This is a genomic window from Roseobacter sp. (assembly GCF_039970775.1).
In the GTDB taxonomy this organism is placed as follows: Bacteria; Pseudomonadota; Alphaproteobacteria; order Rhodobacterales; family Rhodobacteraceae; genus Roseobacter.
The window spans coordinates 1-114,177 of record NZ_JBDVLG010000009.1 but is presented as its reverse complement, the minus strand read 5'-3'; the positions used below and the strand labels follow the sequence as shown (position 1 = coordinate 114,177).

The window sequence follows — 114,177 nt, the reverse complement described above, 5'->3', positions numbered from 1 at the left end:
ATGGCCATGGGGCATTTTTGTGATGGCCGGGCAAGCTTGGTTGTTGGCACGCACACCCATGTCCCCACTGCGGACGCGATGGTGTTGCCGGGCGGCACCGGGTACCTGACCGATGCGGGGATGTGCGGCGATTACAATTCGGTCATTGGTATGGACAAGGCCGAACCGATGCGCCGGTTTATCACCGGCATGCCCAAGGAACGGTTTACCCCCGCCGCAGGCGAGGCGACGCTGTCGGGCGTCTACGTGGAAACCGATGACCGGACAGGCAAAGCCAGCCGTATCGTTGCGATCCGGGATGGGGGCGCCCTGCAAGCTGCCGCGCCGTAACGGGCAGGTTACGGTATCTGGCGCGGACGTTTTGATCTGTGCGCCTATGTCAGACCTTGCGCGGCCACCAAGCGGCGCTTGCCCCTGCTCAAGCAATCCGCCACACTTGCCTATGGTTGAAACAACATGCAGGTCGCAACGCCTTGATCCCTTGGATTGAATTGTCGCCAAATGTGGCCGCGCTCCTGACGCTTGGGGTGGTTGCCGTGATGTTCGTGCTGTTTGTGCGCGAGACATACCCCACCGAGGTTGTCGCGATCGCGGGGGCGGCGTTGATGCTGGCTTTGGGTGTTTTGCCCTATGATATGGGGCTTGCGGTGCTCAGCAACCCTGCCCCGTGGACGATCGCTGCGATGTTTATCGTGATGGGTGCGTTGGTGCGCACGGGCGCGCTAGAGGTGCTGACCCAACTGGCGGAACGATACGCAAAAACCCACCCGCGGGCTGCGGTCGCTGGGGTGATTCTATCCGTCATGGGGGCGTCGGCGATCATGAACAACACGCCGGTTGTTGTGGTGATGATCCCCGTAGTTGTCCAGTTGAGCCAGACATTGGGGAGCAAAGCGTCTAAGTTCCTGATCCCACTGAGTTACGCGGCGATCATGGGTGGGTCGCTGACGTTGATAGGGACCTCCACGAACCTGCTGGTCGATGGGGTGGCGCGGGCGCAGGGGCTGGCCCCGTTCACGATCTTCGAGATCCTGCCTATCGGGCTGGTGGTCTGCGTTTGGGGGCTGTTGTATATGTCTGTCTTCGGGCGCCGGTTGCTGCCGGATCGCGACAGTATGGCCAATATGCTGTCGGACCGGTCCAAGATGAAGTTCTTTACCGAAGCCGTTATCCCACCTGAATCAAACCTGATCGGCCGGGATGTCCTGAGCGTGCAATTGTTCAAACGTGATGGTGTGCGGCTGATCGACGTGATCCGCGGCGATGCGTCGTTGCGGCGCAATCTGCAAGGGGTGGCGTTGCAAGTGGGCGACCGCGTCGTGTTGCGTACACAAATGACCGAACTGCTAAGCCTGCAAGCCACCAAAGAGCTCAAACGCGTTGATCAGGTGTCCGCCGTTGAAACCACCACGGTCGAGGCGCTGATTACACCGGGGTGCCGGCTGGTGGGGCGGAAACTGGGCGCGATGCGGCTGCGGCGGCGCTACGGGGTGTATCAATTGGCGGTGCACCGGCGCAATCAGAACATCGGGCGGCAGCTGGACGATCTGGTGGTCAAGGTGGGCGATACGCTGCTGTTGGAAGGGGCCCCCGAAGATATCCAGCGTTTGGCGGCCGATATGGATATGGTGGACGTGTCCCACCCAACGGCCCGCGCGTTCCGGCGCAGGCATGCACCCATCGCTATTGTGGCGCTTGCGGGGATCGTCACATTGGCTGCGTTCAACGTGGCGCCTATCTTGATGTTGGCGGTTCTGGCGGTCGCCTTGGTGCTGGTGACGGGCTGTATTGACGCGGATGAGGCGTTCTCATTTATTGACGGGCGGTTGCTGGCGTTAATCTTTGCGATGCTCTCAATTGGTGCCGCGCTGCAGCATTCGGGCGCGATTGCGTTGATCGTAGATGCGGTGTCCCCGACCTTGGCAACGATGCCGCCGATGGTTGTTGTGCTGACGGTTTTCGTCATGACATCCACGTTGACCGAGATCGTTTCAAACAACGCAGTTGCGGTGATCATGACCCCACTGGCAATCGGGCTGGGCACGGCTTTGGGCCTTGATCCGCGGCCTTTGGTGGTGGTCGTGATGATCGCCGCGTCCTGCGCGTTTGCCACACCCATCGGGTATCAGACCAACACGTTGGTGTACGGCCCCGGTGGGTACCGATTTACCGACTTTATGCGCGTGGGCATCCCCCTGAACCTAAGCATGGCGGTGCTGGTCTCTGCGATCATCCCGCTGATTTGGCCGTTGTGAATTAATGCTGCTATGCAGCAATTGCAGATCGGCTTTTCATTTTTGGACGTTGTTTATTAAGAGTTCAGTCATCATTTTGCAGGTATCAGGATATTCGATTTTGATGAAAGGAACGCATGATGAACAGTATTATGACACGACTAAAAAACGCAGCAGCGAAACGCGCTGAATTCAACCGCACATACAATGAACTGCGTTTTATGCCGCGCGAGACGGCGATCGATCTGGGCATGTTTCCAGAAGATGCCTACCATGTGGCCTACGCACAGGTTTACGGGCGCTAAACGCCCAACGGGCTAAACGCCCCATGATTTTCCCAAGACCCGCGTCACGTTCTGAAAAGAGCACCTTTGACACGGGTCTTTTTGTGTCTGGGCCCTACAACGGCCAAACGATCAGAATCATTGGGATCGACACCGCAACCACGATACATTCAAGCGGCAGCCCCATTCGCCAGTAATCGCCGAATTTATACCCGCCGGGGCCCAAGATCAGCGTGTTGTTTTTGTGCCCTATCGGCGTCAGGAAGGCCGAAGAGGCCGCGACCGCGACGGCCATCAGGAAAGGGTCAGGCGACACCTCTAGGCTGTGCGCCATTTGGATGCCGACGGGTGCCGCGACAATGGTTGTGGCGGTGTTGTTGAGCACATCCGACAGGGTCATTGTCACGATCATCAACACCGTCAGCACGGCCCAGGCCGGCAATCCGGCGGTCCACGATAACAATGCCCCCGCGATCAGTTCTGTCCCGCCAGAGCTTTCCAGCGCCGCGCCCAGCGGGATCATCGACCCAAGCAGCACCACAACGGGCCAATTGATATGGTCGTAAAGCTCGCCGAGGGGCACGATTTTGGTCAAGACATAGGCCACCACCACCAACCCCAAGGCGATGGGCAGATAGATCAGCCCGACACTCGCGGCGATCACCGCCCCTGCAAACAACCCAATCGCCAACCAAACCTTGCGGTCTTCCGTCACCGCCAGCCCGCGATCTGCCAGCGGCAGGCAGCCCAGCCAGTCGGTGACATCAGGGCCGGTGTCGCGCGGGACCAACAGCAGCAGGATATCGCCAGCTTTGACTTCGGTTTTGCGCAGGCGTTGGGTGATGCGCTTGCCTTGGCGCGATATGCCCAGCAGCACGCTGCGTTGGCGCCACGACAGCCCGATCGATTGCGCCGTCTTGCCACGAATGCGCGCACCTTCCGGCACGACAACCTCAATGATTTCAACACCTTCACCATCGGCGCGCAGGGCGTCTTCGCGTTTGGCATCGGCCACGGCCAGATTCAGACTGCTGCGGAATTCGTCGAGCGCATCGGGCGTCGCCTCAAGCACCAGCGCATCGTCCGCTCGAAGCTGCGTGTTGCGCGCCTGCCCGTAGCGGCGGGTGCCATCGCGGATGAGGCCCAGAATGGCCACATCGGCTTTGTCGGCCGCATCTGACAGTTCGGCCACACGTTTGCCGATGTGTTTGTTGCCCTCGGGGACCGTCAATTCTGCGATGTATTGCGACAGATCGACGTCGGTCGAGGTGGCGTTTTGATCGACCTGTGGGATCAAACGCCAGCCAATCAGCGCCACAAATATCAACCCTGCCAATGCGGCAACCCCGCCCACAGGCGCGAAATCGAACATGGCAAAGGGCGTGCCCAGAGAGTCTTCGCGGATAGAGGCGATGATGATGTTGGGCGGCGTGCCGATCAACGTGGCCATGCCGCCTAAAATGGTGGCAAAACTTAGCGGCATCAGGCTGAGCCCGGCGGGGCGTCCGGCCTTGCGGGCGGTTTGGATGTCGACGGGCATCAGCAGGGCCAGCGCCGCGACGTTGTTCATAAACGCCGATAAAATCCCACCGATCGCCCCCATCAATGCGATATGCGTGCCCAATGACCGTGAGGCATCGACCAACGTGCGGGTGATCAAAAACACCGCACCCGACCGCACAAGCCCCGCAGAGACCACCAGCACCAAGGCGACCACCAAAGTGGCTGGATGCCCAAACCCTGAAAACGCGTCTTTGGTGGGCACAACGTCAACAACAACCGCCACCATCAGCGCCGAAAACGCAACGATATCATAGCGGAACCGCCCCCATAGCAGCAGCCCGAACACCGCGCCAAAGAGCGTAAAGAGAATGATTTGATCTGTCGTCACGCTGGGTTGCTCCCCGCTCTTGCGTTTGGGAGGTGTTTTACCTCAACTGCGGTTATGTCTGATTTGAACTTTATTATCACTAACGGATTTTTGGATGCGCTGGACAAGGCCGCCAAGCTGGCACCACGGGCGGCGGCCAAGGCCAAGGTGCGTATTTTTGGCCTGAAACGGTACCTTGATGGGGTCGAACACAGCTGGCGCAGCCCTGATCATCTGCGCCTGACGCATGTGGTAGAGGCCCGGCATATCAAAGCGGGCTACCCGCCGCCTGAATTTGGCGCATTTCTGGAATGCATTGAAAGAATTGCGCCTTTTGAGGGGATTAAAGGGTTAAACGATGTCGACCCACAGGGCTATTTTGCCCGGTTTCGGGCGCGCCGGTTCGAGCTGACCTGCGTTGTAATTTACACAGAACACCCCGACCGGCGGATGGCGTTTGTGACTGTGGGCGCCTTGACCGAGTGTGACCGCATATTGGGCGCGCTGGCCGACCCCGCAGCCGCAAAACAGATGATCGCCAAAGTGCGCGCCTTACCAAAGCCTAAGGGGGGCGCGCGGTGAAATCTTGACAGGGCGGGGGTTTTGGCATAGGTGTTGCTTTGCAAGACAACAGTTTTCAGCCACCTAACCGAACGGTGACCTATGACGGATGCCCAGATCAACGCAGGTGCCGGTGCCGCAAAGCCCCGGCGGACCGCCACCCGCAAAGCCGCGCGCACAGAGACAAGCGCGCCCCGGTCGGTGGCCGCGTTGGACGAGGCAGGGTTTGACGCCGCGTTTGAGGCGCTTGACCCGGCGGAAAAACACGCGGTGTTTCGTGCGGCCGGCGAAGAGCTGGCGCGCACGTTGGGGGCGGATGTGATTGCGCAGATGCTAAATGGGTCGGACCTCAGCGCGCGCGAAATAGGGGCGCAATCGGGTTTTGACCACACGGCATTGTCGCGGGTGGCACGTGGCCAGTCCAAGACGGGCCCGACCTTGTGGAAGGTATTTGCCCTGGCCGAGGCGCTGGGATACCGGATCGAGTTGAACGCAGTCAAAAAGTGATTGATGCGGGGCTTGTATCTGACGCCTTGATCATGGGGCCCGCGCTGTGGGCCTGTTCTTTTTTGTTACGGTCGCGGTGGCACGAACGCGCCGCAGACCGGTTGATGGCACAAGGTGCCGATGCCCCCACCGTGCAGCTAAAACGTGAAGAGGCGCGCTATTACCAAGATTTCGCGCGGGTGATGCCCAACTATATGTTGGCGGCGCTGACCCTTGGGTTGGCCATTCGGGTGGTTTTGATCGTCGTGGGTATGGCGGCGCGTTAGCCACGGGGGTTGAGCGTTGGCGCGCGGGCGGATAAACAACGCCAAACTCAGCAGAATGAATGGAGAGCGCCAATGGCCGGACACTCAAAATGGGCGAATATCCAGCACCGCAAGGGGCGTCAGGACGCCGTGCGGGCAAAGCTGTTTTCGAAGTTCAGCAAAGAGATCACCGTGGCTGCCAAAATGGGCGACCCCGATCCCGATAAAAACCCGCGTTTGCGCTTGGCGGTCAAAGAAGCCAAATCCCAGTCGATGCCCAAGGACAACATCGACCGCGCGATCAAGAAATCGCAAGCGGGCGACGGGGATGACTACGAAGAAATCCGCTACGAAGGGTACGGCCCCAACGGTGTGGCCGTGATCGTCGAGGCGATGACCGACAACCGCAACCGGACGGCATCTACCGTGCGGTCAACGTTCACCAAGAACGGCGGCAATCTGGGGGAAACCGGGTCCGTTGGGTTCATGTTCGACCGGAAGGGCGAGGTGACCTACCCGGCGTCGGTTGGGGATGCAGACACTGTTATGATGGCCGCGATTGAGGCCGGTGCAGAAGACGTCGAGAGCACCGAGGACGGGCATATCGTATGGTGTGCGGACACGGATCTGAATGATGTCGCCACCGGGCTAGAGGCCGAATTGGGCGAATCCGACAGCACCAAATTGGTCTGGCGCCCGACAACGACCACCGACATGGATCTAGAAAGCATGCAAAAGCTGATGCGGTTGGTGGATGCGTTAGAAGATGACGATGACGTCCAACGTGTCACGACGAATTTCGAAGCGTCTGACGATGTGATGTCGCAGCTCTGATCAACGACCCTGTTTAGAAAATGACACCGCCGCCCCGGATACGAGGGCGGCGGTGTCATCACGTCAGGCGTGTGCGTTTAGCGCGGCTGATTACAGTGCGTGCAAAACATCATGCGCACGGCCGATACCCAACTTTGGATAAACCCGGTGTGCTTGCGCAATCGGCTGCGGCTGATGCGTTTGATCAGCTGCTTGTGGTCCGTGAGACGCTTGTGCGCGCCGCTGCCGCCCGCCTCGCTTTGGACGGTGAGAATCTTTTGCTGTGTGTGAAGCGCCGACTCGATGAGTTCGATTTCTTGCGCCGATAAATCCAGACTGTGCAAACTGTTCAGCATTTTAAATGTATCCTTGTTACTCCCTTAGTATATGGGAAACGAAAGCGTATACGCCAATGACCTCGAATAAGATTTCCGTGATAGAATGTTTCTATTGCACGGTTGCGTGATGCTCTTTGACGAGGCGCGCATCGGCGGTGTGTATGACCTCTTGGGTTAGTGGCGCAAGAGCTGAAATCATCAGGCGGCTCGTTTGCCAGTAAAGCGCTACATCTAAAGGGGTTTCTGGGATCAGCGCGCGCAAGGTTCCGCGCATCAGGTGGTCGTGAACCAGGGGCAGGGGGTTCATCCCCCATCCCAGTCCCGCGAGGGCGGCATCAACAAACGCATGTGTCGAGGGCAGCTGATGTGTGGGCGGTGTTAACCTGAGACCCGTTTGTTGCGTGATCCAGCGGTGCTGTAACGAATCCTTTTCGTTGAAGGTCATCATCGGTGCTGCCGCCAAGGTTTGAGGTGTCACGCCATCGGCAAACCAAGTGTCATAAAAGGCCGGGCTGGCCATTGCGATGTAGCGTTGCGCGCCAAGGCGGGTACAATTGCACCCCGAGACAGGCAGCGCTTGCCCCGTCACGGCGGCACTGACCGCGCCCCGCAACAGCCAATCGGCCGAGGTGTCTTGGTCGTCGATCACCAGATCAAACATCATCCCCGTCGTCTTGGCCAAGGCCGGCACAAACCACGTTGCCAAACTATCGGCGTTGATCGCGATCCGAACCCGCGGGTTCGATCTGTCATGATCGGGCAGCAAATCACGCAATACGTGGGCTTCCAGCAATGCAACATCTTCGGCATGGCGCGCCAGCTTTATCCCCTGGGCCGTTGGGGTGCAGGGGTGGCCGCGATGGATCAATGCGGTGCCCATGCGGTCTTCCAGCGCTTTGATGCGTTGAGAAATCGCAGAGGGCGTCACCCCCAAATGCGCTGCTGCCGCTTCAAAGCTGCCATGGCGCACGATTGCCGAAAGGGCGGCGAGCTGATTTGGATCTATCAAGATTAGCAATCCTTAACTAGCCGCAATACTATTAATTTGAGTAATGTGCCTGCGCCTTTTAGTCAACGTGATGTCCATTGCAGGAGCACGCACATGATCGATACATTCTTACCGGGGTTTGCGCTTGGCCTGTCGCTTATCGTGGCGATCGGGGCGCAGAACGCCTTTGTGTTGCGGCAGGGTTTGCGCGGCGAGCACGTGTTCTGGGTGTGCCTGACATGCGGCGTATCGGATGCGATCTTGATCGCGGGGGGCGTCGCCGGGTTTGGCCGTTTGGCCGAACATCTGCCATGGTTCGAAACCGCGATGCGGTACGGCGGCGCGGTGTTTTTGGTGTGGTACGGGTGGCGCAGCGCGCGATCTGCGTGGGTCGGCGGTCAGGTGCTTGCGGCCCAAGGTGCCGTGCAAAAAGGGCTGCTGCCGACGCTGTTGACCCTACAGGCGATCACGTGGCTGAACCCGCATGTGTATCTGGATACGGTGGTGCTGCTTGGGTCGATATCGGCGCAATATGACAACCGGCTGCTGTTTGGGACAGGCGCGGTCTTGTCCAGTGTGACGTTCTTCTTTGCGCTGGGATACGGCGCGCGCCTTTTGGCGCCGCTGTTTGCGCGTCCGACCAGTTGGCGCGTGCTGGATGCGCTGATCGCGGCAACCATGTGGGCCATCGCGGCAGGATTATTGTTGGTCTAGCCCCTTGCGGCGGGCGGCAAAACGCGGTGTGTATGCGGTATGGCTACCCAGACCCCCCATCGCCCGGTCGTCGGCATCTTTTGGATGTTGGCCACAGGCCTATGTTTTATCGCCGTCACTGCATTGGTGAAATCCATGGGCACCCGTGTGCCGCCCGCCGAATCGGCCTTTTTGCGCTATATATTGGGCTTGGTGTTTTTGATCCCAGCCGTTGGCGCGCTGCGCCGCGCGCATCTGACACCACGCCAATGGAAACTGTTCGGTCTGCGCGGTTTTATGCACGGGCTGGGGGTGATCCTGTGGTTCTACGCCATGGCGCGCATCCCGATCGCGGATGTCACTGCGATGAATTATCTCGCTCCGATTTACGTGACCATCGGCGCGGCGCTGTTTTTGGGCGAGCGGCTGGCCGTGCGCCGGATTGCAGCGATTTTGGTGGCATTGCTGGGGGCGTTCTTGATCTTGCGGCCGGGGTTTCGTGAGGTCGGCAGCGGCCATATCGCCATGTTGTTTACGGCGGTGGCCTTTGGTGGGTCGTATCTGACGGCCAAGATCATGGCGGACGAGGTAAAACCAGCGGTGGTGGTCGCTATGCTGTCGATCTTTGTGACGATCACACTGGCCCCCTTTGCGCTGGCCAACTGGGTCACGCCGACGTTGGGCGAATTGGCGGTGTTGTTTGGCGTCGCGTGTTTTGCCACGGCGGGGCATTTCACCATGACGCTCGCTTTTGCCGCAGCCCCCCTGACGGTGACGCAGCCGGTGACCTTTGCGCAACTGATCTGGGCGGTGTTGTTGGGCTATATCGTGTTCGACGAAGCGATTGATATCTGGGTGGTTGTCGGCGGTCTAACCATTCTGGCGTCGATTGTGTTTATCACACTTCGCGAGGCCGCCCTGAAACGCGGTGAAACAACCCCGATGGTGCATGCCCCCAAGGGATGATTGTTTTTATTGATTGACGGATCAATAAAAAATCCCATATCTGGCTCAATGCCGGATGAATGGGATTGCGACGCATGCCAAAAATAGGAATGGAGCCGATCCGCCGCACCGCGCTGGTAGAGGCCACCATCATAGAGCTGTCCCTGAAAGGATCGCTTGACGTGACCGTGGGCCAGATCGCCAAACGGGCGGGCATGTCGACGGCGCTGGCGCATCACTATTTTGGCGGCAAAGACCAGATCCTACTGGCCGCGATGGGGCAGATCTTGCGCGACTTTGGCCGCGAAGTACGCCACGGTTTGGCCGCGGCCACCGGCCCCAAAGACCGTGCTATCGCCCTGATCGAGGCGAGCTTTTCGCCCACTTGTTTTTCACCCAAAACGGTCGGGGCGTGGATGACCCTATACGGTCAGGCCCAAGCCAACCCCAAAATGTTGCGTCTGCTGACGATTTATCAACGCCGCCTGAAATCCAATTTTAGCCATGCGTTGGGCCCGCTGACTGTGCATCCACACGCGCATGCAGAAACGTTGGCGGCGCTGATCGACGGGCTTTACCTGCGCGCAGCCCTGTCGCGGTCGCAAAGCCCGGATGCCGCGCGCCAGATGACATTGGACATGTTGGACGTTCTGCTGGAACACCGGCCATGACCCGCCCGAACATTCTGGTCCTGATGGTAGATCAACTCAACGGCACCCTGTTTCCCGATGGGCCTGCGGATTGGTTGCACGCGCCCAATCTGAAAAAGCTCGCGGCGCGCTCTACCCGGTTTCGCAATGCGTATACGGCGTCGCCTTTGTGCGCGCCGGGGCGGGCGGCGTTTATGTCGGGGCAATTGCCGTCGGCCACTGGTGTGTATGACAATGCGGCCGAATTTGCATCGTCGATCCCCACCTATGCGCATCATCTGCGCCGCGCAGGGTACCAGACGTGCCTGTCCGGCAAGATGCATTTTGTCGGCCCCGATCAATTGCATGGGTTCGAAGACCGTCTGACCACCGATATCTACCCCGCCGATTTTGGCTGGACACCTGACTACCGCAAGCCCGGTGAGCGCATCGAATGGTGGTATCATAATATGGGGTCGGTCACCGGCGCCGGCGTGGCCGAGACCAGCAACCAGATGGAATATGACGACGAGGTCGCCTATAATGCGACCCGCAAGATCTATGATTTGGCTCGTGGTGCAGACGCGCGCCCGTGGTGCCTGACGGTTAGCTTTACCCACCCGCATGATCCCTATGTCGCGCGGCAAAAGTACTGGGATCTCTACGATGACTGCGCGCATCTTTTGCCGCAGGTGCCTGCCTTTGACTACGCAGATCAAGACCCGCACAGCCAACGCATATTCGACGCCAATGACTGGCGCAATTTCGATATTTCAGAAGAAAATATTCGCAATTCCCGCCAGGCGTACTTTGCAAATATAAGCTACCTTGATGATAAGGTTGGGGAAATATTGCAAACTTTGCAAGATACCCAGCAAGAGGCGATCATTCTCTTTGTGTCTGATCACGGTGATATGTTGGGCGAACGGGGTCTTTGGTTCAAGATGTCGTTCTTTGAGGGGGCGTCGCGCGTACCCCTGATGATCGCGGCACCACAGATGGCACCGGGTTTGCAAACCACAGCTGTTTCAAACATCGACGTCTGCCCCACACTGTGTGATCTGGCGGGCGTGCCGATGGACGATATCGCCGAATGGACGACGGGCCAGTCCTTGGTCCCGATGGGACAAGGCGTGGAGCGCACCGAACCCGTCGCCATGGAATACGCAGCCGAGGCCAGCTATGCCCCGATGGTATCATTGCGGTACGGAAAATGGAAATACAACCGCTGTGCGTTGGACCCCGACCAGCTTTTTGACCTAGAAGCCGACCCGCACGAGCTCAATAATCTCGCGGATGTTGCCGCCCATCAAGGCACGCTGACCCAGCTGCAAGCCAAATCCGAAGCCCGATGGGATCTGGCCGCCTTGGATGCGGATGTTCGCAAAAGCCAGGCCCGCCGTCTGGTGGTATATGATGCGTTGCGGCAGGGCGGCTACTACCCGTGGGACCACCAACCGCTGCGTGATGCCTCTGATCAATACATGCGCAATCACATGGATCTGAACGTGCTGGAACACGCCAAACGTGCGCCGCGCAAGACCTGAAATTTCTTTACCATTCCTCAATTATGCCCGCCGGAGACGATTATGACCTACCCAACACAACCGACCGCCAGCCATTTCATCAACGGTGAATACGTCGAAGACACGGCAGGCACCCCCATCGAGGTGATCTACCCCGCAACGGGCGCGCAAATCGCGACCGTGCATGCAGCCACGCCAGCGTTGATCGAGCGTGCCATCACCGGCGCGCGCGCGGCGCAAAAGACGTGGGCCGCAATGACCGGAACCGAACGTGGCCGTATCCTGCGCCGCGCGGCTGATATCATGCGCGCGCGCAATCATGACCTGTCGGTTTTAGAAACCCACGACACCGGCAAACCCTATCAAGAAACCAGCGTTGCAGATGCGACCAGCGGCGCCGATGCGCTTGAATATTTCGGTGGCATGGCGGCCACGTTGACCGGCGAACACATCCAGCTGGGCGAGGATTGGGTGTATACCCGCCGCGAACCGCTTGGCCTGTGTGTGGGTATCGGCGCGTGGAATTACCCCACGCAAATCGCCTGCTGGAAGGCCGCGCCCGCGTTGGCTTGCGGCAATACGATGATCTTTAAACCGTCCGAAACCACGCCACTTTCGGCGTTGAAAGTCGCCGAGATCCTGCACGAAGCGGGGCTGCCGGCAGGGGTGTTTAACGTCCTGCAAGGGCTGGGCGATGTCGGCGCTGAGCTGGTCACCGATGCGCGCGTAGACAAAGTATCGCTGACCGGCTCCGTACCCACCGGGCGCAAGGTTTATGCCGCCGCCGCCGCGGGCATGAAACACGTCACCATGGAATTGGGCGGTAAATCCCCGATCATCATTTTTGATGACGCTGATATCGAAAACGCCGTCAGCGGTGCGATTTTGGGTAATTTCTATTCCTCGGGGCAGGTGTGCTCAAACGGGACACGGGTGTTTGTACACGCGGACATCAAGGAGGCCTTTTTGGCGCGGCTCAGCGAACGTTTGCAAAACGCCGTCATCGGCGACCCGATGCAGCCTGAAACCAGCTTTGGCCCGATGGTGTCCGAACGACAGTTGCAAATCGTACAGGGCTACATTGCAAAGGGCACGCAAGAAGGTGCGCGGCTGGTGTGCGGCGGGGAACGTCTGGACCGCGACGGGTTCTACATACAGCCCACTGTGTTTGCCGATGTCACCGACGACATGGCCATCGCGCGCGAGGAGATCTTTGGGCCGGTGATGGCGGTCTTGGATTTCACCGACGAAGCGGACGTTATGGCGCGCGCCAATGACACCGAATTTGGCTTGGCGGCGGGCGTGTTTACCCGCGATCTGGCGCGCGCGCACCGGGTTGCCGCGAATTTCGAAGCGGGCACATGTTTTATCAACACCTACAACGATGCCCCCGTAGAGGCCCCGTTTGGCGGGTCAAAGGCATCAGGCGTTGGGCGTGAAAACTCCAAAGCGGCCATCGCATATTACAGCCAGCTAAAATCCGTTTACGTGCGGATGGGCGACCTAGAGGCGCCTTTCTAATGTCGACGTCAGATCACCCCCAAACGGGTTGGAAATTCGTAGACGCTGTCAAATGGGTGGCCACCATCATCCAGTTGATCGGCTATGGCCTGACGGGGTTGAACATCGTGCCTTGGAATATATTTGCGTTTTTCGTTGGTATTTTCTTGTGGTTCGCCGTCGGTGTCATGTGGCGCGACAAAGCCATTATGGTGGTGCATGTCGGCGCGTTTATCTCTCTTTTTATCGGCTATTTGAACGCCTGAGGATTTCATCAATGCAAGCAGATTTTGTGATTGTGGGTGCCGGAAGCGCGGGTTGCGCCATGGCATACCGGCTTAGCGCTGCGGGCGCGTCGGTGATCGTGATCGAACACGGCGGGACAGACGCGGGCCCCTTCATTCAGATGCCCGCGGCGCTGTCGTATCCGATGAACATGAAGCGCTATGACTGGGGCTATACATCCGAGCTTGAACCGCATTTGAACAACCGTCGGCTGGCCTGCCCGCGTGGTAAGGTAATCGGCGGATCGTCCAGCATCAACGGAATGGTCTATGTGCGAGGGCACGCCAAAGATTTCGACCATTGGGCAGACCAAGGCGCGGATGGATGGTCTTATGCAGACGTGCTGCCCTATTACAAACGGATGGAAACCTGGCATGACGGTGGCCATGGCGGCGATACCGCGTGGCGGGGCACCGATGGGCCGATGCACGTCAGCCGTGGGCCGCGCAAAAATCCGTTGTATCACGCGTTCGTCGATGCCGGGCGTCAGGCCGGGTACGAGACGACCGATGATTACAACGGCTACCAACAAGAGGGCTTTGGCCCGATGGAGCAAACCGTCTGGAAGGGGCGGCGTTGGTCAGCGGCCAATGCCTACCTGCGCCCGGCGATCGCCACGGGACGTTGTACGGTGGTCAACGGGTTGGCCGAACGTGTGGTCATCGAAGAGGGGCGCGCAACGGGTGTGCAGATCCGTCAGGGCGACCGCACTCAGGTTATCTCGGCTACCCGCGAGGTCGTGTTGGCGGCGTCATCGATCAATTCGCCCAAGTTGCTGATGCTGTCGGGCATTGGGCCTGCGGCACATTTGGCCGAGCATGGCATTGATGTGGTGGCTGACAGACCCGGCGTGGGGCAAAATTTGCAAGACCACCTCGAGGTCTATTTCCAGATGGCGGCGAGCCAACCCGTCACGCTTTACCGGCACTGGAATGTGCTGTCCAAGGCGGTGATCGGGGCGCAATGGTTGTTGTTCAAACGCGGGTTTGGCGCGTCTAATCAGTTTGAAAGCGCCGGGTTCATCCGGTCTCGGGCGGGGGTTGAATACCCCGATGTTCAGTTTCATTTCTTGCCGTTGGCCGTGCGGTATGACGGTAAGGTCGCCGCCGAAGGGCATGGGTTTCAGGCGCATGTCGGCCCGATGCGGTCGCCTTCGCGTGGGGCGGTGACACTGGCATCGGCAGACGCCGCCGCTGCGCCGCGCATTGCATTCAACTATATGTCGACCGATCAGGATTGGGCCGATTTCCGCGCCTGCCTGCGGCTTACCCGCGAGATTTTCGGCCAAGACGCGTTCAAACCCTTCGTCAAGCACGAGATCCAACCGGGGGCTGCGCTGCAATCGGATGACGATTTGAACGGGTTCATCGCCGAGCACGCCGAAAGCGCATACCACCCCTGCGGGACGTGTCGGATGGGCCGTGCGGATGACGCCACGGCGGTCGTGGATCCGCAGGCGCGTGTCATAGGTGTTGACGGGCTGCGCGTGGCCGACAGCAGTGTGTTCCCACGGATCACCAATGGCAACTTGAATGCGCCGTCGATTTTGGTGGGTGAAAAGGTGTCGGACCATCTGTTGGGGCGTGACCCGTTGAGCCGGTCAAACGACGGCCCGTGGGTGCACCCCGATTGGCAAACCACCCAGCGTTAACGGCCCATTAACCGCCGTTAATGAAAACGCTTGCGCGACATGGGGGCGGCCGCCATACCGGCCCCATGCGTACATTATTGATTGCCTTGCTGGCCGCCGCCGTGTCAGCCCCCGTTGCCACCAACGCGCAGGCCGCGTTTTCTGGTGCTGTCCGTGTTGTGGATGGCGATACCATTGATGTGGCCGGAACCCGCGTGCGCCTGTTCGGGATTGACGCACCAGAGGCGGCCCAAACCTGCACAACCAAACAGGGCCGGGCTTGGGACTGCGGCGCGTGGGTGATTGACCAAGTCACGACGCTTTTTAGCGGCCGTTTGGCCGTTTGCGAGGCCATCACCACAGACAAATATGACCGCGTTGTGGCCCGGTGTAGCGTCGATGGGCAGGATGTCGGCCATGAATTGGTCAGCGAAGGTCTGGCCTTTGCGTATCGCAAGTACGCGGATGAGTATGTGTTTGCTGAAAAAGGTGCCGCAATTCGTGACGCGGGGCTGCATGCGGGCCGTGTTCAAAACCCATCTGACTTTCGCAAAACCCACGCGGCTGCATCGGGCCCCGCAGACCCAGCCTGCGTGATAAAGGGCAATATTTCCAGCACCGGCACCAAGATCTATCACACACCGGGGCAGCGTTATTACGCCCGTACAGGCATTCGCACAGACCAAGATGAACGTTGGTTTTGTTCTGCCGCAGACGCGCGGGCAGCAGGCTGGCGCGCGGCCAAACGCTAATTGATCTGGTAAGGTAGAAGGTCCCGTTGGTGGGGATCTACGTGCAATTTGCGTTCAAGCGGGGGCAATGCACGTTGATGACACTGCACGCGTTCACAGATTCTGCACGAAATTCCAATGGGTTCAAACGATCCATCGCGGCTGAGATCCAAGCCATCGGCATAGACCAGATCTTGGGCATGGCTGATATCGCACCCAAGCGCGATCGCATAGCGGCGCACGGGCGCGCCGAACCGCCCGGCAGGTTTGGAGACGTCGCGCGCCAAGCTGATATAGCGCACCCCATCCGGGGTTTCCGCGAGTTGGCGCAAGAATTGGCTGGGCAATTCAAACGCGCGATGCACATTCCATAAGGGGCAGGCCCCGCCGAACCGGGCAAATTGCAACCGCGTTGCGGAATGACGTTTTGTGATTGTCCCGGCTTGATCGACACGCACAAAAAAGAACGGAATACCTTTGGCGCCGGGGCGTTGCAGGGTCGATAGCCGGTGCGCGACCTGTTCGATAGATGCGCCAAACTGCCCGGCCAGAGCTTCGACATCATGGCGGTATTCGCGGGCATGTTGCAGGAAGTTCGCATAGGGCATCAATGCCGCCCCGGCAAAGTAATTGGCCAGCCCGATCTTGGCGATAGCGCGGGCCTCGGCGGTGTGAAACCGCGCTGAATCGAGCGTCGCTTCGAGCAGCGGATCTTGTTTGATCAACGCGACCTGCAAGAGGAGCTGAAACGTCTGGCTTTCGGGGGGCGCGCGGCGGGACAAAGTGACCGTTTTGGTTTGTGCGTCAAAGCTGCGCAATTTGTCGGTATCCGCAAACGCCACCGTGACGTCCGAATTTCCAAGGGTGGATACCGCCGCCACCCTGATGTTGTGGTGCCCGCCTTCCTTGATCGCAAAATGTTCGGCCGCGCGGTCGACGGCATCGATGTAATTGTCGCAATAGTGAAAGAAGTCACGCACTTCTTCCCATGGGCTAGGGGTGGCACGGCCATCTTCGCGGCCCAATGCTTCGTCGAGCGAGGCCAAACGTTCCTGCATTTGTCGGTAATTGCGGTGCAATGACAGAAACGACCGGGCAAAGGCCGGGGCGTTTGACGCGGCAAGACGTAGATCGGCAAGGGGGGGCAGGGCGTCTGCAAACAATGGGTCCGCCATGGCTTCGCGCATGTCGGTGACCAGCCGCTCACTGTCGCCGGTGCTTAGTTCGGTGACATCGATGCCAAATTCCTGCGCCAACGCCAAAACAACAGTGGTTGAGACCGGCCTGTTGTTGTTTTCCATCTGGTTCAGGTAGGGGAGCGATACGCCAAGCTTTGCTGCAAAGTCCTTTTGCGTCAGGCCCAACCGGGTCCGAAGTTCCCGGAGTTTTGCCCCAGCGTATAGTTTTTGTGTCGCCATCCCCGCGCCTTTTTTGTGGGTTTGCAAATTTGCAGAATAGCCAAAGATACCTTTGCAAACTAATTTGATCAAGGTGCGCTTATGTTGGTTAATATCTCGTTTAACGGGCCGCAATAGGTGGCCTATTTGCGAAAAAACTTCGTTCCCGCGCGATCTGGAATGGGCTAGGCGATCAGCCGCCCCCACAGGTCGTATTCACCGGCCTCGTCGACCTCAACGTCGACAATATCGCCCACTGACAACCCGTCAAACCCCGCATCAATAAAAAGGTTTCCATCAATCTCGGGCGCATCCGCCTTGGTACGGCAGGTGGCGGCGTCTGCGTCGATTTCATCCACGATGACCTGCATACGTTGGCCAACCTTCGCTGCAAGTTTTGACTCAGAGATCGCCTGAGCTTTGGTCATGAAACGATCCCACCGGTCCTGTTTTACCTCTGCGGGTACATGATCGGGCAGAGCGTTTGACCGCGCACCTTCGACATTTTCGTATTGAAAACAACCTACACGGTCCAACTGCGCCTCGTCCAGCCAATCCAGCAAGGTTTGGAATTCTGACTCTGTCTCGCCGGGGTATCCCACAATAAACGTGGATCGTAGCGTTAGGTCGGGGCAAATATCGCGCCAGGCGGCGATTTCATCAAGGGTCCGCGCGGCCGCCGCAGGTCGCGCCATACGTTTTAAGACATCGGGGTTGGCGTGTTGAAACGGGATGTCGAGATACGGTAGCACCAACCCCTCAGCCATAAGCGGAATAAGCTGGCGTACATGTGGATAAGGGTAGACGTAATGCAGCCGCACCCATGCGCCCAAGCTGCCTAAATCGCGGGCCAAATCGGTGATATGCGCGCGGTGGCCCCTGTCTTGGGCGTGCTTGATATCAACCCCATATGCCGAGGTATCCTGACTGATCACCAGCAGTTCCTTGACGCCATTGTCCACCAGCTTTTCGGCCTCGCGCAACACCGCATGGGCGGGGCGGCTGGCCAAACGTCCGCGCATATCGGGGATTATGCAAAATTTGCACTTGTGGTTGCACCCTTCGGAAATCTTGAGATAGCTGAAATGTCGCGGGGTCAGGCTAACACCGGACGCTGGCAGCAGATCCACAAAGGGGTCGGGGCTGGGCGGCACCGCGTTATGCACCGCGTCAAGTACCTGTTCATATTGATGCGGGCCGGTCACAGCCAGCACGCTGGGGTGCGCGCCGGTGATGTAATCGCGTTCTGCGCCCAAACATCCCGTCACAATCACCCGGCCGTTTTCCGACAATGCTTCGCCAATCGCGGACAGGCTTTCAGCCTTGGCGCTGTCTAAAAAACCGCAGGTGTTGACGATCACCGCATCAGCGCCTGAATAATCTGGCGAAATGCCATAGCCCTCGGCGCGCAACCGCGTCAGGATGCGTTCACTGTCCACCAGCGCTTTGGGACAACCAAGGCTGACCATCCCAATTGTGGGCTGGCCGCTGCGGGTGCTGTCGCGCAGTTTGGGGCTTGGGGCAAGATCGGGGCGCAAGTTGGGTGGGTTTGTGTTCATGACTTGGGCTATAGTAGATGTAGGAGGCTCCGAAAAGGGGCCGTAGAAAATGGGTGAGGAGACGGGCATGAAATGGGTGCTGCGGTTGGTTGGACTGATGGTCGTTCTTGTGGGGGTGATCATTGGCTTGGTGTTGTTTTTACCGGCAGAACGTGTGGCCAAGATTGCGGCAGAACAATTGCGGGCCGCGACGGGGCGCGATGTGTCGATCACGGGCGATGTCGCATTGAGCTTTTGGCCTGTTATCGGGGTCCGCGCCGAGGGGCTAGAGGTCGGGAATGCCGATTGGTCCGAACAAGGGCCGATGTTGCAGGCCGCCAATACCGCCATTGGCGTGAACGCGATGGCGCTGTTGCGCGGTGATATCGAGATCACCAACATCGAAGCCCAAAGCCCCACGCTACGCCTCGAACAACGGGCTGATGGGCGTGCGAGTTGGCAGTTCACCGACGCCACCGGAACTGCCCAGATCGAAACCGAAACAACCCCCGAACGCCCGGCGCGATCCATCAGCATCGCCCGCGTGAAAATTACCGATGCGCGCCTGATCTACGATGCCGAGGGCAGTGATTTGGTGTCGTATGAGGGGGTGGATCTGACCCTTGATTGGCCCGAACGGTTGGGCCCTGCACAGATTTCGGCAGCCCTGCGGCCCAACGGAACGCCGGTGCAGGTTGATGCGGTCATCGACGGTTTTGCGGGGTTTATCACCGGCGAAACACAGGCCATTACGGCTGCGGTCGAAACGGATGCCGGGTCGGTCACATTCGAAGGCCGGGGCAACACGGCGGGTGCGGTTGCTGGTGATCTAGCGGTCAAGACGGCCACGACAGGCGCGTTTTTGCAGACCCTTGGGTTGGCTGCGGTGGACCTGCCGGAAAATCTGGGGCGCAGCATTGATCTGCGCACGTCCCTGACGCTGACCCCGGATCGCAAGCTGGCGTTGCGCGACCTTGTTGTCGGGCTTGAGGCTAATCAAATCACAGGTGCCGCTGACATCGGGCTGAACGGTGTGCCACAGGTGAACGCGCAACTGGATTTGGGCAATTTCGATATGTCTACGGACAGCGCGCCCACCGGGGCGGGTGGTTCGGCCGGGGGCGCTGCGACGACCGGATGGCCAAAAGACCCCATTGATGCCAGTGGTTTAGCTGCCCTCAATGGCGAGGTTGCCTTGACCGCTCAAAGCATCGATCTGGGGCAATTTGCGCTGGGGCCCACGCGGGCTTTGCTGCGTAATGATGCGTCGCGCATGGTGTTCGAGTTGCGCGACGTTGCGGCTTATGGCGGCACGGTTACGGGTGAATTTGTGATCAACAACCGGGCTGGTTTGTCGGTTGGGGGGCGTTTGGCGGCCCAAGCGATCCAGATGCAGCCGGTCTTGATTGACGCCGCGGGGCTGGACCGTCTGACTGGGCAAGGCGACGCGCGCATGTCGTTTTTGGGGTCCGGGGCATCGGTGGATGCGATCATGCGATCTTTGTCGGGCGACGGGTCGGTTCAGATCGGGCGCGGCACCATTCAGGGCTTTGACCTCGACAGGCTGATGCGGTCGGGCGACACAACAGGCGGGACGACGGTGTTCGACAGTCTGGGCGGGACATGGACAATTGCGAAGGGCGTTCTGAGCAACAATGATCTGGAACTGCAGCTGTCAAATTATCGCGCCACTGGCAAAGGCGTTGTCGGATTGGGGACGCAGACCGTAGATTACACGGCCACACCAATCGCATTGCGCGCGAATAGCGGACAGGGTGTGTCTATCCCGGTGCGGTTTTCGGGGCCGTGGTCGGATATTTCTATCCGCCCGGATCTTGAGGCGGCCTTTGAGGCGGAAATAGACGCCAAAGCGGAAGAGCTTGAAAATAAGGTGAAAGAAGAGCTTGGCGAGCGGTTGGGGGTGTCTGCAACAGAGGGGCAATCGACCGAAGATGCCGTCAAAGACAAGGTCAAGGACAAGTTGCTGCGCAAGTTGTTTGATTGATGGTCTGTCGGCGGCCACCGGTGGTGAAATCCGGGGCCGCCGCTGTGAATACTTACGTGTCTGGCAACGCGCGGGTGTCTTAGAATTGCAGCGGTTTGGCCTTGGCTAAGGTATCAAAGGCCATCAGCGTTTCGATCAACGCGGGCATCTGGTCCAGATAGATCATATTTGGCCCATCACAGGGCGCGTTGTCTGGATCTTGATGGGTTTCCATGAAAATCGCACCCACGCCGATGGCGGCCGCTGCGCGTGCCATCACGGGGGCGAATTCGCGCTGGCCACCCGATGACCCGCCACGCCCACCGGGTTGTTGCACCGAATGGGTCGCATCCATCACCACCGGGTATCCGGTTTGTGCCATCTGCGGCAACGAACGCATGTCGACGACCAGAGTATTATAGCCAAAGGTGGTGCCACGTTCGGTCAAAAGAATGCGCTTGTTGCCGGTCGATTCGATCTTGGTGACGATGTTCTCCATCTCCCAAGGCGCGAGGAACTGGCCCTTTTTGACGTTAATCGCAGCCCCGGTTTTGCCTGCGGCAATCAACATATCCGTCTGGCGGCACAAAAATGCAGGGATCTGGATGATATCAACCGCGTCGGCGGCGATGGCGCATTGCGCCTCGGAGTGCACATCGGTGATGACCGGCACGCCATTGGCGCGCCCCACCGATTGCAGCACCTTCAGGCCTTCGTCGATACCCATTCCGCGCGCGCCGTCCAGTGATGTGCGGTTGGCTTTGTCATACGAGGCCTTGAACACGTATTGCGCGCCTGCCGCATCGCAGGCTTCTTTCATCTTGCCGGCAATCATCTGCGCGTGGTCTGCGCTTTCAAGCTGGCACGGGCCCGCAATGATGGTGAGCGGGCAGTCATTACCGATCGTTAGATCGCCGACGGAGACATGGGTCATATTAAGAGGTCACCTGTTCACGGAGAATGGAAGCAGTCAAAGAGACCATCAGATATACACCCGCAAACACAAGAAAGGCCACTAGGGTGTTTTCGAATTTGCGTGGATAGCTAGGTTCTTGCGATGGCACAGGTTCGACGCTGACCGTCAGATACCGCACCTGACGGTTGGCTTCGACGCGGGTTTGTTCCATTTGCTGCAAGGCCGATTGCAGCAACATGTCACGGGTGGCCAGATCGGCCTGAGCCAATTGGATACGAACGTTCAACTGAGCCAGCGAATTTTCGCCTTGGCTGGCATCGGTCATGCGCGCATTTAATGCTGACAACTGCGTGTTAAGACGGCGGACATCGCCCTGAACCCCATCAACCCGCGACTGGTTTGGCCTTATATTGTCGAGCAACGCAGCCAATTGCAGATCTTTTTCCAGCAGTTGCAATTCGACCTGATTGATCTGCGCGCGCAGCCCAACAATCACCGCCTGTGGATCAAGCGTGTCACCTTGCAGCTGCAAATTCACCAACGCTTCTTGGGCGGAGCGCCGCTCTTGGTCTGCTTCTTGAAAACCGGCGCGGGCCTCTGACATTTGGTCGTCGCGCTTTTTGGCGCTGAGGCTGTTGATCCGCGCTTCGGCGAAACCGATCAACGCCTCGCTGAATATCGCGCTTACCTGTGGATCGGCGGCGATGATCTCCATACGGATCATGCCTTCGGTCGGATCATAGCCTACTTTGACGTTCTTTTTGTAGACCTTGTAGGTGTCTTCATTTGACGCGTCTTCGGTCAATCGCTGGATCGGATCAATCTCGGGCTGTGTGAAGTGGGTCTTAAAGCCGTGTTCTTCGTCGAGTTTTAGCATAGCAGCCTTGGAGGTCAAAAACCCCTGTACGGCAATACTGTCGGTCGCCGTCGCAAATTGGGTGCCCGACAACAAACCACCAAAGCCGCCGCCACCCGCACCATCTGCCTGCAGGATCAAGAATTCCGATTTGGTCGAAAACATCGGGGTGGCAATGGTGTAGTAATACCAACCGGCAACAAACGTGGGTAAGAATACAAAAAACGCCAGACGCGCCAGCAACAAACCCATCTTACGCCGCCTGCGTCGCGTGATATCGCGCTGGATGTCCGAGATCTGTTTGCTGCGCTGGTCTGCCGGGCTGAGCCGTTCGGTCGAGGGCAGCGTATGTTTCGTCGAAGGCGTGGTTTGTGGCAGTTGAATGCGGCCCGTTTTGGCGTCGGGTTTCCCATCGCCAGGTTCATTGGCCGTCTTGGGAACAACAAGCTCCAACATATTTGACCGTTGAAACGGGTCGATCCCCTTTTGCCGCAAGAGCCGCACCGCATCGAGATCGCTCGTAGGAGTGAGGTCGTTCTTATGTGCAACCCTTCGGGCCATGCGCAATTGCCGGTCTGTCAGCCCCTCTGCGCGGATCGCGTCAAGCTCTGCGGTGACGCTGCCCTTGGCGGGTTTTTTGTTTTCCTTTGACGGTTTTGCCTTGGCCTGCGGCGTAGGTGCCGGGTCCCCTTGGGGCGGTTTTTGAGGCGCCTCTGGTTGGGGGGCAGGGCGCCGCGCGGTTCGTTTGATCCGGAATTTTTTAGCTGTCGGTTTCGTAGTCATAAAGCCGTTTCGCCTCTTCCAGAGTGTCGAACATGTGTAATTTACCATCCAGCAAAACTGCGGCCGAACGGGCGAATTTTCTAAGAGTTTTAGCCCGGTGTGAGACGATAATAATCGTCGTCGTGCGCAGGCGTTCTTGCAGGATTTCGCCTGCTTTGCGGTTGAATTCCACGTCTGTGGTGCCGGGCATGCCTTCGTCGATCAGGTACATGTCAAAATCCAAAGCCAACATCAGCGCAAAGGAAAACCGGGCTCGCATGCCCGCCGAATACGTCCCCACAGGTTGGTCAAAATACTCTTCCAGACCACACAACCACCGGCAAAAGCTTTCGACGTAGTCGGGGTCAAGTCCATAGAGCCGGGCGATGTAGCGCGCGTTTTCCATGGCCGATACCTTGGACACAACCCCGCCCATGAACCCCAATGGGAATGAGATTTTGCATTCGCGCCGGATCTCACCTTCGTCGGGTTTTTCCAACCCCGCAATCATGTTGATCAGGGTCGTTTTGCCGGTTCCATTGGGTGCCAATACGCCCAAGGAATTGCCCAATTCCACGCGAAAAGACACCTGATCAAGGATGATCTTGTGCTGCGTACCGGTCCAAAAAGACTTTGATACATTTTCGAACGACAGCATGGATGCTCCGATTGCTGTGACTTTGCGGGGCCGACGTGACCTCTGATTTCAAAGGTGCATGGGGTCGAATTATCGCGTTAGACATAATTATGTCTTAATTGGAGACAAAAGCACAACGTCGTGACGTGCAGCGTGCCGTGTCTGTCGCGGTTCATTGCCTTCTTGCCACAGATCGCGATTTGGATCCGCCTAATGGTGGGTGCAGACGTCAGTGAATGCCCGCCGTGAGCCCACGCATCAACCATCGTTGTAAAACGACAACCAACACGGCGGGCGGCAGCAACGCCAACAACGCCAACGCGATACCCAGCGGCGACCCGGCGCCCGCATAAGTTAGCCCGCGCACCAATGTATCATGGTCTTGGGTGATGGTATTCGTCATGATGGGCCAGACGTATTGGTTCCACCCCAGCACGAATAAAATGACAAACAGGGCGCCAATCATCGGAGACAGGATCGGTATAATAATGTCGAACAAGATCCGCATCGGGCCTGCACCATCGATTTTGGCGGCATCAATGACGTCAATGGGGATACGTTTGAGAGATTGGCGAAAGACCAAAACGCCCAAGCCGCTGGCCGCGATCGGCAGGATCATCCCCGCGTAGGTATTCAGCAACCCCAATTGGTGTGTCACCGCAAAGGTCGGCAGGATCCGGGTTTCGATGGGAAAAAACATGGCCATGAGGATGATGGCATAAAGAGCCTCTTTGCCGGGAAGTCGGAAATACACCAACGCAAACGCGGCGATCAGGGAAAATATGGTTTTGGTGACCGCAACACCGACGGCCAAAACGAACGAATTGACCAGCATGCGTGCGCCATTTATGCCCGTTCCGTTGACGCCATCCCGCCAAAGGCCGCCAAAAAGATCGCGCAGAGCGGTAGGGGCAAGATCTAGCTGTGTGATCAAAAATACCACCGGAGCCATCATCACAACGGCACCCGCAACAAGGATCATATGATCGAAAAGGGTGGCGGCTTTCATGGGGCGGTATTTGTCTTTTGGGTCATGGCAACAGTCTGTTGCGCAAAGGCGCGCCGTTTACCAGCGGATAGATGTGACCTGCATTGCGCCTTGGTTGCTGTGTCGGCATGGGGTGGGATTTAATCTATTAATAATGCTCATAAATAAAGATTATGCAGTGGGAACAATCGGCCAAATACCGCCCTTCGATGTACTCTTATGATTGTCTCCTTAGCCGGCGGCATTCTGGCAGGCCTGTCACGTCAAGACGTATGGCTATCTTATAATCTGTTCGTTTTGAACAAACATGTTGTCCCACGCGCGGTCGATGAGGTCAGGGGTCATCTGATATGGCAGACCTTCGAAATCGCAAATAGCAATCATCTGATCAATCAGAAAAATGGGCTGGTAGTTGGCGTATAGGTTATCGATCTCGGGATATTTGACCTTGAGAAGATGCACCAAGGTGGCTTCATCCAGCGGCATATTCCGTTTTTTGGCAACCATCGCAAAGATCTTGAGGAAGTTCTCTTGGTTGGGGCCGTCGATTTTGATCTTGAAGAAAATGCGGCGCAAGGCGGCCTGGTCGAAAATCTCATTCGGGTGGAAGTTGGTCGAGAATATCACCAATGTATCGAAGGGGGCCTCGAATTTTTCCCCCGATTGCAGGGCTAGAATGTCTTTGTTTTCTTCCAATGGCACAATCCAGCGATTGACCAACGCCTGCGGCGGTTCGGCCTGGCGACCTAAATCGTCGACAATGAAAATTCCACCAGTTGATTTCAACTGCAATGGCGCCTGATACGTCCGTGCGGTTGGGTTGTATACAAGATCAAGCATATCAAGGCTGAGCTCACCGCCGGTAATAACGGTTGGCCGTTCACATTTCACATACCGCAGATCGAAACTCGCGGTGCGGCGCAACGCGGTCGGGTCGTCTGGCTGCACAGGGACGGCGGCATGCACGATTGGGTCATAAAGGGTGATCACTTGCCCGGCATATTCGATGGCGCGCGGTACAAAGACGTGGTCGCCCAAGGCATCGCGGATCCCGTTGGAGATTGATGATTTGCCGTTCCCGGGAGGGCCATACATCAGGATCGAACGCCCCGCCGAGACCGCCGGCCCCAGTTGCCCCAGCAAGGCGTCAGGCAGCACCAAATGCCCCATGGCCCCTGTCAATTGAGCCCGTGTTATTTGCATGTTGCGGACTGATTGACGTTTTACCTGCGCGGCGTAGACATCAAGCGGGACGGGCATTGCGCCAAAATACTCTGACTGCGCCAACGCATCAAGCGCGCGGGCCTTGCCCTGTTCGGTCAATTGATAGCCCATTTCATTGCCGTTATTGGCATTTAATGTGCCCGTCGCCTCAAGCAACCGTTGTTCGCGTGCCATGTCGACCAATTCTTGTGTCACAGGGATCGGCAGGCAAATCGCCGCACTTAGGGATGTGACCATGTCGATATTCTTGCGAAACATCGTCTTTAACACAATGTCGCGCATCATCACCGTGGGCAGTTGCATGTCGTCTAGGCTGCGTGGCGATTGCGGGGCCAAGACATCAGAGGCTTGCATATTCATTTTGTGGCCCTCGACAGCGATGCGTGCGATGCGGCACGTATCGATTTATGCACCGGGTCCCATGAAAATGCGGTAAATCAAGCGCCGTTGAAGGCCCCAAAGATCAAATAAAGTGCAAGGGTCATGCCCAATGCCAACCCCATGGGGAACTTTTTGGTCTGCTCCCAACTGGCCCAATCGGGCGCAAGGCGGCGCAGGCGGGTGGCGCGGGCCAACCTGTGGGTCGCAAAGGCGGCCAGCAACGTGGCGGCCAGCAACGCCATGATCAATCGTAAATCGCCCGCCGCAACAAACGGAGCCGCCGCGGCGATGAATTTGGCGTCTCCTGCGCCCATGGCCCCGATGGCGTTCAACGCGATCCCCAATACCAACATGATCCCCAATTGGGCCAACCGCCACAGGTAGGTTTCAAAATCGGGCATGGCAAAGGGGCCAACGATCACGAAAACCAGCGCCAAAACCACCACTGTTTGATTGGTGATCTTCATGTGCGCCAAATCGGTGAAGGCTGCGTAAAAACATAGAGGCAGCACAAAGGGCAGGAACCACAAGGCGGATGTCGCAGTCAGAGCCACCCGGTTCAGGTTTCGAGAGCCTGCAGTGCGCGCACCGCCGGGTCAAAATGTTGCGGATGGGTGTCAATGGCATCGCGCAGCAGAGATTTCCCAGTGCGCACGTCCCCTCGTTTGATCGCCGAAAGCGCCATTGTGTGAAGCAGTTGGGCGCGTTCGGTTTGGTCCATTGGGATCACGGGCAGGGTGTAATCGCCTTGGGCACTGCGCGCCAAAACGAGGTTGTTTTTGGCGGTAAAGAGGGTCGGATCTTGGCGGATTGCTTCCCCAAAAAGGCGTTCTGCGTCGGTGTAATCCCCGCGGGTCAGCTTGGAATATCCCCAGTTGTTCAGCACGCCCGAAGGTTTGGTCGTCAACCCGGTGGCGATCTCATAAAAGCTGTCGGATTTTGTCCATTCTTCGTTGCTGTCAGCCAGCATCGCCTCCAACCGGTAGCGGTTGAACGTCTCGTGGGTGGGGGGCAGGGCGTCAAGCGTCGCTTCGGCGGTTTTCCAATCGCCGGTGCGGATCAACGTATCGGCGTAGGCGACGCTGTCCTCTGGGGTGGCGGCGTCCATCTGCGTGACCTTTTTCCATGCGGGCGCTGCTTCGGCAAAGCGCTTGGCGCGGACCAAGGAGTAGGCCAAACCGCGTTGCAGATCGATGCGGTCTGAGTTGTTGGCCAAAGCGCGGTTGAAATAGGTGACGGCCTCATTGGGGTCGGCCACCGTGAGCATCACGTCGTTGAGATTGGATTCATCAATGACGTTGACGTCTTGAAACGCCCGCTCAACCGTTTCGTCTGTGCCTTTGCCGGCGCAACCCGAGATAAGGGCTATGCCCACTAGGCAGGCGGTCAAAAGAATAGGGTGGCGCATTTTTCGCGTCCTTTTTACTGCTCTGGCCTCGATTATGGCGTCTGGCGGATCACAAAATCAGTGTCGCTGCGCCGCACCAACTTATAGTCGTCGGTTTGTGGATCAACATTAGCAGAAACTTGCGATTTTGCGAGTGCTAACCGCAAGTTGTCGCGAATTGCGACACTTTCGCCATTGTCCAAGGCGAAGGCGCGTTTGAAAATTTGCTGCGCTTCGGCGGTTTTCCCGGCCTCCATGAGGACGACGCCAAGGTTGTTCCAATCTTCAGGTTCCGCGTCGTCACGAGCGATCGCCCGGCGCAGAAAGCTCTCAGCTTGGCCCAACCGACCCAACCCAAGGCTGGCGCTGCCCAAACCTGCAAGGATGTCTGCGTCGACTGTGCCCTGTGCGATTGCCGCACGGTTAAAGGACTTGATCGCAAGTTCATATTCACCCGCGGCAATAAGTCGGTGGCCAACCTCAAGCCCGTCAACAGCCTGAGCGCCGAGGTCAACGCCGGGTGCGTCCAACTGTGGCGGTGCAAGATCGCCCGCACTGCACCCAACCAAGGCTAAGCCGCAAAGAATGAGGCCTAAATGCCCGTATGTGTTGAACATCAGTTTCCGGTCAAATTTCCCAACTGCGTGATCCCATGTGCCGAAGGCCCAACCAGAATGATCAAGAGCGGCGGCACGGTTAACATCATTGTGGCAAGGGTCATCTTGGTTGGCAACTTATTTGCGGCCTCTTCAGCGCGCATGACGCGTTTATCGCGCATTTCACTCGCGTAGACGCGCAATGCTTCTGCAATCGAGGTGCCGAAGGTTGCGGATTGGATCATCACCGTGACAAAGGAGGAGACATCCTGCACGCCGCACCGTTCGGCCATGTCGCGCAGGACGGTGTTTTTCTCTTTGCCCGCCTTCATCTCATAGGCAACTATGTCGAATTCTTGGGCCAGAGCAGGGTAGGACGCGTGCAATTCGCGCGCAACGCGGACGATGGATTGATCTATCGACTGACCTGCTTCAACGCATACTAACATCATGTCGAGACTGTCAGGAAAGCCGCTCGTAATTTCTTCCTTGCGGGTTTCGATCCGGCGCGTCACCCAATACGTCGGAAGGTAATATCCGATCGCGAGAGGTACGATGAAGTAAATCATCTTCTTGTTGCTGCTGAACCCTTCACCTCCGTCTAATACGATGAGGTAAACGAACGCGCCTAGCAGCCCCAAGATCGCCAAAGCAAATTGTGCAAAGTGGAAGATCCGAACCGCATCCTTGCTTTGATACCCGGCTTGGCGCAATTGCAGTTGTTTTTTACTAAGTTGTACGTCGTCTTGAGGTTCCAGAAAGCTGGCGAACCGCTGCAATTGCTCATTGCGTTCATGCTGTCGCAGCCGTTGTTGCGGCTCTTTGTCGAGATCTGGCGTTTGCGCGGATCTTTTCAACTTGGTCAATGGATCTTCGGGTCGTTTCAAGATCATGATGATCGTTCCCACCACCATGAGCACGCCAACTACGCCGGCGATAATAATCAGCCCCAGCGGGCCGAATAGTCCTGATGGCGTGGCGTTAAGAAAACTAGGGAAATCCATTCTCGGGTCCTTACACCTTGATGTTGGTCAAAACGCGCATAACCATCAAATTCAGCGCCAACATAATGCCCACCACAAAACATGCGGGAATAAAATACTCATGGTCGCGTACCGCGTCATAATAGTTTGGGTCCGAGACATTGATCACAATCAACGCGACAACGGGAAAGGCAGACAGAAATTTCCCCGACCATTTCGCTTCTGCGGTGATGGCTTTGACGCGCCGAAACAACCGAAACCGGGCGCGTATGACCTTGGCTAAACCTGCAAGGATTTCCGCAAGGTTCCCCCCGGACGTTTGCTGGATTGTTACGGCGACGGCGAGAAACCGCATATCTTGCATGTCTAGACGTTCCGCCATTTCCTTGAGCGCGTCCCCGACATCACGGCCATAGGCGGATTCGTCGGCTATCATGCCAAACTCAGTCGCCAAAGGGTCCGGCACCTCCTTTGAGACGATTTGTATGGCCGAGGAGAATGGGTGACCAACGCGCAACGAACGTACCATTAGCTCAACCGCGTCTGGCAACTGTTCTTCGATCATGGCCAACCGTTTGTTGGCCTTGGCAGCGACCCAAAAATAGACGGCCCCAACACCAATTCCGACGGCCAGCAGGGCGCGGATGGGCACGTCGGTTTGGGTGCCGACGGTCAGCCCGACAAACGCAACACAAGCCAAAAGCGCCATCATCATGATCAACTGACGTGGGGTGAATGCAATCGCGGCTTTTTGCGCTTTTTCCCCCAGTAAAGAATAGAGCGGGATTGATTTGCTCTTTATGTGTTGCTGCATTTCCTTTCGCAGCTTTTCGAGGACTTCTTCGCGCCCCTCGCCTTTGTCGAGCATCTCAAGACGGCGGTTGACCCGGTTGTTGAGGCTAATGGATTTGCCGAAAACGACCAGATACAGCCCTTCAACCAGCAACAGAACGGCGATGAAGATTAGCCCATATATAATTGGTTCTACACTCATGTATTAGGTCCTAAAGTGACGCAATTCTGAAATCATCGGCCGCGTTATTGCCCGGCGTTGGGTTCGTAGATGGAGGCGGGTAGATCGTACCCCCATAGGCGAAATCGTTCCGCGAAAGTGGAACGGACACCGGTTGCCGTGAAATGACCAATGATCTTGTTTTCGGGCGTCAGACCCACCCGTTGAAAGCGAAAGATCTCTTGCATCGAGATGACTTCACCTTCCATGCCGGTGATTTCGGTAATTGAGGTCATACGGCGCGATCCATCTTGCAAACGGGATGCTTGCACGATCAGGTTCACAGCGGATGATATCTGGCTACGCACAGCTTTAAGAGGCATTTCGACCCCGGCCATCGCGATCATGTTTTCCAGGCGGCTGATCCCGTCACGGGCCGAGTTGGCGTGAATGGTCGTCATCGAGCCATCGTGACCGGTGTTCATCGCTTGCAACATGTCGATGACCTCTTCACCGCGGGTCTCGCCCACGATAATTCTGTCGGGGCGCATACGCAGCGCGTTTTTCAGGCAATCACGCGGTGAAACCTCGCCTTTTCCCTCGACATTGGGGGGGCGGCTTTCCATGCGGCCCACATGGGTTTGCTGCAATTGCAGTTCCGCAGTGTCCTCGATGGTAAGAATGCGTTCGGCGTTATCAATGAAGGATGACAGGGCGTTCAGGGTTGTCGTTTTGCCCGATCCGGTCCCGCCCGAGACGATGATGTTCAGGCGCGTGGCGACAGCGGCTTGTAGATATGCAGCCATTTCTTCTGTGAACGCCCCGAATTGCACCAGATCATCGATGCCTAACTTGTCTTTTTTGAACTTTCGGATCGAAACCAGTGACCCATCGACGGCGACAGGCGGAACCATGGCGTTAAAGCGCGAACCATCCTTGAGGCGCGCATCCACGTAGGGGTTACTTTCGTCCACACGTCGCCCCACGGCCGAGACAATCTTGTCAATAATCCGCAGCAGATGCCGTTCATCCTTGAACGTGATGTCTGTGAGCTGCAGCTTGCCTTCACGTTCGACGAAAATTTGCTGCGGGCCGTTCACGAGAATGTCGTTCACGGTGTCGTCTTTTAACAGGGTCTCAAGGGGTCCTAGACCCGTCACTTCGTCATAAAGCTCAGACGTCAGAGTTTGGCGATCTTCGCGGTTTAAAATGATGCCGTGTTCTTCGAGGAATTCAATCGAAATGGCGCTGATCTCTTGGCGGAGATCTTGTTCGGTTGCATGTTCGAGTGCGGACAGATTGAGATTGTCCAACAACACACGGTGCAGGTCGAGCTTGATCTCGCCCATACGTTCTTTGCGTTTGCGTTCTTTATCTGCGGGGGCGGGCTGTGCTGAAACCGCTGGATTTGTCTTGTTCGGTACAGATGAGGCCAACGCTGGCTTGATCGCAGGTATATTTGCTGACGGTGTGTTGCTTTTAGTGTGCCCTGCCGCGCCCGGTGTCGTTTTTTTATATTTCGAAAACATAGTAAATCCTCTGGCGCATCACGCGGCTTTTACGTCATTGGTATTTAACGCGTGGATAGATGCTGCCAGCTTTGCGATCTCTCGGCGCAACGGGTTTTTGGCCGCTGACGCCGCCAACGGCAGGCCGTGGTCTGCCCCGTGCGTGATTGGCTTGCCTCCGTCGGGCAGGTGGACATCAATGGAAATGCCGAGGCTCTCCCCCATGCGCTTTACACGCGATTTCCCGCTTAGGTCGGTGAATTTAGGCGCGCGATTCATCACGTATCGCAACTTTTCGATAGGCAAATCTTCGGATTGTAGCGCCCGCTTGAACCGCAACGTGTTCTGAGCCGAACGCATATCCAATTCGACAGTGGCGAAATAGACATGCGCCGCGCTGAGCACGGCTTCGGACCAATTGACCAACGTCGATGGCATATCGATGACAACATAGTCAAAGTGCCGCCGCGCCATGCTGAGAACCCTGTTCACATCATCAGAGGTGATAATATCCAGTGGCAACATTTCCATCGGTGCCGTCAAAACCTGCATTTGATCCTTGTAGGTCAACAAGGACTGGCCGAAAATCTCATCATCCATGCTTTCTGTATCAGACAGCATGTCATAGACGACTTCGCGGCGCGGCAGATCCAGATAGGTGGCAACGGCACCGTATTGCAGGTCGAAATCCAGAATGCATACGCTCGGCGCCTCTTTCTTTGAGCCGGTCGCGAGCTCCCAGGCCAGATTGACGACCAATGTGGTGGCGCCGGTCCCACCTGCAAGGCCCTGAACAACGATCACAGCGCCCTCTTTTTGATTGGCAGCATGCAGGGTCGGGCCATCTACGGCGGAGGGCGCATCCTGTGCCCGAACGCGCGCGATGGCTTCTCGCAACTCATTTTCAGGAAGCGGGTAGGGCACAAACTCATCAGCACCTTGGCGCAACAGTGAATGCAACGAGGCAGGTGTGACGTCTTCGGCAATCAAAATAACCTTGATCCCCCGCGCCGTGGCTGCGGTGATGATTTCGCCCATCTGGGGCAGGTTGTCTTCGTCGGCCTCGTCCAAAGCGAGGGCAATGAACTCAAGCGCACGCGCTTCGGGCTGCTCGAAAAAGGCCAGCGCTTCGACGAATTCCAGATCGCCCCAGCTTTCACCCAACGTGTGTTCCATATCTTCGATCAAAAGATCGAAATTCTGGACGTCGCGGCTGACGGTGCAGGCGACAATAAGGGATGTATCTGGTTGTGGCGTCGTGCTCATAGCCTCGATTTCCTGTGTTAAAGGTCGGGCTAGGCTACTGGATAAATGTTTCTATACTTTCACCAAAAGCCCGGACAACGGACCGAATACAGGCGTTGAACCCGGCATTGCGCGCGATTTGGGGATAAAGTTATAGCGAATTATAACGATAATAAGGCCAAAACTGACCTATCGTTTACTTTCAAGGCACAATGTTTGGCGTCCAGACATGTGCGAATCTGCAGATTATTCGGCGGTCGCGTTGGTGACAGTGATCTCTTGGCCCGCGCTATTGACGTAGTCGCGGTAAACGATGCGCGCGTATTTTCCATCCAAACGCCCATCGCAGTGCACGCGGTAAATCGGGTTCACGCGGGTGCTGGCCGGGTCCAAAACCACCACCGGATCACCCGGTGTGTGACCGAATTTGCCACCGCCGTTGCGCGCGGACTTCCCGCCCGGAAAACACACCTGCGCTGCGATGTTTTGCATTGTGGCATTGCCAAATTCGCCGTCGTCCAACTGGGCGCCTGCCTCGCGGTTCCATGTGCCATCGCCAATGCCGCAAGCGGTCAGGGCGGTCATGCCTGTCACAAAGATCAAGGCGCGGGTTTTGCGATTTGTCAGGGGGGTCATCGTCTCACTCCATCACATAGCCATAGGAGCCGCTAAAGTCCTGTTTGGCAACTTCGCCCGCCGCGCCGCGGCTTGGGGTGCCGGGCCCTGCGGTGGTCCGCCCGAACAAAAACAGATCCCGTTCTGTGGGTGGTTTGATCCGGTCGGTGGGCAACGCCAAGGCTTCGCCACGGGTCGGGGAAACGAGATGCGCGGTGATGATGATGACCAGTTCGGTCTGGCTGCGTTGATAGTCGGCACTGCGAAATAACGCGCCCAAAACCGGGACATCGCCGACCCACGGCAGTTGGCTGGCCTGATCTGTAAAGTCGTCCTGCAACAACCCAGCAATCGCAAAGCTTTCGCCGTCGCGCATTTCCACAGTGGTCGAGGTTTCGCGCCGCGAGAACGCATCAAGGAAAAACCCATCGCCCAGGCTGATCCCGTTTGAGGGGTCAATCGAGGATACCGCCGCAGAAAGCTGCAGGTTGATGATGTCGTTATCGACCACCCGCGGTACGAAATTCAGCTCTACGCCGAAGGGTTTGAATTCGACACTGATGGTGTCTTCGTCTTGGGCCACAGGGACGGGGTATTCACCGCCCGCCAGAAAGTTGGCCTCTTGGCCAGACAGCGCGACGAGATTGGGTTCGGCCAATGTGCGCACGACGCCTTTGCTTTCCAGCGCTTCCAGCAAGAGCCCGATTTGCACAGACCCCAAACCGAAACTGACCGACGCAGAACCTGTGTTGTCCGTGGTCGCAGGGAAGGACGGGCGGTCTAGCAGGCTGTTGGCGGTGGCGGCCTCAGCGGCGCTGCCGGTGCCGATCGCGGCGCTGCCTGACCCTATCGCCAACGAACTGCTGAGGGATTTAGACACACTGCGGTTCATCTCGGCAAAACGCACCTTCAGCATGACCTGCTGCACACCACCGACGCTCATTAAATTTGACACACGATCAGGCGCGTAGCGTTCCGCAAGATCCAACGCCTTTTGCAGTTTCTGGCTGCTTGACGCGACACCCGACAGCACAATGCCGTCATTGGCGGTGCGCACTTCGATGCCTTCTCCGGGCAGGATTTGCCCGAGGCGTTCTTTGAATTCAGTGACATCAGGCGCCACACGTACTTCGACGTTGGTGATCAACTGACCGGTCGCATCCAGCAAGGTTAGGGTGGTCAGGCCCGGCGTCTTGCCCAAAACATAAATGCTGCGATCTGACAGGGACGAAATATCGGCAATGCCAGGGTTCGCGATGCTCAGCTCTGCAAAGGGGATTTCGCTTTCTACGACAACCGCACGGTTCATCGGGACGGCCAGCGTCCGATTGGTGCCTTTGGTCACGACACGCAGCGTGTCAGCCTGCGCGGTGATCGGTGCGACCCATCCCAGCGGCGACATGCTTAGCGTCAGCCCCACAAGGGCTGCGCTCAAAAATCTGTCAATTTTCATGTGACCTGCCCTTTGTGATCACGCCTCAAAACCGGGTCTTAACGCCCGCATAGGATGCATATTGCGCAGTTTTGAGTTTTTTTGCAAGAATCAATGGGTTCTGCAAAGAGGCTTATGTGGATAAATGGCAACATGCCCAATAGTAGACGACGCCGCAGGGCTGTGCGACGCCGGCCTAATCTGTTGGTATTGCTTAGTTTGTGCAGGGGATCGAAATCGATACCACTTCGGACCCGCGGCGGGTTCGAATGCTGCATTCGCGTTCTTTGGCCACCTGCGGCCGCGGTGCCGCCTGTTCCAGACCCAACAATGACACCTGATCTACCTGAATATCCGACAGCTGGGTGTCGTCACCGACCCCGACAAGCGCCAAAGACAGGGTGCCGGTGGACTGCGCTTGCGCCAATGCGGCGACCTGTTCAGGGCGCACAGAGACTGTGACAGTCCGGGCGATCCGCGCCCCCGATATGGATTCTTCGTTTTGGTCGACAGCGATCAGTTGCACCGATGTGTCGATCAACTGGGTCATATCCTGGCCACGATCCCCGTCTTCAATCCGGCCCGTCCAATAGACGTCAACACGGTCACCCGGACGCAAGAACCCAGACACACCGCTGGCTACATCCACCCGAATGGCAAAGGCACGCATGCCGCGCTCCAACCGCGACGTCAGGCCAATATCATCGCCCGGTTCCGTGACCTTGACCATCAACAGCGGCTCGTTGGGCTCCATTGGGCGCAGGATCAGGCGGGGTTCATCTGTGTCTTCGGGAAACAGAACAGCCAAATCGCCAAAGGTGCCATCGGGCAGGGCGGTTTGTGGCCACGCAACGGGGCGAACGTCATCCTTTTTCAGCTGATCTCCGTATTTGAGCGCGCGCTTGGCGACATAAACGGTTTGCGTTGGTACAATCCGCGCTTGATCTTGTTGTGCGCGGGCCAATTCGTCTTGGTAGGCGCCGATGTAGTTTTGCGCCATATAGACAGCGCTGCCCGCCAGAGCCACGCCAACCAACAGCACCAATCCGAATACCATGCGCATAATCTTCACCTCGTTTGACCCGAGCCCGTCAACAATAGGACCTCGTTCCCAGCTTTATCCCGATGAAATGTGGCGAATTCGAGAATATCGCGTGGCTGCGGTGGGGCATTTCCCGAACACGAACGCAAAACAGGGCGTCGTAACGCCATATGGTGCCGTATTTTGTGATTGTAGGGGGGGGCTAGTCCGAGGCGCTGATTTGCCCGGCCTCTTGACGCCCCAAAAAGCTTTGGGTGTTTTCGGTCAGCCCAGCCGACCCGGCCTGCAGTTGAATGACCATCACAGCCGCCAAACCCACGACGGCAGCCGTCAAAACGACCCAATCAACGGTCACGGCGCCGGTTTCATCTGTTTTGAACGTGCGGAACGCGGCGAACATAAGGCGAGCTTTCAGGTAGAGCCCGCGATGGGCCTGTACGTTGATCGGAACGGTGAACGGGCCGCGTTCACGCGAATGAAGCGGCCCTGTTTTGTCGCATATCGGTTAAGATCAGTCGGCGGGTTCTGCTTCCGCTTCTGCTTCTGCTGCTCCAGAACCGAAGCTGCCTGCAGTCTGCGACCCCAAAAAGGACGACGTGTTGTTGGTCAGCTGCGTCGCGCCGCTGCTGATAGAACTATAGGCCGCGATGGCCAGGCCAACTACGGCAGCCGTCAGCACAACCCAGTCAACCGTCACAGCACCGTCTTCGTCTTTGCGGAAGTTTTTGAAAAAATTAGTCATGGTATATCCCTCCAAGGATCATCTCTATTTCAGTGTCAAAACCGTTTTGTTGTCAGGGTGTCTTCGTGTCGCTCGGCCCGTTCAACTCGGTACGCCCTTATATAGCGGGGGGATTGGGGCATGATTTTGACGGTAATTGTGACTTCTGGCGAAACTGGGCCGTGAATTGCAGAAAAATTACAAGCCATTGAAGTTAAACAAAAACAAATTCAGATTTCATTTACGGATGATTAAAAACAGCACTGAATGTGGCGAAACTGCCGTCTAATCGACCCGGGTTCACTGGCGAATACAGCGATTTTCTGCGAGGGTCGTGTCAAAATGGCGCAGAAAAATGCGAGCAGTCCCGATGCGTATGATGTTTCTAACGGCAGGTGTGGCCTGTCTGGCGGCCTCTGTGGCCGCGCAAACGCCCCAGCCCTTTCCGCAGTTCGAAGCCAAGCGGATTGGCGTGCCTAAAACGGGCGACAAACGTATCCATGTGCAGATCGACCCCAAAGCGCAGCAGGCCGCATTGGCGCCCCCGGATCCCCAACCCGCAGCGCCTGACGTGGCGGTCTCTGGTCCGCCAGTAGGGCAATACGGGTGGTTCTGGGATAAAGTCTCGCCGTCGATATTTGATGTGCAACCGGGGCGGCTGCAGGTCGCGATGGATGTGATCGCCGGGTCCGGCCAGATCGCGGCGCCACGCCTGCAACACTTGCAAGGCATCGCGCAGGCCAATGGCGTTGATATCTTGCGCTCGACGGTGGGTACGAGGGTTTCGCCAGCGTTGGTATTGGCGGTGATCTCGGTCGAATCCGCAGGCAAAACCGATGCGGTCAGCGGCGCGGGCGCGCAAGGGTTGATGCAACTGATGCCAGACACCGCCGCCCGATTTGGCGTGCAAGACAGCCTCATCGGCGCGCAGAACATCGCCGGCGGGGTCAAATATCTCGACTGGTTGATGGAAGAGTTCGCCGCTGACCCGGTGCTGGTGCTGGCAGGCTATAATGCGGGCGAGGGGTCGGTGCGCAGCCATGACGGCGTGCCGCCCTTTTCTGAAACCCGTGATTACGTGCCCAAAGTGCTGGCCGCGTTTCAGGTGGCGCGGGGCCTGTGCCTGACACCGCCCGAGTTGATCTCGGACGGTTGTGTGTTTGCAGCGATGAAATAAAGCAGCGTTTATTTAGGTAAGCGACGCGCCCGCCGGGACATCTATGGTGATCGCACTGCCTGCAGCACCCCGGCCCAGTTGCAGCGTGCCTTCCAACCCTTCGATCAACCCGGTCACGATACGCCCGCCCACGGTTGATGGGTTGGGCCACGACATGTCATGCGGGATGCCAACCCCGTCATCTGTCACGATCACACGCAAACCACCGGCGCTCAGCCGCGACACACGCACTTCGATCAACCCGGTTTCGAGCCGGTCAAACGCGTGTACAAACGCGTTGTTCAGGACCTCTGATACCACAAGCCCCACCCGAGAGGCCGTTTCAACCGAGACCTCGATTTGATCAACAAAAATGTTCATGCGCACCCCAGAGCGCCCGTACACATGCCCGATTGCACTGCACAATCGCGACAAATAACTGCCCATCTGGATCTGGTCGGAGAGCGTATCGGCCAGTTTCATTTCTTCGTACAGCAACTGAAGCGTCTCGATGCGTCTGGCCAATGCCGCGTATTCGGCGGGAACCGAGGTGGAGTTGGTTTGATGCCGGATCATGCTGATAATCAACGACATGTCGGTTTCAACGCGCCCCTGTATCGCGCTGAGTGCGGTGTCGATCCGCCTGGATGCATGGCCGCGATCTTCGGTGTGCAGCTCTTTCTGAATGCCAAGGAAATACTGCACAGCGCCGGTGTCGTCGCATATGGGCGTAATCACCAACCGGTTCATGAACGGTTCGCCATCGGCACGGTAATTGAGGATATCCGTGGTCACCGATTGCCCCGCCTCAATCGCTGCGCGCAGTTGATCTACGGCGGTTTTTTCGGTGTCTTCACCCTGCAAAAACCGGCAATTGCGCCCGATTATGGTGCTGCGGGCGTGGCCGGTTTGACGTGTAAAGGCGTGGTTTGCATACACAATCGGGTTGTCATCAAGATGCGGGTTGGTCACCACCATGGGCACTTGCGCGCGCCCGAACCCGTCGAATGTTGTGTCCTCGGCGAGGACTGGTTCTACAGTATCTGCCATGATTGCCACTCTAAGTCGCTGTCGTTATCTGCTGCTGTGTGGGGGCGCCGTAAGGGCGGGTGCGAATGGTGGTGCCAACGCCCAAGGCGGGGCGCCAGACCGCGCGGCGGCGTGGCTCAATCTTCCGAGGAGTATCGACCTGTTATGCTCAGGTAATATTGCCCCGACGTGCCAGATACCCGCCAGCGTCAACGACGCGGTGTCAGATAGTGTGTCCATTGTGCTCCCTCATCCGGCTGGCAGGCCGAATGCCTCTTCATAGTTAACTGACTATGGACCTAGTGCGCCAAAATAATTTGACCACTGTTCAAGAGCACGATCCCCCGATTGTTGAGATGAAAACGAAGCCTCGGGGGCAGCGACGTTTCTATGGCACTGTTATGTCGCCTTTTTTTCTGCGGGTTTTTTCTTGGCTGCAGGCTTTTTAGCAGCGGGTTTTTTAGCCGCTGTTTTCTTTGCGGCCGGTTTTTTCCGCCGGGTCCCTTTTTTCGCGGCCTTTTCGTCAATCAATAACACCGCGGCCTCAATTGTCAGGTCATCGGGTTCTGTGCCCTTTGGCAGGGTCGCGTTGACCTTATCCCATTTCACATAGGGTCCGTATTTCCCTTCCATGATAGCAATCGCGCCGCCCTGATCAGGGTGTTCACCTAGCTCGCGCAGGGTTTTCGCTGTGGCACCGCGCCCTTTGCGGCTGGCAACCTTTTCGGCCAGCAACTGAACGGCGCGGTTCATGCCCACGGTAAAGACCTCGTCGATGCCGTCGAGGTTGGCGTTTGTGCCGCCCCGTTCAGACGTGCTGGCCGCGTGTTTGAGGTACGGCCCGTAGCGCCCGATATTAGACCAGACCATGATCCCGTCTTCTGGGTGGGGCCCAATTTCGCGGGGCAGGGACAGCAGTTTCAACGCCTGCGGCAAATCTACGTCTTCTGGCGGCCAATCCTTGGGGATCGATTGACGCGGCGGTTTTTTATTGTCGTCGGTGACCTCGCCGCGCTGCACGTAGGGCCCAAAACGGCCTTTGAAGGCATAGATCTTGTCGTCGGTGTCTTCGCCCAGCAGCTTGCCTTCGGGGGGGATGCCGCTGTCGTCTTCTTCACCGGGGGGGCCAAAGGCGCGGGTATAGCGGCATTCGGGGTAGTTCGAACATCCGATGAACGCGCCGCCAGACCGCGCCGTACGCATGCTCAGCCGGCCCGCCCCGCAATTGGGGCACAGCCGAGGGTCGGTGCCTTCTTCATTGGCAGGGAACAGATGCGGCTCCAGCACCTCGTTGATCTTTTCCAACACTTCGGTGATGCGCAGATCGGCCGTTTCAGCAACGGCGGCGGAAAAATCACGCCAAAAGCGCCGCAGCACCTCTTTGTATTCCGCGTCTCCCGCGCTGACATCGTCCAACTGACCTTCCAGATCAGCGGTGAAATCATAACCCACATATTTGCGGAAATAATTCTCCAGGAACGCGGTGACCAACCGGCCCTTATCTTCGGGGATCAGGCGGTTCTTATCCTTGCGGACGTAATCGCGGTCTTGGATGGTTGTCACGATAGACGCATAGGTCGACGGGCGCCCAATGCCCAGTTCTTCCATCTTTTTGACCAACGTCGCTTCGGTATAACGGGGGGGCGGTTGGGTGAAATGCTGCTCGGGCGTGACAGAACGCTTGTCCATCTTGTCGCCCTGATCGACCTGCGGCAGGCGCTTGTCGTCTTCGTCGACGACGTCATCGCGGCCCTCTTCATAGACCCGCAAGAAGCCGTCAAACAACACCACCTGACCGGTCGCACGCAACGCGACCTGCCCGTCGGCACTGCCCACATCAACGGTGGTGCGTTCCATGCGCGCGGCTTCCATCTGGCACGCAAGGGTGCGTTTCCAGATCAGATCATAGAGCTTGCGTTGATCCGCATCAGAGGTTTTGAGATCCTCAGCCTTGGTCATCATATCGGTGGGCCGCACGCATTCGTGGGCCTCTTGTGCGTTTTTGGCTTTGTTTTTGTAGATACGCGGGCTGCCGGGCACGTATTCTTTGCCATATAGCGTCGCGATGGCGTCGCGGGCGGCTTGCACGGCTTCAGGCGCCATATCGATGCCGTCGGTCCGCATATATGTGATGTAGCCTGCCTCATAGAGCCGTTGCGCGGTGCTCATGGTCTGGCGCGCGCCCATGCCAAACTTGCGGCTGGCTTCTTGCTGCAGGGTGGATGTCATGAATGGTGCAGACGGATTGCGGTTTGCGGGTTTGGCCTCGACCGACTGCACGCTCAAATCACGGCTGCTGATCGCCTGAACGGCCATTTCGGCCTGTGTCTGGTTTGCGATGTCGAATTTATCGAGCTTTTTGCCCGCCAGAACCGTTAACCGTGTTTCAAATTCCTGCCCGCGTGGGGTGGCCAGCAAGGCCTTGACAGACCAGTACTCGCGGTTGCGGAAGGCTTCGATTTCCATCTCGCGTTCGACGATCAGCCGCAGGGTCACCGACTGCACCCGACCGGCCGATTTCGCACCGGGCAGTTTGCGCCACAAGACGGGCGACAGGTTGAACCCCACCAGATAGTCCAACGCGCGGCGCGCCAAATAGGCCTCCACCAAAGGCATATCAACCTGACGGGGGTTCGCCATCGCCTCGGTCACGGCTTTCTTGGTGATCTGGTTGAAGACCACGCGCGACACGGGCGTGTCCTTTTTGATCGATTTGCGCTTGGTCAGGGTTTCTTGCAGGTGCCAACTGATCGCTTCGCCTTCGCGGTCGGGGTCAGTTGCGAGAATCAGTTCGTTGTCGTCTTTCAGCGCATCGGCAATCGCTTTGACGTGTTTTTTGCTGTCGCTGGCGACCTCCCACAGCATTTCGAAATCAGAATCAGTATCAACGGACCCGTCTTTTGGAGGCAAATCGCGCACGTGCCCGTAGGAGGCCAGCACGGTATAGTCGCTGCCTAAATAAGAGTTGATTGTCTTGGCTTTAGCCGGAGACTCGACGACAACGACTGGCATGTACTGGGGTACCCCTAGGAAAATTTATGCGCGTATGTGGCAAGGCAAATGTGGTGTGTAAGCGGTTTTGTCAATCTGGACATAGGCCGCCCGGCGAAAAATAGTCACTCTTTGTGGTGGTTGGGCCGTTCATGGTGGTGGCCCGGTTGAAATAATTTGGGCACGATGGTGTCTCATGCATAAAACACTCAGGCGCGCGACAAAAGTCCCCCAGCGCGGCGTGTGATTTTGCCATCCAGCTCAAGATCGAGCAGGGCAGGGGCGATATCGGATGCGGTCACCGCCAAATCACGGATCAGCTGATCTTCGGCAACGGGCGTGGGGCTCAATTGCGACAGGATCCGGCGATGCAACGCCGCCACATCTTGCAATCGTGTGTTCTTTTTGGCGGGCGGGGCAGGGGCGGGCGGTGCAGGTATCTCGGGCATATCGCCGCTGAGCGGGGTTAGCGCCTCCAACACATCCGCCGCCGACCGCACCAATGTTGCCCCCTCGCGGATCAGCTGATTGCACCCGGCGGCACGAGCATCGAACGGGTTGCCCGGCACCGCCAGCACATCGCGCCCTTGATCCAACGCGTCACGCGCAGTGATAAGGCTGCCGGATTTGGCGGCGGCCTCAACCACGACCGTCGCCGCACTAAGGCCCGATATAATGCGATTGCGGCTGGGGAAATGGCGCGCGATGGGTTTCAAGCCCATGGGTTGTTCGGAAATTCGCAGGCCCGATGCCGCGATATCGCGCGCAAGATCTGCGTTTTCGACCGGGTAGATCACATCAACACCGCCCGCTTGTACTGCGACCGTTCCGGTAGGCAGGGCGGCCAAATGCGCGGCCGTATCAACGCCGCGTGCCATTCCGGACACAACGACGTACCCCGCCGCGCCCAGATCACGCGCCAAGGCCTTTGCCATCCGCGTGCCCAGTGACGACGCATTGCGCGCGCCCACTAAAGAAATCATCGGGCGCTGCAACAGCGCCGGATCCCCTAAAACCCACAAAAAGGGTGGCGCATCATCGAGGTCGTTCAACATAGCGGGGTAGGCAGGGGTGTCGTGCATGATCAGACGTACACCCGCATCACGGGCTGCGTTTAATTCGGCCTGAATGACCGCTTCGGGACATATCTGGTATTTTTCAACGCCGGCGGCGCGCGCTACCTCTGGTAGCGCGGCCAACGCGTTCTGCGCCGTGCCGTGTTCAGTTAGCAGTCGTTTATACGTGGTTACGCCAACCCGGCGGGATCGCAAAAGACGGAGACGGGAGAACTGTTCATCTTCCGAGGTGGGTGGGAGTGGGGGGTGAGTGGAAGAAGGATTGTGGTCCTTTTCAGTCATCCTCGTCTCCGTCCTTTACAAGAATCAGGTTTAAGCTGAGTTGGTTAACAATAGGTGAACACCTAAAATATGTGGGTTCGCTATTTCTGGGGAGGCGTCGGCACCTAGGACGCTGACCCTCCTACGGTCAGGCCTCCAATCATCAACGTGGGTTGGCCCACACCCACCGGCACCCACTGCCCAGCCTTACCACAATTGCCCATACCGGGGTCCAATTTCATATCTTTGCCAATGGCTCTGATCTGTTGCAGCGCCGTTGCGCCATCGCCGATTAACGTGGCCCCTTTGACAGGCGCGCCGACTTTGCCGTTTTGCACGCGATATGCTTCGGTACAGCTAAACACGAACTTGCCATTGGTGATATCGACCTGCCCGCCGCCAAAGCCCACCGCATAGATCCCGTCTTTGAGATCCGCGACAATATCGCCGGGTTCGGTATCGCCGCCCAGCATATAGGTGTTGGTCATGCGGGGCATCGGCGCGTGGGCATAGCTTTCACGCCGCCCATTCCCCGTAGGGGCCACGCCCATCAGGCGCGCGTTTTGCCTGTCTTGCATGTAGCCCACCAAAACGCCGTCTTCGATCAGGGTGTTTTTGCCCGATTGCGTGCCCTCATCATCAATCGTGATAGACCCGCGCCGGTTGGGGATCGTGCCGTCATCCAACACGGTCACGCCAGGGCTGGCGATCCGTTGCCCCATGAGGCCCGCAAACGCAGACGACCCCTTGCGATTAAAATCGCCCTCTAAACCGTGCCCAATCGCTTCGTGCAGCAAAATGCCGGGCCAGCCTGGCCCAAGCACAACGTCCATCACACCCGCAGGGGCGGGGACCGCCTCTAGGTTCACCGTCGCGATTCGCAAAGCTTCGCGGATCTTGGCCTGCCAGTCGGCGGGCTCCAACATACCATCAAGACCCACGCGACCGCCGCCGCCCACACCGCCAGATTCGCGCCGCCCGTCTTGTTCGACGATCACTGAAACATTCACCCGCGTCATCGGGCGCACATCGCGAAACGATTGGCCGTCGGGGCGCAGGATCTCTATTTCTTGCAAACTGGCCGCAATCGTCGCCGAAACCTGCACCACGCGCGGGTCCAGATCGCGTGCAAACGCGTCAATCGCGCGCAGGGTTTCGATTTTCACGGGGAATTCAGCACCCGCGATGGGGTTTTCGTCTGTGTATAGCCGGGTGTTGGTGGGCTGAGGCGCGTCGGCCAGGGTGCCGCCCCCATCGCCCACCGCCAGACGCGCCGTTTCTGCCGCGCGTGTCAGCGCCGCCTCTGACAGTTCGGTGGAATGGGCGTATCCGGTGACCTCGCCGCACACCGCGCGCAGGCCAAACCCTTCGGATGCGTCATAGCTGGCGGTCTTGAGACGGCCATCGTCAAACACCAACGCCTCCGAGCGGCGCCGCTCTAGAAACAGCTCGCCGTCATCGGCGCCATCTGTAGCCGCGCGCAACACACGCAGCGCCGTTGTGCGGTCCAAACTGTCACGAAACGGCATGAAAGGGGCATCAGACATCAAATAAGATCCTTGGGTTTGCGCGCAGGCGAGGGTGAAAAAAGCGTTCAGCGGCTCTATGACGCAAGCTGAACTCTTTATCTTAACCTCAGAATATGATTGTAAGAGTACAAATTACAACGGGCGGAGCTTCGCGCATCCACTTCCGCCTCTGGCAAGCATCATATGATCCCAAGATCAGGACGACACATGAAACGTTTCTTCACTCTCTCAGGTTTGATGGCTGGATTTGCTGCAACAGCGGCTCAGGCACAGGATAACCTCGAAATTATCGGCCGGCCTGTTGACGGCAAACTTGGTTTTCAACCCGCTGCGACAGAGCTGGCGCGGGACCTGCAATGGCTTGATGGTATGATTCTTGTGATCATCACCGTCATCACACTGTTCGTGACCGGCCTGATCGGTTGGGTGGCGTACCGCTACAACGCCAAACGCAACCCAACTGCGGCTTCTTTTACCCACAACACCCCGATTGAGATCGCATGGACAATCGTGCCGATCGTGATTTTGGTGTTCATTGGCGCGTTTTCCCTGCCGATCCTGTTCAAGCAACAAGAGATCCCCGAGGCAGACCTGACCATCAAAGTCACCGGATACCAGTGGTATTGGGATTATGAGTACGTGGACGAAGGGTTCGAATTCTCGAGCTACATGATTGGTGCACCGGCGACGGGCGGCCAAAACATGAAATCCCCTGAGGTGATCGCGCAGCTCGAAGAGGCCGGGTATTCCGAGGATGAATTCCTGCTGGCAACGGACACATCCGTTGTTGTGCCCGTGAACAAAACCATCGTGATGCAGGTCACCGGCGGCGACGTGATCCACGCGTGGACCATCCCAGCCTTTGGCGTAAAGCAAGACGCGGTGCCGGGCCGTTTGGCAGAGCTGTGGTTCAAAGCCGAACAAGAAGGTATCTACTTTGGGCAGTGCTCTGAGCTGTGCGGCCTGAACCACGCGTATATGCCGATCACCGTCAAGGTCGTGTCAGAAGAAGCCTACGCAGAATGGCTGTCCGAGGCACGTGAGGAATACGCAGGTATCCCGCGAACGCGTGTGATTGCCTCCAATTGATAGGTAGGGCCGGCCTTCGGGCCGCCTGACCCCACTCAACCCAAGCAAGGCGGATGAATGTCAGACGCAAGCATTTCTTCAACGCAGGACTATGATACGCAGCTGGGCGATTACTTCGCCTTGCTGAAGCCACGTGTGATGTCTCTGGTCGTATTTACCGCGCTGGTTGGCCTGTTGGCCGCACCGGTTTCGGTACACCCTGTCATCGCCTTTTCCGCGATTCTCTTCGTTGCAATCGGGGCCGGCGCGTCCGGTGCGCTGAACATGTGGTGGGACGCAGACATCGACGGCGTGATGCGCCGCACCGCCAAACGCCCGATCCCCTCGGGCCGGGTGCCCGCGGGCGAAGCATTGTCGCTTGGGCTGGCGTTGTCGGGCCTGTCGGTGATGATGCTGGCGTTAGCGGCAAATCTACTATCGGCAGCCTTGTTGGCCTTCACGATCTTTTTCTACGCCGTCGTGTATTCCATGTGGCTAAAACGATCCACGCCGCAGAATATTGTCATCGGTGGCGCCGCAGGGGCGTTCCCACCTGTTATCGGGTGGGCCATCGCCACGGGCAGTTTTTCGGTCGAATCATGGCTGATGTTCGCATTGATTTTCATGTGGACCCCACCGCATTTCTGGGCTCTCGCGCTGTTCATGAAATCTGACTATAACGACGCCAATGTCCCCATGCTGACGGTCACACATGGCCGCCGGGTGACGCGCCGCCATATCATCGCCTACACAGTTGTTCTGGCCGTCTTGGCCATCGGCACTGCGTTCACATCCATTGGTGGTCCGCTGTATCTGGCGATGGCCGTGGTGTTAAACGCGCTGTTTCTGATCGGTGCGGTGCAGATATGGCGCCGGGATGAAACGCAATCCGAAGCGGATGAATACAAGGTCGAAAAGAAGTTCTTTCGCCTGTCGCTGTGGTACCTGTTTGCCCATTTCGGTGCGATCCTGATCGAAGCGCTGTTGCGCCCCTATGGTCTGGGAGGCTGGTAAAATATGACGTTTCGTCCCGAACATGACCTGCATACGCGCCGCAAAGGGCGCAACATCGGTGTCGGCCTGATGTTGGGTGCGTTTGTCATCCTCGTGCTGGCGCTGACCTTCACCAAGGTCACCAGCGGTGATTTTGAACTGCCCAAAGCCGAGGAGCTGACCCAATAATGGCACTCAGTGGACCCACCAAAACAGTTGCGCAAACCGTCAGCCTTGTGGTTGTGATGGGCGGTCTCGCTTGGGCGTCCGTGCCGTTTTACGACTGGTTCTGCCGGGTGACGGGGTTTGGTGGTGTGACGGGGGTGTCACAGGTCGCACCTGACGATGTGTTGGATGAAACCATCAAAATCCGCTTTGATGGATCACTGCACAGCGAGATGTCCTGGACGTTCAAACCCGTCGAACGCGAGATGGAAATTCGCATCGGCGAGACCGGTTTGGCCTTCTACGAGGCGTATAACCCGACAAACCGCCCTATCGCGGGATCGGCCAGCTATAACGTGACCCCGTACCAAGCGGGCAGTTTCTTCAACAAGATCCAGTGCTTTTGTTTCGAAGAACAGATTTTGCAGCCCGGAGAACGGGTGCAGATGCCGGTGACTTTCTATGTCGACCCTGAAATCGTCGACGACCGTGATGGAAAATATATACACACTATCACGCTATCCTATACATTCTACGAAATTGACTTGCCCGAAGGCTACGCCGCCGTGCAGGGCATGGAACCAACCTCGGACACAAGTCTGAACTGAGCAAGATAAGGCAAGCGACGTCATGGCCCATGAAAAGAACCACGATTATCACATCCTAAACCCCTCGATCTGGCCCTTAATGGGGTCACTGGGCGGGTTTGCCATGCTGTTTGGCGCAGTTGTCTGGATGTCTGGCGGCACAACTCTGTTTTTCGAATCGGTCGAATTGAAAGGCCCTTGGCTGTTCTTAATCGGGCTGGCGGCTGTTTTATACGTGATGTTCGCCTGGTGGTCAGAGGTCGTGACCGAAAGCAAGATCGGCGACCATACCCCAGTGGTGCGGATCGGCCTGCGCTATGGGTTCATCTTGTTCATCATGTCCGAAGTGATGTTCTTTGCCGCGTGGTTCTGGAGCTTTTTCAAACACGCCATCTACCCGATGAACGAATACGCCGGGTCTGAATATGTCCCACCCTATATCTACCCGGTTGACGCGCTGCACCTGCCGCTGATCAACACGCTGGTGTTGCTGCTGTCTGGCTGTGCGGTAACTTGGGCACACCACGCGCTTGTGCACGAAAACAACCGCAAAGACCTGATCTCTGGGCTGACGATCGCGATCATTTTGGGTGTTCTGTTCACCTGCTTGCAGGCCTACGAATATATCCACCTGCTGCACGAAGGCTGGGAATTTGGTGGCGATGAATTCTACTCCAACTTCTTTATGGCCACCGGCTTTCACGGCGCGCATGTGATCATCGGTACGATCTTCTTGGCGGTCTGTCTGGTGCGTGCGCTCAAGGGGCATTTCACCCCTGAAAAGCACGTAGGGTTTGAAGCTGCGGCTTGGTACTGGCACTTTGTGGATGTGGTCTGGCTGTTCTTGTTCTTTGCCGTCTACATGTGGGGTGTGCCGAGCTAACCAGCCTTGGGTTGCAAAATCTGCATTGACGCTTAAAACATCGAAACGCGCGCGGGCTGACCTGTGCGCGTTTTCGCATTTACCGGGGGGCGTGAAACAGCGCATGCGACGTCTGATATTTCTTGTAGTCTTTGGCTTGGGCGGCGCCGCGATCTTGATCAGCCTCGGGGTCTGGCAGGTGCAACGCCTTGCGTGGAAGGAAGACCTTCTCGCCCGAATAGACACCGAAATTGCCGCCGACCCTGTTGCTCTGACCACTGACCTGGGCCGTTATGCGCCGGTGTCTTTGACCGGGGTGTTTGACCCAGATGCAGGATACATCCGCGTGCTGGCATCGCGCAAATCGACGGGTGCGGTGTACCGGATCATCCGGCCGTTTCAGGCCGACGGATACGGGCGCGTCTTGGTGGATACGGGCTGGGTGCCCGAAGCCGCAGGGACGTTGCCGCAGGTCCCAACAGGGCAGATCACGCTCGTGGGCAACCTCGACGCGCCCATCGAAGCAGACAGTTTCACACCGGTGCCGGATCTCGACGCCAACATATGGTTCGCCCGTGATGTCCCAGCCATGGCACGTACGCTCAACACCGACCCGGTTCTGGTGGTGCTACGCGACGCGCCTGACGCCAGTTTGGGCGTGACGCCTTGGCCCGTAGACACCGCTGGTATTTCCAACGATCACTTGCAATATGCCATCACATGGTTCTCGCTGTCTGCCATTTGGCTGGCGATGACCGCCGTCTTCCTGCGCCGCGGATCTGCGGCCAACACAAGCTGAAGCACAATATGCGTTATATTTCGACACGGGGCACCGCGCCCATTTTGAATTTTGAACAAGCCATGTTGACAGGGTTGGCACGTGACGGTGGGCTCTATGTGCCCGAAACGATCCCGCAGATGACAACACCGGAAATCGCGGCGCTCGACGGGCTCAGCTATGAGGCGATAGCCTACCGTGTGATGCGGCCCTTCGTGGGCGATGTGTTCACCGATGACGAATTCGAAAGCATAATCGACCGCGCCTATGCGGGTTTTGGTCACGCCGCGCGCGCGCCTTTGGTGCAGTTGGATCAGGGGCATTTCCTGCTCGAACTGTTTCACGGGCCGACTTTGGCGTTCAAAGATTTCGCCATGCAGTTGATCGGGCAAATGTTCCAAACGGCCTTGGGTCGCAAAGGCGACCGGGTCACCATTGTGGGGGCGACATCGGGCGATACCGGCTCTGCCGCGATAGAGGCCTTTCGCGGGCTGGATAATGTCGATGTGTTTATCCTCTACCCACACGGCCGTATCTCGGAGGTGCAGCGCCGTCAGATGACCACGCCCACCGAATCGAACGTGCATGCGCTGGCGATGGATGGCGATTTTGACGACTGTCAGGCGCGGCTCAAGGATATGTTCAACGACTTTGAATTCCGTGATGACGTCAAACTGGCCGGGGTGAATTCGATCAACTGGGGCCGGGTGCTGGCGCAGGTGGTGTATTATTTTTCCTCCGCCGTGGCGGTGGGGGCACCGCACCGGCCTGTCAGTTTCACCGTGCCTACGGGGAATTTCGGCGACATCTTTGCGGGCTACATCGCCAAACGCATGGGGCTGCCGATCGATAAATTGGTCGTGGCAACCAACCAAAACGATATCCTTGATCGCTGCCTGAAAGGGCAGGGCTATCACAAAGGTGAAACCGTGCCGTCTATCAGCCCGTCGATGGATATTCAGGTCAGTTCCAACTTTGAGCGCGCGCTTTTTGATGCCTACGACCGCGATGGCAATGCGATCAATCAGTTGATGGGTGAACTGAAACAGGGTGGTTTTGATGTCAGCCAAGGGGCGATGCAGGTGTTGCAAGCGCAGTATCAATCGGGCCGCGCGTCCGAGGCCGAAACCTCTGCCACCATCGCACAGACGTTGAAAACCAGCGGTGAGCTGCTATGCCCGCATTCTGCTGTTGGGGTAAAGGTCGCCAATGAACAGCGTGTGACCGGCACGCCGATGATCACCCTAGCCACGGCGCATCCTGCGAAATTCCCCGATGCGGTCGAACAGGCCTCGGGTGAACACCCCCCCTTGCCCCCGCGCATGGCGGACCTGTATGAACGCCCCGAACGGGTCAGCCGGGTGCCAAACGACATGGCTGCGCTGACCGCGCATATCAAAGGGCATAGACCTGCGTGACATTGAACCAACACCGCCTGCCGAATGGCTTTCGCATCGTAACCGAAGAAATGCCGGGGCTTGCTTCGGCCTCTATTGGGGTGTGGGTAAGCGCCGGCGCGCGCCATGAAACCCCCGCCCAGAATGGCATTGCGCATTTTCTGGAACACATGGCGTTTAAGGGCACCAAACGCCGCACGTCGTTGCAGATCGCCGAAAGCATCGAGGATGTAGGCGGGTATATCAACGCCTACACCAGCCGCGAGGTCACGGCCTATTATGCGCGCGTGTTGCAAAATGACGTGCCGCTGGCGATGGATGTGATCGCTGATATTTTGCTGAACCCCACGCTGGATGAGGCCGAGATCGAAGTCGAACGCGGCGTGATCTTGCAAGAGATCGGCCAAGCGCTCGATACGCCGGATGACGTAATATTCGATTGGCTGCAAGAAGAGGCCTACCCCGATCACCCCATGGGTCGCACCATTTTGGGCCCAACCGAACGCGTTTCGAATTTTTCGCGCGCGGATCTGCAAGGCTTTATCAAGCAGCACTACGGGCCCGAACAGATGATTTTGGCGGCAGCAGGTGCCGTCGACCACGAGGCGATCGTGAAACTGGCCGAAGATCTCTTTGGCGGTATGACCCCAACATCGGCCTTTGACGTGGATGCGGCCCGTTTTTTGGGTGGTGAACGGCGTCAGCCCAAGGCGCTAGAGCAGGCGCATTTTGCGCTGGCGTTCGAAAGCCCCGGCTACCGCGACGACAACATATACACCGCGCAAATCTATGCGTCAGCGTTGGGCGGTGGCATGTCGAGCCGCCTATTTCAGGAGATCCGCGAAAACCGTGGGCTGTGTTATTCGATCTTTGCGCAGGCGGGCGCCTATGCCGACACCGGCATGACCACGATTTATGCGGGCACCTCTGGTGGGCAATTGCCTGAACTGGCCGGGATCACCATCGACGAAATGAAACGCGCCGCCAGCGATATGTCACCAGCCGAGGTCGCGCGGGCGCGGGCACAGATGAAGGCGGGGCTGTTGATGGGGCTCGAAAGCCCGTCAAACCGGGCCGAACGTTTGGCGCGTTTGGTGCAGATCTGGGACAGGGTGCCACCGCTCGAAGAAACCGTGGCGATGATTGATGCGGTGACCACCGGTGACGTGCGCGAGTTTGCGCAAAATATGGCGTCTGCGGCCCCGGCGGCGCTGGCGCTTTACGGACCCATTGAAGACGCCCCCAGTTTGGTTCAATTGCAGGAACGGCGGGTGGCGTGATGCTGCGCGGGTTTCGCAAGCTGCGCATCGAAACAGAACGGATGGCCCTGCGGCCGCCGATCCATTCGGATTTTCGGGTGTGGGCTGGGCTGCGGTCACAAAGCAAAGATTACCTGTCACGCTGGGAACCCAGCTGGGCGGTGGACCATCTGAGCCGTAAGGCCTTTACCAACCGGGTTTACTGGGCCCAGCGGTCGGTTTCAGGCGGGTCGGCGTTGCCGTTGTTTTTGGTGCGCCGGTCAGATGATGCCTTGTTGGGCGCGATTACATTAGACAACATCCGGCGGGGGCCTGCGCAATCGGGGACCTTGGGGTATTGGACGGGCCAACCCTTTGCTCGTCAAGGGTATATGCGCGAAGCGATCACAGCCTTGGTGCACTATGCATTCACCCAGCTGGACCTCAGCCGGATCGAAGCGGCCTGCCTGCCAGAAAACGCGGCATCGCGCGGGTTGTTGGAAACGTCGGGTTTTAAATATGAGGGCGTTGCGCAAAGCTATCTGCAAATTGATGGGCGTTGGCGGACACACGTATTGTATGCCGCGTTGCGCAGCGACCGTCGGGGTAAAACGGACGCAGGTTAGCCCGCTGCGGCCATGTTTTAGGCGCTGGCCTGGGTGTTTTGCGCCGTAGCGGCCTAAAAAACTCGTCAGACCCGCAATGGTGCGCTACCTTTTTCCCCACGAGGGGGAATTGGCATGTTGATCCGAACCTGTGTTGCCGCCGTCTTTTTAGCACATGCGGCCGTCGCGCAAGAGCGCACGCCCAGTCACTGCATTGCGCTGGCCGAGGCCTCGCCGGGGCTGGATTATGTGGTGCCCGCCAGCCTTGGCCCGGTAGCCGAAGACATGGTGCGCATTCATTACCTGACCCACGCCAGTTTCCTGATCCGCACCCATGGCGGGCTGAACATGGTCACGGATTACACAGGGTTCACCGGGTCGGCGCCGATGATCCCGGATGTGGTCACGATGAACCACGCCCACAGCACCCACTGGACGGCCCACCCGGACCCTGCGATCCCGCATGTGCTGCCCGGTTGGGGGCCGTTTGGCGAAGGCATCGACCATCATTTGGATCTGGGTGAAGTGTTGATCCGCAATGTATCCACCGATATCCGGTCGCAGTTTTCTGGTGTGGAGGTCGAGGGGAATTCGGTTTTTGTATTCGAACTGGCAGGGCTTTGCGTCGGCCATTTGGGGCACCTGCACCATGAACCGGACGCCGAACAATATGCGGCGTTGGGGCGGCTTGATGTGGTGATGGCGCCGGTGGATGGCGGGTATACGTTGGATTTGCCCACGATGATCCGGGTGCTGAAACGTCTCAGATCATCCGTGGTGATCCCGATGCATTGGTTTTCATTCACGGCGCTCGACGATTTCCTGACAGGCATGTCGGATGACTTTACGGTGGTCGAGGTGGGTGGGGCGTCTCTTGATATTTCGTTGGATCGTTTGCCGGGGCGGCCCACGGTGATGGTGCTGCACCCGGCTTTGCTTGACGGGCGCTGAGCGGCTCTTGCAATGCCCAGCGGCGTGAGAGATCTAGAGGGTATGGAATTAAACTCAGCTGATACAGATTTTGATGCGCTTTTGCGGCAGCACCTTCCTGAAGACCGGGTGACCACGGCTGCGCCGCGATACCTCGAAGAACCGCGTGGCCGTTGGCACGGGCGTGACACCGTGTTGACCTTGCCGCGCAGCACCCAAGACGTGGCCACCATCGTACGATTGGCCGGGCAGGCGCGTGTGGGCGTGTTGGCGTATGGTGGCGGTACGGGGTTGGTTGGCGGGCAGGTCGTGCCCGACGGGCCACGGCCGGTGATTGTGTCGCTGGAACGCATGACGGCAATCCGGGCCGTGTACCCCGAAGAAAACGTGCTGATCTGCGAAGCGGGCGCGATTTTGGCGGATGTTCAGGCGGCTGCGGATGCGGCGGGGCGGTTGTTCCCGTTGTCGCTGGCGTCTGAAGGGTCGGCGCGGATCGGCGGGAATTTGGCGACCAACGCGGGCGGCACGTCGGTGCTACGCTATGGAAACACGCGCGATTTGTGTTTGGGGCTGGAGGCCGTGCTGCCGGATGGGCAGATCTGGCACGGGCTGAAACGACTGCGCAAAGACAACACCGGTTATGACCTGCGCAACTTGTTGATCGGGTCAGAGGGCACCTTGGGGGTGATCACGGCTGCGGCGTTGAAGCTCAGCCCCAGACCTGCCACACGCGGCACCGCGTTTTTTGTGGTGCCATCCCCGGCGGCGGCGTTGTCGTTGCTGGCGTTGGCCCGTGAGCAACTGGGGGAATTGATCAGCGGGTTTGAACTGATCAAAGGGCAGGGGTTGAGGTTTTTGGCCGAAACGATGCCACAGGTCCGGCAGCCGTTTTCTGTTGCGCCCGACTGGTCGGTGTTGATGGAGGTGGGACTTGTCGCGGGGCTGGATGCGCAGCACGCGCTGGAACAGGTGTTTGTTGCCGCTGCCGAAGCGGGTTTGGTAATCGACGGGGTTATTGCGCAAAACACCCAGCAGTCGGATGACTTTTGGACGGTGCGCGAAATGATCCCAGAGGCCAATAAACGCGTGGGCGCTGTGATTTCGAGTGATGTGTCCGTGCCGCTGAGCAGCTTGCCAGAGTTTATCGAAAGGGGTGATCAGGCGGTGGGCGAGATTGGCGCGTTTCGGATCAATTGCTTTGGCCATGTGGGGGATGGGAATTTGCACTACAACGTGTTCCCGGTTGTGGGAGCTGCGGCGGCGGATCACAGCCCCCAGCGGGCAGAGCTGCAGCGCGCAGTGCATGATGTGGTGCATGCGCTGGGGGGATCTGTGAGCGCCGAGCACGGGATTGGGCGGCTAAAGGTCGGCGATCTGGAACGCTACAGTGATCCTGCAAAGCTGTCGGCGATGCGGGCGATCAAGGCGGCGCTGGATCCGCATGGTATTATGAACCCGGGCGCCGTCCTTAAGAAATGAGGCGCTAGCGCGCTGCGCGATGTTTTTCAAATCCCTCCGGGATTTGGTTTGGGCCCCGTATCAGAGGCCGTTGAAGGCACATAGGGCGTGGACATCCATGCCCAGGGCTTCGAGTTTGGCGCGCCCGCCGAGGTCTGGCAGGTCGATGATGAAGGCGCAGGAGACGATCTGCCCGCCCAGCCGTTCTAGCAATTTGATGCCGGCCTCTGCGGTGCCGCCTGTGGCGAGCAGGTCGTCGACCACCAAGACCTTTTCACCGGGTTGGATCGCGTCATCGTGGATTTCGACGATGGCTTCGCCATATTCCAATGTGTAATCTTGGCTGATGGTGGTGCCGGGCAGTTTGCCCTTTTTGCGGATGGGGACAAAGCCGACAGAGAGCTGGTGCGCGATGGCGCCGCCCAAGATGAAGCCGCGCGCCTCTAAGCCCACGACTTTGTCGATTTGCATGCCTGCGTAGGGGTGCAGCATCTGGTCGATGGCGATGCGAAACCCGCGTGGGTCGGAAAAGAGCGTGGTGACATCGCGGAACATGATCCCTTCGTGGGGGAAATCGACGATGGTGCGGATGTAGTCTTGGACAGTTTTCATGGGGTGTCTTTCAAGTGGAACGGCGAAGTGTGGCGGTGAGCAGGCCCATACCCACAAGTGTGGCGCCGCCCGCGCGGGTGATCCACGTGAGGATGGCAGGGCGCGCGATGACCTGGCGCAGTCTATCGGCCAGCAGGGCATAAGCGAGCGCGTTCAGCGCGGCAAGTGTGCAAAAGGTGGCGATGAGGATCGCGAATTGGGGCAGCAGCGGTGTCTCCGGGCGCAGAAACTGCGGCACGAAGGCGATGAAAAACGCGATGGATTTGGGGTTGAGCGCGGTCACGGCCGCGGCGTGACCAAAGACGTTTTGGGCGGTGACGTCGGGTTGCGTGGGGGCAAGGCCCGTACTTGGGGCCGAGCGGATCAATTTCATGCCGAGCCAGACGAGGTAGACGGCCCCCGCCCATTTCAGCACGGTAAAAACGGTGGCAGAGGCCAGTACTAAGGCGCCGAGCCCTGCAAGGGACGCGGTCATGGCGACCAGATCACCAAATGCCACGCCTGCTGCCGAGGCCACCGCGACAGAGCGGCCTTTGGAGAGCGCATAGCTGAGCACCAGCAATACGGTGGGGCCGGGGATGAGCAGCAACGCCGTTGAGGCGGCCACAAAGGTGAGCCATAGGTCAAAGGGCATGGGGAAGATCCTGTTATATTGGGCGCCCAACCATGCGGGTTCTGGCCTGAAAGGCAAGAGGGTGTGGTGTGTTACGCAGCCGGTGCTGCCTTGTGGGGTGTGTGTCAGCTTTGCAAAACGCGCCCTGCGATAGCGTCCAGTTTGGACACCAATACAGGATCACGTGCGTGGGGGGCTGTCATGATCGCGTGGTCGAGTGCTCTGTCGCACCCATGCTGGCAGGGCGCGCGCGTCTTATCCAATAAGGCGGGCAAGCGGCACAACATATCGCGGCCCTTGTCTGCGTTGCCCATCAATGTCGCGATGATCTGCGTAACGTCGACCTCGCCGTGATCAGGGTGCCAGCTGTCATAGTCGGTGATCATCGCGACGGACGCATAGCAAAGCTCCGCTTCGCGAGCCAATTTCGCTTCGGGCATGTTGGTCATGCCGATCACATCCGCGCCCCAAACATCACGGTACATCTTTGATTCCGCGAGCGTCGAAAACTGCGGGCCTTCCATCGCCAGATATGTCCCGCCTCGGTGCACCGTTATACCCGCCGCCCGCGCCGCCGTTTCGCATAAAGACGTCAACCGGGGGCACGTGGGGTGGGCGACGGACACATGTGCCACGCATCCCGTGCCAAAAAACGACTTTTCGCGTGCAATCGTGCGGTCAATGAATTGATCAACCAGAACAAAATCACCCGGTGCCATATGGTCGCGAAAAGACCCGCACGCCGAAATCGCAATGACATCGGTGCACCCCAACCGTTTGAGCGCATCGATATTGGCACGGTAAGGAACCGTTGTGGGGCTGTGCACATGCCCGCGGCCGTGGCGCGGTAGGAACGCCATTTCGATGTCATCGAGTGTGCCGGTGAGGATGGCATCAGACGGTGCGCCCCACGGGCTGTCGACCGATGTCCAGCGGGCGTCTTGCAGCCCGTCGATCTCATAGATGCCTGATCCGCCGATTACTGCGATTTTGGGGGATGTCATGATGGGCTCCGATATGGTTGCGCGTAAAGGGTGGCGGGGGCGGCGTGATAAATCAAGGTGTTGTGCGGCACTCTAGGCGGCGCGCGTTGTTAAGGTGTTGCATCACCGTACGCGCGCGCGATTGGTGTTGCGTCTTTGGGGGTGCAAACGGTCGCCGGGCTTTTCATTTGACGTGAAACCGTCTAGTCAACCCGCAAACGGCCCGTAATATCGAGGCCCCCTTGACCCGATTTTAGGATACACAGAATGGCGCGAACCACGTTCAGCACCTTTACGAAAAACCTTGCAATGACTGACCTGCGCTGGATGCCGGATGATGGGTTTTCGCCCACACGGTTGCGCATCGAATTGCTGTCTGGGCTGACGGTGGCGTTGGCGCTGGTCCCCGAAGCGGTGGCGTTTGCGTTTGTGGCAGGGGTGCACCCGTTGGTGGGGCTTTATGCGGCGTTTTTGGTTGGTTTGATCACGGCGTTGATCGGTGGCCGCCCGGGGATGATCTCGGGGGCGACGGGGGCTTTGGCGGTGGTCATGGTGGCGCTAGTGGCGCAGCACGGGGTCGAATATCTCTTTGCGACAGTCGTATTAATGGGACTTTTGCAGATTTTTGCGGGTGTTATGCAGTGGGGCAAATTTATCCGGCTGGTGCCGCACCCTGTGATGTTGGGGTTCGTGAATGGGTTGGCCATTGTGATTTTTCTGGCGCAGATGAGCCAGTTCAAAGTGCCCGGATCCATGGAAAACACGGGCCACGGCATGAGCGGCGGAGAGTGGCTTTCGGGCCAGCCATTGGTTATGATGTTGGGCCTTGTGGCCGCGACCATGGCGATTATTTGGGTGACCCCGCGTGTGACACGCGTGATCCCCGCGCCGCTGGCCGGGATCGGTATCGTGGCGGCGGTTGTTATCGGGTTTGGTCTTGATGTCCCGCGGGTGGGGGATCTTGCGTCTATTCAGGGCGGGTTGCCTACGGTGCACATTCCGATGGTGCCGCTGAATTGGGAGACCTTCGAGATCATCTTGCCCTATGCGGTGATTTTGGCGGCAATTGGCCTGATCGAGAGCCTGCTGACGTTGAATTTGGTAGGAGATATGACGAACCGGCGCGGCGGCGCGTCGCAAGAATGTATCGCGCAGGGTGTTGCCAATACAGTGACCGGGTTTTTCGGCGGTATGGGCGGTTGTGCGATGATCGGTCAGTCGATGATCAACGTAAAATCTGGCGGGCGGACACGTGTTGCAGGGATCGCAGCCGCGGTGTTTTTGCTGCTGTTTATTCTGGTGGGATCGTCCATTATCGAGCTTATCCCGCTGGCGGCGCTTGTTGGGGTGATGTTCATGGTGGTGATCGGGACATTTGCCTGGAACAGTCTGACCATCTTGCGCAAAGTGCCGTTGACGGATGCCTTTGTGATTTTGTTGGTGACGGTTGTGACTGTCATGGAAGATTTGGCTGTTGCGGTGGTTGTCGGTGTGATTGTGAGCGCGTTGGCCTATGCGTGGAATAACGCGCGGCGCATCTATGCAAAGGTGTATTCAACGCCTGAGGGTGCGCGCGTTTATCAGGTGCAGGGGCCGTTGTTTTTTGGGTCGTCAGATGGGTTCGCCGAGATGTTCGATGTAGAAGGTGACCCATCTGAGGTGATCGTTGATTTTGCTGACAGTCGTGTGGTGGATCAGTCGGCACTACAGGCGATTGAGGCCATTGCGGGGAAATATGAGGCGGTTGGCAAGCGGTTGCAGTTGCGTCATTTGAGCCGTGATTGTCATAAGTTGCTGACCAAAGCTGGGCATTTGATGATCGATAGTGACGATGATCCAGAGTATGAACTGGCGGTCAATTATCAAGTGCGCACGGGTATTTTGGGCGGGCACTGACGCCGGTGACGCGCTTGCCCTTATAGGGCAAGACGCCCCACCCGCCGTCCCTATGGGTGGGGTTTAGTAGATCTTGAAGCTCGCCACGAAGGGCAGGTGATCGGAAACGCCACGCCGGAAGGCTTCGCGGCCCATGTCCATCGTCCAGTGCATTGGAAACAGGCGCAGGCTGCCCTTGATATAGTCGGTCGAGAAGTTGCGACTGACGGCGAAGCCATCCAGCAGATTTGCCCGGCCTTTTTCGAGGATATGCGAGAAGCGGTCCTGGAGATCCCATGATGACACGAAATCCATTGTGTCATCGCCGCCCAGGTGGTGAAAGTTCGACACGTCTTGTCCGGGGATCATGTTGAAATCACCCATCATAAAGATTGCGCGGCGTTTCAGGCCCGGTGTTTGGTGGATTTGGGTGATGTGATCGCCGATGACTTTGCATTGGCTGTCGCGGATCTTTTGTTCGGGACGGTCCCGGCCTGATTTGAGGTGCACGCCGATCACGATCGCCTTGAGTTTGCCGATGTGGATATCTACCGCAAGGGCTTGGCGGCCGCGGCCATAGCTGCCTTCGGACCCTTCGACAAAGCGGGGGTTTGACACCGTGATGCCGGGTTTGTGTAGAAACCCGATATGAATATTGCCATGTTTTTGCGGCAAAATAGTGTGGTTGTATGCGACGCCGAACCGCTTGAGCTTGTCCACGAGTGTTTCGATATACCCCAGTGGCGAGACCTCGACGAGGGTGACAAATTCGGCGTCCAGAAGCGCCAACCCTTCGGCTTGTTTGTCGGCCTTTCGGGATCTGGCGGATATACCTATCGGCCGTCCGGGCCGGGAAAAACCGGCCAAATTCCAGACGGCGGCGCGGATAATGGAATGATTGAATTGTGCCATAATAAATGCCCTGAATGCGCGCGGGCCGATATGGCCCGGCTGTTTATCAATAGGGCACGTATAGCACAAAACGGGGTTATGCGTCGGGGCGGACCAGTTGAAACAATTCGGTCACGCGGGCGTAGTCTTGGTAGCCTAAGCGGCTTAGCGGATGGAAACTGCGCAGATCAAACCGCCCATCCGTTAGGGTATCATCACGGACATGCACGCCGATCACTTCGCCGAAGACGGCAAAATTATGCGCCCCTTCGAGCTTTATGATCTGTGTCATGCGGCATTCCAGCGATGCAGGTGCGCCGGTCACACGTGCGCAGTTGATTTCGGTGCATTCGGCCGGGGCGATGCCGGCGCGGATGAATTCATCGTCTTCCATGGGCAGCGGTGCCGAGGATGCGTTCATTGCGTCGCGCATCGCATATTCCACCACATTGACGCAGAAAACGCCGGTGTCGCGGATGTTTGCCACCGAATCCTTGGTGTCGCCGCGATCTGGTTTGGTGCTGGTCGAGGCAAACATGACTTGGGGCGGCACGTAGGCCACTGCGTTGAAAAACGAATAGGGCGCCAGATTGTTGCGCCCATCAGCGCCGCGGGTGGAGATCCACCCTATGGGGCGGGGGCTGACAATTGCGTTGAACGGGTTATGCGGCAAGCCATGGCCATCGGCGGGGCGATAAAACATCGTGAGCTCCTGATCGTTTGCAGCCGGTGTAGCGCATGTGTTACGGGCGGGCCACTTGAAATCAAACCGGGGGCGCGCGGCCTTTTCCATGTACCGTTTGACCGCAGAAAATCCGCAAGACAGTCACGAGGTGGAGGCGCTTTTTGATCTGTGTTTTGCACCGGGGCGCGAGGCGCTGTCGTCGTACCGGTTGCGCGATGGGATCGCGCCCGTTGGCGGGTTAAGTTTGGTCGCGCGCGATGCAGATGGCATATTGTCGGGGGCGATCCGGTTTTGGCCTGTGATGGTGGGGGTGCATGTTGCGTTGTTGTTGGGGCCGATTGCGGTGCATCCGACCCGGCAGGGCGAGGGGCTGGCGGGGGAATTGATCCGGGCGTCACTGGCGCGCGCATCCGGGGATGGCTGGGCGCGGGTGATGTTGGTTGGGGATGCGCCTTATTATCAACGGTTTGGCTTTGCGGTTTTGCGTGATGTTGTGATGCCGCCGCCGACCAATCCCGACAGGGTATTGGGGCAGGCGTTGCAACCGGCGGCATGGGACGGCGTCGCGGGGCAGGTGATGCCGTGGCAAGGTGCGCTTTTGCAGGGCAGTTGAAATCTGCTGTGCTGTGCACATTTATAAATCATGAGAAACGCCCATGACTGACATGATCCAATCTCTCCCCGTCGATGTTGACGCGGCGCTTGACCAGTTGGTTCAGCGCTATCGGCGTGCGGGCAGCGGCGCGATTGATCTGCTCAATTTAATCGGCGGACGTGCCGAAGGTCTGTTGGACCGTCTGCCCGCCCCGGCGCGCAATGGGCTGCAAGAGGCCACACGCCGCGCGTTGGAACACGCCATGAAAGCCGCACATAGCAGTCGCGGCGTGGTGCCTGACCAAAAAGGCTGGCTGAATACGGTTGTGGGGACCGCAATGGGGGCTGCTGGGGGTGTCGGGGGGCTGCCCACGGCCTTGGCCGAACTGCCGGTGACGACCACGTTGTTGTTGCGTATCATTCAGGGCGTGGCCGCCGAACATGGGTTCGATCCGGCCTGTCAAAACGTGCAATTCGATTGCCTCGAAGTGTTTGCCGCCGCGGGGCCCTTGGCGCATGATGACGGGGTGGATCTGGGGTTTTTATCGGCGCGGGTGACCCTGACGGGGGCCGCGCTGCAAACGATTATCGCGCGGGTTGCACCGCGATTGGCCACGGTTTTGGGGCAAAAACTAGCCACACAGACGGTGCCCGTTTTGGGAGCGGTTGCAGGGGCGGCCACCAATTATACCTACATAAATTATTACCAAGAAATGGCGCATGTCCATTTTGGCCTGCGCAAACTGGCCATAGAGGCGGACGTGCCGGTGGGGGATTTGATCGAACAGATGCGCCACCGGGTTGGTGCGGGGACATTGGTATGAAACGAAAAAAGCGTTCAAAGGGTTGCGCGCGCGCAGTTGGCCGCCCAAGGTTGGGCATGTTTGACGAAATGACCCAAGACCCAGCCCGCACCGGGACGCACCGATGATAAAACAACTGCCAATTTCGCTGGATGGTGCTGGCAAACGCGATGTGCGCACCCAGTTTGCTGCGCTGTGTTACCGGGTGCACAAAACGAAGGTGCAGGTGTTGCTGATTACCTCGCGGGGGACGCAACGTTGGATCGTGCCCAAAGGTTGGCCGATGGATGGCAAAACCCCGGCGGCATCAGCCGCACAAGAGGCCTGGGAAGAGGCGGGTGCGCGCGGTCAAATCGATGGGCGGTGTTTGGGGATTTTTTCCTTTACCAAGGATGCCGAAGAATTGGGGGCTTTTCCCTGTCTGGCGATGGTCTATGCCGTAAAGGTGGATACGCTGGCCGATGACTACCCGGAGGCCGGTCAGCGCAAGCGCAAATGGATGTCGCGCAAGAAAGCAGCAGGGCTGGTGGACGAACCAGAACTGGCCCGTATCCTGCGTGATTTTGACCCGCGCACGCCCGCGTGACGGTCTTGACGTGGGGCCAAGGCTGCCGCATGTCCTAAGCAATTGGTAACCAATCTGGGGATAGCCTTTAGACGATGATTCAATATGCGCTCAGATGTGATCAGGGTCACGAGTTTGACAGTTGGTTCCAGTCGGCATCGGCGTTTGACGCGCTAAAGGCTGCTGGGCATTTGACCTGCGTCGTCTGCGGGGCCACATCGGTCGACAAGGCCATCATGGCGCCACGGGTGTCTGTCCCCGCGACCAAAGACGCGGCGGATTTGCGCAAAGCCGAGACGCCCGAAGAAAAGGCGCTCGCAGAGTTGAAAACCCACGTCGAAACCAACGCCGATTACGTCGGATCAAAATTCGCGCAAGAGGCCCGGTCAATGTACCTTGGGTCCGCCCCCGAGCGGCCCATTTACGGCGAGGCCAATGGCGCAGAGGCAAAGAAACTGATCGAGGATGGCGTGCCTGTGGTGCCATTGCCCTTCACCCCGACCAAAAAGGCGAACTGATCAAATGACCGTTGTGATAACTGGCGCGAGCCGTGGCATTGGTGCGGGTCTTGCCGCGGCCTATAAAATGCGCGGGGACCGTGTCATTGGGACCACGCGCACCGGCGCGCACCCCCTTGATGTCAGAGATCCTACCAATCACGCGGCCTTTGCCCAAAGCCTCGCGGGGCAGCCGGTGGAATTGCTGGTGTGCAATGCGGGGGTCTATCTGGACAAAGGCCAATCGCTGGACGGTGGATTTCCTGCGGACCAATGGGCTGATAGCTTTGCCACCAATGTGACGGGTGTTTTCCTGACAGTTCAGGCGTTGCTGCCCAACCTGCGCGCGGCCAGCGCGGCGCGGATCGCTATTATTTCATCGCAGATGGCGTCTTCGGAACGTGCGCCGGGGGGCAGCTATATCTACCGGTCGTCCAAGGCGGCGGCGCTTAACTTGGGGCGCAATCTGGCGACAGATCTGATGCCCGAAGGGATCGCCGTGGGGATTTATCACCCCGGTTGGGTGCAAACCGATATGGGCAGTGCCGCGGCCGAAATCACCGTAAATCAGGCGGTTGCCGGTCTGGTAGACAGGTTCGATGCGCTGACCTTGCCGCGCACTGGCGTGTTTGAAACCTGGGATGGTCGTCCGCACGCGTATTGATCGCCACAGCAGGAATTCGCAGGTGCGCCGCGTGGGTGACTTGTGGTTCCGGACGCCACAGCGTAAACCGCCCGCGATGACTGTGAGGGGCGCATTATGCCTGTATTGGTAATGAAATTTGGTGGCACGTCTGTTGCCACGCTGGATCGTATCCGCCGCGCGGCCAAAAAGGTCGGCGTTGAGGTGGCCAAAGGCTACGACGTGATTGTGATCGTGTCGGCGATGTCGGGCAAGACAAACGAGCTTGTCGGTTGGGTGAACGAAACATCACCACTGTATGACGCGCGCGAATATGATGCGGTTGTGTCCAGTGGTGAAAACGTCACGGCGGGGTTGATGGCTCTGACCTTGCAGGAAATGGATGTGCCCGCGCGCAGCTGGCAGGGGTGGCAGGTGCCGGTCAAAACGACCTCGGCGCATTCTGCGGCCCGGATCGAAGATATCCCACCAGAAAACATCACCGCTAAATTCGCCGAAGGCATGCGGGTTGCGGTTGTGGCCGGGTTTCAAGGTGTCAGCCCCGAAGGCCGGATCACGACGTTGGGGCGCGGTGGGTCTGATACCACGGCGGTCGCGTTTGCCGCTGCGTTTGATGCCGAACGTTGTGACATTTATACGGACGTGGATGGCGTTTATACCACCGATCCACGTGTCAGCCCCAAGGCGCGTAAACTCGATAAGATCTCTTTCGAGGAGATGCTGGAGCTGGCGTCGCTGGGGGCCAAGGTGTTGCAAACGCGGTCTGTTGAATTGGCGATGCGCTACAAAGTCAAGCTGCGCGTGCTGAGCAGTTTTGAAGAACAATCTGATCAGGCGGGAACGCTTGTCTGCGACGAGGAAGATATCATGGAAAGCAATGTGGTGGCCGGTGTGGCCTTTTCGCGCGATGAAGCCAAAATGACGTTGGTGAGCGTGGCCGACCGGCCCGGCATCGCCGCCAATATCTTTACCGCGCTTAGCGACGGCGGCGTGAACGTCGACATGATCGTGCAGAATATCTCGGAAGACGGGCGCACCGATATGACGTGGTCGTGCCCGACCGATCAGGTGGCGCGCGCCGAAAAGGCCGTGACCGATGCCAAAACCGAAGGCACGATCAATTTCCACGAGGTGATCGCCGATACCGAGGTCGCCAAAGTATCGGTTGTGGGCATCGGCATGCGCAGCCACACTGGTGTTGCCGCCAAGATGTTCCAGATATTGAGCGCCGAAAGCATCAACATCAAGGTCATCACAACATCCGAGATCAAGATTTCCGTGCTAATTGATAGAAAATACATGGAATTAGCGGTGCAGGCACTGCATGATGCTTTTGAATTGGAAAAAGCTGCCTGATCCGCTGTGATTGCGGACCGGCACCACGGCATGTGGAAGGAACGCACGCGTGGCTGAACGGCTGGAAACGGGCTCTCGCAAGCTTTTGGGGCGGCTTCGCGATGCGATGGCAGGGGATGTTGCGGGGCAAGCGCGCCTTGATAAGATCACCTCGTTGATTGCCGATAGCATGGGCTGCGAGGTCTGTTCTGTCTATTTGTTCCGCGATGAAGACACGCTGGAATTATGCGCCACAGAGGGCCTGAACCAAGACGCGGTTCATGAAACTCGCATGAAACTGGGCGAGGGTCTTGTTGGGCGCGTGGCCCGTCGGCGCGAGGTCGTGAACACCCCCGATGCGCCTCAGGCCAAGGGGTTCCGGTATATGCCGGAAACCGGCGAAGAGGTGTTTTCGAGTTTTCTCGGGGTGCCGGTGCAGCGGTTGGGCGATGCCCTTGGCGTGCTAGTGGTGCAATCCCGGACCGCGCGCGAATTTTCGGCGGATGAGGTCTATGCCCTAGAGGTCGTGGCGATGGTTGTCGCCGAGATGACCGAGTTGGGCGCGTTTGTTGGCGACAACGCGGCCATGTCGGCACGCCATTCGCAACCCGCGATGTTCCGAGGCACCGTGGGCCAAGAAGGGGCGGCCGAAGGGCACGTCTGGCTCCACGAGCCGCGTGTGGTTGTGACCAACCCCATCGCCGACGACCCTGTGCGCGAATTGGAACGGCTGCAGGGGGCTGTGGAACAGTTGCGAGTTGGCGTTGATAAAATGCTCGAAATAGCGGGCAGTCAAGACAAAGACCAGCAGCAGGTTTTGGAAGCCTACCGCATGTTCGCCAATTCCAAAGGGTGGATGCGGCGCATGGAAGAGGCCATTTCCAACGGGTTGTCTGCTGAGGCCGCCGTCGAAAAAGAACAATCGCTGGCAGGCGCGCGCATGGGCAAGGTGACCGACAGCTACCTGCGTGAACGGCTGAGCGACCTTGACGATCTGAGCAACCGGTTGTTGCGGATCCTGACGGGGCAGGGTGCGGATACGGGGGCTGAAATGCCGGCCAACCCGATCTTGATCGCGCGCAACATCGGCCCCGCAGAATTGCTTGAATACGGGCGCAACCTCAAAGGGATCGTGCTCGAAGAAGGCTCCGTTGGCAGCCACGCGGCGATTGTGGCGCGGGCGTTGGCGATCCCGTTGGTGGTACATGCTTCGCGGATCAGCACCGAGGCATTGAACGGCGATCACATCATGGTCGATGGCGAACAGGGCATGGTGCACCTGCGTCCTGACGATTCGGTTGTCAGCGCCTTTCGCGACAAAATCGCGATGCTGGCAGCAGCGCAGGAGCGCTATGCGTCGATCCGCGACCTGCCGGCAGAAACCTTGGATGGCGCGGTGTTGTCGTTACAAATGAACGCAGGCCTGATGGCAGATCTGCCGTCGCTGCCCAATTCCGGGGCCGATGGCGTTGGGCTGTTCCGCACCGAACTGCAGTTTTTGGTGCGCAACCAAATGCCGCGTCGGTCCGAATTGGTGGCGCTTTATGCGCGGGTGCTGGATGCGGCACAGGGCAAACGGGTGATCTTTCGCACACTCGACATCGGGTCTGACAAAGTGCTGCCCTACATGAAACCCAACGACGAACCCAACCCCGCGATGGGGTGGCGTGCGATTCGCGTGGGGTTGGACAAACCCGGCATCATGCGGATGCAGCTGCAGGCGTTGATTCGCGCGGCCAACGGGCGGCCCCTGACGGTGATGTTCCCGTTTGTCGCACAGCTTGACGAATATCGTATCGCCCGCAGGATGGTTGATAAAACCTTGGCCGCAGAAGAGCGGCTGGGCCATGTTTTGCCCTCTTCGATCGAGATCGGCACCATGTTGGAAACACCCAGTCTGGCGTTTGCACCCTACAAGTTTTTTGAAGAGGTCGATTTTCTGTCCATCGGGGGCAATGATCTGAAGCAGTTCTTTTTCGCGGCTGACCGCGAGAACGAACGCGTGCGCCGCCGCTATGACACGCTCAACGTGTCGTTCCTCAGCTTTATCGAAGGTATCGTTGAGCGTTGCGAGATGTCGGGCACACCCCTGTCGTTTTGTGGCGAAGACGCGGGCCGCCCTGTCGAGGCATTGTGTCTTGCGGCCATCGGCTTGCGCAGCCTGTCGATGCGCCCGGCGTCGGTCGGCCCGGTCAAAAGCCTGCTGCGGCGTGCAAACCTTCAAGACCTGCGCAAAGTCATCGCTGACGCGCGCCACCGAGGCGAGATGTCTGTCCGCCCGGCCGTGATGGAATGGCTGCGGTCGCAAGGGGCGTGACCGGCGCGCGGCAACATTGAGACGGCCTGGTCATTGAGGTTTCCGGCCGTTGGATGAGCCCCAATTCGCGCTGGATGCCGCAAATTGAGGTCCCAAATCCTTTCACATGATTCGATTTAACGGCGGGATCTTAGCAGACGGCGCTTTCGTAATCGCGATTGAGGGCCTGTGTGTAAAATTTCCGCTGTTTGGGGATGACCTGAATTTTAAGCGGCAGTTTGATTTTTCGCCTATGTTTTGTGCGTTTCGCGTCTGGGTTTAATCCGGCGCGCCCAAGTGTTGGCCAACAGCGGCGGCATCACCCTTACTCGGGCGGCCTATTAGGCGACACCACTGCGCAGGGGGCCATCACGGCAAATCGGCTGCCTTGCGCGATAAAAACACAACTGTTGCGGACCTCCTTTTTCAAGGTGGGTCGTGGTGAATGGTACCTTGGTGCCAATCAATGCCACCCGCAGCACCAACGGGAACGTATGAAACATGAAGTTTAACCTTTACTCCATCGCAACGGCCGCTTTGCTGGGCTCGACCGCCATGGCCGCCGCCGAATGTGCCGATCCGATTAAAGTGGGTGTGTTGCATTCGCTATCCGGCACGATGGCCATTTCCGAGACCACGCTGAAAGACACCATGCTGATGCTGATCGACCAGCAAAACGCAGCGGGTGGCGTTTTGGGGTGTGAAATCGAAGCGGTGGTTGTCGACCCTGCGTCCGACTGGCCATTGTTTGCCGAAAAAGCACGCGAATTGCTGACTGTGCACGACGTTGACGTGATCTTTGGTAACTGGACATCGGTCAGCCGTAAATCTGTTCTGCCGGTCATCGAAGAACTGAACGGCCTGCTGTTTTACCCTGTGCAATACGAAGGTGAAGAAAGCTCCAAGAACGTTTTCTACACAGGCGCCGCGCCCAACCAGCAGGCCATCCCTGCGGTTGATTATTTCCTCGAAGAACTGGGCGTTGAGAAATTCGCGCTGCTGGGCACCGACTACGTCTACCCGCGCACAACTAACAACATCCTCGAGCAATACCTGAAAGACAACGGCATCGCAGCCGACGACATCTTTGTGAACTACACGCCATTTGGCCATTCCGATTGGGCAACCATCGTGGCTGACGTCGTGGCGTTGGGCGAAGACGGCAAGCAGGTTGGTGTGATCTCAACGATCAACGGCGACGCAAACATCGGCTTTTACAAAGAGCTGGCTGCGGCTGGTGTATCTGCCGACGACATCCCTGTTGTAGCATTTTCGGTTGGCGAAGAAGAACTTTCCGGTTTGGACACATCAAACTTGGTCGGTCACTTGGCGGCGTGGAACTACTTTCAGTCGGCTGAAACAGACGCCAACGCTGAATTCATCGCAGCTTGGAAAGATTTCGCTGGCGAAGAGCGCGTGACCAACGACCCAATGGAAGCCCACTATATCGGGTTCAACATGTGGGTAAATGCGGCCACTGCTGCAGGGTCCACCGATGTGGATGCCGTCCGTACGGCGATGTATGGTCAAGAGTTCCAGAACCTAACAGGCGGCACGGCCGTGATGTTGCCAAACCACCACTTGGCCAAGCCGGTTTTGATTGGTGAAATCACTGCGGACGGTCAATTCGACATCATTTCGCAGACCACCGAAGTGCCGGGCGATGCATGGACAGACTTCTTGCCTGCGTCCAAAGTTCTGACCTCTGATTGGAAAGATCTGGGCTGCGGCATGTACAATGTCGAAACCAAGACTTGCGTTCAGCTGACGTCTAACTACTAAGCAACGTCGCAGGGCTGCCCCATGGCGGCCCTGCTTCTTTTGCGCGACTGATCTGACTTTGAAAGCCTATATTATGCGTCGTTTATTTCTTGCCATCGCGCTCTGTTTCGGCGCGCTGACACAGGCGCAGGCCGATGATTTGCAAGATGTTTTGCAAATCCACGCGGATCAGGTCGCCAAACCGTCCCGCAAAAGTGTCGGGCCCTTGCTGGATGATTTGGCGGATTCGGGGCTGCCCAATGCACCAATATTTCTAGAGAAATGGGCGGGCAGAACCGTGTGGCAAAGCCCCGACGGGGTGTTTTTCTACGGTGAAACGGACGGCGACGACATATCCCTGACGGACATCGACAGTGGCACCGCCAGCACCCAACCCAAAGACGGGTTTCGCCAGATCCGTCCAAACGGTGGCGTACGGCGCTTGATTGGCACGGCGCTGGTGCAGTTCCAACTGGCGGATCCCGATCTGGCGCGGCGCGAGACGGCGGTTGCCGCCATTGCGCGCAGCCCCGAGGCCGCACAGTTGGCGCCGCTGCTGGCATCGATCGACGGTGAACCCGATGTTGACTTGCGTATCCGCAAAACCCAACTGGCGCGGTTTTTATCTGCCCGGTTCGGCGACACACCGCAGGCCCGGATTGCCGCGATTGAAACCCTGTCGAAGGACACATCGGTCGAGGCGCGCAGCGTGCTCAACCAGATCGTTCAAACCACTACCGGTGTGGCCACGGCGGCACCCGATGGCAATGTAGCACGTATTCTTGACCCGACGCAGGCGCCCGCCGTTTTCTATGACCGGTTGATCCAGGCGGGGTTCGCGCCCCCACACACGACGCCGGCGATGATCCGCGCGACCCTCGAGGCGAATATTATTGATGGCAAAGCCGGTGGTGTTCCGTTGGCACAGCTGAACACGGACGCCGCACGCGAGCGCGCCTATGCGAGCCTTGCAAAAGAAGGCCGCGCCCAGCCGTTGGTCACCGACCAAGCGCGCGATCAGGCGCTGGCGGCATATGTGTTCTACGACCTTTACGATGAACCCAACGCCGACATTACGGCCGCCGCGGCACAGGCGTTGGCGTCTGTTGAACAACGTGTAGGGTTTGAGCAGGCCGCCGATTTGGCGCTGGATGGGTTGTCGCTAGCGTCGATCTATTTCCTCGCGGCCATCGGGCTGGCGATCACGTTTGGCGTGATGGGCGTGATCAACATGGCCCACGGCGAATTCATCATGATGGGCGCCTATACCGGTTACGTGGTACAGCTGTTCATCCCCGACTACACCATTTCGATCATCGTTGCCTTGCCGCTGGCCTTTGCGATCACGTTTGGGGCCGGGGTCGTCATGGAACGGTTGGTCATCCGGCATCTGTATCACCGGCCGCTGGAAACATTGCTGGCCACCTTCGGGATCTCTATTGCGCTGCAACAGCTGGCAAAAAATATCTTTGGCACGCAGGCGCGGCCGCTGACATCGCCGGGGTGGCTTGATGGGGCTTGGGTGATCTCGGATGTGATCCAGATTAGTTATATCCGCATTGCCATTTTCGTGCTGGCGCTGCTGTTTCTTGCGCTGATCTTGTTTGTGCTGAAACGCACGCGGCTGGGCCTTGAGGTGCGCGCGGTGACGCAAAACCCGGGTATGGCTGCCAGCATGGGCATCAACCCTGACCGGATCAATATGCTGACGTTTGGTTTGGGGTCGGGTATTGCGGGCATCGCGGGTGTGGCCATTGGTCTATACGCCAAAGTGACTTCTGAGATGGGCGCCGACTACATCGTGCAGAGCTTTATGACTGTGGTGGTCGGTGGGGTCGGAAACGTCTGGGGTACATTGGCCGGGGCGTCGATGATCGGCTTCCTGCAAAAAGGGATCGAATGGTTGAACCCGTCCAACACGCTTGCGGCGCAAACCTATATGATCTTGTTCATCATCTTGTTTATTCAATTCCGACCCAAGGGCATTGTTGCGCTCAAAGGTCGGGCGGCGGCGGATTGACCCATGCGTAAGAGCTTTATTTCCCAAAACCCGTCTGTCTTGTGGTTCCTGCTGGCGCTGAGCGCGTTTGTTTTGGGCGTTGTGTTGTTGTCCGAAGTCACAGGGTCGGGGGTGATCTCGACCTCCTTTGTCAAAACGCTGGGCAAAACACTGTGCCTGTGTCTGGTCGCCATCGCGATGGACGTCGTGTGGGGTTATTGCGGTATCCTGTCGCTGGGGCATTTCGCATTTTTCGGGATCGGTGGGTACGCGATCGGCATGTGGCTGATGTATGCCCGTACCGAAAGCATCGTGATGGGCAACCTGCAAAATCAGGTCATCCCGCCCACCCCGCAAGAAATATCAGATGCCATCGGCAATCAGATTTTCGGGGTCGTGGGCAGCTCTGAATTCCCCCTGATCTGGAGCCTTGCAGACAGTCTGTTTTTGCAACTGGCCATGGTGGTTTTGGTGCCGGGGGCGTTGGCCTTGGTGTTTGGCTGGCTGGCGTTTCGGTCTCGCGTGACGGGGGTGTATCTGTCGATCCTGACGCAGGCGATGACGTTGGCGTTGGCCCTGTACCTGTTTCAAAACGACAGCGGCTTGCGCGGCAACAACGGCTTGTCTGGCTTGCAAAATATCCCCGGATTTGAGGCAACTTCGCAGGCGATGCTGTCAATCGTGTTCTTTCTGGCGTCGGCGGCTGCGCTGGCTGCGGGGTATGTGTTTTTTGCTTGGGTCGTGTCGGGCAAAATGGGCAGCGTGATCAAAGGGATCCGCGACAACGAGGCGCGCGTGCGGTTCTTGGGCTACCACGTAGAAAGCTACAAACTGTTCGTCTTTACGATCACCGCGGTGATATCGGCCATCGCTGGCGCGCTGTATTACCCCCAAGCGGGCATCATCAACCCCGGTGAAATCGCGCCGATTGCGTCGATTTATTTGGCGGTTTGGGTGGCCATTGGCGGGCGCGGGCGGCTCTATGGCGCGGTGATCGGGGCGGCGTTTGTGTCGCTATTGTCGAGCTGGTTCACCGGTGGCGGCGCGCCCGACATCAACCTTGGGTTCTACACGGTTCAATGGACCGATTGGTGGCTGGTGTTGTTGGGGCTATCGTTTGTGGCTGTCACGCTGTTTTTCCCCAAGGGCATCGGTGGGCTATTTGATTACATCGTCAGGAAACCGTCATGAGCATGCTTTTGGAAGTGTCGGGCGTGTCCGTTACCTTTGATGGGTTCCGCGCGATCAACAACCTGTCGATCAATTTTGCACCGGCCGAGTTGCGTGCCATTATTGGGCCCAATGGCGCCGGTAAGACCACCTTTATGGATATCGTGACCGGGAAAACCAAACCGGACGAGGGCACGGTGATTTGGGGCGAACGGAATATTTCGTTGCTGGGTCTGTCAGAAAGCCGGATCGCGATGGAAGGGATTGGGCGTAAGTTTCAGAAACCTACGGTGTTTGAAGACCAGACGGTGCGGCAAAATCTGGCGATGGCGCTGAAAAACCCGCGCAGCCCGTTTGCGGTGTTGATGCATAAGAAAACCGCGCGCAATGCCGAACGGATTGAGAGCATCGCAGACGAAATTGGCCTGCTAGACAGCCTGACCCGCACAGCAGGAGAGCTGAGCCACGGGCAGAAACAATGGCTCGAGATTGGCATGTTACTGGCGCAGGAACCGCGCTTGTTGTTGGTCGATGAACCTGCCGCCGGTATGACGGTTGAAGAACGCGAAAAGACCACGGACATTCTGCGCAAGGCTGCCGAAACCCGCGCGGTTGTGGTGGTGGAGCATGACATGGAATTTGTGCGCCGGCTCGATTGCAAGGTCACCGTGCTGCACGAAGGGTCGGTTTTGGCGGAAGGCAGCCTAGATCACGTGACCTCGAACCAGACAGTAATCGACGTTTATTTGGGGCGCGCGCATGCTTGAGGTTTCCAATCTAGATTTGCACTACGGGCAAAGCCAAATCTTGTTTGGCGTGTCGCTGTCGGCTGCTGTTGGCGAAATCACGACCGTGATGGGCAACAATGGGGCAGGCAAAACGAGCTTGCTCAAGGCTATCGCGGGGCGACATCCGGCCAGTGGCGGCCAAGTGTCGGTGGCTGGTGCGCCGGCCCGTGTGTCGTCGGCGTATCACGCGGCCCGCACTGGTATTTCCTATGTGCCGCAAGGGCGCGAGGTTTTCCCGATGATGACGGTGTTGGAAAATTTGCAGACGGGATTTGCCTGCCTGCCCGCATCTGAACACGTTATACCTGACCATATTTTTGATCTGTTTCCGGTTCTGCGCGACATGCAGGCTAGACGGGGTGGTGATTTGTCGGGCGGGCAACAACAGCAACTCGCGATCGCGCGCGCGCTGATTACCCGGCCCAAGGCGTTGTTGCTGGACGAGCCAACCGAGGGCATCCAACCCAACGTGATCCAACAGATCGGCGAGGCGTTGCGACTCTTGCGCGATCAAGGTGACATGGCCGTCGTGTTGGTGGAGCAGAACGCTGATTTTGCCTACGGTTTGGCGGATAGGTTTGTGGTTGTGGAACGGGGTGCGGTTAAACGGCGCGAGATCAAGGCGGATTACACCAAGGCCGCGCTACTGGATGATCTGGCGTTGTAACTGCGCCGGGTGGAAGGCATCGTTGGTGCGATTTTGGCGAAACCCGAGATAAGTGTCAGTCCTGCTCAACCGCGCTGGCAGCCGATGTTTCTAACGTATGGATGACGTCGCGCAGCCTGTTTGGGGCAACGGGGGGCGACAGATAATACCCCTGCACTTGGGTGCAGTTTTGACCTTTTAACCAGGCCAACTGTTCGGGTGTTTCTACGCCTTCGGCGACGACAGTCGCACCGATCTGTTCGCCTAAGGTCAAAATCAATGCCACAATAGGCCCGGATTTTGGCAGCTGCGACACAAAGGACTGATCGATTTTCAAACAGTTCAACGGAAAGCGCAGGATGTAGGCAAGGTTGGAATACCCGGTGCCGAAATCATCAATGGCAATTTGATAGCCCATATTCGCGATGGTTTCGAGCTTTTGCGCGATGGCATCGTGATCCCCGATGAGCACGTTTTCCGTGATCTCAAGTTCGATTTTCCCCGAGGGGAAGTCGGGATGCTGTGCAAAACACTCCAACGCGCCCAACAGGCGTTTGTCTTCGAACTGGCGGGGCGAGATGTTGACAGACACTTGAATATCACGCCCTGCCTGATGCAGGGACACGGCCTTGGTGCAGGCCATTTCCAGCACAAGTTGTCCCAGTTCCTCGATCATCCCTGTTTCTTCGCAGATCGATATGAATTCCGCAGGCATCACAAGCCCGCGGTCGGGGTGTTGCCAACGAACGAGCGCCTCGACAGAGACCACTGACCCGGTCTGCAACGAAACGCGTGGTTGATAATGCAATATGAATTCACGTTGCTCTATAGCGCGTTTGAGCTCTATCTCGACCAGATCACGGGCATTGGCCTGATCCCCCATTTCGGAGGTGAAAAAGGTCAGCCGGTCGCGCCCGGCCTGTTTTGCGGCATAAAGCGCGATGTCGGCTTCGCGTAGAATAGCCGTGAATTCAGCAGTTTGAGGGGTGAACAGGGTTACACCAATACTGATCGTTGCATTGACCCGGGTGGCGTCATGGGAAATTGGTGCAGAAACCTGAGACAGTAAGTCCTCCAGATGCGCGGCGAGGTCGGCGGCGGATGTGATGTTTTCGAACAACACGACAAACTCATCGCCGCCTAGGCGTATTAATGTATCGGTCGCGCGGATGGACATCGCGACACGGGAGGCGACCTCTTTCAGGACGACGTCGCCCATTTCATGCCCCAAACGGTCATTGATCTGTTTGAAGCGGTCAATATCAAAACACAGGAGGGCGCAGGGGCCGCTTTGGCTTACCGCAAGCGACGACATGTAGTGCTGCAAATAGCTTCTGTTGTAGCACCCTGTTAGTTGGTCGCGGTCGGCAAGGTAGCGGGCCTTGTCGCGTGCGATTTTCAATTCACTGACATCAATGGCCGTCAAAAGGGTGGCCGGGTCGCCGGTAACCGCATCCACACATTTCTTGATCGTCAAATCATGCCAACGAGGGCCGCCGCTGGTGTTGACCTTTGACACCAGACGATGCTCACCACAAAGCTGAATTTGAGCCGCCAAACGGTCATAGTCGGATGGATCGATGAATTTTTCGCGCACCGTTTGGGTGGCATGGGTCGCCACGTCGCGGGCGGCTGGGTTCATGTAAAGGGGTTGTCCGCTATCGTCGTGCAGGGCAATCATCACATCCGTGTGGAGCAAAGCCTCGGCGCTGCGCAGGTTTTCGGGTTGATTTTCGGTGTCTCCAACCGCTTCGCATTGCATGGCCATCCGACCGTCGGGCATGCGATATCCGCAATATACCACCATTACGCTAGTCGGTTTTCCATTGGGGTAAAGCGTCCACATTTCGGTGAAAGTGGCATCATTTTCAATGAAATCGCGTTGATACTGCTTGAGGCGGGTGGCGACGGCGGGCGACATATTCGTTGCCATGTCACGCGATTGCAGATCCGCCTCGTTGTCGGCTTGCCATAAGACGCAGGCTGGTGCGTTGGCAAAAACAATGCGCGCGTTGTCGACATCATAGATCCACAACGGGGTCTGCATCCGGTCAATCGGAAGTGAGATGTTTGGTCGCAGATCGGCCACGTGTGTACCCTGCAAAGGCGTCGGTACCGCCGCGCCATCAGTTATCTTTTCATTGCGCATCGACCAATGTCCCTGACATGTACCGTTAAGCAGCTTTGCTTTTGGGTTGGCCCAATTCGCTTAATGGGCGGAACCCGTCAGTGTGTTTTACCATGTCTGTCCAGCGCGCAATCGCCGGATAGTCGGCCATGTGCAGCCCCGCTTCTTCTAAAACATGAACATAGCCGAAAATCGCGATATCAGCAATGGAGTAGCCTGTGCTCAAAATGAAGTCGCGCTTTTCCAGATGCGCATCCAGGCGGGCCAGCCCGGCATCTGCTGCGGCCTGCCAAGTCAGGATATCATCGGCCCGCGAATCGCGCTGTTCTGGCAGGATTGTAGTGAAGAATCGAGCAGGCGAAATGAACGGCTCCAGCTTGGATTGTTCGTAGAACATCCATTGCAACGCCTCGGCGCGTGCCTCGGCGGTGGGCGGCATCAGGTCGCTGTCTTCGGCGAGATACCATAACATGGCGTTGCTTTCCCCAATGCCGGCGCCGGTGTGTGTGACCAGATGCGGCACCACGCCCAGCGGGCTGATCGCCAGATACGCGGGAGATTTTTGCGCGCCTTTCAAGACGTCAATCATTTCGATCTCAAAGGGAATCATCAGCTGGTGCATTGCCAGCCACGGCTTGAAACAGTTGCCAGACCCCAGACACGCATAAAGTTTATTCACAACACACCTCTTATCGACTTTGGCAGCGTTCACATTATGAAACGGCCGTTAACGTGGCCTGAATGCAGGTAAAAAACCAATCTCGAATGCATTTCAAATTGCAACCATTGGTATTTGGGTGGCCGCGGCCTCTCGTGAAAACTGAAAAAGAGAAGACCGTGATCTGCGGTCTTAATGGTACGTGTAATTCTATTAAAAACATATAGATACCGCCATCGCTGCCATTCGTGGGCAAAAAACGGATTGCTCATGTGATAACCATTAATAGAATTTTAACACAGGAAAACTAATTTCTGTTTGGTTAACAAACAGTTAATGGGGTAGCTCGGTTTTAGTCGGCCAGTTATGTCACAGTTATGAAAAGCGAGATACGATGCTAAAGTATTCAGAACACCTCCTGCCATCTGCATCTTTTGACCAACCTATTTCCGAACAGATCTGGCGGGCCAAGTATCAATACACAACCAATGGTGTGCCGCGAGATGCGAGCGTTGCTGACACGTGGTTGCGGGTCGCGAACAGTCTCGCATTGCCCGAAAAGACCGCAGACCGTCGGAATATGTCGGCGGCATTTTACGACGCCATGGACGGGTTCAAGGTGTTACCAGCGGGGCGGATTCTTGCGGGAAGCGGCACCGAGCGGAATGTCACCCTCTCCAACACCTTTGTGATGCGCGCTATCCCCGATTCCATCGAAGGCATCATGGACACCGCCAAAGACGCGGCACTGACGATGCAAATGGGCGGCGGCATCGGGTTTGACATGTCGACCCTGCGGCCAAAAGGAACGTTGGTGCGTGGGCTGGATTGCCCCGCAGCGGGGCCCGTGGCGGCGATGGATATCTTTGACACCGTGTGCGGCATGCTGGTGACGGGGATGGGCCGGGGCGCCATGATGGCCACCATGCGGATCGACCACCCTGATATTGAGGACTTCATCACCGCCAAGGCCACCCCTGGACGGCTGCGCAATTTCAACATGTCGGTGATGATTTCTGACAAATTCATGCAGGCGCTTGAAACCGGTGCCGATTGGGATCTGGTGTGGGACGGTCAGGTTGTGCGCACCGTTAAGGCGCATGATATTTGGGAAACGATCATGTGGCGCACCTTTAGCGCGGCGGAACCTGGCGTTTTGTTCATTGACCGGATCAACCAAGCCAACCCGCTGAACTATCTGGAAACCCTGTCGGCCACCAATTCCTGCGCCGAACAGCCTTTGCCGCCCAATGGCACGTGCCCGTTGACGTCTATCAATCTGGCGCGTTTGGTGACGGACCCGTTTGGCCCGAATGCCGCGATGGATGACCGGCAATTGCGGCGGTTGACCGGGGTCGCGGTGCGGATGTTGGACAATGCGATTGATGTCTCGGAATTCGCGGTCGAAGGCCAACGGGACGAAGCCGTGACCAAACGGCGTATTGGCGTTGGCGTCACGGGCGTTGCGGATGCGTTGATTATGTTGGGCGTGCGGTATGGCACACCTGCGGCGATGCGGTTGGTCAACAGATGGCTGCAGATGATCCAGAATGCGGCGTATCTGGCGTCGGCAGAGCTGGCAGCACAGCGCGGGCCGTTCCCGCTTTATGATGCAGAGCAACACTTGCAGAGCGCAAGCGTTCAGGCGCTGGACCCAGAGGTACAGCGTGCGATTGCCACACACGGGTTGCGCAACGGGGTGTTGACCACAATCGCCCCAACGGGCACCACGTCTATGTATGCGGGTAACGTATCATCGGGGATCGAGCCGGTCTTTGCGACGGCGTACACCCGCAAGATCACCGGCCCCGATGGCACCAAGACCCAAGAGCAGGTGCAAGACTACGCGGTGTGGTTGTTCCGCGAAATGTTTGGCCCGGACGCGCCGCTGACGGATGCGTTTGTCACCGCGCAAGACTTGCGCCCGGCCGACCACGTGCGCATGCAGGCCGCCGCACAGCGTTGGATTGACAGCGGTATTTCCAAGACCGTCAATTGCCCTGAGGACATTCCTTTTTCGGTGTTCGAAGACGTCTACCACCAAGCCTACGAAGCAGGCTGCAAAGGGTGCACGACGTATCGGCCAAACGCCGTGACCGGGTCTGTTTTGTCCACGTGATCATCGACGCGGGGCTGCATGTCAGTCACCGAATGCGGCAATATAGTCGCTGACATGGATGCCAAAGCGGCGCTGAAACGCGCGCCGCATGCGTTGCACATCGCCGAACCCGCTGGCCACGGCGACGGATTTCAGGGGCAGGTTTTCGACCAACAGACCCCGTGCGTGATCCACGCGCACCCGTTCGACAAAGGCGGCAGGGGTGTGGTGCACATCGCGTTTGAAATGACGTGACAAGGTGCGGGGGTTCATGCCCGCAGCCGTGGCCAAAGCATCAAGCGACCAATCCAGATGCGGCGCGGAGATGACGTTTTCGATCAGCTGGGTGAGTGTGTCGTCGCGGGTGAATTGCCCCGCCAGATGCAGCGCATATTGGCTTTGCCCCCCTGTACGCCGCAATTGCACAACCAATTCGCGCGCGACAGCCAGCGCTGTGGTGGGCCCACAATCGGCGCGTATAATAGACAGCGCCAGATCAATCCCGGTTGTGACCCCCGCCGAAGTAAACACGCGGTCTTGGGCGGTTGATATCTGGTCAAGGTCCCACAGCACTTGGGTATAGTGTTTGGTATCGGCCAGCCGCGACCAATGCGTTGTCGCCGCGCGACCATCAAGCACCCCTGCCGCGGCCAGCACCAAGGCGCCGGAACAAATGGAAATGAGCCGCCCATCGGGGGTGTCTGCCAAATGCCGGACGATGGCATCACACAGGGTTTTGTTTGGGATCAGCGCGTTCACACCGGTGCCACCGGGGATCAGCAGGTCATCGACGGGCGCGCGACATAGGGCGGCATCCGCGACCAGCCGCAGGCCACACCCCGCCTTAACGGGTGCACCGTCCAGCGATACATACCGCAGGCTATAACGTTTCTGCCCCGCGACGACTGCCGCATCAAACGCCTGAACCGGGCCAGACACGTCCAACATGTTCACGCCATCAAAAAGCAAAACATCAATGGTGCGGGTGCGTGTGTCTGGATTTGACGTCATTTTGACATTTTAGACAATGCGCACCTGTTATACCATATCAAAAACACCCCTACATTGGAGCGTCACATGCGCAGCACGATCTTGTCTCAAAACGGTACCTATCTGGGTTTGCTGGCGGCCAATACCATCCTTGGGGCAGCGATGCCGATGTTGATCATCTTGGGTGGTTTGGCGGGGTTGATGTTGGCGCCATCTACCGCGTTTGCGACGCTGCCTGCGTCGCTTCAGATGCTGGCGGGGCTGTTGGCGGCGGCGCCGTTTTCGTTGATAATGGGGCGGTACGGGCGCAAGATCGGCTTTGCCATAGGTGGTCTTTGTCTGCTTGCGGGGGGCGCGTTGGGCATGTGGGGGCTGATCTCGGGGAGCTTCATACTGCTGTGTCTGGCGCATCTGGCGCTTGGCGCGGCGCTTGCGTGTTTCCAGTATTTCCGGTTTGCCGCCGCCGAAACGGTCAGCACAGCGTGGCAACCTGTTGCGATTTCGCTGATGTTGACCTCGGGGTTGATCGCCGCCTTTGTCGGCCCGCAGATGTTTATCATGACCAAAGACGCGCTGGCGCCGGTGCCTTTGGCGGGCGGATATGCGGCGTTGGTGGGCGTGGCGCTGGTGGGGTTGGTCCCGCTGGCGTTGATCCGGTTGCCCGCACCGCCCAAAACCGCACCGCAAACCCTAAGGCAGCGCATCGCGGCATTGACGGTGCTTAGGCAACGGCCGGTGCGGTTGGCGGTGGGTTTGGGCGCGGTATCGCAAGGTATCATGGTGTTTTTGATGGTGCCGACGCCGCTTGCCATGATCGGGTGTGGCTTTGGTGATGCGCTGGCGGGTGATGTCATACGGTGGCACGTGGTGGCGATGTTCGCGCCCAGTTTCTTCACCGGGTTCCTGATCAAGAAATTCGGCGCGCACCCGATTGCCATGATCGGCCTTGGGTTCTTGGCGGTGTCGTCATTGGTGGCGCTCAGCGGTCTGACATCGGGGCATTTCTACGGGTCGTTGATCATCCTTGGCATCGGCTGGAATTTCAGTTTCATCAGTGCGACGACCCTTTTGGCACATGCGGTACCGGAGGCAGAAAAAGCGTTGGTGCAAGGAGCCAATGACACGATGATCGCGCTTGTGTCGACCCTATGCGCGTTTGTCGCCGGGGCGATTATCGCAGGGTTTGGTTGGGCCGTATTGGCGGGCGTGTCGCTGGTGTTGTTGTGCGTCGCGGGTGCGGTGTTTGTGGTGGATATGCGCGCGACGGTCTGAGACGCCCGCGGCATCGGGCGCCACCATCACGCGCATGAAGACTAGACGACCGTCACACGGTGGGTGCCCAATGCAGGGGTTGCGATATCCATGACGTCTCCTTTGACCACGGGCCCAACGCCCGAAGGCGTCCCCGTCATGATGACATCCCCCGCAGCGAGTTCGAAATACTCTGACAAATACGAGATCATCTCGGGGGTCTTCCAGATCAGTTGGGCCAGATCACCTTCCTGACGCAGGTCCCCGTTCACTTTGAGGGTGATTGCACCGGCGTTCAGGTCCCCGACGTTTTCGGCCTTGTGGATCGGCCCGATGGGGGCTGAACGTTCAAACGCCTTGCCAATTTCCCACGGCCGCCCGGCCTTTTTCATTTGCCCCTGCAGGTCGCGCCGGGTCATGTCCAGCGACAGCGCGTAACCGTAAACGTGGTCCATCGCATGATCGACAGAGATGTTTTTGCCACCTGATTTCAGGACAACGCTCAATTCCACCTCGTGGTGAACATCACGGGTGTGGGGCGGGTAGGGGAAGGTGCCGGATGTATCCAGATTGTCCGGGTTTTTCTGAAAGAAAAACGGGGCTTCCCGGTCCGGGTCATGGCCCATTTCGATGGCATGTGCTGCGTAATTCCGGCCTATGCAATAGACCCTGCGCACCGGAAACACCCCACCGGTGGCCACGGGAAGCGCCGTCACGGGGGGCGGCGATATGACATAGTCAGGCATTGTGGTGCTCCGTTATGGTTGCGTTCGAAAGACATACGCAAAGTGATCGCCCCTATATAGGGTGATAGGACGTGCGGTTCCATTCCCCCGTTGTCTTGTAAAGCACTGTTTTGGTTGGACGGGTCTGCGCCTGATCACAAACCCACATGCCATTTTGGATCACACGGTGACCTGCGGTGTTGCTGACATGGGGCTCTTGGGTTCAGGCGGCTGCCGCACGCGTTGTTTTTTTCACCCACACCTGTGGCCTGTTAGGACCGCGGGCGGTATAGGGTCGTGATGAACGATACTTTGCCCCCATGCCCCGAATGCGCGTCCACTTTTACCTATCAGATGGACGCTTTGCTGACCTGCCCGGAATGCGGCCATGACTGGGCGCCCGGCGCATCTGCGGATGCGGCACCAGAGGTTCGCGACAGCGTTGGGAATGTCTTGCAAGACGGCGACGCGGTCACAGTGATCAAGGACCTGAAGGTCAAGGGGTCGTCGTCTGTCGTTAAAGTGGGCACGAAAGTGCGCAGCATTCGGTTGGTCGCGGGCGACCACGATATTGATTGCAAAGTGCCGGGAATAGGGCAAATGGGGCTCAAGTCCGAATTTGTAAAGAAGACATCAAACTAAGACGCACGGGGCTTATTGTCGCTGGGGTGGCCTAGCACCACCACCAAGCCCATTGATGTGAATCGGAAAAACCAAACGGGCATTGACTGGCCTGTTTTAGCCGGTGTTTGGCAGCCAATAACGCCATTTATATACCGCCTTATTTGATATCATTTCACATGATTTTGAAGTTTCTTTGTCAACCTGCACACCCTTCGATCTTGGGAGCGCAGAATGATTGTTTCAGCGGGCGTCAGGCCAGCCGTTTTGCGGCGTGCGGCTGTTATTTTTTGCGCGCTTGCCGGTCCTGTGCTGTCGCAATCCCCCGAGATCGGGGTCGCCTAACGAAACAGAATTCACAAGTATGGCTATTCTCAAGTGGGTCCAGGACACAGGTGTCGAATGGCATTACATCGCGCCCGGCAAGCCGAGGGCGCTTACGCCTTTTTCGATCGGGATCACAAATATGTTTTGTTAGAAATGCGCCACCAAAACCGCCACCAATTTAATGGGGTGGGTTCGTAATTTACTATTAACCCATTGAATTTATTGGAGGCGAGTAGGAGAATCGAACTCCTGTACACGGATTTGCAATCCGGCCATTTATCCTATCATTTCAAGGGGGCTTTGTTTCAAAACAGCCCTCTACAAACCGTGAACTAAACAAGAATGTTTCAAGCGCCCTGATATCGCTATCTGCCTCCTTGGAGGAAAAGCCATGAGTGGTATGGCATTGATTTGGGCCGCGAACGTCAAAGGGCTGAAACCAGCAGCCAAGATCGTGCTCATTCAGCTGGCCGACTTCCACAACAAAGAAACTGACCAGTGCAACCCAAGCGCTAAGCGTTTGGCTGATGAATGCGAGATGGGCCGCGCAACGCTGTTTCGGCACATGACGACGTTGGAGGAATGCGGCCTTGTCACGCGCCATGCCCGTGGCGACGGTGATGGCGGGCGCGGGTTCAATCAGTATGAATTGCACCTCGACATCACCCTTGGTCCCAGCGCCCGTCCGAAGGGTGGTAGCAGCGGTGCGAATGGGGTTTCGTCTCAAAATGAGACGGGGGGAAACGTCTCAAAAATGCGGGGGAAAAGTCTCAAGGGTGAGACGGGGGTAGTCTCAAATCGGGACAGGAACCTTACCATTGAACCTAAGAAAGAACCTCCTTCGCGCAGGCGCGAGGCGGCGGCGGTGGATGAAGATGTGATCTGTATTCTAGCGGCGTATCCCCAAGATCGGCGTCGTGACGAGGGAACCTGCCACCAGCTGATTTCAGACGCATTGCAGTATGTGTCAGTTCAGGATTTGCTCAGTGCAGTCCAAGCCCACGCCGCCCGAACGACGGGGTTCACTCGCAGCAAGGTTAGCTTTTCAGATAACTGGTTTCGCCGCGAAGAATGGCGTCGGCGCGTCGAAGAGGAGCGGGAACACTCGAAGAGTGACAATCGCGCAATGGCTCAACTGGTCGCCAATGCTGCCGAGTGGATTAAAGGCAAGAGTCCGCTGTGCAAGCACGTGTCACATGAGCATGCGATCGCCGCTATCGACGCTGGCTTGCTGACCAAACAACAGGTCGTAGCTGCTGGAATTCAGCTATGACGTGGGGGTTGCATCGCAAGTTTCTCGGGGGGTGGTCAGTCCTTGCAATACCTCGTCCGAACAGCGTTCACACGGCAAGTGAGGGAGAGGTATTGCAGCCGCCAACGGTGGCTTCGATCTGGTGCAGATCGGCGGCGCAGCCGCTTGGTTGGGTGCAGGGGCGCAGCGCCTTGCCCGGCGAGTTGTTTATCAACTCAATAGTCGGTCCATATTGTGTTTCGTTCGGCGGGGACAGTTGATCATGTCGGGTCCGCAATTTTTGCACCTCCAAAGCTTCTCACGTAAACCGAACAAGATCGGCCAGAGCGTTCAACAAGTCTTGGACGAAGCGGCTCGGGAGTCGGAATTTTCCATGCATGTCGACGGTCCAAAATCGCCAAATCTGATTTATGGCATGCCGCCTCAACGCGTGCGTAAGATGCATGATGACCTCGTAGCGGCTGGGTATGACGAAGCTACGTTGAAGGATGGTACCATCGCAAAGCGAGGCATTCGGAAGGACCGTCACACCCTGCTAACTGCCGTCGCCTCATATCCATTGTTGACTGAGCAAGTCGCGGACGGTTCTGCTGATCGAGCGGAATACGAACGCTGGATTGAACTGAATATCAGTTGGATGAAAGAGATGTTTGGCGACCGACTTGTATCGGTGGTTGAGCATGTAGATGAGAAATATCCGCACATTCACGCCTTCATTTTGCCTCTGGGCGATGCCAGCTGTTCTGCGCGTCACCTGAACCCGGCTTGGCAGGTCAAGGAAGAAGCTGAGGCGTTGGCCAGAGAAAGTGGCAAACCTTCCAAGGAAGCCGTCAAATTCGGTAATCGTGCTTATCGCGCGCGAGGTCGTGAACTGCAGGATGAGTATTTCACCGAGGTTGGTTTGCCTGCTGGCTTGACCCGTTTAGGGCCGAAGCGTGAGAGGTTGTCGCGGGAACAGTGGAAGCAACGAAAAGAGCAGGCCAGACGCGATGGGGATCTGCACCGCCAAATGTCTGAACGTGTTGAGAGCCTAGCTGATGCGGAAGCGCAGTTTGATGAGGATGCCGATCAAAAAGCAGCCGAGGTCGCGGATAAATTAGCACGTGTTGAGGCGCTTTACGATGAGGCCTTGTCGGCGAAAGACGATGCGGAGGCGGAGGCCGAAATGATCCTTCGTCAGGCTGAGACGAAGAAGGCCGAAATTGAACAACTCGCTCAGTCAGAACTGGCCCATCAAATGGAACTATTGGAAAAAGAGACTTCAGACCTTCAATCTGAGCGCTTTGCATTTGAACATGAAAAACAGACGGTCCTGCGAGAGACTGTGTTGCGCGCCGCGTCTGTGACAGCGCGGGTTCTGATCGGCGTCCTTACAGGCAATGTTCGGTTCGATGACGAAAGGTCAGAACTACAGTTTGATGATCCCAGGCTCGCCCAAGATGTGGAGTGGTTGGAAATTGCACAGGTTATCGAAAAGGTCGTGGTATTGGTCAGCAAGGTATGGGGCAAGCTGACCGGGATGCTGTCCACCTCACAGGCTGAGCAAGAACGCGAACAAATCTCCGAGGTGCTTAAGCCTATTTCACGACCACAATCGGGGGGAATGCAGCCATGACAAATGATCTCGACAATCGGATTGCAAGCCTTGAAGCAAAGCGGCGGACGAACGGCTTGGCAACGGCGCGTGACGCAGAGCAAGTCGTTGAAGAACTGCACGAGGCTGTCCGTCAGGCGTCCTTTTCCGTTGGCGGCCTGAATGCGCGGACAGATTTGATTGATGAACGCGCCTCCGCTTTGGAACAACGCATTCGGCAAATCTGGGTGCTCGTCGGTGCTGGCGTTGTTGTCTCGGTTGTTACAGCAGTACTTATCGTCGCTTTTGCGTTCTGGTCTGCGGCAAGGCTCAAAGCTGCTGCCGAGAATGAAGCGTCGTTTCTTCTTGAGGCAACGACTGCGGAGGTTGCAGCATCACGTCGGGATGGTGAGATGGCGTTAGCTGAACTGCAGAACGATCTTTTGCATCAACGTGACCAGGCGGCTGGACAGCTTGTCCAAATCGAGGACGACCTTGCTGCAATGGCTCAGGCAAGAGATGCTGTGCGGCAAGAGCTTGAGAATTTCATCACATTACGGGACAGTGTTGGTATCCAGTTGTTGGACTTTCGGGGCCATACGTTGGTTGTTATCCCTGAAGGTTTGCGGATCAGACGTTGGGAAGCGGACGACCTGTCCGAGATTGCACATTTGAATGGGCGGATGTACCGGCTCTCGGATTGAGGTTAGGTGGTGCTGCCAGCCTATTACGCCATAGCGTAATAAATTGAAAAATACGTTGCGGCGTAAATTCTAATAATATACGCTCTAGCGTAAAGGAGCGCACAATGGAATCTCTCGCCCGCACACCAGAACACATTGGGACTGCCCTACGACGTGCCCGCAAAGCTAAGGGATGGACGCAGAAGGATGTCAGCGCGCGGTCAGGCTTGCGCGTTGCAACAATTTCTTCGGTCGAAAACGGTGATGCTGGCACGCAAATCAAAACCATCCTCGCGATCATGATGGCACTGGGTCTTGAGTTTTGGATCGGCGATCGCGGCGCAAATCAGCCTGACATTGAGGACATATTCTGATGGCGCGCAAGCTGACAGTATTGCTGAACGGGCGACTTGTTGGCGAGATCGATATGGCACGCAGTGGGGCGATCACGTTCAGCTATGCGCAAGACTGGCTGGCATGGGAGCACGCGTTGCCTGTGTCGCTCTCTCTGCCGCTGCAAGAGCAAGCGCATCAGGGCGCACCCGTAATAGCCTATTTGGAGAACCTGCTTCCCGACAATCCGGCGATCCGGGAACGTGTTGCCGCCAAAGTAGGTGCCGGCGGTACAGATGCATACAATATGCTCGAAAAGATCGGCCGTGATTGTGTTGGCGCGTTGCAGTTTGTAGCGGGAGACATCCCACCCAAACCAACAGATTTGGAAGGTGAACCCGTGTCAGATGGGCAGATTGCCGACATCCTTCGGAACCTTGCCACGGCTCCACTTGGAATCGAAGAGGATGATTTTCGGATTTCGTTGGCTGGCGCGCAGGAAAAGACGGCACTGCTGCGCAAAGACGGTGCTTGGATCAGACCTCTCGGCATGACGCCGACGACGCATATTCTGAAAACTCAGCTAGGCGTTTTGCCAAGCGGCATCAACTTGTCGGACAGCGTCGAGAACGAATTCCTGTGCATGACGTTCTGCCGCGCGATGGGCATGGACGTGGCCGAAGTTGAAATCGTCGATTTTGAGAATGTTCGGGCATTGTCGGTCACCCGTTTTGATCGACGCTGGACACGAGATGGGCGGCTAATCCGCCTTCCACAGGAGGACTTTTGTCAGGCGCTTAGTGTGCCGCCCAGCCAGAAATATCAGATGGATGGTGGCCCAAGTGTTGCGGACGGTATGCGATTGCTGGCTGGCAGTGACCGGCCCAACGAGGATCGGCTAGCGTTCTTCAAGGCGCAGATTCTGTTTTGGTTGCTTGGAGCGACCGATGGTCATGCGAAAAACTTTAGCATTGCACTGCGCCCCGGTGGCGGGTTTGGCATGACACCGCTCTACGATGTGCTGACGGCCCAGAAAGCCGTCGATGATGGTCAAATTCGGCACAACCGCATGCGATTAGCGATGAGCGTTGGCGATCAAAACCACTATCGGATCAATGAAGTTGTGCGGAGGCATTTTCTAGAGACAGCAAAGGTGGTCGGTCTGGGACAGGAGTTGGCGAATAGCATGATCGACGACATTCTTTACCAGCTTGACGGCGCAATTGAGCAAACCCAAGTAAAGCTATTGCCGGGCTTTCCGGATACCCTACTGGGTTGTCTGCTGGATGGGCTTCACGCTCGAGCACAAAACCTGTCTTAAGTGTAACTCGCAGTTCAAAGCTGTTCAGGAACCTGTTTGCCCAGTTCGAGAATGAAGTCCGTGCTGTTGGCTTCAAGGGTTTTCAAAACAACCAGCAACTCAATGACATCGAGACGGCGCTCGCCAACTTCGTATTTCCCAACAAATGACGCAGGCTTCCCAATACGCTGCGCCAACTGCGCTTGGGACAGGCCCGATTTGTCACGCGCATTAACCAACTGCGCAAGCAGATGTTTGTAAGCAGCAGTATGTACGGTTCCAGCCAATGAATGTTCCACCAATCAATTTGATGAAACGGCTACCCCCATAACGGGTTTACCCCCAAAATGGGGGTGATATACTTATTCAAGTCATATCCAGTAGAAGGACCGCCCCAATGCAGACGATCACATTTTTCGCTACCAAAGGCGGCACGGGACGCACGGTTTCCACCATGGCGCTGGCGTCAGGCTTTCTGGCGATGGGTAAACGTGTGCTTGTGCTCGACTGCACGGATGAGGCCAAGGCCGACCCCAGACGGGACACGCCAACGACATTGCAACGCTGGCGCAAGGCTATGTCGTCAAGCGGTGTGCTTGAAGATCGCCTGCAATTGCTAAGCTGCACAACCCGCGAAGATATCGAGGACATGCTGGCGTCTGCTGATACCGACGGCTTTGACATCGCGCTGATCGACACGCGCATCCTTCCGCAAGAGCCGCAAGGCGCGGCCCTCGGGCGCGCTGACCTGATCCTGTCGCCTGCAATCGGAGAATTTGAGGCTAAGAACGTAGTTAAGGGGATCAGCGAATACTTGGTTGAACCGGACAATGTGCTGGGATTGATCCCTGGCTGTCGTGCCGGTGCGGCAGACATCCCCGCCACACGCGCTGCATTCGCCAGTATTCCGATCCTCAAAACAGAACTGCCATGGTCCGAAGCGATCGGCGATCAGGTCGTCAACGGCGATATCGGCCACTTCACTGAGTGTCTGGCCTGCGAACAATTCGGGACCGGCTATGGGCGTTTTCGCGAAGCACAGGCCGCATGGTCTGCCGTCCTTGCCCTCACTGTCGAAGTACAATGGGCGCTCGACGGCCTGCAACTGCAACCGCACGTTTCTGAATGGAAACAATTTGTCACCAAACAGAAAGCATCAGCATGAGAATATTATCAATCTTCGCCTTTCTCTCACTCGCAACGGCTTCACCCGCCATTGCAGAAGACACGCTGACGCCGCTGCCTGCCCCAGCAGAGCGCCCCTACGCCTATGAGATACTCGGTTTGCAACCAGGCGACCCTTTCGCGGATGTACTGGCTGTTTACGCTGACCGCACTGAGGCTGAACCCACCAGCGAAAGCGAAGTGCTGCGGGTGCAATCCCCCGAAGGTAATGTCTTCGAGTTCACTTACCAGCAATTCAGCCGTATCGGCGATGTTGGCATCAACGCGCGCTTGGCTGGCGCTGCCCAGGATCAAATCACGGCCCGTCTTGCGTCCGGCGCGATGGAACAGCGCCCAATGGCAATTTTCCGCAGTATTCGCCAACCAAGCGACCAGTTGCCAGCGCCATTAGAACTGCGAGCCCAGATCGAAGAGACCTACGGTCCGGCCTCGCGTGTCGAAATTACCGGACGTGAAATGACCATCCTTTATGCATGGAGCACCGAAGGTTTCATCGCAGACCTCGATGCGCTGCCTGCATTGATCCAAGAGGAAACAACCACGTCTTACGGCAACACGTCGACCAACACATCTCAGTATGAGATTTGCGGGAGCGCCGGACACTACATCAATAATGTCGACTACCGTTTCCAGTTTCCGCGCGAGAAAGAGATCAAAACTGGCTGTATCGCAACCTTCAGGATCTTCTATCGCGGCGAACCCGGTATGACATCCATCAGTTTCTCACTGGAGGACTACGAACTAGGCCGCATCCATATGGAAGAGCTCGACCGCCAGATTGTCGAAGCCCTGACCGGTGAGGAGGTCGAGGCCTCGGATATGGATCTGTAATCCATGGATAGCCAGACGCATCTGAACGCGCTATGAGACACGCATGATCATGAAGCGCGTACATATCACCCAAACCTAGCGCCCCCCAACATTCGGCGGGCGGCTTCGCGCTGTTCGCCCCGATGATCATTCATCTCCGCACCTGCCCGTCGCCGTCCGCGCCACCACCGCACGACGGAGAACCGACATGACCAACTGGTACACAGCTGACCCCCATTTCGGGCATGAGAACGTCATCAAGTTCTGCAATCGCCCCTTTCGTTCGGCGAACCACATGGACGCAGTTCTCATGCAGAACCTATGGGCCATGGTTGGCCCCAAGGACGTGCTTTGGATCATTGGCGACTTCGCCCATGGGTCAAAAGCCAAAGACGCCGAATGGCTCACCAAGCTCTTTGACAAGCTCCCCGGTGCAAAAAAGCACCTCGTCGTTGGCAACCATGATTTGGAGCCAACACAAACATTGCCGTGGACAAGCGTATCGCATCTGGCCGAGGTTCGCGACGGCCCTCAGAAGCAGGCGCACACGCTTTGCCACTACCCGTTGATCACATGGAACCACGCCCGCCGTGATGCGCTCCAGATATTTGGCCATGTCCACACTAACTGGAAAGGTTCACGCAACAGCGTCAACGCTGGTGTCGATGTCTGGGACTACATGCCCGTCCGTTTTGAGGACATCGCGCGCCGTGCCAAAACGCTGCCTGTGAACAAGCATTGGGCCGACGTCGAACATAACGTGAAGGAAATCTGATATGTCACGCTCATATCGTAAGACACCCATCTGCGGGATGACCACCAAGGACAGCGACAAGTCGTTCAAGAAAGCCGAGCACAAACGGGCGCGGCGGGCTGAGAATGCACGTGATCTAACCGTCGATGATCCATCCGCCGCAAAAGCATTCGGTAACCCATGGGGCGCACCCAAAGACGGCAAGCAGTGGATCGATCCCGCTCGCTTCCCTGAGATAATGAGAAAGTAAGAGTGATGGCCCGTTTTCTAATCTGGAGCGATCTGCACGATGAATTCTGGGGCGGCTTCAATCTGCCCGACCTGTCCGCGCCTGTGGACGGGGTTTTGATTGCTGGCGACACACACACGATGGGTCGTCATCTGGATATCCCGGCACAAGCTGCGCGCAAGTACGGCTGCCCAGTCGTCGTGATCTGGGGCAATCATGAGGTCTATGGATCGATTTGGTCTGAACTGCGCGAGCAAGAAGCTGTACAGCTGGCACAGCTACACGCCGAGGGTTTAGATATCCGTGTGCTTCATGGTGCGGCAACGGAGATCGCAGGGGTACGCATTATTGGTGCAACTCTGTGGACCGATTTGAAGTTGTATCCACCGTTTGAATTGCTGGCCCGCACAATGGTCTCTGCGTACATGCAAGACTATCGCGTGATCCGCACCGCGCCCAAAACGCGCTTCACCATCGACGATATGTTGGAACGCCACGCGGAAGACAAAGTGGCGATCTTCGAAGCACTTCGGGGACCCTATGACGGCCCTACTTTAGTGATGACCCATCACCTGCCAGTGCGTGAATTGATCTGTCCAATGCGCACAATCGGCGGGAACGAAAAGCGCGCCATGAGCGCCGGGTTCGCAAGCACCCTTTGGGATGAAATTCGAGGCCACGACATCCACACATGGGTCTGGGGACACAGCCATGAGGGCGAGAATTGGACCGGTGCAGGAGACCTTGGCCCGATTAAATTCGTCACCAATCAGCGTGGCTATCCGGGCGAAGATGTCGCATTCGATCCGGGTTACATTATAGACGTGTGAGTGTGGTTGCGGGTTTGGCCGGGAGATAGCCAGTGCGCGCGGCTTTGCAGGCAATCAGCCAAACCATCACCCATGATCATCGACTTTCACCATGGATGAACGTAGCGAACCGACACCCAGACCAGCCATTCATCGGTACCCACCTCAATGCGGCTCTGCGGAGAGGCTGTGTGGAAACTCTGTTGATACCGAGTGCGGCTTTAGCTTTTGCCGTTTGTGTTGGTTTTGGCGTGGAATCTTCATTTCGGCTGTCTCGAGGGTTCGTAGGGCCAACTGTCACCATTTTTAACAGATCCGTCGCTTCAGGCCCCAATTTCAGGGCAAACGAAGCCTCTTACGCCTTCATCGCCGCGATCATAGCGGGAATGCCCATGATGTTCATCACGCGGGTCATGTTGTAGGCGAGCACGTGCAGGGCTATCTCTGCCGCCACCTTTTTCAATGTTCGCATCTTAAAGTGGGTGGCCCCCATCCATGATTTAATGGTGCCGTAGGGATGCTCAACAGTCATACTGCGAACAGCCAGTTGTGCGGGATCTTTATCCAGCCGTTCTTGGACCCGCTCAAGAACATCTTCGTGTTCCCAGCGACGCACACGTCGCTCTTTGCTGGTCGTGTATTTATCTTTGATAGCACAATCGACGCAGGCACCCGACCAATAGGACCTGATGGCTTTGCCATCTTGCTGGCCCGTAAATCGATAAGTCAGCTCCTCGCCGGCAGGGCAAACATAGGTATCCTTTTCTCTGTCGTAGGCAAAATCAGCCTTGTCAAACTGACCCCGTGCTGCGGCGTTTGATGTCATCGGCTTTGGGACAACAACCGAGATGCCAGCCTCTTCGCTCGCAACAATTTCTTCGCCTTTGTAATAGCCTTTATCGGCGATAGCCGTGAGTTGATCTGTTGCCATGACATCGTTGGCGGCCTCGGCCATCATAGATAAGGCGTCGCGATCGAATCCAAGCATCGTGACTTCATGCGCGACAATCAAATGGTTGTCAGCCTCGACCGCCGTTTGCACATTATACCCAACGATACGCGGCATCCGCGCCGTTGTTGCCATGGAACGGGCATCGGGATCAGTCAGCGAGACCTGCGTTTCGCCGGTCTCATCCATCCGTTGTTTAATTGATCTGTAACGCAAGGCCTCCTTTTGCAGATGTTCCAGCTTTCGCAGGGTGCGCTCCATGCGCGCTTCAGGAAGCACTGTTCCAGTCTGCTCGAACACTTCATCGGCACGGTCCAACTCGCCCAAATAACGCTCAATTGCTTTGTCGATCTCGCCCAACTTCTGGCGCAACTTACCACGTGTGTAATTCTTGGCCTTAGAGTTCACGGCTTTGAAGCGGCTGCCATCGATGGCGACCACGTCCCCATCAAGTAGACCCATGTTGCGACACAAGGCCACGAACTGCTGGCATACTTTGCGGATCGCTGGCCCGTTATCTTTCCTAAAATCCGCAATCGTCTTAAAGTCCGGCCTCAACCGACCCGTCAGCCAAATGAGCTCCAGATTGCGCCCACACTCACGTTCCAAACGTCGCGACGACTGCACTTGGTTAAGATACCCGTAGAGATAAATCCGCAGCATCAGCCCCGGATGATAACCAGGCCGACCCGTCGCGGCAGGTTGCTCGTTGAAACCAAGGGCAGCAAAATCAAGCATGTCCACGAAAGCATCAATGGCGCGGGCGTGGTTATCCTCATCAACATAATAGTCGAGGTGTTCAGGAAGCAACATCGTCTGCTGACGGTCTAAACCTTCGATGAAATGCGCCATGAATGACCTCCATACGGTGTACGGAAATTATAACATAAATCGGAAAATTTGGGTGAGTTTTCACACAGCCTCTCCGCGGAACGGAAGTTGGTGCATCGCGCGGCGAAGGTCTCCTTCGAGCCCAGAACAACCATTGTTGCAAAATGAACGAATGACATGGTGTGTCTGTGGGTGCCGCTCTCCTTGGGCAAACGAGGTACAGTATACTGGCCTCAATGAAGCAGCCACTGAGGAGAACGACAATGGCATACTATGTTGGATTGGACGTGTCCGTCAAAGAAACGTCGATTTGTATTATGGATGACAAAGGCGATGTTGCCGCACGCACAGATATCTCAACAGATCCGGATCTGATCGCGCGCTTCATTTCAAAGCACGCGCCAAAGGTAGAGCGGGTGGTTCATGAGAGTGGCATCCTAGCGATTTGGCTCACCCGCGAGTTAGAGAAGCGTGGTGTTCCGATCATTTGCATAGATGCACGTTTGGCCCACAAAGCGTTGTCGGGACGAATTAACAAATCTGACCGCGGCGATGCTGAGGGGCTGGCTCAGTTGGCGCGCACGGGTTGGTTCACTCAAGTCCATATCCGCAGCGAATCCTCTGAGCGCGTGCGCGTCCTGATTGGTGCCCGCGAGCGGCTGATCCGTATGCGTAAGGATCTTGAGGGTCATGTACGTGGCGTCCTCAAGGTGTTCGGTGTTTGCATGAAGTCGGTTGGGACGGGAAAATTGCGAAGGAGCTTTCGGGACCAGCTCGCAGCTGCGGCGAATACGGATCCGGCGATTGCGATGCTGTCAGAAACGTTCATCCCTCTGCACAAGACACTGTGCATTGCCAGAGATGCGCTGGACGACGAAGTAAGGATGATGGCGCGCGACAGTGAGCTGGCGTGCCGACTGATGACCGTTCCGGGTGTTGGCCCGATCGTGGCGTTGGCGTATATCGCGACACTGGACGATGAAAAACGGTTCAGAAAATCGATTGATGTTGGCGCGTTCCTTGGTCTCACACCAAAACGCCATCAATCCGGCGAGGTGGATTGGTCGGGTAAAATATCCAAATGCGGTGACTGTGATATGCGCCGGTTATTATACTCAGCGGCGTCAACATTGATCAGTTGCACGAGAAAGCCATCTCGTTTGAAAGAATGGGCAACAAAGCTAGCCGAGCGCAAAGGGCACAAGAAAGCCGCCGTTGCCGCCTCTCGGAAAATTGCCGTCATCATGCACTCGGTTTGGCGCGACGGAACGGTGTTTGAGCCTGGAATGGTGGGTGCTCGCTGAGAAATTGAGATTTTGAATACCTGCCCGAGAGACAAGGGGTAGGTTCGACGTCCTCCGGGACGGTAGCAGATCAAGCCAGCAAAGCGGTTAAGGTGGGTATATCCCAACCTCGTGAATGACATTTTGGCCGATCAGCCCCGTACGCCATCAGGAGGCAGGATAATTCCTGACCTCGTAGAGAACCACGGACCCGGAAGACACTGAACCAAACATCCTTGACTTAGCCACAGACAGAGAACAGCTTTGCCGATCTGGCCTTGATTTGCGCAAGCGGACATTCATATCAATTTTTGATTATATGTCGTCGCCCTGTGGCAGAAGATGACGTTCACTCAGCCACGGATTTATCGCCAAAGCTCGGCGCAGAGCGTCATAGCCAATTTCGGTGCGCCCCATGCTAATCAGAACGGTCGCGCGTCCGGTGAGTGCACCAAAATGTCGAGGTTCAAGGTCCAGTGCCTTTGTGATGTCCTCAAGTGATGCATCGTAGTTCTGACTTAGGAAATAGACGTATGAGCGTTGGTTCCAACCTTCGGCATAGAGCGGGCAGTATTCAGACAGTTTAGTGAAATACTCTATCGCCTTCTCATAATCAGCGACTCTGATGCGTTCCCGGCCTCGATCCATCAGGTCTTGAGATTCATCATCAGGCGCGTTTATCCATATCTCCCAAAGCTGATTGCTCACTGATCTGCCGAGCATTTCGTTAGGAGTTGTCAGTAGCTCGGCATACAGCTGGTCTTTCTCAACCGTATTGGCTTGAAACTCTGCGCAAGAATGGGCCACGGCAGAGTGGCCAATGCTGGTGGCGACCATGAACACGATGGTTTTTAGCATAGTAGATATCCGATTATGTTTGGAGTGTGACAGCGGGAGCACTTCAACTTTCCAGAATTTCGATGGAACCCTTCATATGCGGGTGGAAAATACAGAAATAGCTTGTTTCCATGCCATCGGTAACAACCACCGCACCACTAGCGCCCTTAACAAGCTCTTCGGTATCCCAGCCAAGTTCATCGGCAGTTGCGGTATGGGGGGCGAGGTCTTCGTTTGTCCATCTGATGGTATCGCCGATCTTGGCTTGAATGGTCGTAGGTTCAAATGTGAAACTCTTAATTCGAACCTCATGCACAGTGGAGTCAGCAATGGCAGGTCGTGTGTTAAGCGCCGCCAGAGCGGTCGCAGATGCGACCGCTCCAACCAGCACACGACGTCGCGTGAGTGGTGTGTTCATCAGTTCAGAGCCTTGACCATCATTTCGGCATGGCCTTCATGAGCTTTGAAGATACCAAGCCCCTGTTCGAACAATGCCTTCACTTCGGCGTTGTCGATATTCGGGATCATAGTGTTTTCCACGAGATCGTTGACTGCCTTGTGATAGGCCAGTTCGTTCTCGGCATAAGCTTTGTCAAAGTCTTCGCGCGGCATAGTTATGAAACCAGTGATGATTTTCTCGGCATTTGCATTCAAAGTCTGACTGAATTCATTGTCTTGTGCCGATGCACCCAACTTGTCCAATAGACCCAGTGCAGCTTCGTTTACTGCTGTGTGGTCGCGGATCATCGTATTGGCGAAGTCGTGGATGTCGGGATTGGTCGACAAGGCCAAAGCAAGATGCGCATACCGAATGTCGATATTGTCGGCAGTATATGCAATGTGCGCATACTCAAGGTCGTTCATTGCAGCAACGTCCTGAGCAGATGCCTGTGCACCAAACATTGCGGCAGCAACAGCGATTGTTGATAGCAGTTTCTTCATTTCTAAGTTCCCTCCGGAGTTTACTTATGGAGGCAATATGTTTGCTCTAACGAGTCCGATACATGCGCGTTCATTCGAAATACTGTGCAGATCGTACGGGAGACTGTACTGGCCGACGGATTAGTGCAAGGATGCGCTATGCTTGACCTTCTCAGTGACATTCTCACCAGTCTTTCAATGCGGGGATCGCTTTACTTCCGCACATCGTTCACAAAGCCTTGGGGCGTCGCAGTTCCAAACTATGAGAACGTGGCGAGATTTCACTTTGCGCATCGCGGCGGATGCCTTGTGTCCGTGGATGGTGTTGAAGAAACTGTTTCGTTGGCCCAGGGAGATTTGATCATTATCCCACACGGCTCATCGCACGATCTGTACTGTGGGCATTTGCCCAAAAAGACAGTTATGCCTCTCGACTCTGTCTTAGAGCAATCTGGTTATGATGGTACTGGCGTTCTTGTGTATGGCGGTGATGAATCGCTGTCGGAAACGCAGCTCATATGTGGTCATTTCTCATTTGAACCGCACGCAAAGCACATTCTGATAGAGAGATTGCCGCCCTTTATTCATCTGAGGAATTACGGCGAACATGCCGGGAAATGGATGGAGGCGACGCTGCGCGTCATTGGTGACGAAGCGGGTGGACACCGGTTGGGTGGTGACCTGATCGCTCTGAAAATGTCTGAGGCCATCCTGGCGCAGGCAATCCGAAGTTTTATCGAAAGTAACGATGCCCCTGAATGGGGATTGGGTGGTTTTTCAGATGCAAACTTGCGCCGTGCCCTAGATGCCTTTCACAAGGCAGCAACACAGAATTGGACTGTCGAAACATTGGCGCAAGCCGCGGGCATGTCTCGTACAAGCTTTGCTGTCCTGTTCCAGAAAAAGATGGCAATGACCCCAATGGAGTATGTCACGAGTTGGCGGATCGAAGTCGCGAAGAACATTCTTTTACGGCCTCAGATGACACTGACAGATGCCGCTGAAGGTGCAGGTTACGCGTCTGATTCAGCATTCGCGCGCGTCTTCAAAAAGGAAACGGGCATGACACCTGCTAAGTTCAGAAAATCCCAAACCACAGATCGTGCTGTGGTTTGAACGATCTGTACTAAAAAGGGAACGAACACGCATATCCTCGTCGCCATGCCTGCCTTATCTCTCTTTCATCAACATCGCGCAACGCGCTTACAAATAAGAAAAGAGATACCCATGTTTCCACGCTTTATCACAAAATCAATCCACGCCTATCTGGACTACCCGGTCGCAATCGGCCTCATCGCAATGCCATTCTTGTTTGGCTTGGGCGACGGCAACATGCTGGCATTTTGGTTGTCTGTCGCAACCGGCATCGCTGCATTCATTCTAACGATCCTTACAGATCACCATTTGGGTGTCGTCCGTATTTTGCCATACAAACTGCACTTGGCTGTAGATGGCATTGTCGGTGTTGTCTTTGTCATCGCGCCGATCATACTCGGCTTCAGTGGTATCGAGTTTTGGTACTATATGGCACTAGGATTAACTGTTTTGGCAGTCGTTGGACTACACAAGTCCGAGGATAGCGCAGCCTTCGCATAGACATTTGATACAGGGCCGTCACATATTGGCGGCCCCCACCACTTTTGGGTAACAGAATGAAAAATGCGGAAACCGCTTCTGTTTTGATTGAGAGCATTCGCTCTTGCACGATCTGCTCGGATCTCCCGCTGGGGCCGCGCCCGATTGTCCAATTTAGCCCGACTTCCAAGCTGCTGATCGTTGGCCAAGCACCCGGACGTATTACCCACAATAAGGGCATCCCATTTGATGATCCATCTGGTGATCGGTTGCGATCATGGCTAGGGATCAACAAAGATACATTCTACGCCAAACAGAAAATTGCCATCGTGCCTATGGGGTTTTGCTTCCCTGGAACTGGCAAAGGTGGGGATCTTCCACCTCGCTCGGAATGCGCAGAGGCGTGGCGTAGCAAAGTATTAGATGAAGTAAAGAACGTTGAGCTGACGTTGATCATTGGCCGATATGCCATAGATTGGCATTTGCCTGAATTTGGCAAAAACACTGTTACTGATGCAGTGAAGTCATGGGCTGATGTATGGCCGAAACAACTCATATTGCCCCATCCAAGCCCCAGAAATAATCGCTGGCTGAAGCAGAACCCATGGTTTGATCAAGATATCATTCCGGCCCTGCAAGATCGTATCCGAACAATGTTCAAAGACAACTAATGGCTGGCTGTTGAAGCCCCGCAGAAAGGTGCGGCAATAACGAACAAGCGATGACAATTTACCTGAGATCGTTCAAATTTTTTAGCAGATAGTGCAAGTTTAAGCTCGATATATTGTTAGATCGTACAACTTTGATACCTTCCTAGACATGAAGGCGCAGCGACAACCGCTACGTCCTTCGTAACAAAAAAGGAAATCTCAATGTTTAAGAAACTCGCAATCTCAACTGTCTTGATGACTGGTATCGCCATGAGCGCAGCTCCTGCATTTGCGGCTGATGAATACAACGTCTCAAGCGGGATGACAGCGGCAGGCGCGCAACTGGGGCTGCATGGCGTGGACCCTGTTGAGTTCATCGCAACAGCAAACCCAATCGAAGGTTCTGCCGCCTACACCGTTGTACACGATGGCGTTGCCTACTACTTCTCCAATGAAGCAAACCAAAAGACCTTTGAAGCTGAACCGGCGGCATACTTGCCTCAAAATGGCGGGTTCTGCACATACGGTGTTTCTGTCGGCAAAAAGTTCGATGGTGACCCAGAGTATCACGCCGTCATCGATGACACGCTCTATGTGTTTTTGAACCGCGAAATCTTTGACGCATTCAATCAAGATCGCGCTGGTACAATCTCCAAAGCGGCGACGAACTGGAAAGATATCCGCAGCACGCCTGTCGAGGACCTGTAAGAGCTAGCTTTTGTAGCCACTGGTTTGATTAAGGGGGCAGCCTTTAGGCTGCCCCTTGTTTTTTGGTGACTGTACGTCTGACACCCGGTGTTGTGGAAGGATGACGAATAAGAGAAACCGTCGTTCGTGTAGCCGCATCTGCAAAAGACCGCTAAGTCCCGCATTTCTGATGCCCGGCGTAGATTGATACCGCCGGGCATCGTGAATTTAATGATCTACATCATGAAGCAGTCATCAAAGGACGGGGCCCATTGGTCCAAATCCGCAAAGTCCATAGATCCCCATGACCAGTCCGTAGAGGCGTTACTTGCTGTGTCGGCCGCATTTGTTTCAGCGGCGGCTATCGTCAACTCAAACTGGTCGTTCCACCAATCAGAATTCCCGTTGCCATTGCCGGTCCCATTCACGCCTGTACCGTTGTTACCAAAGCCGTTTCCTTGGCCGTTTGTACCGCCACCAGTGTTGCCGTTACCGTTATTGTTGCCACTTCCTGTGGATAGGTTGTCAAGGAAATCTAAGTTCAACCAGTCGCTCCAATCAAACGATCCCCCGTCATTGCCTGTAAAGATGAGAGTATCGTTGACATCCTCTGGTTGCTGAGCAACGTCATCGTCAACCGTGTCTTGAGGCTGTTCATCATCGCGGTCTTCTGCTGTTGCCACGATTTCATCGCTATCCTCAGGTGTCATTTCTTCAGGCGTTTCGGTTTCTTCCACAGTTGCGGTATCGTCAGGCGCAGCAGGCGTTGCCTCCACTTCAGGTTCCGCAGGTGTGCCATCTTCAGCTTCGGTCGTCCCAAAGTTCTGGGTTACCATGACTGAATCCCAATCCTCCCCATCGATAAAGAAATCGCCATCTTCGATCCCAATTCCGATTTCCGTGAACAATGGGTTCAAGATGGCCGCTTTGTGGGCGGGACTGTTCATCAAGCCTTCATGAACCAGTACGACATCATCCGAAAGACCTGGTTCACCGCCTGTGGAGTGCCAGCCAATATTTTCACCAACAGCGGACCTGCCTTCCAAGACATAGCCTGCGTCCACAGCACGATCTTCAGGTCGCGTCCCATCTACACCTGTATGATCGAAGATGTCGTTTTCGAGCATCCAGCTGCTGTGATCTTCTGCTGCTGAATTTAGATTGTCATCAAAAGTCAGCGGGTCGACACCAACCTTAGCGCGTTCGGCGTTCACGAGTTCGAGCATCTCTTTTTCCAAAGCACTTGCTTGTGACATGGTAGTCTCCTTTTGGTATTTTTGCGGGCTCAGGCTTGTCCCAAACCCTATTTCATTTGATGAGATCTGCTTCACGCCATTGGCTTAAAAACAGCCCATCTTTTTTGGTCTGGCCAGGAGCACCCAGCCAGAAACCCGTCGCATCTCAATTTGCGCAAATTGAGATTTACTATTTTATTTTCAACCAGATAACCAAATGGAATCGCCGCTGATCATGACGGCTCATCCAATAACTGGGACACTAGGTAGAGCCCAACACATGAGGCAACCCACCAAATGACTCGCCCAAAATTTGAGCATAAGATCGCTTGACGGTGCAAAGATGACAGCCAGATTGAGCCGTTTGCAGCGCGAGATGTAACAGGTTTGTAAAATTCGCAATAACCCGCTCAACTGCTTCTAAGCCCGGATGGATGGGCCGGCGAAACCGGATGAGGGTCGGTCCTTGTTCTGGTCAGATGTCGATTCCTAGACTCACTTTGGTGCGGTCCATTGTGACAAAGGTTTTGAACTTCTTGATCGTCTCATTTGAAAAGAAGAGTCGCTGTGTCAGGGCCTCATATTCCGACATATCTTGTACAAGAATGATCAGCACAAAATCGGCTTCACCCGTGACATAATAGCATTGCTGGATTTCGGGGGCGTCGATGAAGCTTTGCTTGACCACATCGATTGCGCCTCCCGTCTCGACGTTCAATTCGATTTGGACGACAATGGTCAAGGCCGGCCCGAAACCTGCGGGATCTAAGGTGGCTGTTTGGGCGGCGATGATTCCCGACGCCTCAAGCCGCTTGATCCGGCGTTGCACCGATGGCGCTGAAAGATTGACCCGCTCCCCGATCACCCTTTGAGGTACGGTGTTGTCTTTTTGGAGAATCCGAAGGATCGCCAAATCGAATGGATCAAGGGGGTCTGAACTTTTCACTTACAATCTACCTCAATCATGCAAAAATCCTTCAATCTTCTGTGCAAAATGAAGCACAAAAATGTGGATCAGTGAACTAGAAGTTCGCCAACCACTTGTGGAACATCTGACCCCAAGAGGTTTCGAACATAGGATCCAAAGGAACATAACATGTTTAACTTCACAGATTTCTTTAAAAACCTAACTGCCAACCTTTCTGAATTTAGCCAAAGCAATGGTGTTGGAAATGTTGCTGGCGTTAGCGGTACTGGCAACACCGGAATTGGCAATGGGAACGACAACGTTGGTGGCTTTAATGGCAACAACAACGGTAACGGCAACACCGGCGGTGGCTTTAACGGCAACGGAAATGGCGTAGGAAACAATGACGAGGGGAACGGTGAAAGCTTCTCTTCTTTCGATTTGACCGAATTCCTCGATGACTCCGCAGTAAGTGATGCAGGGGCCGAAACGGTTGCGGAACCTGTCGTCACTGAAGACGCTATCGAAATAACAACGCCCGCAATCCTCCAATCCGAACCAACTGACACGTTTGAGTTCGTAAGCACAAATGGTGCGGATAACATCGGCGGCGTTAACGGCACTGGTAACACCGGAATTGAAAATGGGAACGGCAATGTCGGTGGCTTCAACGGTAATAACAACGGTGGCGACTTTAACGGCAACGGTAATGTTGGCGGGGGGGTCAACGGCAACGGAAACAGCAACAGTAATGCCGATGTCGACTTTACCGCTTTCCTGCCAGTGGAAGAAATCCAAACTTGGCAGGATTTCGTCCCTGATTGGGACAGCTTCTTCGCATAATATTGAATTTCCCACCCCAAGTGATGCCTAAGACTAGTGGTGCTTGATCAGCAAGCGTCACTAGATAGGTACCTCAGCTATCCCCCATAAGCTGAGGTACCTACAATTCACCGTTGCCATCTCGCTTTGGCTGCTAGCGCAGATGCCATACGACCAAGGAACGTTTGTTCAGTCAGATTGGATGCCCGACGCTTCAAGCCGCTTGATCCGGCGTTGAACCGATGGCGCTGATAGATTGGCCCGTTCCCCGATCACCCTTTGAGGTACGGTGTTGTCTTTTTGTAGAATCCGAAGGATCGCCAAATCGAACGGATGAAGGGGTTTTGAACTACTCACTTACGATACCTGCCTATCTTGCAAAATTGCTGCAAATTTTCTGATAAAATAGGTCACAAAGCTGGGATCTTGTGAACTAAACCTTCATCAACCAATAGAAAGAGACCCAATGTTCACACCATTCAAAACCGCCATTCTCAACCATCACGCAAGGTCTCCATCATTCGATGGCCCCGTGACTCAAACCCTAAAGCGCGCAGATTTCGATAGCGCGGAACAGGAGATTTCCAACTGGGACGGTTATGCCGAGGCACCTTTGATTAACCTTCCAGGCCTGGCCGGAAGGCTGGGCATCCGCGATCTTCGCTATAAACACGAAGGACCACGTTTCGGACTTGGCAGTTTCAAAGCACTTGGCGGGGCTTACGCGGTTTTGCGAACGGTTCAGCGTGAGTTGTCCAAATCCATTGGCAAGCTGGCGGATCCCGTCGACATACGCAGGGGCCTTTATGCCGAGCAGACGAAAGCGATAACCGTAATTTCAGCCACCGATGGCAACCATGGACGTTCAGTGGCATGGGGTGCTGCTCAATTTCATACAAACTGCCGAATCTACATTCATGCTGAAGTCAGTGAGCACCGCGCCGATGTTATGCGAAAATTAGGTGCCGAAGTGATCCGCGTTGATGGTGATTATGATGCGACGGTTGCTCAAACCCGTGCCGATGCAGAAAAGCACGGATGGTTGATTGTCTCGGACACGTCTTGGCCCGGCTACAGGCAGCCCCCGTTGGATGTGATGTCGGGCTATGGTGTTATGGCGCGCGAGATTGTTCAAAGCTACGTCACACCTCCGACCCACATCTTTTTGCAAGGCGGCGTTGGCGGATTGGCCGCTGCTATCACTGCTGTTTTCCATCAAGAATGGGGCCACGGCGCGCCCCGCGTCGTGATTGTCGAACCCGAACTCGCGCCTTGTTTGTTCGCAAGCGCAAAGGCTAACAAGACAACAAATGTGGAGATTTCCGAAGAAACCATCATGGCGGGCCTATCTTGCGGTGAGCCTTCCGAATTAGCTTGGTCAGTCCTAGCAGATGCTGCGCATGACTTCGTGACGATCCCAGAAAACATCGTTGGGCCCATGGTTCGCATGTTGGCTAATGGTGTCGACGGGGACGTGCCTATAGAGGCAGGAGAAAGCGGCGTCGCAGGGTTATGTGCTGTTATTGCGGCTGCCAAACAATCTGATTTACGGCGAAGTTTGCATCTAGATGCCAATTCAAGGGTCGTCGTCATCGGGTCCGAAGGTGTTACGGATCCGAGGATCTATGCACAGATCGTCGCTGAAGAAATTTGAGGCCTTTAAGGTAGCCGTTCTTCCTGCAACGAAACAAGCAATGACAGGTCAAAATCTTGCGGTATTTCTAGACAGCATGATCTAGCTGTTCCAAAAGATTTTGGTCGCTGTCAAACTTCGCAGTAGAGTTCATCAAAGGAGCTGTATTCGCTAATGCTGCTTCACGTATCCTTTCCTGCGGTTCTCTTGACGAAGTGGCTTGAAACGCAGTCTTCTACGTGTAGCGCAGATAAACGGGCACTGGCGGATCGACTTTCAATCCAAACCGCCCAACGACGAATCTTGCCGGACTAAGAGTTCCTTATCCGGAAACGCGTTTCCAAAACTATGCCACCTGCGAAAGAATACACAAAAGTTCGAACATGAGCGATGCGCCCAGCCAAGCCGTCGTTCCGGTGGGATCAAACGGTGGGGACACTTCGACCAGATCGGCACCGATGAGATTGAAGCCAGCCAGTTCCCTGATGACCTGTTGGGCTTGATAGCTGTTCGGGCCGCCAATTTCCGGTGTGCCGGTTCCAGGGGCATATGCCGGGTCTACAAAATCAATGTCGAACGTGCAGTAAGTAGGGGCAGCGCCGACAATCTCGCGCGCTTCGATCATCACATCTTTTATGCCGCGATCAAAGAACTCTTCTATCCGAATGATACGAACGCCTTGTGCCTCGCCCCACTCGATATCTGCGCTGTTGTAAGAGGTGCCGCGAATACCAATTTGAACCATGCGATTTGGATCAATCAGACCTTCTTCAATGGCCCGGCGAAATGGCGTCCCGTGCGTGAATTTGTTGCCATCGAAGTAGCTGTCAAACAGATCAGTATGTGAATCGAACTGGATCAAGCCGATCGGGTTGTCTCGGGCCAGAGCACGCAAAATTGGCAAGCTAGAAAGGTGATCACCACCAGCCGTCATTGGTGTGATGCCGTGGCCTTTCAAGGCGTCATAGAAAGCCGTGATGCGATCCATACAGTTGATAATGTTGACCGGATTTGGGGGTATATCGCCAAGATCTGCGCAATTCACGGTTTCGAACGGATTGATCCCCGTCACCGGGTTACCGGACCGGATCAAAGTGGACAGATCTCGCAATTGACGAGGGCCATGGCGTGCGCCGGGCCGGTTGGTCGTACCACTGTCCCACGGGATACCGACAATGCCAATCTGCACATCGGCGTACCGCGGATCAATTGGAGACAAATGAGGAAGGCGCATGAAGCTTGGAACACCGGCAAAGCGCGGAAGGTCGATTCCGGAAACGGGTTGGAAAAATGGGTCGCTCATTTGGATACTCTCGATTTGGTTGCGGTATTTTCAGCGATCATCGAAATCATTTCGAACATGATAGCCGACGCGGTGAGCGCGGTTATCTGATTGGGGCTGTCTTTGGTCGGCATCATGCAGACGACGTCACCGCCGATAATATTCATGCCACGCACCGCATGTAGCAACGCTATAGCTTCATCGATATCGAACCCTTTTTCACCTGCTTCGATGTTGGAAACCGCAGGTGCAATTGTAGGATCAAGGCAATCAAGATCAAACGTTATATAGATTGGACGCCCTTGCATCACGTGTTTGATCTGGGCTGCTACATCTTCGATACCGCGTTTGCGGGATTCACGCATGGTTACAACGTTATAGCCATAGTCGTACGACGGCTGTAGCCAATCCAGCGTCCGGGCATGCCCGCGCAAACCGATTTGCATCGAGTGGGTTGGATCAACTTTGCCCTGATCTGCTAGGTACGCCCCCCAATGCGCCGCAGATTTTTGAGCGCCAAGAAAGTGGTCGACCTTGGTGAAGACATCCGTATGTGCATCAAGATGAAGGAAGCAAATAGGTTCACCCTCTGTGAGGTTTCCACATCCTAAGGCCTGTACAATGCCTCCCGTGATAGAATGATCGCCCCCTACAGAGACAGGGCGTGCTCCAGATTTATCGAGTTCTGTATAGAACCGCGTGATCTGCTCAATGCAGTCTTCATTGTCATTCGCTCGAGGAAACGGGACATCACCGATGTCTGCAATCTTTGCAGTTGTCCAAGGGTTCAGTTCAAATTGGCTGTGCACGCGGCGTGCGATTGCAGACACATTGCGCAGGGCACGTGGGCCAAGATGTTGGTCGCGCTCTGTCGTGCCATTGCCTGTTGAATGAGGGACGCCAACAAGTGCAATGTCCTTTCCTTCTGGCCCTTCGTTCGGGCATCGAAAGAAGGTCGGGATGCCCCACCAATACAGGTTGTCCATCATCGAATCTAGGTGTTCATTGGCCATTCTTTGCTCCTTTCGGTTTCGCGTAAACGCGCCGTCATGTTGGTTTTAGAGGTCGTTAGCGCTGTTGTTGTGCGCTTTTGCGATAGGCGCCCTGTGCGATCCGGTCGATGACCATCGCACACAGCAGGATCGCCACGCCGCCAAGAAGTCCCTGACCTTTTGCCGCGTATTGAAGCGCCTCAAGGATCAACGCACCAAGACCTTCAGCCCCAATTAGGGATGCAATGACGACCATTGATAGTGACATTAGGATGGTTTGATTGATGCCGGTCATGATGGATGGCAACGCAAGCGGAAGTTCCACGTTCGTCAACAATTGCCAAGGCGAACAACCAAAGGCGATCGCCGCTTCTTTGGTGGCGTCCGGCACGCCGCGCATACCAAGGGCCGTCAGGCGGATCACGGGCGGCATTGCAAAAATTAATGTGGCCAAAACGCCCGGCGGCTTACCTGTGCCAAAAAAAGCAATGATTGGGATCAGGTAAACAAATGCCGGCATAGTTTGCATGAAATCAAGAACCGGTTCCGCCATTTTATAGGCCCGGGTCGACTTCCCGAACCAAATGCCAAGTGGGATGCCGATGATTACGCAAAGGAACGCGCCAGCCCCAATGAGAGCGACGGTTATCATTGAAAGTTCCCACAATCCCATACTGGCAAGATAGGCAAGCGACGCAGTTGTAAAGATTGCCACGCGCAGGCCCGCCAAACGGTAAGCCATCACGATGATGACAAACATCACCACAGGCCATGGCGTTTGGATCAACAGGATTTCAAGCGCATCTAAGACCCAGCGGATTGTCGTGGTGACCCGGTCAAAAACACCGCCAAACTTGATAGCAAGCCAGTCGAACCCATCGTCCCCTTTGAGGGACAAGGTAGAAAAGTATTCCTTCCCGACGGGAAACTCCGTGATAGGAATCCGTTGCCCCAATAGCCCACCAGTCAGCCTAGCGACGACATCTTCCGGGTTTGCAACTGTGAAACGGATCAGTGTCAACGGCCAAATCGCAAGAATGCCGAGGACGCCAAACAGGATGCCGTTCCGTTTGACGCCGGATTGTTCGCAGCCAGATGAACGCCAGCGCACGAATTGGGCCTCATAGGCGATGTTTGCTGTGAACCCTTCGAGTAGCTTCAATAGGGCAAACAGACCAAGGCCTGCAATCAAGACGACTGTAGCGGATTCATTCGCGGAATTGGCCTGTTCCAACGCGATATCAGCTGCACCTCTTAGGTTTTCAGCAATTTTTAACTTTGCCTCTGCACTGGTTGGATCACCCGCCGCAGTGAGATCGGCAGCCTGTTGTTCTCGCCGAGCGATATTGTCCAAAAGGCGCTCGTAGCGCTCAAGTTGATCTGCTCCAAGTTCGCCCCAAAGACCACGCGAAATCTGGACCAATGCAAAAAGTTCGAGAATGAGAAAGGTCCAGAAAAAACCCCAAACGCCACGAGATGCGGCCCACACTGGACCAAAGATTGCAGCCCTGATATTCCATGATCCTGAAAACCCCGTCATGCATTGGATGCGGTTGAATTCATAAATGTAGTAGGGCGCGTTGACTCCAACAAAATCTGAGATGAGCTGATTGAGCGTGTTCGGATCTGTTTTTGAGTTCTGGACTGTCATGCTTTGCCTCCTTTAATACCACACAACAGCGACGACTTATCCACGACCCCGATGTCAGCCCCTTGGTCATCCGTGATGACAACAGCAAATTCAGTTGTGGTCGAAATATCGATGAGCTTATCCAGATCGGTTCCATGGTGCGCGCGTGGGCTTTGGGACAGGTCTTCGCCCGGTGAGGGCACGTAATCCGCGATATCGATCATGACCGAATGGGCGAAAACAAGTTTCAGTTTAGAAATGCCCTCAACGAAGTCGCGAACGTAATCGTCGGCGGGTTGGGTCACAATTTCCTCGGGTGTTCCGACTTGAACGATGCGGCCGTCTTTCATGATGGCGATGCGGTTCCCGATACGGATCGCCTCGTCCAAATCATGCGTAATGAAAACGGTGGTCTTTTGAAGTTCAGCGGAAAGCGCCATGAACTGATCTTGCAATTCGCGACGGATCAAAGGATCAAGCGCCGAGAATGGTTCGTCCATCAAGAGGACATCAGGATCGGACGCAAGCGCGCGGGCAAGGCCGACACGTTGTTGCATTCCGCCTGATAATTCAGTAGGGAACCGATCTTCGTAACCGGTTAGATTGACGCGATCCAAACAAGTTTGCGAAATGGCCCAGCGTTTTGCTTTTGGTTCGCCACGAATCTGAAGCGGGAAGGCCACGTTGTCGCGCACGGTAAGGTGCGGCAGCAGCGCCATGTGTTGGAACACCATGCCAATGTTCTTTGATCTAATCTGACGCAGCTCAATCCTATCCAGCGCCAGAACATCCTGTCCTAGTATCGAAATCCGACCCGCTGTAGGTTCGATTAGCCGATTGAGATGCCGGACCAAAGTTGATTTTCCTGATCCGGAAAGCCCCATAACGCAGAAGATTTCGCCTCGGTTTACAGAGAAAGAACAATCCGCAATGCCTACAACACAGTCGAACTCGCTGAGCACATCGGATTTGTTTAATCCGCGATCTTGAACGGCCGCCATAGCGGTGTTTGCGTCGGCGCCAAAAATTTTCCAGACGCTGTCCAGCACGATCACTTTATCGCCCATATTCATAACTTTCTTACACGTCGCAGTTCGAACTGGCGGCCAAATTATGGAGAGTGTGAAAAGCCTGACAGAGCGGCGCAAACCACATTGTCAGGGAAAGGGTTACTGGAACCATGCGTCAACAAATTCCCCGTTTGCATCAACCCAAGCTCGCGCAAATTCTGCAGGGTCTTGCCCCTCAACGGACATCGCATAAACCATGCCGTTCACCTGTTCCGTGTTGAAAGAGACATTGGCGAGCATTTCGGCAGCCAGTGGGTGTGTGTCGGCAAGGGCAAGGGAGTAGAAGACGTGCAGTTTGGTTGCGTCCCAAGCCGTAGGTGCCGTTGAAAGTTCAAGCCAATTCGGGGCGTCCGTTGGCTGAATAACGTTCCACTGATCGGCGTCAAATGCTGGTTCAGTCAGCTTTACAAGGTCGTAAAGCGAAAACATGTGGTGAGGGGTGTAGCAAAAGAACACGATATTCTCGCCTTGGGCCGTCGCGTTGCCGACCTGCGCCATGGCCAACGCTTCATCCATCTCAACAAGTTGCATGGTTTCATCATAGCCATAAGATTGTGCTCGGATTTTCTCTACGTTGGTCGAAGCCCAGCCTGCGCCACCGATCCAAACTTCGCCCATACCATCGCCATCTGTGTCAAAATTCGTTGCCATCACGGGATTGGACAGGTCGCTGAGCGCTTCAATGCCTGTGCGCTCGGCGGTGTCGCGGGTTACGCACATGTTTTGATCCGACAAAACGGTGTTCGGGTTCATCGCCACTGTGCCTTTTTCGGTCACAAATGTGTCGTGTAAATTCTGCTGGTTAGGCATCCAAACTTCGGGATGCACATGCATTGCACCGGAATCCATCGCTTCGAAGATGATCGGATTTGTACCGTTTTGCAGGGCGACTTCGAGGCCTAAATTATCTTCGATCGCGATTTTCAGAATGTGCGCAGTTGCACCGGCGGATGCCCAGTTCGGCACGCCAATGACGACGTCTTGAGCCATCGCAGTTGAGCTGAATAGCAATGTCGCTGCAATGGCGACAGGGAATACTGATTTGATCATATCGATCTCCTGGTTGGTCTGTCATGTTGTTCTTGGGTCGAGGTTTCTAGTGAACCTTTGTCCCGGACGATCAGTCATGGGTTGCGTCAAAACAGATCAAATCAATTAGTTTCTTAAAACTACAAATTTCGGGAATTTACTTTGATGGTGATGCAAGGAATATTAGTGCAATGTTGCCAAGCTATCTGTCTAAAGCGGACCTGCACCTGCTCTATGTCTTCATAGTGGTTGCTGACGCGCGTGGCTTTTCGGCGGCGCAAGTCGACTTGAATGTCTCGACCTCGACGATTTCGAGGCAGATTTCCGATATTGAGACGCGTCTTGGCATGCGTTTATGCTCTCGTGGTCGCGGCGGGTTTCAAATGACGGCTCAGGGGGATTTGATCTATCATGCCGCCAAGAAACTATTCCAATCGCTCGAGGAATTTGGAAACGAAGTCATGGGCGCCCGCGACAATATCGCTGGACACCTGTCAGTTGGTGCAGTCGACAATTGGATTTCAAACGGAACTTCGGCCATGGTGCGTGCGCTCTCAAAGTTTGCAAGAATTGCGCCGGATGTCAGCCTAGAAATTCATACGCTCGCCCCGGACGATCTCGAACTTGGGGTGCTCGATCGACGGATATCGTTCGGAATTGGCGTTTTTCATTCACATAAGCCGGGGATTGATTATGAGAAAATCAGTGAAGAACACGTAGATCTTTACTGTGCAGCCGAACATCCGTTGTACAATTGTCGTAATCCGGCACGCCTCCGTGATGGGATCACCAACGCCGCTTTGGCCAAAAGATCTTACTTGAACGAAAGCCATGTTGCGCCGGTGACCCGAGGGATGAAATCAAATGCGGAAGCCCATCAAATTGAAGGGATCGCCACATTGATTCTGACGGGGCATTATATCGGATATCTCCCGCAACCGTTCGCGGCCGATTTGGTCAAGGATGGGCGCATTCAAGCCATTTCGAACGGTGATTTTGCTTTGCCTGTTTCGATTGAATTGATCAACAAGCGCGGCCACGCGAGAAGTCTCGTAGAACGTACCTTTGTTGAGTGCTTAATTGATCAATCAACCTGACGTATTCGCGCCAGTTGCGCGGCCCCCGTCTGACTGAAGATTTCTTATTTGGAAAAGATCATCGCTGCACCGCAACCTGAACACCATAAAACTGGTTTTCGGCACGCTAGCGGTCGTGCTGGGTTCATCGTCCGCTGTTTTGCCATTAAGTTTGCGGCGTCTAAGTGCAGCACAAGGCTGCTTTCAACCGTTGATGTTTTTCTCTGTAAGCGCAACCAAGAGAAAGCAGCCATTGTTAGGAAACGCCGCAAGGTCTGCTCGGTCCCGCATCCTGTGAGTTCAGACAGAGCGCAGCGAATGCCCGACCTCACACATCAGGAGGCAATAATGATCGTTATTGGAAGGCCGTGCGAGCGTGGCGAAAATCAGCAAAATGCTGTTTTTATCGCTCCATACGTTCCGTAAGGCTCTGTAGGAAATCAATTACAACTGATCTGTTTGATGCCTTCGCCACGTAGACCGCAATCTCTTCTGGTGACAGCTTCATAAGCTCAAACCTTAAAAACACATCCTCTGTAAACTGTTGACTGACGGTTGAAAGAACCAACCTAAGCTGCCCCAACATGTCTTCGCCTCGGTGTGAGGCATGCATCAGCGCAATCGGTTTGGTGATGATCTCGTCTCGCGAAACCAACCAGTCGATAGCGTTCTTTAAGCCGCCGGGTACCGCTCTAACGTATTCAGGGCTTGAAATTATCAGGCAATCACTTTCGTTGATTAAGTCCAGGAAGGTCTGAACTTCATCTGGAGGGGGCTCCACTTCAAGGTCGGGGGAAAAGACGGGCAGTCCGGCGACGCCAGAAAAGACAGATATTTCGTGATCGGGCCAAGCAAGATCGGCCACCGCGCGTAGCATCGCCGTGTTCGTCGAGTTTGCGCGCCCACTGCCGGAGATTGCCAGGATTTTCATTAGTACTTTCTAGCGCCTCTTTGGCCGAACAACAACGTCCGTCTGGCAGATGCTCGGTGCCATTTTGACATGTTTCAAAAACGGCGCTTTGCGCGCATTACCGATCTTCTCGGCGTGCTGGAGCACTCTAAGTTTGCGTTGAATGTCGCGTTCGTCATGAATACTTCCTCCATCCCAAAATAGGGAGTTTATAGGAAGTGTCCCGCGAGTCCGTACATATCTACAAGTGCCGTGTTCACTCAAGGCTGGGATCGCCTAGTTGAAAAAGTAGGCTCCGCAGGCGCTGAGATGAAAGCTGAAATCAACACGAAATGGATCTATCCGCCCAGCCCCACAATTGGGCGGGACCAAATTTTTGCGATGATTGCCCCGCAAGTGGATTGAGGAGCATGCGGGGCTCGTGTCGAGATGCTTGCGGACAGCTTCGAACCAGCTCCGCATCGAATTGATTTTGTTGAATGCTTCAAATTTTGCAATAAAGATGCACAGCGCAAAGGGAGCTTCACCATGAAAATTACGATGTCAGTTTGCATTCGAGCACCAAAGTCTCAAGTTTGGAAGGTATTGGCGGATGTTGAAAATATACCTTTGTGGTCGAGTGCTGTCGTGTCCGCCAAGACAGATGAAAAAAAGTCGGGCATTGGCACCAAACGAACATGCAAACTTTCAAACCAATCCACCATTTTTGAAGAATGGACCGATTGGACTGAAAATGAATCCTACACATATCAGGGATTTGATTTGCCACTCATTGAGGCCGCTAAAAATACGTGGTCTGTAAAGGCATTGGGAAGTGAAGAAACTCTGCTAACAACACAAGCAGAAGTCGTGTTGAAAGGCGGCTTATTGGGTCGGTGTTTAGAGCCATTGGTGCGTTTGGCCTCAACAAAGATGGGAAACCAATCATTGGCTGCATTCAAATACCTCGTGGAAGAGAATAAGCCATTCTCTGGTCGGCACGGGTTGCTGCCTAAGCCATCAAACGTTTGCTGATTGGGTCTATTTAAGCATGGATGTTGGTCGTGTTTCTGAACGCCTTATGGGGATGCAAGACGAGGTTTGGCTAAGACATGCCAACCCTTGGTCTGTTTGGTCTCGCGTTTTGACGCCGCTCCCATCGTTGGCGTTGTCAATTTGGGGCCGTGCTTCGATTGGCAATGGGGCGTGGGGTGCTGTCGTGATCGTGCTGGTTTGGATTTGGTTGAACCCGCGCGTTTTTGCGCAACCCAAAACTTTCAATAGTTGGTCTTCGCAAGGCGTATTGGGGGAACGTGTTTGGTTGCGCCATCGTGATAAGGTGGCGGGGCATCATAAAAGCGTTGCCAATGCACTTGCCATCGGAAGTGGATTGGGTCTCTTCCCATTCGCATATGGCTTATTGACGTACAATCCAGGGCTCACGTGTCTCGGCATCGTCGTCATATCAGGAGGCAAAATGTGGTTCGTAGATCGCATGGTTTGGATTTGGCGCGACTTCGAACATATGGGAGGATCATTGGAAGACCTGACAACTCCGCACTGAACTTCGGTTCGGGCCTGTTGGTTACATTTTGGGTCTGAACGTGTTACGTCGCAATGGTACCTTTGGCGTATTCCAATGCTTCGAGGATATAGCCCGCATAATCATCTTGGAACTCTAAGGGGTCAGCACCCATTCTTTGAAACGTTTCTTGGTAAAATTGAATTCGCCACCAACCCCGCGAGAAACGAGTTCGTTCACCCGCTCCGGAGAGACCTTGATGATCAGCGCATCTTCCTTTTCAAACATCATGGCAAGAAAGCTGCCCTTGTAGCGCAGACATGGGGTCTTCATCATTGTCGATTCCTCGACGCCATCTATGGCAAGTAAGGCGTTCAATGCCTGCTCGTAACTCATTCAAAAGCCTTCCCTATGTACTCAAACAAAGCGGGATTGTTCTCCAGCTTTCGTGCGCCCATTAACATTCCGCTCAATCCATTGTCTCGAAGCTTGCTCAACGACAGAGTTGCCTCAGCTTCGATTGGCACAACAATGGTGGAGCTAAGCTTCATAAACGGTTTTGAATTCGGTCCTTGATCGACGTCGCCCTTGATGAAGGGGTTAACGTGATCAAGAACAGTTGCTAGATCATACCCGGTTTCAAGAACCTCGCAGCGAAACCCGACTTGTTTGTACGGCGCTGCGAGGTAGATGTAGATGATGTCTTGGGCCATGATCTTCGCGTTCATCGGCCAATAGGTCTCCTCACACGAAAATGCAGCAAAGACATCATAGAATTTTGTGTTTGCTGGTATAAGCCAAAACGTCAT

At 56.3% G+C, this 114,177-nt stretch carries 114 protein-coding genes (1 of these 114 only partly in view); 64 read left to right on the top strand and 50 right to left on the bottom strand.

Translation table 11 applies throughout. From position 1 onward, the window contains the following. From ABJH13_RS01945 to ABJH13_RS01935, 3 genes are all read left to right on the top strand, one after another. Positions 1–330, top strand: the end of a protein-coding gene (locus tag ABJH13_RS01945; RefSeq protein ID WP_348404530.1) for a TIGR00282 family metallophosphoesterase. Its footprint begins 483 nt before the window's first position; the window shows 330 of its 813 coding nt (coding positions 484–813); its start codon lies off the left edge, out of view; it ends in the stop codon at positions 328–330. Positions 331–476: 146 nt separating this feature from the next. Next, positions 477–2,255, top strand: coding sequence for an SLC13 family permease (locus tag ABJH13_RS01940; RefSeq protein WP_348404537.1), 1,779 nt, complete (start codon positions 477–479; stop codon positions 2,253–2,255). Between the two features lie 131 nt (positions 2,256–2,386). Continuing rightward, a complete protein-coding gene (locus ABJH13_RS01935; protein ID WP_348404529.1) occupies positions 2,387–2,539 on the top strand; it encodes a hypothetical protein in 153 nt (50 codons plus the stop codon). 94 nt (positions 2,540–2,633) lie between these two features. Here ABJH13_RS01935 and ABJH13_RS01930 read toward each other — a convergent pair whose 3' ends face one another. Next, on the bottom strand, positions 2,634–4,409 hold the full coding sequence (locus tag ABJH13_RS01930) for an SLC13 family permease (RefSeq protein ID WP_348404528.1): 1,776 nt from the start codon (positions 4,407–4,409) through the stop codon (positions 2,634–2,636). 54 nt (positions 4,410–4,463) lie between these two features. Between ABJH13_RS01930 and ABJH13_RS01925 the strand changes: the two genes are divergently transcribed. The 4 genes from ABJH13_RS01925 (at position 4,464) to ABJH13_RS01910 (ending at position 6,535) form a co-directional block, all read left to right on the top strand. After that, the gene (locus ABJH13_RS01925) at positions 4,464–4,970 is read left to right on the top strand and encodes a hypothetical protein (protein ID WP_348404527.1); all 507 of its coding nucleotides are present in this window, start codon (positions 4,464–4,466) and stop codon (positions 4,968–4,970) included. An 81-nt stretch (positions 4,971–5,051) separates the two neighbouring features. After that, positions 5,052–5,456: a hypothetical protein gene (locus tag ABJH13_RS01920; protein WP_348404526.1), complete on the top strand. Its 405-nt coding sequence runs from the start codon at positions 5,052–5,054 to the stop codon at positions 5,454–5,456. Beyond that, on the top strand, positions 5,453–5,722 hold the full coding sequence (locus ABJH13_RS01915) for a hypothetical protein (protein WP_348404525.1): 270 nt from the start codon (positions 5,453–5,455) through the stop codon (positions 5,720–5,722). Before ABJH13_RS01920 ends, ABJH13_RS01915 begins: the two co-directional genes overlap by 4 nt. A gap of 72 nt (positions 5,723–5,794) precedes the next feature. Beyond that, positions 5,795–6,535 (top strand): YebC/PmpR family DNA-binding transcriptional regulator, encoded by a 741-nt coding sequence (locus ABJH13_RS01910; protein ID WP_348404524.1) that lies wholly within the window; start codon positions 5,795–5,797, stop codon positions 6,533–6,535. A 77-nt stretch (positions 6,536–6,612) separates the two neighbouring features. Here ABJH13_RS01910 and ABJH13_RS01905 read toward each other — a convergent pair whose 3' ends face one another. Beyond that, on the bottom strand, positions 6,613–6,870 hold the full coding sequence (locus ABJH13_RS01905; RefSeq protein WP_348404523.1) for a hypothetical protein: 258 nt from the start codon (positions 6,868–6,870) through the stop codon (positions 6,613–6,615). A gap of 91 nt (positions 6,871–6,961) precedes the next feature. Further along, entirely contained in the window at positions 6,962–7,864 is a 903-nt protein-coding gene (locus tag ABJH13_RS01900) for a LysR family transcriptional regulator ArgP (RefSeq protein WP_348404536.1), read from the bottom strand. Positions 7,865–7,954: 90 nt separating this feature from the next. Between ABJH13_RS01900 and ABJH13_RS01895 the strand changes: the two genes are divergently transcribed. From ABJH13_RS01895 to ABJH13_RS01860, 8 genes are all read left to right on the top strand, one after another. After that, complete coding sequence (locus ABJH13_RS01895; protein WP_348404522.1) at positions 7,955–8,554, top strand: LysE/ArgO family amino acid transporter; 600 nt, start codon at positions 7,955–7,957, stop codon at positions 8,552–8,554. A 39-nt stretch (positions 8,555–8,593) separates the two neighbouring features. After that, a complete protein-coding gene (locus ABJH13_RS01890) occupies positions 8,594–9,499 on the top strand; it encodes a DMT family transporter (RefSeq protein WP_348404521.1) in 906 nt (301 codons plus the stop codon). A gap of 74 nt (positions 9,500–9,573) precedes the next feature. After that, a complete protein-coding gene (gene betI / locus ABJH13_RS01885) occupies positions 9,574–10,149 on the top strand; it encodes a transcriptional regulator BetI (protein WP_348404520.1) in 576 nt (191 codons plus the stop codon). Next, entirely contained in the window at positions 10,146–11,654 is a 1,509-nt protein-coding gene (gene betC / locus ABJH13_RS01880) for a choline-sulfatase (protein ID WP_348404519.1), read from the top strand. Before betI ends, betC begins: the two co-directional genes overlap by 4 nt. A gap of 42 nt (positions 11,655–11,696) precedes the next feature. Continuing rightward, the gene (betB, locus tag ABJH13_RS01875) at positions 11,697–13,154 is read left to right on the top strand and encodes a betaine-aldehyde dehydrogenase (RefSeq protein WP_348404518.1); all 1,458 of its coding nucleotides are present in this window, start codon (positions 11,697–11,699) and stop codon (positions 13,152–13,154) included. After that, a complete protein-coding gene (locus ABJH13_RS01870) occupies positions 13,154–13,399 on the top strand; it encodes a DUF6552 family protein (protein ID WP_348404517.1) in 246 nt (81 codons plus the stop codon). The genes betB and ABJH13_RS01870 overlap by 1 nt, the downstream gene beginning before the upstream one ends. A gap of 11 nt (positions 13,400–13,410) precedes the next feature. Next, positions 13,411–15,069 (top strand): choline dehydrogenase, encoded by a 1,659-nt coding sequence (gene betA / locus ABJH13_RS01865; RefSeq protein ID WP_348404516.1) that lies wholly within the window; start codon positions 13,411–13,413, stop codon positions 15,067–15,069. Between the two features lie 65 nt (positions 15,070–15,134). Further along, entirely contained in the window at positions 15,135–15,800 is a 666-nt protein-coding gene (locus ABJH13_RS01860; protein ID WP_348404515.1) for a thermonuclease family protein, read from the top strand. Here ABJH13_RS01860 and ABJH13_RS01855 read toward each other — a convergent pair. Together ABJH13_RS01855 and rimO are read right to left on the bottom strand one after the other, a co-directional pair. After that, complete coding sequence (locus ABJH13_RS01855) at positions 15,797–17,197, bottom strand: short-chain fatty acyl-CoA regulator family protein (RefSeq protein ID WP_348404514.1); 1,401 nt, start codon at positions 17,195–17,197, stop codon at positions 15,797–15,799. The two genes, ABJH13_RS01860 and ABJH13_RS01855, sit on opposite strands and share 4 nt — an antisense overlap. A gap of 164 nt (positions 17,198–17,361) precedes the next feature. Next, a complete protein-coding gene (gene rimO / locus ABJH13_RS01850) occupies positions 17,362–18,735 on the bottom strand; it encodes a 30S ribosomal protein S12 methylthiotransferase RimO (RefSeq protein WP_348404513.1) in 1,374 nt (457 codons plus the stop codon). Between the two features lie 49 nt (positions 18,736–18,784). On the opposite strand from rimO, the gene ABJH13_RS01845 reads away from it, so the two are divergent. Then, on the top strand, positions 18,785–20,719 hold the full coding sequence (locus ABJH13_RS01845; protein WP_348404512.1) for an AsmA family protein: 1,935 nt from the start codon (positions 18,785–18,787) through the stop codon (positions 20,717–20,719). 79 nt (positions 20,720–20,798) lie between these two features. Here the strand turns inward: ABJH13_RS01845 and kdsA are convergent, their stop codons facing one another. The 17 genes from kdsA to ABJH13_RS01760 form a co-directional block, all read right to left on the bottom strand. Beyond that, complete coding sequence (gene kdsA, locus ABJH13_RS01840) at positions 20,799–21,632, bottom strand: 3-deoxy-8-phosphooctulonate synthase (protein ID WP_348404511.1); 834 nt, start codon at positions 21,630–21,632, stop codon at positions 20,799–20,801. A gap of 1 nt (position 21,633) precedes the next feature. Then, the gene (locus tag ABJH13_RS01835; RefSeq protein ID WP_348404510.1) at positions 21,634–23,253 is read right to left on the bottom strand and encodes a capsule biosynthesis protein; all 1,620 of its coding nucleotides are present in this window, start codon (positions 23,251–23,253) and stop codon (positions 21,634–21,636) included. Further along, a complete protein-coding gene (locus ABJH13_RS01830) occupies positions 23,231–23,890 on the bottom strand; it encodes an ATP-binding cassette domain-containing protein (RefSeq protein ID WP_348404509.1) in 660 nt (219 codons plus the stop codon). Before ABJH13_RS01830 ends, ABJH13_RS01835 begins: the two co-directional genes overlap by 23 nt. Before the next feature lie 208 nt (positions 23,891–24,098). Continuing rightward, positions 24,099–24,878 carry an ABC transporter permease subunit gene (locus ABJH13_RS01825; protein WP_348404508.1) on the bottom strand — a complete coding sequence of 260 codons (780 nt, stop codon included), beginning with the start codon at positions 24,876–24,878 and terminating at the stop codon, positions 24,099–24,101. A 255-nt stretch (positions 24,879–25,133) separates the two neighbouring features. Further along, positions 25,134–26,441, bottom strand: a complete 1,308-nt coding sequence (locus tag ABJH13_RS01820) for an ATPase (protein WP_348404507.1) — start codon at positions 26,439–26,441, stop codon at positions 25,134–25,136. 77 nt (positions 26,442–26,518) lie between these two features. Next, positions 26,519–27,016, bottom strand: coding sequence for a prepilin peptidase (locus tag ABJH13_RS01815; protein ID WP_348404506.1), 498 nt, complete (start codon positions 27,014–27,016; stop codon positions 26,519–26,521). 5 nt (positions 27,017–27,021) lie between these two features. Beyond that, entirely contained in the window at positions 27,022–27,870 is an 849-nt protein-coding gene (locus ABJH13_RS01810; RefSeq protein ID WP_348404505.1) for a tetratricopeptide repeat protein, read from the bottom strand. Between the two features lie 32 nt (positions 27,871–27,902). Further along, entirely contained in the window at positions 27,903–28,466 is a 564-nt protein-coding gene (locus ABJH13_RS01805; RefSeq protein ID WP_348404504.1) for a tetratricopeptide repeat protein, read from the bottom strand. Continuing rightward, positions 28,466–29,449, bottom strand: coding sequence for a type II secretion system F family protein (locus ABJH13_RS01800; protein ID WP_348404503.1), 984 nt, complete (start codon positions 29,447–29,449; stop codon positions 28,466–28,468). The genes ABJH13_RS01805 and ABJH13_RS01800 overlap by 1 nt, the downstream gene beginning before the upstream one ends. Before the next feature lie 10 nt (positions 29,450–29,459). Beyond that, positions 29,460–30,422 carry a type II secretion system F family protein gene (locus tag ABJH13_RS01795; RefSeq protein WP_348404502.1) on the bottom strand — a complete coding sequence of 321 codons (963 nt, stop codon included), beginning with the start codon at positions 30,420–30,422 and terminating at the stop codon, positions 29,460–29,462. A gap of 44 nt (positions 30,423–30,466) precedes the next feature. Beyond that, on the bottom strand, positions 30,467–31,909 hold the full coding sequence (locus tag ABJH13_RS01790) for a CpaF family protein (protein ID WP_348404501.1): 1,443 nt from the start codon (positions 31,907–31,909) through the stop codon (positions 30,467–30,469). A gap of 18 nt (positions 31,910–31,927) precedes the next feature. Then, positions 31,928–33,154: an AAA family ATPase gene (locus ABJH13_RS01785; protein WP_348404500.1), complete on the bottom strand. Its 1,227-nt coding sequence runs from the start codon at positions 33,152–33,154 to the stop codon at positions 31,928–31,930. Positions 33,155–33,379: 225 nt separating this feature from the next. Then, positions 33,380–33,769 carry a hypothetical protein gene (locus ABJH13_RS01780; RefSeq protein ID WP_348404499.1) on the bottom strand — a complete coding sequence of 130 codons (390 nt, stop codon included), beginning with the start codon at positions 33,767–33,769 and terminating at the stop codon, positions 33,380–33,382. Between the two features lie 4 nt (positions 33,770–33,773). Further along, positions 33,774–35,201, bottom strand: a complete 1,428-nt coding sequence (locus ABJH13_RS01775) for a type II and III secretion system protein family protein (protein WP_348404498.1) — start codon at positions 35,199–35,201, stop codon at positions 33,774–33,776. A 193-nt stretch (positions 35,202–35,394) separates the two neighbouring features. Continuing rightward, positions 35,395–36,243: a Flp pilus assembly protein CpaB gene (gene cpaB / locus ABJH13_RS01770; protein ID WP_348404497.1), complete on the bottom strand. Its 849-nt coding sequence runs from the start codon at positions 36,241–36,243 to the stop codon at positions 35,395–35,397. Between the two features lie 181 nt (positions 36,244–36,424). After that, positions 36,425–36,622: a hypothetical protein gene (locus ABJH13_RS01765; protein WP_348404496.1), complete on the bottom strand. Its 198-nt coding sequence runs from the start codon at positions 36,620–36,622 to the stop codon at positions 36,425–36,427. 111 nt (positions 36,623–36,733) lie between these two features. Continuing rightward, positions 36,734–36,964: a hypothetical protein gene (locus ABJH13_RS01760; protein ID WP_348404495.1), complete on the bottom strand. Its 231-nt coding sequence runs from the start codon at positions 36,962–36,964 to the stop codon at positions 36,734–36,736. A 358-nt stretch (positions 36,965–37,322) separates the two neighbouring features. Here ABJH13_RS01760 and ABJH13_RS01755 point away from each other — a divergent pair, with 358 nt between their 5' ends. Then, positions 37,323–38,120, top strand: coding sequence for a lytic transglycosylase domain-containing protein (locus ABJH13_RS01755; protein WP_348404535.1), 798 nt, complete (start codon positions 37,323–37,325; stop codon positions 38,118–38,120). 12 nt (positions 38,121–38,132) lie between these two features. Here ABJH13_RS01755 and ABJH13_RS01750 read toward each other — a convergent pair whose 3' ends face one another. The 4 genes from ABJH13_RS01750 to tldD form a co-directional block, all read right to left on the bottom strand. After that, positions 38,133–39,149 (bottom strand): PAS domain-containing protein, encoded by a 1,017-nt coding sequence (locus ABJH13_RS01750; RefSeq protein WP_348404494.1) that lies wholly within the window; start codon positions 39,147–39,149, stop codon positions 38,133–38,135. A 378-nt stretch (positions 39,150–39,527) separates the two neighbouring features. Beyond that, complete coding sequence (gene topA, locus ABJH13_RS01745; protein ID WP_348404493.1) at positions 39,528–42,140, bottom strand: type I DNA topoisomerase; 2,613 nt, start codon at positions 42,138–42,140, stop codon at positions 39,528–39,530. A gap of 188 nt (positions 42,141–42,328) precedes the next feature. After that, the gene (gene dprA, locus ABJH13_RS01740; RefSeq protein ID WP_348404492.1) at positions 42,329–43,477 is read right to left on the bottom strand and encodes a DNA-processing protein DprA; all 1,149 of its coding nucleotides are present in this window, start codon (positions 43,475–43,477) and stop codon (positions 42,329–42,331) included. Between the two features lie 104 nt (positions 43,478–43,581). Beyond that, on the bottom strand, positions 43,582–45,003 hold the full coding sequence (gene tldD, locus ABJH13_RS01735) for a metalloprotease TldD (protein WP_348404491.1): 1,422 nt from the start codon (positions 45,001–45,003) through the stop codon (positions 43,582–43,584). 189 nt (positions 45,004–45,192) lie between these two features. Between tldD and coxB the strand changes: the two genes are divergently transcribed. From coxB to ABJH13_RS01680, 11 genes are all read left to right on the top strand, one after another. Further along, on the top strand, positions 45,193–46,074 hold the full coding sequence (coxB, locus tag ABJH13_RS01730; protein WP_348404490.1) for a cytochrome c oxidase subunit II: 882 nt from the start codon (positions 45,193–45,195) through the stop codon (positions 46,072–46,074). 57 nt (positions 46,075–46,131) lie between these two features. Next, the gene (gene cyoE, locus ABJH13_RS01725; RefSeq protein ID WP_348404489.1) at positions 46,132–47,067 is read left to right on the top strand and encodes a heme o synthase; all 936 of its coding nucleotides are present in this window, start codon (positions 46,132–46,134) and stop codon (positions 47,065–47,067) included. Between the two features lie 3 nt (positions 47,068–47,070). Beyond that, positions 47,071–47,235 carry a cytochrome C oxidase assembly protein gene (locus ABJH13_RS01720; RefSeq protein WP_348404488.1) on the top strand — a complete coding sequence of 55 codons (165 nt, stop codon included), beginning with the start codon at positions 47,071–47,073 and terminating at the stop codon, positions 47,233–47,235. Continuing rightward, positions 47,235–47,819: a cytochrome c oxidase assembly protein gene (locus ABJH13_RS01715; RefSeq protein ID WP_348404487.1), complete on the top strand. Its 585-nt coding sequence runs from the start codon at positions 47,235–47,237 to the stop codon at positions 47,817–47,819. The genes ABJH13_RS01720 and ABJH13_RS01715 overlap by 1 nt, the downstream gene beginning before the upstream one ends. A gap of 22 nt (positions 47,820–47,841) precedes the next feature. Then, positions 47,842–48,681, top strand: a complete 840-nt coding sequence (locus tag ABJH13_RS01710; RefSeq protein ID WP_348404486.1) for a cytochrome c oxidase subunit 3 — start codon at positions 47,842–47,844, stop codon at positions 48,679–48,681. A 103-nt stretch (positions 48,682–48,784) separates the two neighbouring features. Beyond that, positions 48,785–49,459, top strand: coding sequence for an SURF1 family protein (locus ABJH13_RS01705; protein WP_348404485.1), 675 nt, complete (start codon positions 48,785–48,787; stop codon positions 49,457–49,459). Between the two features lie 8 nt (positions 49,460–49,467). Beyond that, positions 49,468–50,856 (top strand): threonine synthase, encoded by a 1,389-nt coding sequence (thrC, locus tag ABJH13_RS01700; RefSeq protein WP_348404484.1) that lies wholly within the window; start codon positions 49,468–49,470, stop codon positions 50,854–50,856. Then, positions 50,853–52,115 carry a pitrilysin family protein gene (locus ABJH13_RS01695; protein WP_348404483.1) on the top strand — a complete coding sequence of 421 codons (1,263 nt, stop codon included), beginning with the start codon at positions 50,853–50,855 and terminating at the stop codon, positions 52,113–52,115. Before thrC ends, ABJH13_RS01695 begins: the two co-directional genes overlap by 4 nt. Next, positions 52,115–52,699, top strand: coding sequence for a GNAT family protein (locus ABJH13_RS01690; RefSeq protein ID WP_348404482.1), 585 nt, complete (start codon positions 52,115–52,117; stop codon positions 52,697–52,699). Before ABJH13_RS01695 ends, ABJH13_RS01690 begins: the two co-directional genes overlap by 1 nt. A 114-nt stretch (positions 52,700–52,813) precedes the next feature. Further along, positions 52,814–53,629, top strand: a complete 816-nt coding sequence (locus ABJH13_RS01685; RefSeq protein ID WP_348404481.1) for an MBL fold metallo-hydrolase — start codon at positions 52,814–52,816, stop codon at positions 53,627–53,629. A gap of 42 nt (positions 53,630–53,671) precedes the next feature. Further along, the gene (locus ABJH13_RS01680; protein WP_348404480.1) at positions 53,672–55,087 is read left to right on the top strand and encodes an FAD-binding oxidoreductase; all 1,416 of its coding nucleotides are present in this window, start codon (positions 53,672–53,674) and stop codon (positions 55,085–55,087) included. Positions 55,088–55,147: 60 nt separating this feature from the next. Here the strand turns inward: ABJH13_RS01680 and ABJH13_RS01675 are convergent, their stop codons facing one another. The 3 genes from ABJH13_RS01675 to ABJH13_RS01665 all read right to left on the bottom strand — a co-directional run bounded on the left by ABJH13_RS01675 (position 55,148) and on the right by ABJH13_RS01665 (position 57,295). Further along, positions 55,148–55,678: an adenine phosphoribosyltransferase gene (locus ABJH13_RS01675; RefSeq protein ID WP_348404479.1), complete on the bottom strand. Its 531-nt coding sequence runs from the start codon at positions 55,676–55,678 to the stop codon at positions 55,148–55,150. Positions 55,679–55,688: 10 nt separating this feature from the next. Then, the gene (locus ABJH13_RS01670) at positions 55,689–56,312 is read right to left on the bottom strand and encodes a LysE family translocator (RefSeq protein ID WP_348404478.1); all 624 of its coding nucleotides are present in this window, start codon (positions 56,310–56,312) and stop codon (positions 55,689–55,691) included. A 104-nt stretch (positions 56,313–56,416) separates the two neighbouring features. Then, positions 56,417–57,295: an S-methyl-5'-thioadenosine phosphorylase gene (locus tag ABJH13_RS01665; RefSeq protein ID WP_348404477.1), complete on the bottom strand. Its 879-nt coding sequence runs from the start codon at positions 57,293–57,295 to the stop codon at positions 56,417–56,419. 246 nt (positions 57,296–57,541) lie between these two features. Here ABJH13_RS01665 and ABJH13_RS01660 point away from each other — a divergent pair, with 246 nt between their 5' ends. Next, entirely contained in the window at positions 57,542–59,170 is a 1,629-nt protein-coding gene (locus ABJH13_RS01660) for a SulP family inorganic anion transporter (protein WP_348404476.1), read from the top strand. Between the two features lie 63 nt (positions 59,171–59,233). Here the strand turns inward: ABJH13_RS01660 and ABJH13_RS01655 are convergent, their stop codons facing one another. After that, positions 59,234–60,061: a GMP synthase gene (locus ABJH13_RS01655; protein ID WP_348404475.1), complete on the bottom strand. Its 828-nt coding sequence runs from the start codon at positions 60,059–60,061 to the stop codon at positions 59,234–59,236. 76 nt (positions 60,062–60,137) lie between these two features. After that, positions 60,138–60,743: a flavin reductase family protein gene (locus ABJH13_RS01650; protein ID WP_348404474.1), complete on the bottom strand. Its 606-nt coding sequence runs from the start codon at positions 60,741–60,743 to the stop codon at positions 60,138–60,140. An 88-nt stretch (positions 60,744–60,831) separates the two neighbouring features. Between ABJH13_RS01650 and ABJH13_RS01645 the strand changes: the two genes are divergently transcribed. The 12 genes from ABJH13_RS01645 to urtE all read left to right on the top strand — a co-directional run bounded on the left by ABJH13_RS01645 (position 60,832) and on the right by urtE (position 73,843). Continuing rightward, positions 60,832–61,338 (top strand): N-acetyltransferase, encoded by a 507-nt coding sequence (locus ABJH13_RS01645; RefSeq protein WP_348404534.1) that lies wholly within the window; start codon positions 60,832–60,834, stop codon positions 61,336–61,338. 43 nt (positions 61,339–61,381) lie between these two features. Further along, positions 61,382–62,143 carry an EcsC family protein gene (locus ABJH13_RS01640; protein ID WP_348404473.1) on the top strand — a complete coding sequence of 254 codons (762 nt, stop codon included), beginning with the start codon at positions 61,382–61,384 and terminating at the stop codon, positions 62,141–62,143. A gap of 103 nt (positions 62,144–62,246) precedes the next feature. Continuing rightward, positions 62,247–62,708, top strand: a complete 462-nt coding sequence (locus tag ABJH13_RS01635; protein WP_348404472.1) for an NUDIX hydrolase — start codon at positions 62,247–62,249, stop codon at positions 62,706–62,708. Positions 62,709–62,782: 74 nt separating this feature from the next. Further along, positions 62,783–63,205, top strand: a complete 423-nt coding sequence (locus ABJH13_RS01630) for a DUF1178 family protein (protein ID WP_348404471.1) — start codon at positions 62,783–62,785, stop codon at positions 63,203–63,205. Positions 63,206–63,209: 4 nt separating this feature from the next. Further along, positions 63,210–63,848, top strand: coding sequence for an SDR family NAD(P)-dependent oxidoreductase (locus ABJH13_RS01625; protein ID WP_348404470.1), 639 nt, complete (start codon positions 63,210–63,212; stop codon positions 63,846–63,848). A gap of 96 nt (positions 63,849–63,944) precedes the next feature. Next, on the top strand, positions 63,945–65,183 hold the full coding sequence (locus ABJH13_RS01620; protein ID WP_348404469.1) for an aspartate kinase: 1,239 nt from the start codon (positions 63,945–63,947) through the stop codon (positions 65,181–65,183). A 49-nt stretch (positions 65,184–65,232) separates the two neighbouring features. After that, positions 65,233–67,479: a phosphoenolpyruvate--protein phosphotransferase gene (gene ptsP / locus ABJH13_RS01615; protein ID WP_348404468.1), complete on the top strand. Its 2,247-nt coding sequence runs from the start codon at positions 65,233–65,235 to the stop codon at positions 67,477–67,479. Between the two features lie 480 nt (positions 67,480–67,959). Further along, positions 67,960–69,240, top strand: coding sequence for an urea ABC transporter substrate-binding protein (urtA, locus tag ABJH13_RS01610; RefSeq protein ID WP_348404467.1), 1,281 nt, complete (start codon positions 67,960–67,962; stop codon positions 69,238–69,240). Positions 69,241–69,313: 73 nt separating this feature from the next. Continuing rightward, positions 69,314–71,239: an urea ABC transporter permease subunit UrtB gene (gene urtB, locus ABJH13_RS01605; RefSeq protein ID WP_348404466.1), complete on the top strand. Its 1,926-nt coding sequence runs from the start codon at positions 69,314–69,316 to the stop codon at positions 71,237–71,239. A 3-nt stretch (positions 71,240–71,242) separates the two neighbouring features. Continuing rightward, on the top strand, positions 71,243–72,409 hold the full coding sequence (gene urtC / locus ABJH13_RS01600) for an urea ABC transporter permease subunit UrtC (protein ID WP_348404465.1): 1,167 nt from the start codon (positions 71,243–71,245) through the stop codon (positions 72,407–72,409). Further along, entirely contained in the window at positions 72,406–73,155 is a 750-nt protein-coding gene (gene urtD, locus ABJH13_RS01595; RefSeq protein ID WP_348404464.1) for an urea ABC transporter ATP-binding protein UrtD, read from the top strand. The genes urtC and urtD overlap by 4 nt, the downstream gene beginning before the upstream one ends. Further along, positions 73,148–73,843, top strand: coding sequence for an urea ABC transporter ATP-binding subunit UrtE (gene urtE / locus ABJH13_RS01590; RefSeq protein ID WP_348404463.1), 696 nt, complete (start codon positions 73,148–73,150; stop codon positions 73,841–73,843). Before urtD ends, urtE begins: the two co-directional genes overlap by 8 nt. Positions 73,844–73,898: 55 nt before the next feature. Here urtE and ABJH13_RS01585 read toward each other — a convergent pair whose 3' ends face one another. Further along, positions 73,899–75,971 (bottom strand): EAL domain-containing protein, encoded by a 2,073-nt coding sequence (locus ABJH13_RS01585; protein WP_348404462.1) that lies wholly within the window; start codon positions 75,969–75,971, stop codon positions 73,899–73,901. Positions 75,972–75,996: 25 nt separating this feature from the next. Then, the gene (locus ABJH13_RS01580) at positions 75,997–76,629 is read right to left on the bottom strand and encodes a glutathione S-transferase family protein (RefSeq protein WP_348404461.1); all 633 of its coding nucleotides are present in this window, start codon (positions 76,627–76,629) and stop codon (positions 75,997–75,999) included. Positions 76,630–77,002: 373 nt separating this feature from the next. Here ABJH13_RS01580 and ABJH13_RS01575 point away from each other — a divergent pair, with 373 nt between their 5' ends. Beyond that, positions 77,003–78,727, top strand: a complete 1,725-nt coding sequence (locus ABJH13_RS01575) for an adenosylcobalamin-dependent ribonucleoside-diphosphate reductase (protein ID WP_348404460.1) — start codon at positions 77,003–77,005, stop codon at positions 78,725–78,727. Between the two features lie 21 nt (positions 78,728–78,748). On the opposite strand, the gene ABJH13_RS01570 is transcribed toward ABJH13_RS01575, so the two are convergent. Then, positions 78,749–79,717: a helix-turn-helix domain-containing protein gene (locus ABJH13_RS01570; protein ID WP_348404459.1), complete on the bottom strand. Its 969-nt coding sequence runs from the start codon at positions 79,715–79,717 to the stop codon at positions 78,749–78,751. 66 nt (positions 79,718–79,783) lie between these two features. Here ABJH13_RS01570 and ABJH13_RS01565 point away from each other — a divergent pair, with 66 nt between their 5' ends. After that, positions 79,784–80,968: an MFS transporter gene (locus ABJH13_RS01565; protein ID WP_348404458.1), complete on the top strand. Its 1,185-nt coding sequence runs from the start codon at positions 79,784–79,786 to the stop codon at positions 80,966–80,968. 41 nt (positions 80,969–81,009) lie between these two features. On the opposite strand, the gene ABJH13_RS01560 is transcribed toward ABJH13_RS01565, so the two are convergent. Continuing rightward, a complete protein-coding gene (locus ABJH13_RS01560) occupies positions 81,010–81,693 on the bottom strand; it encodes a fumarylacetoacetate hydrolase family protein (RefSeq protein WP_348404457.1) in 684 nt (227 codons plus the stop codon). A 279-nt stretch (positions 81,694–81,972) separates the two neighbouring features. Between ABJH13_RS01560 and ABJH13_RS01555 the strand changes: the two genes are divergently transcribed. The 6 genes from ABJH13_RS01555 to ABJH13_RS01530 all read left to right on the top strand — a co-directional run bounded on the left by ABJH13_RS01555 (position 81,973) and on the right by ABJH13_RS01530 (position 87,782). After that, entirely contained in the window at positions 81,973–82,314 is a 342-nt protein-coding gene (locus tag ABJH13_RS01555; protein ID WP_348404456.1) for a zinc ribbon domain-containing protein YjdM, read from the top strand. 697 nt (positions 82,315–83,011) lie between these two features. Further along, complete coding sequence (locus ABJH13_RS01550; RefSeq protein WP_348404455.1) at positions 83,012–83,893, top strand: helix-turn-helix domain-containing protein; 882 nt, start codon at positions 83,012–83,014, stop codon at positions 83,891–83,893. A gap of 241 nt (positions 83,894–84,134) precedes the next feature. Continuing rightward, positions 84,135–85,487 carry a hypothetical protein gene (locus tag ABJH13_RS01545; RefSeq protein WP_348404454.1) on the top strand — a complete coding sequence of 451 codons (1,353 nt, stop codon included), beginning with the start codon at positions 84,135–84,137 and terminating at the stop codon, positions 85,485–85,487. Next, complete coding sequence (locus tag ABJH13_RS01540) at positions 85,484–86,149, top strand: hypothetical protein (protein WP_348404453.1); 666 nt, start codon at positions 85,484–85,486, stop codon at positions 86,147–86,149. Before ABJH13_RS01545 ends, ABJH13_RS01540 begins: the two co-directional genes overlap by 4 nt. Positions 86,150–86,253: 104 nt before the next feature. Further along, positions 86,254–86,502 carry a helix-turn-helix transcriptional regulator gene (locus tag ABJH13_RS01535; protein WP_348404452.1) on the top strand — a complete coding sequence of 83 codons (249 nt, stop codon included), beginning with the start codon at positions 86,254–86,256 and terminating at the stop codon, positions 86,500–86,502. Then, entirely contained in the window at positions 86,502–87,782 is a 1,281-nt protein-coding gene (locus ABJH13_RS01530) for a type II toxin-antitoxin system HipA family toxin (protein WP_348404451.1), read from the top strand. Before ABJH13_RS01535 ends, ABJH13_RS01530 begins: the two co-directional genes overlap by 1 nt. A 14-nt stretch (positions 87,783–87,796) precedes the next feature. Here the strand turns inward: ABJH13_RS01530 and ABJH13_RS01525 are convergent, their stop codons facing one another. Continuing rightward, on the bottom strand, positions 87,797–88,048 hold the full coding sequence (locus tag ABJH13_RS01525; RefSeq protein WP_348404450.1) for a helix-turn-helix transcriptional regulator: 252 nt from the start codon (positions 88,046–88,048) through the stop codon (positions 87,797–87,799). Positions 88,049–88,158: 110 nt separating this feature from the next. On the opposite strand from ABJH13_RS01525, the gene ABJH13_RS01520 reads away from it, so the two are divergent. The 5 genes from ABJH13_RS01520 (at position 88,159) to ABJH13_RS01500 (ending at position 91,569) form a co-directional block, all read left to right on the top strand. Then, positions 88,159–88,926, top strand: a complete 768-nt coding sequence (locus ABJH13_RS01520) for a hypothetical protein (RefSeq protein ID WP_348404449.1) — start codon at positions 88,159–88,161, stop codon at positions 88,924–88,926. Further along, positions 88,923–89,777, top strand: a complete 855-nt coding sequence (locus tag ABJH13_RS01515; RefSeq protein WP_348404448.1) for a hypothetical protein — start codon at positions 88,923–88,925, stop codon at positions 89,775–89,777. Before ABJH13_RS01520 ends, ABJH13_RS01515 begins: the two co-directional genes overlap by 4 nt. A 187-nt stretch (positions 89,778–89,964) precedes the next feature. Next, positions 89,965–90,531 (top strand): metallophosphoesterase, encoded by a 567-nt coding sequence (locus tag ABJH13_RS01510; protein WP_348404447.1) that lies wholly within the window; start codon positions 89,965–89,967, stop codon positions 90,529–90,531. A 1-nt stretch (position 90,532) separates the two neighbouring features. Beyond that, entirely contained in the window at positions 90,533–90,760 is a 228-nt protein-coding gene (locus ABJH13_RS01505) for a hypothetical protein (RefSeq protein ID WP_348404446.1), read from the top strand. Between the two features lie 5 nt (positions 90,761–90,765). Next, on the top strand, positions 90,766–91,569 hold the full coding sequence (locus tag ABJH13_RS01500) for a metallophosphoesterase (RefSeq protein ID WP_348404533.1): 804 nt from the start codon (positions 90,766–90,768) through the stop codon (positions 91,567–91,569). Between the two features lie 334 nt (positions 91,570–91,903). Here the strand turns inward: ABJH13_RS01500 and ABJH13_RS01495 are convergent, their stop codons facing one another. Continuing rightward, positions 91,904–93,349 (bottom strand): IS1182 family transposase, encoded by a 1,446-nt coding sequence (locus ABJH13_RS01495; protein ID WP_348404445.1) that lies wholly within the window; start codon positions 93,347–93,349, stop codon positions 91,904–91,906. A gap of 242 nt (positions 93,350–93,591) precedes the next feature. Here ABJH13_RS01495 and ABJH13_RS01490 point away from each other — a divergent pair, with 242 nt between their 5' ends. Beyond that, entirely contained in the window at positions 93,592–94,632 is a 1,041-nt protein-coding gene (locus tag ABJH13_RS01490; RefSeq protein ID WP_348404444.1) for an IS110 family transposase, read from the top strand. A gap of 294 nt (positions 94,633–94,926) precedes the next feature. Here ABJH13_RS01490 and ABJH13_RS01485 read toward each other — a convergent pair whose 3' ends face one another. Genes ABJH13_RS01485 through ABJH13_RS01475 form a run of 3 tightly spaced genes read right to left on the bottom strand, consistent with a single transcriptional unit; the run spans position 94,927 to position 96,390 of the window. Beyond that, on the bottom strand, positions 94,927–95,469 hold the full coding sequence (locus tag ABJH13_RS01485; protein WP_348404443.1) for a tetratricopeptide repeat protein: 543 nt from the start codon (positions 95,467–95,469) through the stop codon (positions 94,927–94,929). A 43-nt stretch (positions 95,470–95,512) separates the two neighbouring features. Continuing rightward, positions 95,513–95,866 (bottom strand): cupredoxin domain-containing protein, encoded by a 354-nt coding sequence (locus tag ABJH13_RS01480; RefSeq protein WP_348404442.1) that lies wholly within the window; start codon positions 95,864–95,866, stop codon positions 95,513–95,515. Then, the gene (locus ABJH13_RS01475) at positions 95,866–96,390 is read right to left on the bottom strand and encodes a DUF4142 domain-containing protein (RefSeq protein WP_348404441.1); all 525 of its coding nucleotides are present in this window, start codon (positions 96,388–96,390) and stop codon (positions 95,866–95,868) included. Before ABJH13_RS01475 ends, ABJH13_RS01480 begins: the two co-directional genes overlap by 1 nt. 138 nt (positions 96,391–96,528) lie before the next feature. Here ABJH13_RS01475 and ABJH13_RS01470 point away from each other — a divergent pair, with 138 nt between their 5' ends. The 4 genes from ABJH13_RS01470 (at position 96,529) to ABJH13_RS01455 (ending at position 99,302) form a co-directional block, all read left to right on the top strand. Beyond that, positions 96,529–97,485 (top strand): AraC family transcriptional regulator, encoded by a 957-nt coding sequence (locus ABJH13_RS01470; protein WP_348404440.1) that lies wholly within the window; start codon positions 96,529–96,531, stop codon positions 97,483–97,485. Positions 97,486–97,596: 111 nt separating this feature from the next. Continuing rightward, positions 97,597–97,965, top strand: a complete 369-nt coding sequence (locus tag ABJH13_RS01465; protein WP_348404439.1) for a hypothetical protein — start codon at positions 97,597–97,599, stop codon at positions 97,963–97,965. A 56-nt stretch (positions 97,966–98,021) separates the two neighbouring features. Continuing rightward, positions 98,022–98,615: a uracil-DNA glycosylase family protein gene (locus ABJH13_RS01460; RefSeq protein ID WP_348404438.1), complete on the top strand. Its 594-nt coding sequence runs from the start codon at positions 98,022–98,024 to the stop codon at positions 98,613–98,615. Between the two features lie 201 nt (positions 98,616–98,816). Next, positions 98,817–99,302: a YHS domain-containing (seleno)protein gene (locus tag ABJH13_RS01455; protein ID WP_348404437.1), complete on the top strand. Its 486-nt coding sequence runs from the start codon at positions 98,817–98,819 to the stop codon at positions 99,300–99,302. 215 nt (positions 99,303–99,517) lie between these two features. Here ABJH13_RS01455 and ABJH13_RS01450 read toward each other — a convergent pair whose 3' ends face one another. Together ABJH13_RS01450 and ABJH13_RS01445 are read right to left on the bottom strand one after the other, a co-directional pair. Beyond that, a complete protein-coding gene (locus ABJH13_RS01450; RefSeq protein WP_348404436.1) occupies positions 99,518–100,537 on the bottom strand; it encodes a CAP domain-containing protein in 1,020 nt (339 codons plus the stop codon). Between the two features lie 454 nt (positions 100,538–100,991). Next, positions 100,992–101,462: an Lrp/AsnC family transcriptional regulator gene (locus ABJH13_RS01445; protein WP_348404435.1), complete on the bottom strand. Its 471-nt coding sequence runs from the start codon at positions 101,460–101,462 to the stop codon at positions 100,992–100,994. Positions 101,463–101,612: 150 nt separating this feature from the next. Between ABJH13_RS01445 and ABJH13_RS01440 the strand changes: the two genes are divergently transcribed. After that, on the top strand, positions 101,613–102,266 hold the full coding sequence (locus ABJH13_RS01440) for a hypothetical protein (protein WP_348404434.1): 654 nt from the start codon (positions 101,613–101,615) through the stop codon (positions 102,264–102,266). Positions 102,267–102,711: 445 nt separating this feature from the next. Further along, positions 102,712–103,899 (top strand): diaminopropionate ammonia-lyase, encoded by a 1,188-nt coding sequence (locus ABJH13_RS01435; protein WP_348404433.1) that lies wholly within the window; start codon positions 102,712–102,714, stop codon positions 103,897–103,899. 325 nt (positions 103,900–104,224) lie between these two features. Here ABJH13_RS01435 and speB read toward each other — a convergent pair whose 3' ends face one another. From speB to ABJH13_RS01410, 5 genes are all read right to left on the bottom strand, one after another. Then, the gene (gene speB / locus ABJH13_RS01430; protein ID WP_348404432.1) at positions 104,225–105,181 is read right to left on the bottom strand and encodes an agmatinase; all 957 of its coding nucleotides are present in this window, start codon (positions 105,179–105,181) and stop codon (positions 104,225–104,227) included. Continuing rightward, positions 105,178–106,173, bottom strand: a complete 996-nt coding sequence (locus tag ABJH13_RS01425; protein ID WP_348404431.1) for an arginase family protein — start codon at positions 106,171–106,173, stop codon at positions 105,178–105,180. The genes speB and ABJH13_RS01425 overlap by 4 nt, the downstream gene beginning before the upstream one ends. Before the next feature lie 55 nt (positions 106,174–106,228). Then, positions 106,229–107,803: a proline/glycine betaine ABC transporter permease gene (locus ABJH13_RS01420; RefSeq protein ID WP_348404430.1), complete on the bottom strand. Its 1,575-nt coding sequence runs from the start codon at positions 107,801–107,803 to the stop codon at positions 106,229–106,231. Next, positions 107,800–108,849, bottom strand: coding sequence for a betaine/proline/choline family ABC transporter ATP-binding protein (locus tag ABJH13_RS01415; RefSeq protein ID WP_348404429.1), 1,050 nt, complete (start codon positions 108,847–108,849; stop codon positions 107,800–107,802). Before ABJH13_RS01415 ends, ABJH13_RS01420 begins: the two co-directional genes overlap by 4 nt. Before the next feature lie 102 nt (positions 108,850–108,951). Then, a complete protein-coding gene (locus ABJH13_RS01410; RefSeq protein WP_348404428.1) occupies positions 108,952–109,902 on the bottom strand; it encodes a glycine betaine ABC transporter substrate-binding protein in 951 nt (316 codons plus the stop codon). 170 nt (positions 109,903–110,072) lie between these two features. On the opposite strand from ABJH13_RS01410, the gene ABJH13_RS01405 reads away from it, so the two are divergent. Then, the gene (locus ABJH13_RS01405) at positions 110,073–110,978 is read left to right on the top strand and encodes a LysR family transcriptional regulator (protein ID WP_348404427.1); all 906 of its coding nucleotides are present in this window, start codon (positions 110,073–110,075) and stop codon (positions 110,976–110,978) included. A gap of 382 nt (positions 110,979–111,360) precedes the next feature. On the opposite strand, the gene ABJH13_RS01400 is transcribed toward ABJH13_RS01405, so the two are convergent. Next, entirely contained in the window at positions 111,361–111,888 is a 528-nt protein-coding gene (locus ABJH13_RS01400) for an NADPH-dependent FMN reductase (RefSeq protein WP_348404426.1), read from the bottom strand. Positions 111,889–112,395: 507 nt separating this feature from the next. Between ABJH13_RS01400 and ABJH13_RS01395 the strand changes: the two genes are divergently transcribed. Beyond that, positions 112,396–112,881, top strand: coding sequence for an SRPBCC family protein (locus ABJH13_RS01395; protein ID WP_348404425.1), 486 nt, complete (start codon positions 112,396–112,398; stop codon positions 112,879–112,881). A 16-nt stretch (positions 112,882–112,897) separates the two neighbouring features. After that, positions 112,898–113,410 carry a DUF6653 family protein gene (locus tag ABJH13_RS01390; RefSeq protein WP_348404424.1) on the top strand — a complete coding sequence of 171 codons (513 nt, stop codon included), beginning with the start codon at positions 112,898–112,900 and terminating at the stop codon, positions 113,408–113,410. 114 nt (positions 113,411–113,524) lie between these two features. Here ABJH13_RS01390 and ABJH13_RS01385 read toward each other — a convergent pair whose 3' ends face one another. Together ABJH13_RS01385 and ABJH13_RS01380 are read right to left on the bottom strand one after the other, a co-directional pair. After that, positions 113,525–113,764, bottom strand: coding sequence for a hypothetical protein (locus tag ABJH13_RS01385; RefSeq protein WP_348404423.1), 240 nt, complete (start codon positions 113,762–113,764; stop codon positions 113,525–113,527). Beyond that, positions 113,761–114,177 (bottom strand): hypothetical protein (locus tag ABJH13_RS01380; RefSeq protein ID WP_348404422.1); only part of this gene is annotated, 417 nt, incomplete at its 5' end. The genes ABJH13_RS01385 and ABJH13_RS01380, both read right to left, overlap by 4 nt.

Excerpts from the sequence above, each read along its gene's own strand:
- ABJH13_RS01420 (WP_348404430.1), bottom strand. The coding sequence starts at position 107,803 with ATGACAGTCCAGAACTCAAAAACAGATCCGAACACGCTCAATCAGCTC.
- ABJH13_RS01765 (WP_348404496.1), bottom strand. The coding sequence starts at position 36,622 with ATGTTCGCCGCGTTCCGCACGTTCAAAACAGATGAAACCGGCGCCGTG.
- ABJH13_RS01455 (WP_348404437.1), top strand. The coding sequence starts at position 98,817 with ATGTTTAAGAAACTCGCAATCTCAACTGTCTTGATGACTGGTATCGCC.
- ABJH13_RS01640 (WP_348404473.1), top strand. The coding sequence starts at position 61,382 with ATGACTGACATGATCCAATCTCTCCCCGTCGATGTTGACGCGGCGCTT.
- ABJH13_RS01550 (WP_348404455.1), top strand. The coding sequence starts at position 83,012 with ATGAGTGGTATGGCATTGATTTGGGCCGCGAACGTCAAAGGGCTGAAA.
- ABJH13_RS01645 (WP_348404534.1), top strand. The coding sequence starts at position 60,832 with ATGTACCGTTTGACCGCAGAAAATCCGCAAGACAGTCACGAGGTGGAG.
- kdsA (WP_348404511.1), bottom strand. The coding sequence starts at position 21,632 with ATGACCCATGTCTCCGTCGGCGATCTAACGATCGGTAATGACTGCCCG.
- ABJH13_RS01405 (WP_348404427.1), top strand. The coding sequence starts at position 110,073 with ATGTTGCCAAGCTATCTGTCTAAAGCGGACCTGCACCTGCTCTATGTC.
- ABJH13_RS01795 (WP_348404502.1), bottom strand. The coding sequence starts at position 30,422 with ATGAGTGTAGAACCAATTATATATGGGCTAATCTTCATCGCCGTTCTG.
- betC (WP_348404519.1), top strand. The coding sequence starts at position 10,146 with ATGACCCGCCCGAACATTCTGGTCCTGATGGTAGATCAACTCAACGGC.
- rimO (WP_348404513.1), bottom strand. The coding sequence starts at position 18,735 with ATGAACACAAACCCACCCAACTTGCGCCCCGATCTTGCCCCAAGCCCC.
- dprA (WP_348404492.1), bottom strand. The coding sequence starts at position 43,477 with ATGACTGAAAAGGACCACAATCCTTCTTCCACTCACCCCCCACTCCCA.
- urtC (WP_348404465.1), top strand. The coding sequence starts at position 71,243 with ATGCGTAAGAGCTTTATTTCCCAAAACCCGTCTGTCTTGTGGTTCCTG.
- ABJH13_RS01835 (WP_348404510.1), bottom strand. The coding sequence starts at position 23,253 with ATGACTACGAAACCGACAGCTAAAAAATTCCGGATCAAACGAACCGCG.
- urtE (WP_348404463.1), top strand. The coding sequence starts at position 73,148 with ATGCTTGAGGTTTCCAATCTAGATTTGCACTACGGGCAAAGCCAAATC.
- ABJH13_RS01620 (WP_348404469.1), top strand. The coding sequence starts at position 63,945 with ATGCCTGTATTGGTAATGAAATTTGGTGGCACGTCTGTTGCCACGCTG.
- ABJH13_RS01585 (WP_348404462.1), bottom strand. The coding sequence starts at position 75,971 with ATGCGCAATGAAAAGATAACTGATGGCGCGGCGGTACCGACGCCTTTG.
- ABJH13_RS01460 (WP_348404438.1), top strand. The coding sequence starts at position 98,022 with ATGAAAAATGCGGAAACCGCTTCTGTTTTGATTGAGAGCATTCGCTCT.
- ABJH13_RS01805 (WP_348404504.1), bottom strand. The coding sequence starts at position 28,466 with ATGTTCAACACATACGGGCATTTAGGCCTCATTCTTTGCGGCTTAGCC.
- ABJH13_RS01760 (WP_348404495.1), bottom strand. The coding sequence starts at position 36,964 with ATGACTAATTTTTTCAAAAACTTCCGCAAAGACGAAGACGGTGCTGTG.
- ABJH13_RS01920 (WP_348404526.1), top strand. The coding sequence starts at position 5,052 with ATGACGGATGCCCAGATCAACGCAGGTGCCGGTGCCGCAAAGCCCCGG.
- urtD (WP_348404464.1), top strand. The coding sequence starts at position 72,406 with ATGAGCATGCTTTTGGAAGTGTCGGGCGTGTCCGTTACCTTTGATGGG.
- ABJH13_RS01755 (WP_348404535.1), top strand. The coding sequence starts at position 37,323 with ATGTTTCTAACGGCAGGTGTGGCCTGTCTGGCGGCCTCTGTGGCCGCG.
- ABJH13_RS01860 (WP_348404515.1), top strand. The coding sequence starts at position 15,135 with ATGCGTACATTATTGATTGCCTTGCTGGCCGCCGCCGTGTCAGCCCCC.
- ABJH13_RS01495 (WP_348404445.1), bottom strand. The coding sequence starts at position 93,349 with ATGGCGCATTTCATCGAAGGTTTAGACCGTCAGCAGACGATGTTGCTT.
- ABJH13_RS01660 (WP_348404476.1), top strand. The coding sequence starts at position 57,542 with ATGGCGCGAACCACGTTCAGCACCTTTACGAAAAACCTTGCAATGACT.
- thrC (WP_348404484.1), top strand. The coding sequence starts at position 49,468 with ATGCGTTATATTTCGACACGGGGCACCGCGCCCATTTTGAATTTTGAA.
- ABJH13_RS01630 (WP_348404471.1), top strand. The coding sequence starts at position 62,783 with ATGATTCAATATGCGCTCAGATGTGATCAGGGTCACGAGTTTGACAGT.
- ABJH13_RS01530 (WP_348404451.1), top strand. The coding sequence starts at position 86,502 with ATGGCGCGCAAGCTGACAGTATTGCTGAACGGGCGACTTGTTGGCGAG.
- ABJH13_RS01670 (WP_348404478.1), bottom strand. The coding sequence starts at position 56,312 with ATGCCCTTTGACCTATGGCTCACCTTTGTGGCCGCCTCAACGGCGTTG.
- ABJH13_RS01780 (WP_348404499.1), bottom strand. The coding sequence starts at position 33,769 with ATGACCCCCCTGACAAATCGCAAAACCCGCGCCTTGATCTTTGTGACA.
- ABJH13_RS01565 (WP_348404458.1), top strand. The coding sequence starts at position 79,784 with ATGCGCAGCACGATCTTGTCTCAAAACGGTACCTATCTGGGTTTGCTG.
- ABJH13_RS01570 (WP_348404459.1), bottom strand. The coding sequence starts at position 79,717 with ATGACGTCAAATCCAGACACACGCACCCGCACCATTGATGTTTTGCTT.
- ABJH13_RS01450 (WP_348404436.1), bottom strand. The coding sequence starts at position 100,537 with ATGTCACAAGCAAGTGCTTTGGAAAAAGAGATGCTCGAACTCGTGAAC.
- ABJH13_RS01515 (WP_348404448.1), top strand. The coding sequence starts at position 88,923 with ATGAGAATATTATCAATCTTCGCCTTTCTCTCACTCGCAACGGCTTCA.
- ABJH13_RS01895 (WP_348404522.1), top strand. The coding sequence starts at position 7,955 with ATGATCGATACATTCTTACCGGGGTTTGCGCTTGGCCTGTCGCTTATC.
- betB (WP_348404518.1), top strand. The coding sequence starts at position 11,697 with ATGACCTACCCAACACAACCGACCGCCAGCCATTTCATCAACGGTGAA.
- ABJH13_RS01555 (WP_348404456.1), top strand. The coding sequence starts at position 81,973 with ATGAACGATACTTTGCCCCCATGCCCCGAATGCGCGTCCACTTTTACC.
- speB (WP_348404432.1), bottom strand. The coding sequence starts at position 105,181 with ATGAGCGACCCATTTTTCCAACCCGTTTCCGGAATCGACCTTCCGCGC.
- ABJH13_RS01935 (WP_348404529.1), top strand. The coding sequence starts at position 2,387 with ATGACACGACTAAAAAACGCAGCAGCGAAACGCGCTGAATTCAACCGC.
- coxB (WP_348404490.1), top strand. The coding sequence starts at position 45,193 with ATGAAACGTTTCTTCACTCTCTCAGGTTTGATGGCTGGATTTGCTGCA.
- ABJH13_RS01905 (WP_348404523.1), bottom strand. The coding sequence starts at position 6,870 with ATGCTGAACAGTTTGCACAGTCTGGATTTATCGGCGCAAGAAATCGAA.
- ABJH13_RS01650 (WP_348404474.1), bottom strand. The coding sequence starts at position 60,743 with ATGTTTTATCGCCCCGCCGATGGCCATGGCTTGCCGCATAACCCGTTC.
- ABJH13_RS01410 (WP_348404428.1), bottom strand. The coding sequence starts at position 109,902 with ATGATCAAATCAGTATTCCCTGTCGCCATTGCAGCGACATTGCTATTC.
- ABJH13_RS01830 (WP_348404509.1), bottom strand. The coding sequence starts at position 23,890 with ATGCTGTCGTTCGAAAATGTATCAAAGTCTTTTTGGACCGGTACGCAG.
- ABJH13_RS01825 (WP_348404508.1), bottom strand. The coding sequence starts at position 24,878 with ATGAAAGCCGCCACCCTTTTCGATCATATGATCCTTGTTGCGGGTGCC.
- ABJH13_RS01500 (WP_348404533.1), top strand. The coding sequence starts at position 90,766 with ATGGCCCGTTTTCTAATCTGGAGCGATCTGCACGATGAATTCTGGGGC.
- ABJH13_RS01435 (WP_348404433.1), top strand. The coding sequence starts at position 102,712 with ATGTTCACACCATTCAAAACCGCCATTCTCAACCATCACGCAAGGTCT.
- ABJH13_RS01470 (WP_348404440.1), top strand. The coding sequence starts at position 96,529 with ATGCTTGACCTTCTCAGTGACATTCTCACCAGTCTTTCAATGCGGGGA.
- ABJH13_RS01480 (WP_348404442.1), bottom strand. The coding sequence starts at position 95,866 with ATGAACACACCACTCACGCGACGTCGTGTGCTGGTTGGAGCGGTCGCA.
- ABJH13_RS01665 (WP_348404477.1), bottom strand. The coding sequence starts at position 57,295 with ATGACATCCCCCAAAATCGCAGTAATCGGCGGATCAGGCATCTATGAG.
- ABJH13_RS01845 (WP_348404512.1), top strand. The coding sequence starts at position 18,785 with ATGGGTGAGGAGACGGGCATGAAATGGGTGCTGCGGTTGGTTGGACTG.
- ABJH13_RS01720 (WP_348404488.1), top strand. The coding sequence starts at position 47,071 with ATGACGTTTCGTCCCGAACATGACCTGCATACGCGCCGCAAAGGGCGC.
- ABJH13_RS01415 (WP_348404429.1), bottom strand. The coding sequence starts at position 108,849 with ATGGGCGATAAAGTGATCGTGCTGGACAGCGTCTGGAAAATTTTTGGC.
- ABJH13_RS01520 (WP_348404449.1), top strand. The coding sequence starts at position 88,159 with ATGCAGACGATCACATTTTTCGCTACCAAAGGCGGCACGGGACGCACG.
- tldD (WP_348404491.1), bottom strand. The coding sequence starts at position 45,003 with ATGTCTGATGCCCCTTTCATGCCGTTTCGTGACAGTTTGGACCGCACA.
- ABJH13_RS01925 (WP_348404527.1), top strand. The coding sequence starts at position 4,464 with ATGTCTGATTTGAACTTTATTATCACTAACGGATTTTTGGATGCGCTG.
- ABJH13_RS01390 (WP_348404424.1), top strand. The coding sequence starts at position 112,898 with ATGGATGTTGGTCGTGTTTCTGAACGCCTTATGGGGATGCAAGACGAG.
- ABJH13_RS01535 (WP_348404452.1), top strand. The coding sequence starts at position 86,254 with ATGGAATCTCTCGCCCGCACACCAGAACACATTGGGACTGCCCTACGA.
- ABJH13_RS01625 (WP_348404470.1), top strand. The coding sequence starts at position 63,210 with ATGACCGTTGTGATAACTGGCGCGAGCCGTGGCATTGGTGCGGGTCTT.
- ABJH13_RS01800 (WP_348404503.1), bottom strand. The coding sequence starts at position 29,449 with ATGGATTTCCCTAGTTTTCTTAACGCCACGCCATCAGGACTATTCGGC.
- ABJH13_RS01395 (WP_348404425.1), top strand. The coding sequence starts at position 112,396 with ATGAAAATTACGATGTCAGTTTGCATTCGAGCACCAAAGTCTCAAGTT.
- ABJH13_RS01385 (WP_348404423.1), bottom strand. The coding sequence starts at position 113,764 with ATGAGTTACGAGCAGGCATTGAACGCCTTACTTGCCATAGATGGCGTC.
- betA (WP_348404516.1), top strand. The coding sequence starts at position 13,411 with ATGCAAGCAGATTTTGTGATTGTGGGTGCCGGAAGCGCGGGTTGCGCC.
- ABJH13_RS01400 (WP_348404426.1), bottom strand. The coding sequence starts at position 111,888 with ATGAAAATCCTGGCAATCTCCGGCAGTGGGCGCGCAAACTCGACGAAC.
- ABJH13_RS01680 (WP_348404480.1), top strand. The coding sequence starts at position 53,672 with ATGGAATTAAACTCAGCTGATACAGATTTTGATGCGCTTTTGCGGCAG.
- ABJH13_RS01635 (WP_348404472.1), top strand. The coding sequence starts at position 62,247 with ATGATAAAACAACTGCCAATTTCGCTGGATGGTGCTGGCAAACGCGAT.
- ABJH13_RS01685 (WP_348404481.1), top strand. The coding sequence starts at position 52,814 with ATGTTGATCCGAACCTGTGTTGCCGCCGTCTTTTTAGCACATGCGGCC.
- ABJH13_RS01810 (WP_348404505.1), bottom strand. The coding sequence starts at position 27,870 with ATGCGCCACCCTATTCTTTTGACCGCCTGCCTAGTGGGCATAGCCCTT.
- ABJH13_RS01440 (WP_348404434.1), top strand. The coding sequence starts at position 101,613 with ATGTTTAACTTCACAGATTTCTTTAAAAACCTAACTGCCAACCTTTCT.
- ABJH13_RS01510 (WP_348404447.1), top strand. The coding sequence starts at position 89,965 with ATGACCAACTGGTACACAGCTGACCCCCATTTCGGGCATGAGAACGTC.
- topA (WP_348404493.1), bottom strand. The coding sequence starts at position 42,140 with ATGCCAGTCGTTGTCGTCGAGTCTCCGGCTAAAGCCAAGACAATCAAC.
- ABJH13_RS01655 (WP_348404475.1), bottom strand. The coding sequence starts at position 60,061 with ATGGCACAATTCAATCATTCCATTATCCGCGCCGCCGTCTGGAATTTG.
- urtA (WP_348404467.1), top strand. The coding sequence starts at position 67,960 with ATGAAGTTTAACCTTTACTCCATCGCAACGGCCGCTTTGCTGGGCTCG.
- cpaB (WP_348404497.1), bottom strand. The coding sequence starts at position 36,243 with ATGCGCATGGTATTCGGATTGGTGCTGTTGGTTGGCGTGGCTCTGGCG.
- urtB (WP_348404466.1), top strand. The coding sequence starts at position 69,314 with ATGCGTCGTTTATTTCTTGCCATCGCGCTCTGTTTCGGCGCGCTGACA.
- ABJH13_RS01425 (WP_348404431.1), bottom strand. The coding sequence starts at position 106,173 with ATGGCCAATGAACACCTAGATTCGATGATGGACAACCTGTATTGGTGG.
- ABJH13_RS01910 (WP_348404524.1), top strand. The coding sequence starts at position 5,795 with ATGGCCGGACACTCAAAATGGGCGAATATCCAGCACCGCAAGGGGCGT.
- ABJH13_RS01505 (WP_348404446.1), top strand. The coding sequence starts at position 90,533 with ATGTCACGCTCATATCGTAAGACACCCATCTGCGGGATGACCACCAAG.
- ABJH13_RS01675 (WP_348404479.1), bottom strand. The coding sequence starts at position 55,678 with ATGAAAACTGTCCAAGACTACATCCGCACCATCGTCGATTTCCCCCAC.
- ABJH13_RS01750 (WP_348404494.1), bottom strand. The coding sequence starts at position 39,149 with ATGGCAGATACTGTAGAACCAGTCCTCGCCGAGGACACAACATTCGAC.
- betI (WP_348404520.1), top strand. The coding sequence starts at position 9,574 with ATGCCAAAAATAGGAATGGAGCCGATCCGCCGCACCGCGCTGGTAGAG.
- ABJH13_RS01705 (WP_348404485.1), top strand. The coding sequence starts at position 48,785 with ATGCGACGTCTGATATTTCTTGTAGTCTTTGGCTTGGGCGGCGCCGCG.
- ABJH13_RS01490 (WP_348404444.1), top strand. The coding sequence starts at position 93,592 with ATGGCATACTATGTTGGATTGGACGTGTCCGTCAAAGAAACGTCGATT.
- ABJH13_RS01855 (WP_348404514.1), bottom strand. The coding sequence starts at position 17,197 with ATGGCGACACAAAAACTATACGCTGGGGCAAAACTCCGGGAACTTCGG.
- ABJH13_RS01465 (WP_348404439.1), top strand. The coding sequence starts at position 97,597 with ATGTTTCCACGCTTTATCACAAAATCAATCCACGCCTATCTGGACTAC.
- ABJH13_RS01540 (WP_348404453.1), top strand. The coding sequence starts at position 85,484 with ATGACAAATGATCTCGACAATCGGATTGCAAGCCTTGAAGCAAAGCGG.
- ABJH13_RS01690 (WP_348404482.1), top strand. The coding sequence starts at position 52,115 with ATGCTGCGCGGGTTTCGCAAGCTGCGCATCGAAACAGAACGGATGGCC.
- ABJH13_RS01820 (WP_348404507.1), bottom strand. The coding sequence starts at position 26,441 with ATGAATATGCAAGCCTCTGATGTCTTGGCCCCGCAATCGCCACGCAGC.
- ABJH13_RS01475 (WP_348404441.1), bottom strand. The coding sequence starts at position 96,390 with ATGAAGAAACTGCTATCAACAATCGCTGTTGCTGCCGCAATGTTTGGT.
- ABJH13_RS01775 (WP_348404498.1), bottom strand. The coding sequence starts at position 35,201 with ATGAAAATTGACAGATTTTTGAGCGCAGCCCTTGTGGGGCTGACGCTA.
- ABJH13_RS01545 (WP_348404454.1), top strand. The coding sequence starts at position 84,135 with ATGTCGGGTCCGCAATTTTTGCACCTCCAAAGCTTCTCACGTAAACCG.
- ABJH13_RS01890 (WP_348404521.1), top strand. The coding sequence starts at position 8,594 with ATGGCTACCCAGACCCCCCATCGCCCGGTCGTCGGCATCTTTTGGATG.
- cyoE (WP_348404489.1), top strand. The coding sequence starts at position 46,132 with ATGTCAGACGCAAGCATTTCTTCAACGCAGGACTATGATACGCAGCTG.
- ABJH13_RS01710 (WP_348404486.1), top strand. The coding sequence starts at position 47,842 with ATGGCCCATGAAAAGAACCACGATTATCACATCCTAAACCCCTCGATC.
- ABJH13_RS01785 (WP_348404500.1), bottom strand. The coding sequence starts at position 33,154 with ATGAGCACGACGCCACAACCAGATACATCCCTTATTGTCGCCTGCACC.
- ABJH13_RS01575 (WP_348404460.1), top strand. The coding sequence starts at position 77,003 with ATGCTAAAGTATTCAGAACACCTCCTGCCATCTGCATCTTTTGACCAA.
- ABJH13_RS01560 (WP_348404457.1), bottom strand. The coding sequence starts at position 81,693 with ATGCCTGACTATGTCATATCGCCGCCCCCCGTGACGGCGCTTCCCGTG.
- ABJH13_RS01790 (WP_348404501.1), bottom strand. The coding sequence starts at position 31,909 with ATGTTTTCGAAATATAAAAAAACGACACCGGGCGCGGCAGGGCACACT.
- ABJH13_RS01870 (WP_348404517.1), top strand. The coding sequence starts at position 13,154 with ATGTCGACGTCAGATCACCCCCAAACGGGTTGGAAATTCGTAGACGCT.
- ABJH13_RS01485 (WP_348404443.1), bottom strand. The coding sequence starts at position 95,469 with ATGCTAAAAACCATCGTGTTCATGGTCGCCACCAGCATTGGCCACTCT.
- ABJH13_RS01715 (WP_348404487.1), top strand. The coding sequence starts at position 47,235 with ATGGCACTCAGTGGACCCACCAAAACAGTTGCGCAAACCGTCAGCCTT.